The sequence below is a fragment of the Amycolatopsis ponsaeliensis genome (assembly GCF_030182635.1).
GTDB classification, from domain to species: Bacteria; Actinomycetota; Actinomycetes; order Mycobacteriales; family Pseudonocardiaceae; genus Amycolatopsis; species Amycolatopsis ponsaeliensis.
The window spans coordinates 112563-227905 of sequence record NZ_JAPZLD010000011.1 but is presented as its reverse complement, the minus strand read 5'-3'; the positions used below and the strand labels follow the sequence as shown (position 1 = coordinate 227905).

Annotated in this window: 108 protein-coding genes and 2 tRNA genes (2 of these 110 cut by a window edge); 61 read left to right on the top strand and 49 right to left on the bottom strand. The window is 70.6% G+C overall.

What is annotated here, in order from left to right:
* From QQ657_RS18965 to dnaB, 11 genes are all read left to right on the top strand, one after another.
* A protein-coding gene (locus QQ657_RS18965) for a hypothetical protein (RefSeq protein ID WP_284743493.1) crosses the window boundary here: on the top strand, positions 1 to 80 show its end. Its footprint begins 823 nt before the window's first position; the window shows 80 of its 903 coding nt (coding positions 824-903); the start codon falls outside the window, past its left edge; its stop codon occupies positions 78 to 80.
* A gap of 82 nt (positions 81 to 162) precedes the next feature.
* Entirely contained in the window at positions 163 to 1038 is an 876-nt protein-coding gene (locus QQ657_RS18960; RefSeq protein ID WP_284743492.1) for a hypothetical protein, read from the top strand.
* A gap of 102 nt (positions 1039 to 1140) precedes the next feature.
* Complete coding sequence (gene rpsF, locus QQ657_RS18955) at positions 1141 to 1470, top strand: 30S ribosomal protein S6 (protein WP_284743491.1); 330 nt, start codon at positions 1141 to 1143, stop codon at positions 1468 to 1470.
* A gap of 17 nt (positions 1471 to 1487) precedes the next feature.
* Positions 1488 to 2012, top strand: coding sequence for a single-stranded DNA-binding protein (locus tag QQ657_RS18950; protein ID WP_284743490.1), 525 nt, complete (start codon positions 1488 to 1490; stop codon positions 2010 to 2012).
* 41 nt (positions 2013 to 2053) lie between these two features.
* Positions 2054 to 2302, top strand: a complete 249-nt coding sequence (gene rpsR, locus QQ657_RS18945) for a 30S ribosomal protein S18 (protein ID WP_003098744.1) — start codon at positions 2054 to 2056, stop codon at positions 2300 to 2302.
* Positions 2303 to 2316: 14 nt separating this feature from the next.
* Complete coding sequence (gene rplI, locus QQ657_RS18940) at positions 2317 to 2778, top strand: 50S ribosomal protein L9 (RefSeq protein WP_284743489.1); 462 nt, start codon at positions 2317 to 2319, stop codon at positions 2776 to 2778.
* Between the two features lie 135 nt (positions 2779 to 2913).
* Positions 2914 to 3264, top strand: a complete 351-nt coding sequence (locus tag QQ657_RS18935) for a hypothetical protein (protein WP_284743488.1) — start codon at positions 2914 to 2916, stop codon at positions 3262 to 3264.
* Positions 3261 to 3884 (top strand): DUF3558 domain-containing protein, encoded by a 624-nt coding sequence (locus QQ657_RS18930; RefSeq protein WP_284743487.1) that lies wholly within the window; start codon positions 3261 to 3263, stop codon positions 3882 to 3884. The genes QQ657_RS18935 and QQ657_RS18930 overlap by 4 nt, the downstream gene beginning before the upstream one ends.
* A 1-nt stretch (position 3885) precedes the next feature.
* A complete protein-coding gene (locus QQ657_RS18925; RefSeq protein ID WP_284743486.1) occupies positions 3886 to 5241 on the top strand; it encodes a hypothetical protein in 1356 nt (451 codons plus the stop codon).
* Positions 5242 to 5335: 94 nt separating this feature from the next.
* Complete coding sequence (locus QQ657_RS18920) at positions 5336 to 6124, top strand: ESX secretion-associated protein EspG (RefSeq protein ID WP_284743485.1); 789 nt, start codon at positions 5336 to 5338, stop codon at positions 6122 to 6124.
* A gap of 501 nt (positions 6125 to 6625) precedes the next feature.
* Complete coding sequence (gene dnaB, locus QQ657_RS18915; RefSeq protein WP_284743528.1) at positions 6626 to 8032, top strand: replicative DNA helicase; 1407 nt, start codon at positions 6626 to 6628, stop codon at positions 8030 to 8032.
* On the opposite strand, the gene QQ657_RS18910 is transcribed toward dnaB, so the two are convergent.
* Complete coding sequence (locus QQ657_RS18910; protein WP_284743484.1) at positions 8029 to 8481, bottom strand: MarR family winged helix-turn-helix transcriptional regulator; 453 nt, start codon at positions 8479 to 8481, stop codon at positions 8029 to 8031. The two genes, dnaB and QQ657_RS18910, sit on opposite strands and share 4 nt — an antisense overlap.
* 68 nt (positions 8482 to 8549) lie before the next feature.
* On the opposite strand from QQ657_RS18910, the gene QQ657_RS18905 reads away from it, so the two are divergent.
* Positions 8550 to 8942 (top strand): MarR family winged helix-turn-helix transcriptional regulator, encoded by a 393-nt coding sequence (locus tag QQ657_RS18905; protein WP_284743483.1) that lies wholly within the window; start codon positions 8550 to 8552, stop codon positions 8940 to 8942.
* A gap of 68 nt (positions 8943 to 9010) precedes the next feature.
* Positions 9011 to 9781, top strand: a complete 771-nt coding sequence (locus tag QQ657_RS18900; RefSeq protein WP_284743482.1) for a dioxygenase family protein — start codon at positions 9011 to 9013, stop codon at positions 9779 to 9781.
* A gap of 184 nt (positions 9782 to 9965) precedes the next feature.
* Here the strand turns inward: QQ657_RS18900 and QQ657_RS18895 are convergent, their stop codons facing one another.
* Entirely contained in the window at positions 9966 to 13121 is a 3156-nt protein-coding gene (locus QQ657_RS18895; RefSeq protein WP_284743481.1) for a beta strand repeat-containing protein, read from the bottom strand.
* A gap of 209 nt (positions 13122 to 13330) precedes the next feature.
* Positions 13331 to 14248, bottom strand: a complete 918-nt coding sequence (locus QQ657_RS18890; protein WP_284743480.1) for a hypothetical protein — start codon at positions 14246 to 14248, stop codon at positions 13331 to 13333.
* Positions 14249 to 14494: 246 nt separating this feature from the next.
* Here QQ657_RS18890 and QQ657_RS18885 point away from each other — a divergent pair, with 246 nt between their 5' ends.
* Genes QQ657_RS18885 through QQ657_RS18875 form a run of 3 tightly spaced genes read left to right on the top strand, consistent with a single transcriptional unit; the run spans position 14495 to position 17522 of the window.
* Positions 14495 to 15736 (top strand): AI-2E family transporter, encoded by a 1242-nt coding sequence (locus QQ657_RS18885; protein ID WP_284743479.1) that lies wholly within the window; start codon positions 14495 to 14497, stop codon positions 15734 to 15736.
* Positions 15733 to 16869, top strand: coding sequence for a MacS family sensor histidine kinase (gene macS / locus QQ657_RS18880; protein ID WP_284743478.1), 1137 nt, complete (start codon positions 15733 to 15735; stop codon positions 16867 to 16869). Before QQ657_RS18885 ends, macS begins: the two co-directional genes overlap by 4 nt.
* A 20-nt stretch (positions 16870 to 16889) precedes the next feature.
* Positions 16890 to 17522 (top strand): response regulator, encoded by a 633-nt coding sequence (locus QQ657_RS18875; RefSeq protein WP_284743527.1) that lies wholly within the window; start codon positions 16890 to 16892, stop codon positions 17520 to 17522.
* A gap of 3 nt (positions 17523 to 17525) precedes the next feature.
* On the opposite strand, the gene QQ657_RS18870 is transcribed toward QQ657_RS18875, so the two are convergent.
* Positions 17526 to 18455 carry a hypothetical protein gene (locus tag QQ657_RS18870; RefSeq protein ID WP_284743477.1) on the bottom strand — a complete coding sequence of 310 codons (930 nt, stop codon included), beginning with the start codon at positions 18453 to 18455 and terminating at the stop codon, positions 17526 to 17528.
* Positions 18456 to 18650: 195 nt separating this feature from the next.
* Here QQ657_RS18870 and QQ657_RS18865 point away from each other — a divergent pair, with 195 nt between their 5' ends.
* On the top strand, positions 18651 to 19316 hold the full coding sequence (locus QQ657_RS18865) for a DUF1707 SHOCT-like domain-containing protein (RefSeq protein ID WP_284743476.1): 666 nt from the start codon (positions 18651 to 18653) through the stop codon (positions 19314 to 19316).
* Between the two features lie 73 nt (positions 19317 to 19389).
* On the opposite strand, the gene QQ657_RS18860 is transcribed toward QQ657_RS18865, so the two are convergent.
* The 9 genes from QQ657_RS18860 to QQ657_RS18820 form a co-directional block, all read right to left on the bottom strand.
* Positions 19390 to 20796, bottom strand: a complete 1407-nt coding sequence (locus QQ657_RS18860; RefSeq protein ID WP_284743475.1) for an MFS transporter — start codon at positions 20794 to 20796, stop codon at positions 19390 to 19392.
* Between the two features lie 592 nt (positions 20797 to 21388).
* Positions 21389 to 23017 (bottom strand): phosphoenolpyruvate--protein phosphotransferase, encoded by a 1629-nt coding sequence (ptsP, locus tag QQ657_RS18855; RefSeq protein WP_284743474.1) that lies wholly within the window; start codon positions 23015 to 23017, stop codon positions 21389 to 21391.
* The gene (locus QQ657_RS18850) at positions 23010 to 23747 is read right to left on the bottom strand and encodes a hypothetical protein (RefSeq protein WP_284743473.1); all 738 of its coding nucleotides are present in this window, start codon (positions 23745 to 23747) and stop codon (positions 23010 to 23012) included. Before QQ657_RS18850 ends, ptsP begins: the two co-directional genes overlap by 8 nt.
* Positions 23748 to 23775: 28 nt before the next feature.
* Complete coding sequence (locus QQ657_RS18845; RefSeq protein ID WP_284743472.1) at positions 23776 to 24645, bottom strand: ribokinase; 870 nt, start codon at positions 24643 to 24645, stop codon at positions 23776 to 23778.
* 260 nt (positions 24646 to 24905) lie between these two features.
* Complete coding sequence (locus QQ657_RS18840) at positions 24906 to 26063, bottom strand: DUF6346 domain-containing protein (RefSeq protein ID WP_284743471.1); 1158 nt, start codon at positions 26061 to 26063, stop codon at positions 24906 to 24908.
* A complete protein-coding gene (locus QQ657_RS18835) occupies positions 26060 to 27118 on the bottom strand; it encodes a hypothetical protein (RefSeq protein ID WP_284743470.1) in 1059 nt (352 codons plus the stop codon). The genes QQ657_RS18840 and QQ657_RS18835 overlap by 4 nt, the downstream gene beginning before the upstream one ends.
* A 5-nt stretch (positions 27119 to 27123) precedes the next feature.
* Positions 27124 to 28107, bottom strand: coding sequence for a hypothetical protein (locus tag QQ657_RS18830; RefSeq protein WP_284743469.1), 984 nt, complete (start codon positions 28105 to 28107; stop codon positions 27124 to 27126).
* Positions 28100 to 28423 carry a hypothetical protein gene (locus tag QQ657_RS18825; RefSeq protein ID WP_284743468.1) on the bottom strand — a complete coding sequence of 108 codons (324 nt, stop codon included), beginning with the start codon at positions 28421 to 28423 and terminating at the stop codon, positions 28100 to 28102. Before QQ657_RS18825 ends, QQ657_RS18830 begins: the two co-directional genes overlap by 8 nt.
* Before the next feature lie 25 nt (positions 28424 to 28448).
* On the bottom strand, positions 28449 to 28973 hold the full coding sequence (locus QQ657_RS18820; protein ID WP_284743467.1) for a YbaB/EbfC family nucleoid-associated protein: 525 nt from the start codon (positions 28971 to 28973) through the stop codon (positions 28449 to 28451).
* Between the two features lie 322 nt (positions 28974 to 29295).
* On the opposite strand from QQ657_RS18820, the gene QQ657_RS18815 reads away from it, so the two are divergent.
* A complete protein-coding gene (locus QQ657_RS18815; protein ID WP_284743466.1) occupies positions 29296 to 30033 on the top strand; it encodes a TetR/AcrR family transcriptional regulator in 738 nt (245 codons plus the stop codon).
* Here QQ657_RS18815 and QQ657_RS18810 read toward each other — a convergent pair.
* The 3 genes from QQ657_RS18810 to QQ657_RS18800 form a co-directional block, all read right to left on the bottom strand.
* On the bottom strand, positions 30030 to 30767 hold the full coding sequence (locus QQ657_RS18810; RefSeq protein WP_284743465.1) for a 3-oxoacyl-ACP reductase family protein: 738 nt from the start codon (positions 30765 to 30767) through the stop codon (positions 30030 to 30032). The genes QQ657_RS18815 and QQ657_RS18810 overlap by 4 nt on opposite strands.
* Positions 30768 to 30857: 90 nt before the next feature.
* Positions 30858 to 33698, bottom strand: coding sequence for a leucine--tRNA ligase (leuS, locus tag QQ657_RS18805; protein WP_284743464.1), 2841 nt, complete (start codon positions 33696 to 33698; stop codon positions 30858 to 30860).
* A gap of 155 nt (positions 33699 to 33853) precedes the next feature.
* Complete coding sequence (locus tag QQ657_RS18800) at positions 33854 to 35014, bottom strand: esterase-like activity of phytase family protein (protein WP_284743463.1); 1161 nt, start codon at positions 35012 to 35014, stop codon at positions 33854 to 33856.
* Positions 35015 to 35080: 66 nt separating this feature from the next.
* Between QQ657_RS18800 and QQ657_RS18795 the strand changes: the two genes are divergently transcribed.
* Positions 35081 to 35500, top strand: a complete 420-nt coding sequence (locus QQ657_RS18795) for an SdpI family protein (protein WP_284743462.1) — start codon at positions 35081 to 35083, stop codon at positions 35498 to 35500.
* Here the strand turns inward: QQ657_RS18795 and QQ657_RS18790 are convergent.
* Positions 35497 to 36078 carry a YqgE/AlgH family protein gene (locus tag QQ657_RS18790; protein WP_284743526.1) on the bottom strand — a complete coding sequence of 194 codons (582 nt, stop codon included), beginning with the start codon at positions 36076 to 36078 and terminating at the stop codon, positions 35497 to 35499. The two genes, QQ657_RS18795 and QQ657_RS18790, sit on opposite strands and share 4 nt — an antisense overlap.
* Before the next feature lie 203 nt (positions 36079 to 36281).
* Here QQ657_RS18790 and QQ657_RS18785 point away from each other — a divergent pair, with 203 nt between their 5' ends.
* The 9 genes from QQ657_RS18785 (at position 36282) to QQ657_RS18745 (ending at position 55196) form a co-directional block, all read left to right on the top strand.
* Positions 36282 to 37571 (top strand): MFS transporter, encoded by a 1290-nt coding sequence (locus tag QQ657_RS18785; protein ID WP_284743461.1) that lies wholly within the window; start codon positions 36282 to 36284, stop codon positions 37569 to 37571.
* 142 nt (positions 37572 to 37713) lie between these two features.
* Positions 37714 to 38253 (top strand): YbaB/EbfC family nucleoid-associated protein, encoded by a 540-nt coding sequence (locus QQ657_RS18780; RefSeq protein WP_284743460.1) that lies wholly within the window; start codon positions 37714 to 37716, stop codon positions 38251 to 38253.
* Entirely contained in the window at positions 38253 to 38576 is a 324-nt protein-coding gene (locus QQ657_RS18775) for a WXG100 family type VII secretion target (RefSeq protein WP_284743459.1), read from the top strand. The genes QQ657_RS18780 and QQ657_RS18775 overlap by 1 nt, the downstream gene beginning before the upstream one ends.
* Before the next feature lie 9 nt (positions 38577 to 38585).
* A complete protein-coding gene (locus QQ657_RS18770; RefSeq protein WP_284743458.1) occupies positions 38586 to 46289 on the top strand; it encodes a WXG100-like domain-containing protein in 7704 nt (2567 codons plus the stop codon).
* Positions 46290 to 46724: a hypothetical protein gene (locus tag QQ657_RS18765; protein WP_284743457.1), complete on the top strand. Its 435-nt coding sequence runs from the start codon at positions 46290 to 46292 to the stop codon at positions 46722 to 46724.
* Entirely contained in the window at positions 46721 to 48136 is a 1416-nt protein-coding gene (locus tag QQ657_RS18760; protein ID WP_284743456.1) for a TNT domain-containing protein, read from the top strand. Before QQ657_RS18765 ends, QQ657_RS18760 begins: the two co-directional genes overlap by 4 nt.
* On the top strand, positions 48137 to 50380 hold the full coding sequence (locus QQ657_RS18755; RefSeq protein ID WP_284743455.1) for an ADP-ribosylglycohydrolase family protein: 2244 nt from the start codon (positions 48137 to 48139) through the stop codon (positions 50378 to 50380). It begins immediately after the preceding gene.
* A gap of 16 nt (positions 50381 to 50396) precedes the next feature.
* Entirely contained in the window at positions 50397 to 53252 is a 2856-nt protein-coding gene (locus QQ657_RS18750) for an ADP-ribosylglycohydrolase family protein (protein WP_284743454.1), read from the top strand.
* Positions 53253 to 53288: 36 nt separating this feature from the next.
* Complete coding sequence (locus tag QQ657_RS18745; RefSeq protein ID WP_284743453.1) at positions 53289 to 55196, top strand: TNT domain-containing protein; 1908 nt, start codon at positions 53289 to 53291, stop codon at positions 55194 to 55196.
* On the opposite strand, the gene QQ657_RS18740 is transcribed toward QQ657_RS18745, so the two are convergent.
* From QQ657_RS18740 to QQ657_RS18730, 3 genes are all read right to left on the bottom strand, one after another.
* Positions 55197 to 56048, bottom strand: coding sequence for a class I SAM-dependent methyltransferase (locus QQ657_RS18740; protein ID WP_284743452.1), 852 nt, complete (start codon positions 56046 to 56048; stop codon positions 55197 to 55199).
* Between the two features lie 12 nt (positions 56049 to 56060).
* On the bottom strand, positions 56061 to 57398 hold the full coding sequence (locus QQ657_RS18735) for a sensor histidine kinase (protein ID WP_284743451.1): 1338 nt from the start codon (positions 57396 to 57398) through the stop codon (positions 56061 to 56063).
* A 101-nt stretch (positions 57399 to 57499) separates the two neighbouring features.
* The gene (locus tag QQ657_RS18730) at positions 57500 to 58942 is read right to left on the bottom strand and encodes a CCA tRNA nucleotidyltransferase (protein WP_284743450.1); all 1443 of its coding nucleotides are present in this window, start codon (positions 58940 to 58942) and stop codon (positions 57500 to 57502) included.
* Positions 58943 to 59041: 99 nt separating this feature from the next.
* Here QQ657_RS18730 and QQ657_RS18725 point away from each other — a divergent pair, with 99 nt between their 5' ends.
* Positions 59042 to 59596, top strand: coding sequence for an NUDIX hydrolase (locus tag QQ657_RS18725; protein ID WP_284743449.1), 555 nt, complete (start codon positions 59042 to 59044; stop codon positions 59594 to 59596).
* Positions 59593 to 61749: a DUF6049 family protein gene (locus tag QQ657_RS18720; protein WP_284743448.1), complete on the top strand. Its 2157-nt coding sequence runs from the start codon at positions 59593 to 59595 to the stop codon at positions 61747 to 61749. Before QQ657_RS18725 ends, QQ657_RS18720 begins: the two co-directional genes overlap by 4 nt.
* 124 nt (positions 61750 to 61873) lie before the next feature.
* On the opposite strand, the gene QQ657_RS18715 is transcribed toward QQ657_RS18720, so the two are convergent.
* A complete protein-coding gene (locus QQ657_RS18715; protein ID WP_284743447.1) occupies positions 61874 to 62596 on the bottom strand; it encodes a hypothetical protein in 723 nt (240 codons plus the stop codon).
* Positions 62597 to 62839: 243 nt separating this feature from the next.
* Between QQ657_RS18715 and murJ the strand changes: the two genes are divergently transcribed.
* The 7 genes from murJ to QQ657_RS18680 all read left to right on the top strand — a co-directional run bounded on the left by murJ (position 62840) and on the right by QQ657_RS18680 (position 70703).
* Positions 62840 to 64744 carry a murein biosynthesis integral membrane protein MurJ gene (murJ, locus tag QQ657_RS18710; protein WP_284743525.1) on the top strand — a complete coding sequence of 635 codons (1905 nt, stop codon included), beginning with the start codon at positions 62840 to 62842 and terminating at the stop codon, positions 64742 to 64744.
* 79 nt (positions 64745 to 64823) lie between these two features.
* Positions 64824 to 66413, top strand: a complete 1590-nt coding sequence (locus QQ657_RS18705; protein WP_434056753.1) for a protein kinase family protein — start codon at positions 64824 to 64826, stop codon at positions 66411 to 66413.
* 31 nt (positions 66414 to 66444) lie between these two features.
* On the top strand, positions 66445 to 67068 hold the full coding sequence (gene sigM / locus QQ657_RS18700) for an RNA polymerase sigma factor SigM (protein WP_086679039.1): 624 nt from the start codon (positions 66445 to 66447) through the stop codon (positions 67066 to 67068).
* A complete protein-coding gene (locus QQ657_RS18695; RefSeq protein WP_284743445.1) occupies positions 67065 to 67850 on the top strand; it encodes an RsmA family anti-sigma factor in 786 nt (261 codons plus the stop codon). The genes sigM and QQ657_RS18695 overlap by 4 nt, the downstream gene beginning before the upstream one ends.
* A gap of 78 nt (positions 67851 to 67928) precedes the next feature.
* Entirely contained in the window at positions 67929 to 68921 is a 993-nt protein-coding gene (trxB, locus tag QQ657_RS18690) for a thioredoxin-disulfide reductase (RefSeq protein WP_284743444.1), read from the top strand.
* A 34-nt stretch (positions 68922 to 68955) separates the two neighbouring features.
* Positions 68956 to 69279, top strand: coding sequence for a thioredoxin (gene trxA, locus QQ657_RS18685; protein WP_020642536.1), 324 nt, complete (start codon positions 68956 to 68958; stop codon positions 69277 to 69279).
* A 272-nt stretch (positions 69280 to 69551) separates the two neighbouring features.
* Positions 69552 to 70703, top strand: coding sequence for an N-acetylmuramoyl-L-alanine amidase (locus tag QQ657_RS18680; RefSeq protein ID WP_284743443.1), 1152 nt, complete (start codon positions 69552 to 69554; stop codon positions 70701 to 70703).
* 232 nt (positions 70704 to 70935) lie between these two features.
* On the opposite strand, the gene QQ657_RS18675 is transcribed toward QQ657_RS18680, so the two are convergent.
* Positions 70936 to 71580, bottom strand: a complete 645-nt coding sequence (locus QQ657_RS18675) for a GNAT family N-acetyltransferase (RefSeq protein ID WP_284743442.1) — start codon at positions 71578 to 71580, stop codon at positions 70936 to 70938.
* A gap of 213 nt (positions 71581 to 71793) precedes the next feature.
* On the opposite strand from QQ657_RS18675, the gene QQ657_RS18670 reads away from it, so the two are divergent.
* Both QQ657_RS18670 and QQ657_RS18665 read left to right on the top strand, forming a co-directional pair.
* Positions 71794 to 73113 carry an aminotransferase-like domain-containing protein gene (locus tag QQ657_RS18670; RefSeq protein WP_284743441.1) on the top strand — a complete coding sequence of 440 codons (1320 nt, stop codon included), beginning with the start codon at positions 71794 to 71796 and terminating at the stop codon, positions 73111 to 73113.
* 32 nt (positions 73114 to 73145) lie between these two features.
* On the top strand, positions 73146 to 74090 hold the full coding sequence (locus tag QQ657_RS18665; RefSeq protein WP_284743440.1) for a D-alanine--D-alanine ligase family protein: 945 nt from the start codon (positions 73146 to 73148) through the stop codon (positions 74088 to 74090).
* 133 nt (positions 74091 to 74223) lie between these two features.
* On the opposite strand, the gene QQ657_RS18660 is transcribed toward QQ657_RS18665, so the two are convergent.
* The 9 genes from QQ657_RS18660 to rpmH form a co-directional block, all read right to left on the bottom strand.
* Positions 74224 to 75225, bottom strand: a complete 1002-nt coding sequence (locus QQ657_RS18660; RefSeq protein WP_284743439.1) for a ParB/RepB/Spo0J family partition protein — start codon at positions 75223 to 75225, stop codon at positions 74224 to 74226.
* Positions 75222 to 76148, bottom strand: coding sequence for a ParA family protein (locus tag QQ657_RS18655; protein ID WP_434056752.1), 927 nt, complete (start codon positions 76146 to 76148; stop codon positions 75222 to 75224). Before QQ657_RS18655 ends, QQ657_RS18660 begins: the two co-directional genes overlap by 4 nt.
* A gap of 77 nt (positions 76149 to 76225) precedes the next feature.
* Positions 76226 to 76906: a 16S rRNA (guanine(527)-N(7))-methyltransferase RsmG gene (gene rsmG / locus QQ657_RS18650; RefSeq protein ID WP_284743437.1), complete on the bottom strand. Its 681-nt coding sequence runs from the start codon at positions 76904 to 76906 to the stop codon at positions 76226 to 76228.
* Between the two features lie 211 nt (positions 76907 to 77117).
* Entirely contained in the window at positions 77118 to 77564 is a 447-nt protein-coding gene (locus QQ657_RS18645; protein ID WP_284743436.1) for a DUF6886 family protein, read from the bottom strand.
* 163 nt (positions 77565 to 77727) lie between these two features.
* On the bottom strand, positions 77728 to 78291 hold the full coding sequence (locus QQ657_RS18640) for a Jag family protein (protein WP_284743435.1): 564 nt from the start codon (positions 78289 to 78291) through the stop codon (positions 77728 to 77730).
* Between the two features lie 30 nt (positions 78292 to 78321).
* Positions 78322 to 79455: a membrane protein insertase YidC gene (gene yidC / locus QQ657_RS18635; RefSeq protein ID WP_284743434.1), complete on the bottom strand. Its 1134-nt coding sequence runs from the start codon at positions 79453 to 79455 to the stop codon at positions 78322 to 78324.
* Between the two features lie 5 nt (positions 79456 to 79460).
* The gene (yidD, locus tag QQ657_RS18630; RefSeq protein WP_284743433.1) at positions 79461 to 79784 is read right to left on the bottom strand and encodes a membrane protein insertion efficiency factor YidD; all 324 of its coding nucleotides are present in this window, start codon (positions 79782 to 79784) and stop codon (positions 79461 to 79463) included.
* A gap of 5 nt (positions 79785 to 79789) precedes the next feature.
* Positions 79790 to 80224, bottom strand: a complete 435-nt coding sequence (gene rnpA / locus QQ657_RS18625; protein ID WP_284743432.1) for a ribonuclease P protein component — start codon at positions 80222 to 80224, stop codon at positions 79790 to 79792.
* A gap of 21 nt (positions 80225 to 80245) precedes the next feature.
* Positions 80246 to 80389 carry a 50S ribosomal protein L34 gene (rpmH, locus tag QQ657_RS18620; RefSeq protein WP_003082934.1) on the bottom strand — a complete coding sequence of 48 codons (144 nt, stop codon included), beginning with the start codon at positions 80387 to 80389 and terminating at the stop codon, positions 80246 to 80248.
* Between the two features lie 573 nt (positions 80390 to 80962).
* Here rpmH and dnaA point away from each other — a divergent pair.
* The 9 genes from dnaA (at position 80963) to QQ657_RS18575 (ending at position 93030) form a co-directional block, all read left to right on the top strand.
* The gene (gene dnaA / locus QQ657_RS18615) at positions 80963 to 82573 is read left to right on the top strand and encodes a chromosomal replication initiator protein DnaA (RefSeq protein ID WP_284743431.1); all 1611 of its coding nucleotides are present in this window, start codon (positions 80963 to 80965) and stop codon (positions 82571 to 82573) included.
* An 825-nt stretch (positions 82574 to 83398) separates the two neighbouring features.
* A complete protein-coding gene (gene dnaN / locus QQ657_RS18610; protein WP_284743430.1) occupies positions 83399 to 84532 on the top strand; it encodes a DNA polymerase III subunit beta in 1134 nt (377 codons plus the stop codon).
* 33 nt (positions 84533 to 84565) lie between these two features.
* Positions 84566 to 85456, top strand: a complete 891-nt coding sequence (gene gnd / locus QQ657_RS18605) for a phosphogluconate dehydrogenase (NAD(+)-dependent, decarboxylating) (protein ID WP_284743429.1) — start codon at positions 84566 to 84568, stop codon at positions 85454 to 85456.
* A 10-nt stretch (positions 85457 to 85466) separates the two neighbouring features.
* The gene (gene recF, locus QQ657_RS18600) at positions 85467 to 86621 is read left to right on the top strand and encodes a DNA replication/repair protein RecF (RefSeq protein ID WP_284743428.1); all 1155 of its coding nucleotides are present in this window, start codon (positions 85467 to 85469) and stop codon (positions 86619 to 86621) included.
* A gap of 109 nt (positions 86622 to 86730) precedes the next feature.
* Positions 86731 to 87369 (top strand): DciA family protein, encoded by a 639-nt coding sequence (locus QQ657_RS18595; RefSeq protein ID WP_434056751.1) that lies wholly within the window; start codon positions 86731 to 86733, stop codon positions 87367 to 87369.
* Between the two features lie 197 nt (positions 87370 to 87566).
* The gene (gyrB, locus tag QQ657_RS18590) at positions 87567 to 89534 is read left to right on the top strand and encodes a DNA topoisomerase (ATP-hydrolyzing) subunit B (RefSeq protein ID WP_284743426.1); all 1968 of its coding nucleotides are present in this window, start codon (positions 87567 to 87569) and stop codon (positions 89532 to 89534) included.
* 50 nt (positions 89535 to 89584) lie between these two features.
* Complete coding sequence (gyrA, locus tag QQ657_RS18585) at positions 89585 to 92179, top strand: DNA gyrase subunit A (protein ID WP_284743425.1); 2595 nt, start codon at positions 89585 to 89587, stop codon at positions 92177 to 92179.
* Positions 92180 to 92217: 38 nt separating this feature from the next.
* A complete protein-coding gene (locus QQ657_RS18580) occupies positions 92218 to 92907 on the top strand; it encodes a DUF3566 domain-containing protein (RefSeq protein WP_284743424.1) in 690 nt (229 codons plus the stop codon).
* Between the two features lie 49 nt (positions 92908 to 92956).
* Positions 92957 to 93030: transfer RNA gene (locus QQ657_RS18575), tRNA-Ile, on the top strand.
* A 72-nt stretch (positions 93031 to 93102) separates the two neighbouring features.
* On the opposite strand, the gene QQ657_RS18570 is transcribed toward QQ657_RS18575, so the two are convergent.
* From QQ657_RS18570 to QQ657_RS18540, 7 genes are all read right to left on the bottom strand, one after another.
* Complete coding sequence (locus QQ657_RS18570) at positions 93103 to 94338, bottom strand: hypothetical protein (RefSeq protein ID WP_284743423.1); 1236 nt, start codon at positions 94336 to 94338, stop codon at positions 93103 to 93105.
* Between the two features lie 246 nt (positions 94339 to 94584).
* Positions 94585 to 95526, bottom strand: coding sequence for a helix-turn-helix transcriptional regulator (locus QQ657_RS18565; protein WP_284743422.1), 942 nt, complete (start codon positions 95524 to 95526; stop codon positions 94585 to 94587).
* A gap of 58 nt (positions 95527 to 95584) precedes the next feature.
* Positions 95585 to 96388: an SDR family oxidoreductase gene (locus QQ657_RS18560; protein ID WP_284743421.1), complete on the bottom strand. Its 804-nt coding sequence runs from the start codon at positions 96386 to 96388 to the stop codon at positions 95585 to 95587.
* Positions 96389 to 96561: 173 nt separating this feature from the next.
* A complete protein-coding gene (locus QQ657_RS18555; protein ID WP_284743420.1) occupies positions 96562 to 96954 on the bottom strand; it encodes a hypothetical protein in 393 nt (130 codons plus the stop codon).
* Between the two features lie 136 nt (positions 96955 to 97090).
* Positions 97091 to 97537, bottom strand: coding sequence for a nitroreductase family deazaflavin-dependent oxidoreductase (locus QQ657_RS18550; RefSeq protein WP_284743419.1), 447 nt, complete (start codon positions 97535 to 97537; stop codon positions 97091 to 97093).
* 22 nt (positions 97538 to 97559) lie between these two features.
* A complete protein-coding gene (locus QQ657_RS18545) occupies positions 97560 to 98000 on the bottom strand; it encodes a VOC family protein (RefSeq protein WP_284743418.1) in 441 nt (146 codons plus the stop codon).
* Between the two features lie 91 nt (positions 98001 to 98091).
* The gene (locus tag QQ657_RS18540; protein ID WP_284743417.1) at positions 98092 to 98340 is read right to left on the bottom strand and encodes a PepSY domain-containing protein; all 249 of its coding nucleotides are present in this window, start codon (positions 98338 to 98340) and stop codon (positions 98092 to 98094) included.
* A 353-nt stretch (positions 98341 to 98693) separates the two neighbouring features.
* Here QQ657_RS18540 and QQ657_RS18535 point away from each other — a divergent pair, with 353 nt between their 5' ends.
* The 3 genes from QQ657_RS18535 (at position 98694) to lipB (ending at position 99624) form a co-directional block, all read left to right on the top strand.
* Complete coding sequence (locus tag QQ657_RS18535; protein ID WP_086679331.1) at positions 98694 to 98861, top strand: DLW-39 family protein; 168 nt, start codon at positions 98694 to 98696, stop codon at positions 98859 to 98861.
* Positions 98862 to 98887: 26 nt separating this feature from the next.
* Positions 98888 to 98960: transfer RNA gene (locus tag QQ657_RS18530), tRNA-Ala, on the top strand.
* Positions 98961 to 98988: 28 nt separating this feature from the next.
* Positions 98989 to 99624 (top strand): lipoyl(octanoyl) transferase LipB, encoded by a 636-nt coding sequence (gene lipB / locus QQ657_RS18525; RefSeq protein ID WP_284743416.1) that lies wholly within the window; start codon positions 98989 to 98991, stop codon positions 99622 to 99624.
* Here lipB and QQ657_RS18520 read toward each other — a convergent pair.
* From QQ657_RS18520 to QQ657_RS18505, 4 genes are all read right to left on the bottom strand, one after another.
* Positions 99608 to 100996 (bottom strand): alpha/beta fold hydrolase, encoded by a 1389-nt coding sequence (locus tag QQ657_RS18520; RefSeq protein WP_284743415.1) that lies wholly within the window; start codon positions 100994 to 100996, stop codon positions 99608 to 99610. The genes lipB and QQ657_RS18520 overlap by 17 nt on opposite strands.
* Positions 100997 to 101080: 84 nt before the next feature.
* Positions 101081 to 102208 (bottom strand): SMP-30/gluconolactonase/LRE family protein, encoded by a 1128-nt coding sequence (locus tag QQ657_RS18515; protein WP_284743414.1) that lies wholly within the window; start codon positions 102206 to 102208, stop codon positions 101081 to 101083.
* A gap of 52 nt (positions 102209 to 102260) precedes the next feature.
* Entirely contained in the window at positions 102261 to 102899 is a 639-nt protein-coding gene (locus QQ657_RS18510) for a pyridoxine/pyridoxamine 5'-phosphate oxidase (protein WP_284743413.1), read from the bottom strand.
* A gap of 1 nt (position 102900) precedes the next feature.
* Positions 102901 to 103569, bottom strand: coding sequence for a hypothetical protein (locus QQ657_RS18505; protein ID WP_284743412.1), 669 nt, complete (start codon positions 103567 to 103569; stop codon positions 102901 to 102903).
* 106 nt (positions 103570 to 103675) lie between these two features.
* Here QQ657_RS18505 and QQ657_RS18500 point away from each other — a divergent pair, with 106 nt between their 5' ends.
* Together QQ657_RS18500 and QQ657_RS18495 are read left to right on the top strand one after the other, a co-directional pair.
* Positions 103676 to 104209: a DUF2020 domain-containing protein gene (locus tag QQ657_RS18500; RefSeq protein ID WP_284743411.1), complete on the top strand. Its 534-nt coding sequence runs from the start codon at positions 103676 to 103678 to the stop codon at positions 104207 to 104209.
* Between the two features lie 148 nt (positions 104210 to 104357).
* A complete protein-coding gene (locus QQ657_RS18495; RefSeq protein WP_284743410.1) occupies positions 104358 to 104810 on the top strand; it encodes a DUF6918 family protein in 453 nt (150 codons plus the stop codon).
* Positions 104811 to 104874: 64 nt separating this feature from the next.
* Here QQ657_RS18495 and QQ657_RS18490 read toward each other — a convergent pair whose 3' ends face one another.
* Positions 104875 to 105411 carry a hypothetical protein gene (locus QQ657_RS18490; RefSeq protein WP_284743409.1) on the bottom strand — a complete coding sequence of 179 codons (537 nt, stop codon included), beginning with the start codon at positions 105409 to 105411 and terminating at the stop codon, positions 104875 to 104877.
* Between the two features lie 89 nt (positions 105412 to 105500).
* On the opposite strand from QQ657_RS18490, the gene QQ657_RS18485 reads away from it, so the two are divergent.
* Positions 105501 to 106025: a peptidylprolyl isomerase gene (locus tag QQ657_RS18485; RefSeq protein WP_284743408.1), complete on the top strand. Its 525-nt coding sequence runs from the start codon at positions 105501 to 105503 to the stop codon at positions 106023 to 106025.
* 31 nt (positions 106026 to 106056) lie between these two features.
* Positions 106057 to 107019, top strand: coding sequence for a rhomboid family intramembrane serine protease (locus QQ657_RS18480; protein ID WP_284743407.1), 963 nt, complete (start codon positions 106057 to 106059; stop codon positions 107017 to 107019).
* Here QQ657_RS18480 and QQ657_RS18475 read toward each other — a convergent pair.
* Both QQ657_RS18475 and crgA read right to left on the bottom strand, forming a co-directional pair.
* A complete protein-coding gene (locus tag QQ657_RS18475) occupies positions 107016 to 107435 on the bottom strand; it encodes a PH domain-containing protein (RefSeq protein WP_284743406.1) in 420 nt (139 codons plus the stop codon). The genes QQ657_RS18480 and QQ657_RS18475 overlap by 4 nt on opposite strands.
* A gap of 70 nt (positions 107436 to 107505) precedes the next feature.
* Positions 107506 to 107772 carry a cell division protein CrgA gene (gene crgA, locus QQ657_RS18470; RefSeq protein WP_284743405.1) on the bottom strand — a complete coding sequence of 89 codons (267 nt, stop codon included), beginning with the start codon at positions 107770 to 107772 and terminating at the stop codon, positions 107506 to 107508.
* Positions 107773 to 107955: 183 nt separating this feature from the next.
* On the opposite strand from crgA, the gene QQ657_RS18465 reads away from it, so the two are divergent.
* The 4 genes from QQ657_RS18465 to QQ657_RS18450 are packed head-to-tail and all read left to right on the top strand — an operon-like array spanning position 107956 to position 110616.
* Positions 107956 to 109023 carry a class E sortase gene (locus QQ657_RS18465; protein WP_434056750.1) on the top strand — a complete coding sequence of 356 codons (1068 nt, stop codon included), beginning with the start codon at positions 107956 to 107958 and terminating at the stop codon, positions 109021 to 109023.
* Positions 109023 to 109178, top strand: a complete 156-nt coding sequence (locus QQ657_RS18460) for a hypothetical protein (RefSeq protein ID WP_284743404.1) — start codon at positions 109023 to 109025, stop codon at positions 109176 to 109178. The genes QQ657_RS18465 and QQ657_RS18460 overlap by 1 nt, the downstream gene beginning before the upstream one ends.
* Positions 109151 to 109630: a protein-tyrosine phosphatase family protein gene (locus QQ657_RS18455; RefSeq protein ID WP_284743403.1), complete on the top strand. Its 480-nt coding sequence runs from the start codon at positions 109151 to 109153 to the stop codon at positions 109628 to 109630. Before QQ657_RS18460 ends, QQ657_RS18455 begins: the two co-directional genes overlap by 28 nt.
* On the top strand, positions 109627 to 110616 hold the full coding sequence (locus tag QQ657_RS18450; RefSeq protein WP_284743402.1) for an LLM class flavin-dependent oxidoreductase: 990 nt from the start codon (positions 109627 to 109629) through the stop codon (positions 110614 to 110616). The genes QQ657_RS18455 and QQ657_RS18450 overlap by 4 nt, the downstream gene beginning before the upstream one ends.
* On the opposite strand, the gene QQ657_RS18445 is transcribed toward QQ657_RS18450, so the two are convergent.
* The 3 genes from QQ657_RS18445 to QQ657_RS18435 all read right to left on the bottom strand — a co-directional run bounded on the left by QQ657_RS18445 (position 110585) and on the right by QQ657_RS18435 (position 112522).
* A complete protein-coding gene (locus QQ657_RS18445) occupies positions 110585 to 110977 on the bottom strand; it encodes an SCO5389 family protein (protein WP_257922765.1) in 393 nt (130 codons plus the stop codon). The two genes, QQ657_RS18450 and QQ657_RS18445, sit on opposite strands and share 32 nt — an antisense overlap.
* Before the next feature lie 100 nt (positions 110978 to 111077).
* Positions 111078 to 111812 (bottom strand): ABC transporter permease, encoded by a 735-nt coding sequence (locus QQ657_RS18440; protein WP_284743401.1) that lies wholly within the window; start codon positions 111810 to 111812, stop codon positions 111078 to 111080.
* Positions 111809 to 112522: an ABC transporter ATP-binding protein gene (locus QQ657_RS18435; protein ID WP_284743400.1), complete on the bottom strand. Its 714-nt coding sequence runs from the start codon at positions 112520 to 112522 to the stop codon at positions 111809 to 111811. The genes QQ657_RS18440 and QQ657_RS18435 overlap by 4 nt, the downstream gene beginning before the upstream one ends.
* Positions 112523 to 112691: 169 nt before the next feature.
* On the opposite strand from QQ657_RS18435, the gene QQ657_RS18430 reads away from it, so the two are divergent.
* Together QQ657_RS18430 and QQ657_RS18425 are read left to right on the top strand one after the other, a co-directional pair.
* Entirely contained in the window at positions 112692 to 114518 is a 1827-nt protein-coding gene (locus QQ657_RS18430) for a sensor histidine kinase (protein WP_284743399.1), read from the top strand.
* On the top strand, positions 114458 to 115114 hold the full coding sequence (locus QQ657_RS18425; RefSeq protein ID WP_284743398.1) for a response regulator: 657 nt from the start codon (positions 114458 to 114460) through the stop codon (positions 115112 to 115114). Before QQ657_RS18430 ends, QQ657_RS18425 begins: the two co-directional genes overlap by 61 nt.
* Here the strand turns inward: QQ657_RS18425 and QQ657_RS18420 are convergent.
* Positions 115111 to 115343 carry the end of an FAD-dependent oxidoreductase gene (locus QQ657_RS18420; RefSeq protein WP_284743397.1) on the bottom strand. The gene runs 1087 nt beyond the window's last position, so 233 of the gene's 1320 nt are visible here — the last part of the coding sequence; the start codon falls outside the window, past its right edge; the stop codon is at positions 115111 to 115113. The genes QQ657_RS18425 and QQ657_RS18420 overlap by 4 nt on opposite strands.

Genomic DNA, 115343 nt, shown 5'->3' with positions numbered 1-115343 from the left:
TCGCGGTGCTGGCACTCTCCGGAGTCAGCGCAGGCCTCGTGCGGACGTGGGTGCTCCGCCGAATGGCCGCTGCGAATTGACCCGACTGCCGAGTATCTTTCACGTATCTTCTTCGTTGACCCTGGTGTTCAGGACGACGTCTCCATAACCCTGCGGAGGACTGTGCTCGTGCGGAAGTTCTTGACCGTGACCGCCCTTGCCGCCTTCGTCACCGGTAGCGCACTTCTCTCCACGGGCACGGCCTCGGCGAGCCAGCAGGTCGTCAGCGGCAGCTGCACCGGCACGGTCACCGGCCAGATGGGCGACCAGGTGGCGATCGACGGTGCTTCGGTCAAGACCCTCGTCACGAACGGCGCGAACAACGCCGGCACCCTCGCGATCGGCAGCTGGGCCGGCGACTCCATCGCCAAGAACCACGCGATCCCGGTGGGCCAGGTGCCGAACGCCGCGGGCGGCGAGGCGACCGGAGCCGCGATCGGCAAGGCGGTCCGCACCGCGCTGGCCGCCTCCGGCACGTGGGGTCTCGGTCTCGACTGGAACAAGACCTTGAACAGCGTCGAGAGCACGGTCGCGAAGGGCTGCAACCTCACGCTGCTGGCCGCCAACTACGTCGCTCCGAGTACGCCGGGTCAGCCGGGCGCGGGTGGCACCGGCACCCCGCAGGGCGGCACCGGCACCGTCCCCGGCGGCTCCTCCGGCAACCTCTCCAACCTGAACCCGGGCAACGCGGCGGGCTCCGGCACCGCGCCGATGCGCGACTACGGCGGCATCCCCACGGCGACCGCCGGCACGGCCGTCGCCCCGGGTGTCCGCTACCCGGCCGACGGCTCGCTCCCCGGTGACGCCTCCGCGCCCCAGGGCGACACGGGTGCGCAGAGCGGCCAGGGCGCCGACATCCGCGACGCGGGCAACGCGCAGTCGCTGGCTTCGCCCGGCTCGTCGAACGACGTGCAGCTGCCGATGCTGCTCGCGGTGATCGTGCTCGCCGGCGTCAGCGCGGGGCTCGTCCGCACCTGGGTCCTGCGCCGCGCGAGCTGACCCCGCCGTCCGGCCCCGAAGACACCCCCAGGTAGCCTTACCTGGACAAACCCTCCTGTCACGGACAGTCCGTGACCGCGAGCCCATAGGAGGTGAGTGGTTGTGTCACGCCATTACGAGGTAATGGTCATCCTGGACCCCACGCTCGACGAGCGCACTGTCGCTCCGACGCTGGACACCTTCCTCAACGTCATCCGCACTTCGGGTGGAAGCGTGGAGAAGGTCGACGTCTGGGGCCGGCGCCGGCTTTCGTACGAGATCAAGAAGCACGCGGAGGGCATCTACGCCCTGCTGGACCTGAACTCGTCCTCGGACGCGGTGAAGGAGCTGGACCGCCAGCTTTCGCTGCAGGAGACCGTGCTCCGCACCAAGGTCATGCGTCGCGAGATCAAGCGCGCCGCAGCGCCCAAGCCCGTCGCCGCCAAGGCCTGAGCCGAAGGGTATTCCCGATGGCTGGAGACACCGTCATCACGGTGATCGGCAACCTGACGTCCGACCCGGAACTGCGTTTCACCCCGTCCGGTGCGGCGGTCGCGAACTTCACCGTCGCGTCCACGCCCCGCACGCTCGACAAGCAGTCGGGCGAGTGGAAGGACGGCGAGGCGCTGTTCCTGCGCTGCAACATCTGGCGCCAGGCGGCGGAGAACGTCGCCGAGTCCCTGACTCGCGGCGCTCGCGTCGTCGTGCAGGGCCGCCTGAAGCAGCGGTCGTTCGAGACGAAGGAAGGCGAGAAGCGGACCGTCGTCGAGCTCGAGGTCGACGAGATCGGCCCCTCGCTGCGCTATGCCACGGCCAAGGTCAACAAGGTCAGCCGCGGTGGCGGCGGCGGTGGTGACTTCGGCGGCGGCGGTGGCGGTGGAAACCGCGGTGGCGGCGGTGGCGGCGGAATGCCGGCCGACGACCCGTGGGGTTCCGCCCCGGCCGCCAGCAGCGGTGGCGGTGGCGGCGGCTTCTCGGACGAGCCTCCCTTCTGATCTCGTACACATCCACAGATTTGAATTACCAGGAGTAGACAGTGGCCAAGCCACCCATTCGCAAGCCCAAGAAGAAGGTCTGCGTGTTCTGCAAGGCCGAGAAAAAGGGCCGCCCGGAACTGATCGACTACAAGGACACCAACCTGCTGCGGAAGTACATCTCCGACCGCGGCAAGATCCGTGCCCGTCGCGTCACCGGCAACTGCAGCCAGCACCAGCGTGACATCGCCATCGCGGTCAAGAACTCCCGCGAGATGGCGCTGCTGCCCTACACCTCGACCGCGCGCTAAGGGAGGGCACTGACATGGCGAAGATCATCCTCACCACGGACGTGGCCAACCTCGGCGGCCCCGGCGACATCGTCGAGGTCAAGGACGGCTACGCGCGCAACTACCTGCTCCCGCGGGGCTATGCGATCGCGGCCTCCAAGGGCGCGGAGAAGAACGTGCGCACCATCCAGCGCGCGCAGGAGAGCCGTCGCATCCGCGACCTCGACCACGCCAAGGAGATCAAGGCGACGCTGGAGGGCCTCGGCGCCATCCAGCTCACCGGCAAGGCGGCCGAGGGCTCGAAGAAGCTCTTCGGTTCGATCACCGCCGGCGAGATCGTCGACGCGATCAAGGCGGCCGGTGGCCCGCTGCTCGACAAGCGCGTCATCGAGCTGCGCGACCACATCAAGACCGTGGGCAAGCACTCGGTCGGCGCCCGGCTGCACCCGGACGTGAAGGTCGACGTGCGGCTCGACGTCAAGGCCACGCAGGCGTAGTTCAGCAAGTCAGTACGTCGTCGAAGGCGGGTCGCTCCCTGGTGGGCGGCCCGCCTTCACGCGTTTCGGGGGAACCCCGGACACACGGGCGTCGTCGTAGGACAATGGAGCGGGACGCGAAGGGAGCGCACTCGGATGGGTAACGAGGTCAACATGTCCGCGCCGTCCGGCGGAGGGGGCTTCACGTTCGACGCCGGCAAGATCGACGGCGTCATCAAGAAGTGGCAGGACCTGCAGACGGACCTGCAGAACGACGCCGCCGACGCCAACCTGATGGCCGACGTCAAGGCGCCCGGCAAGGAGTTCGCGAGCGGCGACTGGGAGAAGCTCGCCAACCCCTCCGGCAAGGCGTTCCTCGAGCAGAACAAAAAGATGCAGGACTACGTGAAGAACTACATCCAGGCCCTGCTCGACGCCAAGAAGAGGATCACGGCCGCGGACGCGGACCACACCGGCGACATCTCGAAGGCGGGGACGCAGGCGTGAACCGCCGTCTCGTGCTGCCCGGGCTCGCCCTCGCCGCGCTCGCCCTCGCCGGCTGCAGCTCCACGACCGGTGGCACGGCCAACCCGGCCGCCGCGTCCGGTACGCCGGACTCCGCCACCAGCACCGACGGCGGCGGTGGCGACGGCGCACCCAAGGTGTCGAGCCCGCTCGACCCGGCCAAGCTGAAGTCCGACCCGTGCTCGGTCCTCTCGGCCTCGCAGCGCTCGACGCTCGGCCTCGAGGACGGCACGCCCCGCTCCACCTCGGCGGGCGCGTCCTGCGCCTGGATCTACACCGGCGACGAGACCCGGAGCAGCCGCATCGACATCGCGGCCGACCCGAACACCGACGGGCTCGCGGGCATCTACGACCTCTACGCCAAGGGCGGCAAGGACCAGTACGAGTACTGGGAGCCGGCCGACATCTCCGGCTACCCCGCGGTGTACGCCGCGACCAAGGACTTCCGCACCCAGGGGCAGTGCAAGCTGCTGGTGGGCGTGACGGACACCCAGGCCGTCCAGGTCTTCACGCAGATCGGCAACGGCCCGGGCGCGACCCAGCCGTGCCCGTACGCGGAGAAGGCGGCCGAGGCGATGATCCAGACCTTGAAGGAGGGCTGAGATGCTGGAACTGGTGCTGCTCGGCGGGTTCGCCGCGTACAACATGGCGACCACGCACTCGGACGACCACACCTCGCAGCAGGGCGACCGCAAGATCGACTGCTACGACATCTGGCACCAGATCACCACCGGCCCGGGCACCGGCTCGATCCAGAACGGGCAGTCGGCGGCGAGCCGGCTCAAGGGCGCCTACTCGGACCGGCTCACCACGATCGACACGCTGTCCAAGGAAATGGACGCGGCCTGGACCGGCGGCGGCTCGGAAGCGGCGCAGAACGCGGGCGCGCACCCGCTGCGGGTGTGGATGGAGGACTCGGGCACCAAGCTGACCGACTCCGACAAGTACCTCGGCGAGCAGAACACCGCGTTCACCACGGTGCACGCGCAGGTCCAGGAGGTCCCGAAGGACCCGCCGAAGAACAACCTGCTCAACGCGGTGACGCCGTGGACGACCGACACCGACCGGGCGATCCGCGACTACAACACCAAGGGCCAGGCCAACGTCGACGCCTTCAACACCTACTACAAGGCGAGCAACGACAACGGCCAGAACATGCCGACGTACTCCGCGCTCAAGGGGCAGCAGGAGAACGTCAACGTCGACGACGGCAAGAAGAAGCCGGGTGACGGCGACGGCGACGGGAATGGCGGCGGCGGCGAACGCGGAGGTGCTCCGGGTGGCGGCCCCGGCGGCGTGAACATGCCCGGACCGGGCGGTGTCCCGTCCTTCGGCGGCCAGCCGACCACGCCCGGGGGCAGCTTCGACCCGTCGAAGGTGCCGGGTGGGAACTTCGACCCGTCGAAGGTGCCGGGCTTCGATCCGTCGAAGGTGCCGAGCGGCAGCTACGACCCGTCCAAGCTGCCGGGCGGGGGCAACTACACCCCGCCGAACTTCAGCGACGGCACCAGCGCGTCCGGCTTCTCGCCTTCGGACGTGCCGGGCATGCCGGGCTTCGGTCCGGGCGGCACGCCGAACTTCTCCGGTGGCGGAGGCGGCGGGTTCGGGCCCGGCGGCGGTTCGGGCGGCATCGGCGATCCCACCGCGGGCTTCGGCCCGGGCGGCGGCGCCGGCTTCGGGCCCGGTGGCTCGACCGGCGCGGCCCTGCCGGGTGGCGCCGGCGGGACGGGCGCGGGCCGCGGCGGCATGGGTGCCGGCGGCGGCGCGATGGGCGCGGGCGGCGCGGCGGCCGGGCGCGGCGGTTCCACCGGCATGGGTGGGATGGGCGGCATGGGCCACGGCGCCAAGGGCCAGGGCGGCGGCGACGAGGAACGCACGTCGAAGTACCTGCTCGGCGAGGACCCGAACGACATCTTCGGCTCCGACGAACTGACCGCCCCGCCGGTCATCGGCGAGTAGCGCACGCGAGACCGCCGGGCGCGTGCCAAGATGGGCGCGCCCGGCTTTTGCGGGTTCACCAAAGCTGATCTCGATCTTCACTGGGGGAAGAGCGGTGCTGGACAGGCAGGTCACCATCACGACCGGCACCCTGATCAACCTGATCCGGCGCCGGGGCGGCGAGCCGCACACCGTGCTGTCCGAGAAGCCCACCTGGTACAGCGACGAGGCCCAGCGCGGCGAGGACGAGCGGGTCAACGCCGAGCTCGCCAAGGCCGGGCTGTACGGCCCGCGCGGCATGCACCCCGGGTTCGTCGCGACGGTCGAAGCCATCGCCCGGCCGCAGCTGGAGTACTACGGCTGGATCGACGGCGGGTACCAGGGCAAGCCGGTCAGCTACCGGCTGCTCGCCGGCAGCACCGGCGGGGAGGCGTTCGTGCTGGCCAAGCACGAAGAGCTGGACGTCGTGGTGCTGGAGTCGACCCAGCCGCACGAGCTGCTCGACGGCTTCCTCGGCCAGATCCCGAAGCTGGCGCCCGGGCGCGGGACCCCGCTCGCCGTGCCGAAGAGCCAGATCGAGGGGACCGCCCGCGGCGACGAAGGCGGGTACGCAGTGCTCCGCAACGACCGCCCGGCCGAGGGCTCGCAGGAGGTCGAGGAGCTCCGGCGGATCCTGGCGCTGCGCCGAATGGGGAGCGGCAGCCTCTACGTCGCGGCCCGCAACCGCGGCGGGGCCTGGCACCGCATCGAACGCCCGGTGAACTACATCGATACGTCGGAAGGCCGGTGGCTGACCGAAGAGGTTCCGGGGCGTGGGGAGAACCGGATCGCCTTCACCCCGGCCGACCAGCGCGTTCTCGCTGACCGGTTACGCAGCGCACAGGGCCGGCTCGCCACGGCCTGACCGACGGCCGTTCAGCCCACCGGGTTACGGCTCTACCCTCCGTGATATTCATCCACAGGTCGTGCGGGTCAATGGTCTCCAGCTGGTCCACGACACGCCGAACAACGGACTTCGCGCGACACGCCGGACGAGTTTCCGGGAAGTTCTCCACACCTTGTTCACAGCCTTTGACCTGCGGATTCACCGAACCCGATCACGCTTGTCCCCAACTTGTCCACAGCTATGGCGGCACCTGTGACTGGTTACCCCCATTCATCCCCAGGTTGTCCACAGAAGGGTCCCCATCTGGAATTGCCATCCGCCTTCCGGGGGATCTAGCGTGCCCGCTCGGGCCTGTACTCACGGTGGCGCCCGGCGTGCCTCCGAGAGCCGGACGACGTTCTCGCCGATCATCGGGAGAGACGTCCGGAAGAGTCAGGCACAGGCCGGCCGCGTGCTTCGAGAGCGAAGATCCGGCATACTCGAACTAGTGTTCGACACGATGAGGAGGTGTCCGGGGCGGTGGCGCTGACCGACGACCGCAGTCCGATGTATGCGGAGAACGACCCGGGTCCGAGTGACCCCGGCCCCGGCGGCGGGTTCGACCGCCAGCCACCGCAGGACATCGCGGCCGAGCAGTCCGTGCTCGGCGGCATGCTGCTGTCCAAGGACGCGGTCGCCGACGTCATCGAGGCGCTCGGCCCCGACGACTTCTACAAGCCCGCGCACCAGGCGATCTACGACTGCGTCCTCGACCTCTACGGCCGCGGCGAGCCCGCCGACCCGATCACCATCTCGGCGGAGCTGGAACGCCGCGGCGAGCTGGGCCGCGTCGGCGGCGCGCCCTACCTGCACACGCTGATCGCGACGGTGCCGACCGCGGCGAACGCGGGCTACTACGCGGAGATCGTCGCGGAGAAGGCGGTGCTGCGCCGGCTGGTCGAGGCGGGCACCCGGATCGTGCAGTACGGCTACGGCGCGGCCGCGGCCGACGGCGCGAACATCGACGAGGTGGTCGACCGCGCGCAGGCCGCGATCTACGACGTCACCGAGCGCCGGACCAGCGAGGACTACGTCGCGCTGGAAGAGCTGCTGCAGCCGACGATGGACGAGATCGACGCCATCGCCTCGCGCGGCGGCCAGTCCCAGGGCATCCCGACCGGGTTCACCGACTTCGACGAGCTGACCAACGGCCTGCACCCGGGCCAGATGATCATCGTCGCGGCCCGCCCCGGTGTCGGTAAGTCGACGCTGGGCCTGGACTTCGTCCGGTCGGCCTCCATCAAGCACGGGCTGACCAGCGTCATCTTCTCGCTGGAAATGAGCCGGACCGAGATCGTCATGCGCATGCTCTCGGCCGAGGCGAAGATCCGCCTCTCCGACATGCGCGGCGGCAAGATGTCCGACGACGACTGGACGCGCCTGGCCCGCCGGATGAGCGAGGTGTCCGAGGCGCCGCTGTTCGTCGACGACTCGCCGAACATGACGATGATGGAGATCCGGGCGAAAGCGCGTCGGCTGAAGCAGCGCAACGACCTGAAGCTCGTCGTCCTCGACTACCTCCAGCTGATGACGTCCGGCAAGCGCGTCGAGTCGCGGCAGCAGGAAGTCTCGGAGTTCTCGCGGCAGATGAAGCTGCTGGCCAAGGAGATCGAGGTCCCGGTGATCGCGATCAGCCAGCTGAACCGTGGTCCCGAGCAGCGGACGGACAAGCGCCCGATGCTGTCCGACCTGCGTGAGTCCGGCTCACTGGAGCAGGACGCCGACCTCGTCATCCTGGTCAACCGCCCCGACGCCTGGGAGCGCGACGACCCCCGTGCGGGCGAGGCGGACCTGATCATCGCGAAGCACCGTGCCGGCCCGACGGCGACGATCACCGTCGCGCACCAGCTGCACTACAGCCGTTTCGTGGACCTCTCCCACGACTAACCGAGGGCGCTGTACCCGCGGACGAAGGCCGTGAGGAGCCGGCCGAAGTTCGCGCGGTCCTCGTCCGGCCAGTCCGCCATGACCTCGGCGAACACCGAGCGCCGGAAGACGTGCAGCTCGTCGAGGTGCGCCTGGCCGGCCTCGGTCGGCACGAGGACCGCACGCCGTCCGTCGCGCTGATCGGCTTCGCGGCGAAGCAGTCCCTGCTCGACAGCGCGCGCGACGAGCCGGCTCGCACGCGGCTGGTCGACGCCCATCGCCGAGCTCAGGGCCGTCACCGTGCTGGGCTCGCCGCGTTCGGTGAGTTCTTCGACGACGTCGAGCAGCTCGTGCACCGGGTCGTGGGCGCCCTGGCCGCGGGCTTTTCCGATCCGGCTCAGCGCCCGCCGCTGCTGGCTGCGGCGGATCGCGATCATCGCGCGCTCGACGTCGGCCACCGCGTCCGTCATGGTTGCTCCACCCTCCGAACTACATGTACTTTTACATGTAGTTGTTCCTCGACATCATCGGAGTCTTCATGAAACCCCTCGGCTGGTGGCTTCGCCACGTCCACGAGCTCCTCGAATCCTCCATGGCCCGGGCCCTCGACGCCGAGTCGCTGACCCGCCGGCACTGGCAGGTACTCAACACGATCGCCCGCGGCGCCCGCACGCCGGAGGAGGTCGACTCCGCACTCGCGCCGTTCGTCGCCACCGACGGGTCGATGACGGCCAAGGTGGCCGACCTCCGGGCTCGCGGCTGGGTCGCGGAAACCGGCGAACTCACCGAAGCCGGCCGCGAAGCCCATGCCCGGGTCGAGGAGCGCGTCGAAGCGTTCCGCACCGCGGTGACCACCGGAATCAGCGATGACGACTACCGCACGACGATCCGCACCCTGGAGCGCTGCGCGGCGAACCTCGAACGGCACTGAAGGAATATCCCGGGAAGCTCCGGCGTCAGGTACTCTAGTAGTTGAACTTTCAAGCACTGGAGCCGTCGATGACCCGCACCCCGGTCCTCTACCTCAGCCACGGAGCGCCGCCGCTCGCCGACGACACCACGTGGACCCGCCAGCTCGCCGCCTGGTCGGCCGACCTGCCCCAGCCCCGCGCGATCCTGGTCGTGTCGGCGCACTGGGAGGAGGCGCCGCTGACCATCGCGGCCACGACGACCGTGCCGCTCGTGTACGACTTCTGGGGCTTCCCCGAGCGCTACTACCAGGTGAAGTACGCGGCACCCGGCGCGCCGGAGCTGGCGGAGAAGGTGCGGAAACTGCTCCGCTCGACTGACACCCCGGTGCACGACGCGCCGGAGCGCGGCCTCGACCACGGCGCCTACGTGCCGCTCGTCGAGATGTACCCGGACGCCGACGTCCCGGTGCTGCAGGTTTCGATGCCTTCGCTCGACCCGCAGGAGCTGTTCGACCTCGGCCGCAAGCTCGCGCCGTTGCGCGACGAAGGTGTGCTGATCATCGGCAGCGGCTTCTTCACCCACAACCTGAGCGGCATGGCCCGCGCCACCGACGGGACCCCGCCCGCGTGGTCGGCCGAGTTCGACCACTGGGGTGACGAGGTGGTGCGCGGCGGCGACGTCGACGCGCTGCTCGACTTCCGGCACAAGGCGCCGGCGGCGGCGCTCGCGCACCCGCGGATCGAGCACTTCGCGCCGCTGTTCGTCTCTCTCGGCGCGACGGCAGAGGAGAAGTCCGGCCGCACGGTGATCGACGGTTTCTGGCACGGCCTGGCGAAGCGTTCGCTGCAGTTCTCCTGACCTCCCGGAAACACGAACGAGCCCCAAGAGCCGGATTCGGCTCTTGGGGCTCGTCCTCTCCAGGGAAGGAGAGCTTTTTTCGATCGTCAGGCACTCCGTGCGAGGAGACCTCGCGGCGCGGTGGAGCGCCTGCCGGGTTGGAGGGCCGGGCGGGTTCTGGCTGAACCCGCCCGGCGTCACCGAACTACTTGCGCTTGACCAGACCCAGCAGCTTCGCGAGGAAGCCGGTCGAGTCGAGGCCCGACATGGCCGGGACCTGCGCGGCCGGGGCCGCGCTGTCCAGCACCGGCAGCTTCGCGTTCACCGGCAGGGCCGGGGCGGCGGGCAGCGCGGCCGGGGCGGCCGGCAGCGCCGGGGTCACCGGGAGCGCGATCGGCAGCGTCGGGACGCCGCCACCCAGCGCGGGCAGCGCCGGCAGCGCGACGGGCAGGCCGCCGGTCGGCAGGTCGGCACGCTCGGTGCCACCCAGCGCCGGAAGCGTCGGCAGCAGGCCGCCGTTCAGCGTCGGGATGTGCACCGGCAGGCCACCGGTCGGCAGGTCGGCACGCTCGGCGCCGGGCAGGGAACCGCCCAGGCCCGACAGCGCGCTGAGGCCCGGCAGGCCACCCGCGGTGGGCAGGTGGGGCAGCCCGGCCATCGGGCTCACCGGCACGTCGGCGCGCTGCGCCGGGACGGCCGTCGGCAGCGCGGGCAGGCCCGCGGTGGGCAGCCCCGCCGTCGGCAGGCCGCTCGCGAGCCCGGTCAGCGAAGGCAGCTCGCCGGCACCCAGCTCCGAACCCTCGACCGGGTTCGCGATCGAGTCGGCCGCTTCCGTGGCGTCCCCGTCGATGCTGGTCATGTCGGTCGCGTCCGCGGTGGCCACGCCGAGCAGCTCCAGGGGCACCCCGAAGATCTGCACCGGCGCCACGATGTCGTGGTAGAAGTTGTACCCCGACAGGCTCGACCCGTCACCCTCGGTGATCGGCTCGCCGCCGTTCTCCGTGGTCAGCGTGTCGTCGCCGACGGCGTGCGAGACGCCGCCCACGGTCACCGCGTCGCCGAACAGCTGCGCGATCGCCGTGGCCGGGATGTCGAGGATGTTGCCGGAGATGGCGCCCTCGACACCCGAGGTGGTGTCGTCGCCCGCGTTCTCCACGGACGTCGTGTTGATCCCGGTGCCGCTGGCGACACCCGCCGCGCTGACGGCGTCACCGAAGACCTGCGCCACCGGCAGCGCGTCGGCGCCGATGATGTTGCCGGCCACGCTGCCGCGGTCACCGTTGGTGGTGGCGTCGCCGCCCGCCTGCGACATCGTGTCGCTCGTGCCCAGGCCGTGGCCCAGGGCCGCACCCGCGACACCGTCGCTGAACAGCTGCGCGGCACCCGCGATCGGGGCCTTCACGATGTTGCCGGCCAGCGCACCGTCCTGCCCGTCGGTGAGGGCGTCGCCGCCCGCCGAGGAGTCGGTGATGTTGTCGTTCTCACCGGTGCCGATGCCCGCGAGGGCGGCACCGCTGCCGGCGGCCAGCACCGGGAGCGAGACCGGGGCCTCGATGATGTTGCCGGCGCCGGCGCCCGCGGGGCCGTTCGCCGTGACGTCGCCGCCCGCGTTGGACGTCGTGTCGGTCGAGCCCTTGCCGTGGCCCTGGCCGACGAACGCGCCACCGATGTTGGCGACCTGCACCGGCAGCGAAGCCGGCACGGTGCCCAGGTTCGAGCTCAGGAAGCCGTTGTCGTCGTGGGTGCTGCCACCGCCGCCGCCGGAGACGACCTTGGTCTCGTCGGCCGAGCCGGAGCCCTGGCCGATGAAGGAGCCGCCCACGCCGAAGACCTCGGCCGGGAGACCGACCGGCACCTGGACGACGTTGCCCGAGCCGGACGAGTCGCTGCCCTGCGTGCCGTCGTACGCCCCGGCGGTGACCGTCTTGTCCTCGGTCGCCGTGCCGGACGCGTTGCCGATGTGGCTGCCGCCGATACCGAAGACCTCGGGCGCGCCCGCGGCCTGGGTGTTGACGATGTTGCCGCCGAGGACGGAGCCGTTGCCCTTGGTGTAGCTGCCGTCGCCCGCGTTGGCGTCGGTGGTGTTGTCGTGCGCGGCGTTGGCCTGGCCGATGTAGGTGCCACCGATGCCGAAGGCCTCGACCGGCAGCGCGACCGACGGGTTCAGGACGTTGCCCGACGCGCTCGCGTCGTCACCCGCGGTCTTGACGAAGCCGCCCGAGTCGACCGTGCTGGAGGAGCTGCCGGTCTCGGGGATGCCCGCCGTGGCGTTGCCGATCCACGAGCCCGCGACACCCGCGACGTTCGCGATCGGGGACAGCGCGACCGCCCCGCCGTTGCCGGACAGGAACGAGTCGTTGCCGCTCGTCTCGAGGTAGGTCGGGATGCCGAGGCTGCCCTCGCGCGTGTCCCCGGCCGTGGCGTCGGCGGAGGTGTTGCAGCCGTCGGAGTTCGACAGCGCGCCCCACACGGCGCCCGAGTTGCAGTTGAACTTGACCGGCAGGGCGATCGGCGCGCCGACCACGTTGCCCGATCCGGCGCTCTGGTCGCCGGAGCTGAGCAGCGAGCCGCCCGAGGTCGCGACGGTGTCGGCGGAGTAGCCGTGGCTCTGCCCGTTGCCGAGCAGGTACGAAGCGGCGTTGCCGGTCACCTGCACCGGGGTGGCGAGCTGGCCCGCGACCACGTTGCCGGAGAGGGAGGAGCCGTCGCCGTTGGTGTCGACGTTCCCGGTCTCGGTGGTGCTCTGGCTGGCCGACCCACCGGTCACGCGGCCGGTGCCGCCGGCGACGCCGCCGCCGTTCCCGGCGATCTGCACGGGGAGCGCCCAGTCGAGGGCGACCGCGTTGCCCGCGAGGCTGGAGTCCTCACCCGTCGTCGCGATGTCCTGGTTGTGGTCCCAGGTCTGCGTGTGGTCGCCGCCCTCGACGTTCGCGTCGCCGATCACGCCGACCGCGTTGTCCACGATCTGGATCGGGACGACGACGTCGCCGGTGACCTTGTTGCCCTTGAGGTTGTTGTGCCCCGGGGTGAAGGCGCCCGCGCCGTCGGCCTTGGTGGCACCGCCGAGGGTGCTCTGGCTGATCGGGCTGGCCTCGTCGAGCTGCTTGGCAGCCTCGTTCGCCGCGTTGGTGACCGGCTTGGTGCTCAGCTCCGTCTGCCCGGCGGGCAGGTCCAGCTGGCCGAAGGGGGTGCCGACCGCGTTGTTGGCTTCCTGGATGGGAGCCGTGACGTTCAGGTCGAGCGGGGACGCCGGGGCGTCCGGGTTGACGTTCTCGTCGGCCGAAGCGATGCCGGTACCCAGCATCAGCAACCCACCGGTGACAAGTGCGGTCTGGAGTCCGCGCTTTGCCCACGTCTGCATGGGGTTTTTCTCCTTTATTTCGGGTTCCCTTGCGGGCTTATGGGGGTGCGCTCGTCGAAGTCGAAACGGGGTCCGAGCCGCACCGGAGGGGGAAGGAACTTCTTGCGGGCGCACAAAAGCGCACCGCCGTGTCACGGGAATTCCGCGGACGCAGGAGCCGTCAGATGAAGACGGGCTCGGGCGCGTCAGCGACCCGTGAAGGGAGGTGTTCAGTCAGGAGTGACACCGGGCTGCTCGCCCGGGGTGCGCATCGCGGTGCGCAGGCCGGCGCGGCTCATGGCCGCGACGGCGGAATCGACGGCTTCGGTCGTCCAGAACGGGACACCGAAGTTGAGGCCGTCGAGGTGACCACCGGGGGCAGTGCTGCCACCCGGGGCGGTGGGGACGGACGGTGCAACCGGAAGCTGCACCGGGGCCAGCGGGGACGGCAGGTCACGGTGCCCGTCGCGGGACTCGCCCGCGGCACCGGTGCCGTCTTCGTGCTGGAAACCCTGCGGCGACGCGAGCATGGCTCGCAGCGCGGCGGGGAGCTGGACGGTCGAGACGGCGACCGTGTCCGTTGCCTGGCCGAGGCCCGTGGTCACCGGCTCCTGCTCGACCGGGGCGAGCCCCGGGAGCGACGGAACCAGGTCACCGTGACCGGCCGGGTCGAGCAGCTGCAGCACGTCGTGCGCCGGCTCGGGGGTGAAGGTCTGCTCGAGGACCTGGCGGGTGTCCTGCGGCTCGCGGACGATGTGCTCGACGGCGCCGAGGGTGCGGTTCGCCGGGCTCACGACGGCGTCCTCGGCGAGGTCCGACACCGAGTCGCTGGCGCGGTCGGAGACCTCGTGCCCGAGAACGCGGGCGCACGGCTCGCTCCACGCGGTGACGTCCTGGTGGCAGCTCGAGCCGGCGACGTCGCCGGTCGCGTCCGCCGCGCCCTTGTCGACGTCGCCGATGCTGCCGGTCGCGGCCTCGGTGACCGGGGCGGTGCCCACCTCGACGGTGTCCGCGGAAGCGGTCGCACCGGAGACGAGCCACGCGGCGGCGGTGCCGGCCACGGCGCCCCCGAGGACGAGCAGCGCACGCGACACGAGACGGCGGGTGCGCTTGGCGCCCTGCCCCTCGTTCGTCGCGTTCTTCGCCACTCGTCGTCTCCTCGTACCTGAGTCGTGCTGGGTCTGTGATCAATCGGCAACATTGCGTTGCGGAAGCGACCTAACCAAATCCGCGGCGGGGCGCGCACCTTTGACACGACTTGATGCCCCCATCGTGTGAACGACACACTGTGTAGCCCGGTCTGACGGCGGGTGATCACGCCTGGCAGTGATCGGTGCCGGACGTGGCCGCGGGAAAGCGGCCGAATCGGACGGTCTTGCCAGTACGGTGTGCCAGTGAGCCACGCGCGACGCGAAGACCCGTTCCTGCCGGAGCACGAGGACATCACCGGGCTGATCCCCCGGGGCCTGCGCATCAGCGCAGCGTTGGCGTGGCGGTTCATCGTGGTGGTCGCCGCGCTGTACGCCGTGGTCTGGGTGATCGGCTACCTGTCCGTCGTGATCATCCCGCTGTCCATCGCCCTGCTGGTGTCCGCGCTGCTCGCGCCGGCGGTGCAGAAGCTGGTGGCGGTGAGGTTCCCGCGCGGCCTGGCGACGGCGATCGTGCTGATCGCCGGGCTGGCCGTGCTGGGCGGGCTGCTGACGTTCGTCGTCACGCAGTTCTCCTCCGGCCTGCCGCAGCTGCAGCAGCAGGTGAACGCGAGCCTCGACCAGATCAAGAACTGGCTGCTGAACGGCCCGCCGCACCTGCGCCAGGAGCAGATCCAGGACTTCATCAACCAGGCGATCGGGTTCATCCAGAACAACCAGGCGTCCATCACGACGACCGCGCTGACCACGGCGAGCACCGTCGGCGAGATCCTCACCGGCTTCCTGCTGACGTTGTTCATCACGATCTTCTTCCTCAGCGGCGGCGACGGCATCTGGACGTTCCTGTGCCGCGGGGTGCCGCGCCGGGTCCGCAACCGCGTCGACGTCGCCGGGCGCCGCGGGTTCGCGTCGCTGGTCAGCTACGTGCGGGCGACGGCCGCGGTCGCCGTGGTCGACGCGGTCGGCATCGGCGTCGGCCTGTGGCTCGTGGGCGTGCCGCTGGTGATCCCGCTGGCGACGCTGGTCTTCATCGGCGCGTTCATCCCCATCATCGGCGCGGTCATCACCGGTGGCGTCGCGGTGCTGATCGCCCTGGTGACGAACGGGTTCATCGGCGCGGTGATCGTGCTGGCCATCGTGATCGGCGTGATGCAGCTGGAGAGCCACATCCTGCAGCCGCTGCTGCTCGGGCGGGCGGTGAAGCTGCACCCTCTGGCCGTGGTCCTGGCCATCACCGCCGGCCTGGTCGCGGGCGGGATCGCCGGCGCGCTGCTGGCCGTGCCGCTGCTGGCGGTGCTGAACGCCGGGGTCCGGTCGCTGCTGCACGAGACCAACCCGGATCCCGCCGAGGTGAACGTCCTCAAGGACCAGGCCGCGCAGCCGAACGACGCCGAACCCGGCGGGCCGAAGGCCGAAATCGCGACGGTCGCCGAGAAGGAAGCCGAGGCGTCGACGGCCGAGCCGCCCAAGCGCACCGACCAGCCGTGACCGTCCGGCGCTCCCCGGACCCGATCACGCCGATGTGGCGCGGCGTGCTCGCGTTCCGCGTGCTCACCTGGGCGTTCGCCTGCGGCACCGTGATCATCCAGAGCGGGCACTACCAGCGTGAGTGGCTGGCCTGGACGGTCCTCGGCGTGATGGCCCTGTGGTCGGTCGTCAGCAGCTTCTTCTACCTGCGCGAGCGGACGCGTCCGCCGGCGCTGGTGGTCTTCGACCTCGTGCTCACCACCGCACTCCTGCTGACCTCGCACTGGGTGCTCAGCGACGAGCAGTTCGCCTCGAACGTCCCCCTGATCACGACGGTGTGGGCGGCCGTGCCCCCGGTCGCCGCCGGCGCGCGCTTCGGGGCGAGCGGCGGGGTGCTGGCCGGGCTGGTCCTCGGCGTGGCGACCGGGCTGGCGCGGGACAAGTTCGACATCGACGTCGCCCGCGACGGCGTCCTGCTCGCCGCCGCCGGGCTGCTGGTCGGCATGGCCGCGACGATGGGCCGCCGGTCCGCGGCGCGGCTGGAGCAGGCGCTGCGGAAGGAAGCAGCGACGGCCGAGCGGGAGCGGCTGGCGCGGTCGATCCACGACAGCGTGCTGCAGGTGCTGGCCCGGGTCCGCAAGCGCGGCAACGAGGTCGGCGGCGAAGCGGCCGAGCTGGCGAAGCTGGCCGGCGAGCAGGAGATCGCGCTGCGGTCGCTGGTGACGACCGAACCGCTGACGCCGAACGACAGCGGCACGACCAGCCTGCGAGCCGCGCTGCAGCTGCTCGCGACGTCGTCGGTGCAGGTCTCGACCCCGGCGGACGACGTCGAGCTGCCCGCCCACGTCACCGACGAGCTGGTCGCCGTAACCCGCGAAGCGCTTTCGAACGTGGAGAAGCACGCGGGCGCCGGTGCACAGGCGTGGGTACTGCTGGAGGACCTCGGCACGGAGGTGGTGGTGAGCATCCGCGACGACGGACCGGGCATTCCGGACGGAGTTCTCGCGCGAGCGGCCGCCGACGGGCACCTCGGTGTGGTGGAATCCATCCGGGGGAGGGTGCGCGACCTCGGCGGGAGCGCGACCCTCGACACCGGGCCCGGCCGGGGCACCGAGTGGGAGGTCAAGGTGCCGAGCACGAGGGGTGCGAAGTGAGCGAGGAGCGGATCTCGGTGATGGTGGTCGACGACCACCCGATCTGGCGCGACGGAGTGGCCCGCGACCTGACCGAGCACGGCTTCGACGTGCGGGCGACCGCCCCGGACGCCGACGCGGCGCTGCGCATCGCGCGGACCGTCCGGCCGGACGTCGTGCTGATGGACCTCAACCTCGGCAGCACGTCGGGGGTGGACGCCACCCGCGAGATCACGTCGGCGCTGCCGTCGACCCGGGTGCTGGTGCTGTCCGCGAGCGGCGAGCACAAGGACGTCCTGGAGGCCGTGAAGGCCGGCGCGTCCGGCTACCTGGTCAAGTCGGCGTCCGCGGCGGAGCTGGTGGACGCGGTGCACCGGACCGCGGCAGGCGACCCCGTGTTCACCGCGGGCCTGGCCGGGCTGGTGCTCGGCGAGTACCGGCGGATGGCCGACGCCCCGGCCGAGGGGGCCGAGCCGCCCCGCCTGACCGAGCGCGAGACCGACGTCCTGCGCCTGGTCGCGAAGGGGCTGACCGCGCGGCAGATCGCCGAGCGGCTCGTGCTGTCGCACCGCACGGTGGAGAACCACGTGCAGTCGACGCTGCGGAAGCTGCAGCTGCACAACCGCGTCGAGCTGGCCCGGTACGCGATCGAACACGGCCTCGACGAGGAGTAGCCGCTAGGGCAGCACGGCGAACCCCGACCACATGGTCGTCGGCAGCGCCGCTTTGCCCAGCCGCCACGCCGGCTCGCCCGGGTGCCAGGCCGCGAGAACGCCGTCGGCGAGCACGAGGTCACCGTCCTCGGACCAGTCGAAGCCGCCGCCGCGCTTGAGGTGCTCGGTGATGAACGGCATCGCGGCGACGTGTTCCCAGGTCAGCCTGTCCGGGTGCAGCAGCCACAGGTCCCGGGTCTGCGTGCTGGTGCCGCGGTAGGCGGGGTTGGCGAAGTCGACGGCCCAGACGCTGCCGTCGCGCGAGGGGACGACGGTCGGCGTCCGCGCGATCACCGGCCGGCTGAGCTGTTTGCGGCTGTTGTCACGCAGGTCGACGAGGGTGAGCTCGGTGAGGCCGTCGAGGAGCATCCGGTCGCCGGCGACGCCGAAGATGCGCGGCGCCTGCTGGATCGTGCGGCCGGTCTCCGGATCGATCAGCGCGTCCGTCGATTCGGCGGCGTCTCCGTTGATGGTGATCAGCAAGCCGCGTGTGGTCCCGGCGCGGACCTGGGTGCGGCAGCTGGCGGGCTGGCCGTGGCCGAGTTCGCTACCGGAAAGGGAGACGCGCTGCAGCCGGCAGGTGTCGGGCGCGTCCTGACGGATGACCCAGACGCTTTCGCCGTCGGCGGCGGGGGCCACCGACCAGGCGCGGCCGAGGGAGCGCGGCGGGCTCGCGGGTCCGGTGTAGACGAGGACCTCGAACGGGTCGTCGCTGTCGGCGCCCGTCGGATAGGCCGTCAGGACGGCGGACTTCCCGACCCGGATGACGCTCAGCCCCAGGTCGCCGCCGGGATAGCCCGGCGGGGTGGCGACGGGTCCGGCGTCGGCGTCGAACAGGGTCGGGCCGGTGGTGGGGATGAGGGCCGTGACGCCGATGCCACCGGTCGTCCGCACGCCGGTGAGTCCCTCCGGCAGGGTCGGCGGGGCGGTCGGGGATGTACTCGTGCTGCTCGGGCTCGGCGGCGGCGTTTCGCCCGTGCACCCGGACAGGACGGCCAGCGCCGCGCAGAGGGCGGCGGCGCGGAATACGGGTCCGTTCAGGGTTTTCCCCCGATCTCCCTGGTGAAATCCGGTTCTACCATCATGGACATGGGCGAGGAAGAGAACGCGGCGGCGGAACCGGTGACCGAAACCAAGCCGTTGGGCGAGCGCGATCTTCGGGTGTCCGACGACGAGCGCGAGCACGTCGTCGGGGTGCTGCAGAAGGCGATCGGCCGGGGGATGATCGACCTCGACGAGTTCACCGAGCGCACCGACCGTGCGCTGGCGTCGCGGACCCGCGGCGAGCTGAACGCCGTGCTGGCCGACCTCGCCGGGCTGTACCACCCGGCGGCCGCGTCCGCCGCCGCGCCGTCGTACGCGCCTCCGGTGGGTTTCGCCGGCGGCTACTCGCCCGGACGGCGGTTCGAGCTCAACGCGAAGTACTCGTCGCTGGTCCGCAGCGGGCCGTGGGTGGTGCCGCCCGAGATGGTCGTGCGCAACAAGTACGGCTCGACGAAGCTCGACTTCACCGAGGCCCAGGTGCAGTCGCCGGTGGTGCACATCGAGCTGGACGCCAAGTGGGGTTCGGTCGAGGTGATCATCCCGGAGCACGCGGCAGTCGACGTCAACTCGATCACCGACGTCAAGTTCGGCTCGCTGGAGGACAAGACGCGCAGCAACGGGCACATGGGGAACCCGCGCTTCGTGCTGAGCGGGCGGGTCCACGGCGGTTCGCTGGTCATCCGGCACCCGCGGCGCGGGCTGTTCGGCTAGCCGGGGTCCCTCTGCCCCCGGCGTCAAGAAGGCCTCCCCACCCAGGCATCGGGTGGGGAGGCCTTCGCGCTGTTCAGGCGGCCCGAAGGTTCCGCGCAACAAACCAGACGAGAACGACGAACGCGACGGCGGCGAGCCCGGCGACGACGTGCAGCCCGCTGGGGAGGCCGTGCGCGCGGGCGACGGCGTTGCCCAGGGTCCCGACGGTGGCGATGCCGAGGGCGTAGCCGAACTCGTTGACGGTCTGGGCCAGCGACGCGGCGGCACCGGCCTTGCGCTGCGGCACCGAGCCGACGACGAGATCGGTGCCGAGCGCGACCATCGGGCCGACGCCCAGCGACGTCACGGCGAACCCGAGCGCGGGCCACGCGGGCCCGGCGGCGGGATCGACGAGAGCGAGGATCACCATGCCGGCCGCGGCGAGGGCGACCCCACCGGCGATCAGGACGTTCGGCTTCACCCGGCGCGCGAGGGCGGGCGCGGCGAGGAAGCTGACGGTGGAGGCGGCCATCCCCGGGAGCAGCCCGAGCGCGGCCCCGACCGGCGAGAGGTGCTGCGCGACCTGCAGGAACTGCGCGGTGAACAGCATCGTGGTGCCGCCGAGCATGCTGAACAGGAGCATCCCGCCGAGCGTGGTGCGGAAGGCCTTCGCGGCGAAGAGGCTGAAGTCGACCAGGGGGTCTCGCAGGGCGCGTTGCCGCTTCACGAAGACGTACCCGACGGCCAGGCCGGCCACGAGGGCGGCCACGGGAACGGGGTGGACGCCGTCGCGAGCGAGCTCCTTGATTCCGTAGACGGCGGGCAGGATGGCGGCGAGCGAGAGGCCGACACTGGGCAGGTCGAGGCGGCCGGCCCGCTCGTCGCGGTATTCGGGCAGCAGCTTCGGGCCGATGACGAGCAGCAGGACCATGGCCGGAACGCCGAGCAGGAAGACCGCGCCCCACCAGAAGTGCTCGAGCAGGACACCACCGACCATCGGGCCGATGATGGCGCCGACGGTGAAGCAGCCGGCCCAGATCCCGATGGCCTGGGCGCGTTGCTGCGGGTTCTTGAAGAGGGTCCCGATGAGGGAGAGGGTGGAGGGACCGAGCGTCGCCCCGGCGACCCCGAGCACGGCCCGCGCGGCGATGAGCATGCCGGGAGTCGTGGCGAAGGCGGCGCCAACGGAGGCGACACCGAAGGCGGCGGCGCCGATGAGCAGCAGTTTCCGCCGCCCGATCCGGTCGCCGAGGGTCCCCATGGTGACCATGAACCCGGCGACCATGAAGCCGTAGGTGTCCATGATCCAGAGTTGTTCGGTGCCATCGGCGTGAAGACTGGACGCGATCTTCGGCAGCGCGAGGACGAGGACGAAGACATCGAGCGAGACGAGCAGGGTGGGCAGGGCCAGCACGGCAAGCCCGATCCACTCCCGGCGCCCGGCCCTCGCCGTCTCCGTCCCGGCCGGAACCCCGGCCTGCGCTTCGGCGGTGGTGGTCATGGCTGCTTCCTCTCGGCTCGGTGGTGCTTTCACCACTTCGTCGAGCGGGCCGGGCCGGAATCGACAGCTCGGTCGGAGTTTGTCGAGGTGTGTCGAGAAAGCCGTGAAGGCCGCCTCGGTTGGGAGGCGGCCTTCACGGCTTAGGACGGGGTTGTCCACACCCCTCGGTCAATGTGGACAACTCCGCGAGGTCAGGTTCGCACAGACCGGCACTGTCGGTGATGACCGATAGACTGAAAGTGGGGGGGGGCGCCCCTGCGGGAGGGGCTGATTCGAGCGCCCGCGGGGCTTGTCCGGGACCGCGGAGCCGGCGCGGGATGCCGCTGAGCTGCGATTTCCCCGCCCGGCCCTCACCTGCGGCCCAGCCCGCCCTTCCGAGTCTCTCGAGGCCACTGGCCGGGCAGCGGGATCCCTCCGCCGCTTGATGCCGACGCCCGTCGAGGCACTGGCTCCGCGATTCCCCGCCCGGCCCGATTGCGGCCCACGCGCCCCTTCCGAGGCTGGCACCCGAAGCACTCGAAGCCGCTGGCTGGGCAGCGGATTCCCTACCCAGCCCTCTCCGCCGCTTGCCTTCGAAGCCGGGCGGCCTCCGTCAGGGGCGAGCCGCCGCCCGGGCTGCCGCCGGGTCCGACGTTGCCAACGCCGCCTCTGCCAGCGCCTCGCACTCCGCGAGCGTCGCCGTCGCCAGGCTCGCGCCCACCGTGCGGACCGCGGGGGCGTTCATCGACAGGCTCGTCAGGCCCAGGCCAGCCAGGACCAGTGCCAGCCTCGGGTCCGCCGCCGCCTCGCCGCACACGCCCGCCGGCTTGCCCGTGGCCTTGGCCGCGTCGCCGATCAGCTTCAGCAGGCGCAGGAGCCCCGGCTGCCACGGGTCGTTGAGCTTCGCCACCGCGCCCAGCTGGCGGTCCGCCGCGAACGTGTACTGGGCCAGGTCGTTCGTGCCCACGGACACGAAGTCCACCGCTTCGAGGATTTCGCGGGCGCTCAGCGCCGCCGCCGGGATCTCGATCATCACGCCCGCCCGGGCGATGCCCGCCGCGCGGACGCGGGCGGCGAACCAGGTGGCTTCCTCGACCGTCGCGACCATCGGGGCCATCACCGAGACCTCGGCGCCCGAATCTTCCGCCGCGCCGGCGATCGCCTCGAGCTGGCGGTCCAGCACCTCGGGGCGGTCGAACGCCACGCGCAGCCCGCGGACGCCGAGCGCCGGGTTCGGCTCGACTTCCGGCGAGAGAAACGCCAACGGCTTGTCGGCGCCCGCGTCCAGGGTCCGGACGATCACCGGCTTGCCGCGGAACGGCGAGAGCACCGCCGTGTACGCCGCGCGCTGCTCGGCCACCGACGGCTCGTCCGAGGCGTCCAGGTAGCAGAATTCCGTGCGGAACAGGCCGACGCCTTCCGCACCCGCGTCGGCCGCGGCCTGCGCGTCGGCCGGGGAGCCGACGTTGCCGTAGACCTTCACGCGGTGGCCGTCGGACGTCGCGCCCGTGCCGTTCCAGTCGGCCAGCTGCGCTTTGGTCGCCGTGACGATCGGCGCCGACGGGTCGGCGACCTCGACCGTGCCAGCGTCGCCGTCGACGGCGAGCGCCTCGGCCTCCAGCGCGAGCAGGCCGCGCACGGCGACGACGGCCGGGATGCCCAGCGCCCGCGCCAGGATCGCGGTGTGGCTGGTGGGGCCACCTTCTTCGGTGACCAGGGCGAGCACCTTCGCCGGGTCGAGCCCCGCGGTGTCGGCCGGCGCGAGGTCGCGTGCGACCAGCACGCTCGGCGACGGCAGCTCCGGCACTCCCGGCGGCGCGATGCCGAGCAGCTCGGCGACCAGCCGGTCGCGCACGTCGCGCACGTCGCGGACGCGTTCGGCCATGTACCCGCCCGCGGCGGCCAGCGCTTCGGCGAAGCCTTCGGCGGCCTGGTGGACGGCTCGCGCGGCGGGCAGCCCCTGCGTCTTGACCAGCTGCTCGGCCTGCGAAGCGAGCGCCGGGTCGGCTGCCATCGCGGCGGTCGTGATGAGGATCGTCGCGGCCTCGCCGGTGGCGGTCTCCGCCTGCTTCTCCAGCCGGCCGGCGACGATCGCCGCGGCGGGCGCGATACGCGCGGCTTCGGCGGCGGGGTCGGCAGGGGCCGGGGTGGCGGCGGGCTCGCCAAGCGGCTCCGCGACGCGGACGACGGGACCACTCGCGCGGCCGGGGCTGACGGCGACCCCGGACAGAAGCTCAGACATGGTCTAGACCATAGCTCAAGTAGGTCTGGATATCTCGTGGTGGCGGGCACAACCCTCGCTGACGCACCTGTTCGAGCACCGGCCGGACCTCCTCGTGCCACCAGGCTTCGGCCAGTTCGCCGCGGCTGCGCACCGGCCGTCCGGCCAGCATACGGCGGAAACCCCAGGCTTCGGCCGAGTCGGCGAGCCGGAACCAGTCGGCCGGGTCGTCGAGCCACAGCCCGAGGCGGACGTCGTCCGGCAGCGGGACGCGCTCGAGGAACATCCGCTCGGCGGTCTTCGACGGCAGGTCCGCGAGCGTCAGGCAGCGCAGCGCGCAGGCAACTGTGCTGATCCAGCGGACCCGCGCGCGGATCGTCCGGGCGCCGCGGGCGCGCTCGATGGCGACGCGGTGGTGACCGTCGTCGACGAAGAACATGTCGGACAGGCGCACGAGCCGCACCGGCGGGAGGTCGGCCGACGTCCGCGTCAGCCGCTCCCAGCGATCGCGCAGCGCCCGGTTGCGCGGCCGGAACTCGCGGTCGAAGTCGCCGGCGCGGGCGACCGTGCCGACGATGCCCTCCAGCGGGACGTCGTAGACGCCTTCGTCGACCTCGGTCTGCTTGCCGAGCGCCTTCAGGGTTTCGTCGAGCGGCATGATCGCCAGGTGGTCGGGCCGGCGTGCTTCCGCGATCGCCCTCAGCTGAGCTGCGTAGCCGCGCCACCAGGCCGAACCGAACGAGTCGCCCATGTGAGGTGCAACACGGGCCCTCGGATGATCATTCCCCCAGGTCGGCGGCGGTCGGGTAGGACGGCTGCGCACCGTGCCGCGTCACGCTGAAGGCCGCGACGCGCACCGCGCGCTTCGCCGCGGAGACGAGGTTGGCGCCGTCGGCGAGCGAGGCCGCGAGCGCACCCGCGAAGGCGTCCCCGGCGCCGGTGGTGTCGACGGCCTCGACCGCCGGCGAACCCACCTCGGTCACGTCGTCCTGCTCGACGACGACCGCACCCGCCGCGCCGAGCGTGACGACGGCGGCCCGCGGTCCGAGCTCCAGGAGCTTCCGGAAGTCCGCGCCGGACCCGGCCAGCCACGCGGCTTCGTGTTCGTTGACGAGCAGGACGTCGAGCTTCGCCAGCGTCTCCGCGGACAGCTTCGCCGCCGGCGACAGGTTCAGCAGTACCTTGACGCCCTTTTCGGCGGCCCGCGCGACGGCGTGCTCGATGGTCGGCAGCGGAACCTCGAGCGAGGCGACCATGATCTCGACCCCGTCGAAGACGGCGTCGACGTCGGCGGGCTCGAGGCTCGAGTTGGCGCCGGGGGAGACGAGGATGGCGTTCTCGCCGTCCGGGGTGACGGTGATGTAGGCGATGCCGGTCGGCCGGTCGCTGGTCCGGACGAGTCCGGTGTCGACACCGGCGGCGCGCAGCGAGTCGAGCAGCAACCGGCCGTAGGGATCGTCGCCGACGGCACCGAGGAGCGCGACGTCCGCCCCGAGCCGGCCGGCCGCGACCGCGGTGTTGGCGCCCTTGCCACCCGGCGAAAGCACGGTGTCGCCGCCCAGCACGGTCTCGCCACCTGCCGGCCGCCGGTCCACCGCGACGACGAGGTCGGCGTTGGCGGATCCCACAACGAGGACGTCGGAGTTCATCCCCGCACTGTGCCACGAAAGCCGTCCGACCAGGTCGGGAAGGGTGGGGAAGAGGAAAGTGAAGGTTTTTGTAACTTATCCGGCGTTGAGTGCGACAATCATGCGAGCAGCGGATGCCCGTCACTCGATCGGGGGATCACATTCCCCCGGCCGTCACTATGCGGACCGGTCCCGCTCTCCAGGTGCGTCACCACGCAAGACGTGGTGACGGTGCCCCGACCGGCGAGAGCCGGAACAGGGCATCATGTCGCCGGCGCCGATCACGTAGCCCCCCGAGTGATCGGCGTCGGCGGCGCCTCACGCCGGACCGGCCCGAGTTCGGCGGTGAACTCGCGGTACCGCTCCGGCCGGAAGGCCGTCATCGCCGCCCGCAGGTCTCGAACCGCGGCCTCCGAAAAGACATGAGGCAGCCGGACCGCGCCCCGCTCACCCGGCAGCCGGTGTGGGCCGAGGATCGCGCCGACCTCCCAGAACGGCCGCAGCTCCGGACGCTGTCCCAGCACCGAATCGGCGACCGGGAACACGTCGACGACACGCAGAACCAGGCCGTCGTAGGCCACGGTCAGCACGCGCACCTCGGCTACCTCGTCCCAGTTGAGCCCGAAGTGCTCGTCGCGAGGCAGGCGCTCCCAGCCGATTCCCGTGTCCGAGACGAACAGGTGCGCGGCTTTCCGGCTGGTGCGGTACCCGCGCGGGGTGACGACGTTCAGCCACAACGGCGCGGAGAACCCGAACAACGCCAAGACGAAGAGGGCGCGCCGCCCCTCCGGATTGCCGACCAGCGCCGCCAGGACCGCAGCAAGAGCACCGGCACCCACTGTCGGACCGGCGATCCGCCAGTACTGCCGCCGGGACCACTCGCCAGGCGAGATCACGCGCCTGCCGGACGCGCCGCCGCCACCGGTCGCGGCAGGCAGGACGCAGACCGGCGACGACAGCCGGGCATCGGCCGAGTGCCGCACCATCCTCCGCTGCCAGCGGCGTTTGCTGCGCTGCCGCTCGATCACGCACAGCAGGAAGAGCAGGCCGACCACGAGGATCGGCATCCACGACGGCATCTTCGGCGTCTCGGCGGAACGCCGGTACCTCCCGTCCACGTCGACGACGGGAACAGCCTTCCCGGCGTCATCCGGAGTCAGCTCGTCGAGGTCGAACCGTACTGCTCGGGGACTTTCGTCTTTCGCGGTCACTTCGGCGACGCAGACCCAATAGAAGCCGATCCCCCCGCGGCTGACGGGTCCGACCCGCTCACACGACTCGACCCGGGCGACGGCGTTCGACGAGCCCTGGCGATCGGGACCGTGGCTGAAGGTCATCCGCGCCACCGCCGTCCACGAACCGATCGTGAACATGAGGCCGAGGACGGTGAACAGGGCGATCCGGCGCCATCCCGGACGCCGGACGGTGGGAACAGTCACGTGGTCACCAGCTGCAGCAGGTGTTTGGCCGCACCGGGGGAAACTTTCGCTGCCAACAGCTGATCCTCGCCGTTGCGGCGAATCGCGTGGACGGCGACGTAGTGGCGGGTGGCTTTCCTCGCCGAAGGTTCGACAGTCAGCCGGGCGAGGTCGGCGCGCCGCACCGTGACTGGGTCGCCTTCCTTGGGGCGCCAGGTGATCGCGGCGGGCGTCAGGGCGAACTCGCCGAATTCGCCCCGGTAGCGCGTCACGTAGAGCAGTACCCAGATCGCCACGGCGACCGGCAACGGAATCCCCGGCGGGATGTCGTAGAAGGCGGGCGCCACGAAGTCGGCGATGACGGCCAGCCAAGCCGTCCACAGGAGCACCAGCCGGACGGCAGACGCCTGCTCGGCGCGGATGACCGCTCCCGGCTGGTCGGCGCGCCAGCGCTTTACCAGGCGCTTCACCGGGTTCGGCACGCCGAAGCCACCACGCCGGACGTTCTTGGAGGTCCAGCGGCCGAGCCCGGGGCGATACCGCTCGATCGCCGCCAATGCCTTTTCCGCCTCGTCCCGGGCCATCGCCGACGACAGGATGAAGCCGTCCTCGGATTCGTGCCGGCAGTCGGGGGTCAGGTTGCGGATCGCGTCGTCGTCCGTCAGCGAGACGGCGAGCGCGACCCGGTCTTCCGGTTGACCTTCCCGGAAGACGAATCGCCGGACGTCGTCCCAGGGCAGGACGAGCGTCGTCTTGTCTTCGAGCGGCTGCCGAAACCCGTCCGGGCCGAACTCGACCCTCGCCGTCACCATCGCGCCGTTGCGGCGCAGGTACCGCCGCTGGATCGGCCGGAAGCAGAAGCACACCAACGCCAGCACGCCGAGCGCCGGCGCGACCAGGTACACGACCGGATCCTGACTGCGCGCCCACACCAGCAGCCCGGCCAGGACGGCGAACACAACACCGAAGAAGGCCATGCACCCGACGGCCATCCTCAGCTCGGACGGCGGGTTGTGGATCGGCAGCCGGACGCGCACCACCGCCGTTTCCGGCTCACCGGGAGTCGTCGACACCACGGCGGCTAGATCGACCCGGAGATGCGCTGGGCGCCCTGCTGCTGGAAGACCGGCTCGGCCGCCGCGGGTTTCTTCTCGTTGTAGTGGTTCTCGCGGTACTTCTTGTCGGCCTCGTCGTAGGCGCCCGCGGTCTTCTTGCCCGCTTCCTTTCCGGCCTCTTCACCGAGTGCCTTGGGCAGCTCCTTCAGCGCGTCCTTGAAGATGCCCGGCGCAGCGTGAGCCGCGTCCCGCAGTGCCGCGAGCAGCTTCTGGCCGACGGTCCTGAAGAGTCCGCTCAGGTGGTTGAACTGGCTGATGCCCTTCTGGAAGGCCCGCATGAGCTTCTGCAGCCACTCCGACATCCGCGAGCCGCACTTGACGATCTCGGCAGTCCCTTCGCCGGCCAGGCCGGCGGGCGCGGCGGGTCCCGGATACCGCGCGAGGATGCTGATCAGCTTGCCGATGCATTCCGTGAGCAGGTCGCGCAGCACGCTGCGCACGACGTTCAGGATGCTCTTGCAGACATCGATCAGCACGGAGACGGCCTTCGCGCCGCCGGCGACCCCGGAGTACATGTCACCGAGCTCGGCGGTGAACGCGCGGTAGGCGTTCGCGCCTTCACCCGTCCACTCCGCGCTGTCGGCCTTCACCGTCTCCAGGAGGTCCTTGGCCACCGCGTCGATCTCGTCGCTGATGTTGCCCCAGGTCTCCTGCATGATGTCGAGCTGTTCCTGGTTCCCCGTCACCCAATCGAGCGGAGCGCGCAGGAACTCGACGTGTTCGATCAGCCAGCCGAGCCCCATGCTGGCCAGGCCGGCGATCGGGTCCCGGAGGAACTCCATCACGCCGGCGGCACCGAAACCGAGGTTGAGCAGGCCTTCCGTCCAGTCACCGTCGGCGGCTTTGGTCGCCGCGTCCCAGAAGTCCTGCGCCATCCCGGCACCTTCGAGCGCCGAAGAACCTTCGTCGACCTTCTTCTTGGCGTCCGTCACCAAAGCGTTCTCAGTCAAGGTGGATACCGTCCAAACTGTCCTTGACGTCCTGCTCGCGCCACTCGACGTGCTGCGACCAGGTGCGGACGCGGTCGATCTGCTCCTGGGCCACGTTCTTCGCGTGGCCGATGGAGTCGCTTCCCAGGGTCTGGGCCACGCCGCACAGCGCGCCGAGACCGCAGGCCTGGCCGATGAGCCCGAAGGCCATCGGGTCGACGACCTGGGCCGCCGCATCCAGCGTCTTCGCGAACCGGTCGACGAACGGTTCGAGCTTCTTCGCGTGCTCCAGCAACTGCTCCGGCTTGATCCGGATGTCCGCCTGCGGGCTGTTCATCGTCTTCCCTCCCTCGTTCCCCTGGTCAGCGCAGGTAGTCGCCGTCGCTGAAGTAGTCGTCGTCGGCGCCTTCCCCGGCTTCGGGACGCACTGGGCGCGGCGGGGCCAGCTTCGCGGTGGCCGGCGGGGGTGGCTCTTCCTCCGCGATGAAGCGCGCCCCATCGGTGGCGGGGGCCGCGTAGCCGCCCTCCACGAACCCCTGTGGTTCGGGCTCCGGGTACTCGCGGTGGAGCTGCTCGACCAGCTCGGTCATGGTTTCGGTGCCGGCGATCGACGGCATCCCGGTCTGGACGGCGCCCGCCAGCCTGCTTTGCGCGCGCTGGACGGTCCGCAGGATCTCGTCGGCGAGGTTCGCCTTCTCCCGCACCCCGGGCCCGATCTCCAGGCCGACGAGGTTGCCCAGGTGGTTGACCTTGACCGCGATCTGCCCGTCCTGGCTGCGCTCGGACACCGAGACCGTGGCCATCTCGGCCTGCATGCGATCACCGCGCTGCTTGGCCTCGGCGATCTTGGCGTCGAAGCCGGCCAGCAATTGCTCAGGGTTCGTCACGCGAACCTCCCCGTTCACGTCAGTAGCCGTACGGCGACCGAGTGTGGCACATGGCACCGACAGTTGCGGGTAGTTCGGCTCTTTGTGACGAAGACCCCGGGGTTTCCCCACCCGTCCGGGCGGTCAACCGGGTGTCCGCGCTGCTCAGCGGCTCATAGCGTGGGCTTTCATGAGCATGGCCGTCGTGGGCATGTGGCTGCTGCGGCCGCTGACGCGCGTGCCTGGCCTCGTCGAGTCTTCGCGCGGCTGAGCTGCACCTTTTCGTTACGGCGCAGATCGCGTTAATGCAAGACTTGTCGTAGTAAGCACCTAGACTGTTCGGATGAGCCACCCCACGCGGAGGGGTCGCGCGCGTGCGGCTACCGAACAGGACATCCGGCGGACCGCCCGGAAGCTGCTCGTCGAGCAGGGGCCGGAGGCGGTCACCCTGCGTGCCATCGCGCGGGAGCTGGGGATCACCGCGCCCGCGCTCTACCGGTACTACGAGTCGCGGGACGACCTCGTCGAGAACCTGCGGCTGGACGTCTGCGCCGATCTGGCCGACGAGCTCGCCGAGGACATCGCCGAGCTGCCGGACGACGGGATCATGCAGCTGTTCGCCATCTGCAAGGGCTTCCGGCGCTGGGCGCTCACCCACACGAAGGAATTCACGCTGGTCTTCGCGTCGCCGACCGGCGGGGTCGGGTCCACCGCGGGCTCCGCGCTGAGCCGGGTCGACGAGCCCTTCGGCCGCATCTTCCTGGCCGCCGCCGGGCGGGTGCTCGCGCGGACCGACATCGTGCTGCCGTCCGCCAGCGGGGTGCCCGACGAGCTGCGGGACGACCTCCAGACGTTCCAGGAATCGCTGGTCACCGTGCTCGCCGAGTCCGATCGGGCGGTGCCGGTGGAGAAGATCGACCTCGGCGTGACGTACCTGATGATCCAATTCTGGGCCCGGCTCTACGGGCACGTCACGCTCGAGGTCTTCGGCAACTACCCGATCCCGATGTCCAAACCGGACGTCCTGTTCGAGGCGATGCTCATCGACCTCGCCCGGGAGATCGGGCTCTACACCGGTTAGGCCGCGTGGCCGCCGTCCACCGACAGCGTCGCCGCCGTCACGTAAGCACTGGCCGGCGAAGCCAGGTAGGACACCGCGGCCGCCACCTCCGACGGGTTCCCGTAGCGGTCGAACGCGGTCAACGCCCGCTGGTCCGCCGCGTACGGGCCGTCGGCCGGGTTCATGTCCGTGTCCGTCGGGCCCGGGTGGACCAGGTTGACCGTGATGCCGCGCGGGCCGAGCTCCCGCGCCAGCGCCTTGGTCAGGCCGACCATCGCCGCCTTGCTCGTCGCGTACAACGCCATGCCCGGGCCGGGCACTCGATCGGTCACGCAGCTGCCGATCGTGATCACGCGGCCGCCGTCACCCAGGACGCCGGCCGCCGCCTGGGTCGCCGCGAACACGCCGCGGACGTTCACCGCCAGCACGCGGTCGACGTCCTCGAGCGCGGTTTCGGTGAAAGCGCCGACGAAACCGACGCCCGCGTTGTTCACCAGCACGTCCAGCCGGCCGAACTCGGCGACCGTCGCCGAAACGGCCGCCGACACCGCGTCCGCGTCCGCCGAGTCCGCCTGGATCGCCAGCGCGCGACGGCCGAGGTTCTTGATCTGCTCGACCACCTCGGCCGCCCGCGCGCCGTTGTGCTGGTACGTCAGCGCGACGTCCGCGCCGTCCTCGGCGAGCCGCAGTGCCGTGGCCGCGCCGATGCCGCGGCTGCCGCCCGTCACCAGCGCCACCTTGCCGTCGAGGGTCATCCCCGGTTCTCCTTCGATCGAACGGATTTCCTTGACCGTTCAATCAAATCGGGGATGACCGCCGAGTACCGGCGGCTTTCCGACGGAGCGTTACAGGACGATGTTGACCAGCTTGCCCGGCACCACGATCACCTTGCGCGGGGTGCCGTCGCCGATCAGGGCCGCGACCTTCTCGTCGGCCAGGGCTGCCGCCTGGACGTCGTCGGAAGCGGCGTTCGCGCCCACCGTCACGCGGGAGCGGACCTTGCCGTTGACCTGGATCGGGTACTCGACCGAGTCCTCGACCAGGTACTTCTCGTCCACCACCGGGAACGGGCCCTGCACCAGCGAATCCGCGTGGCCCAGGCGGTGCCACAGCTCCTCCGCCATGTGCGGGGCCAGCGGCGCCAGCATCAGCACCAGCGGCTCGGCCAGCTCGCGCGGCGTCGACGCGGCCGCGCCGTACGTCTTCGTCACGTGGTTGTTCAGCTCGATCAGCTTCGCGCCGGCCGTGTTGAACCGCATCTCCGCGTAGTCCTCGCGGACGCCCGCGATGGTGCGGTGCAGCACCTTGCGGTCCGCCTCCGAAGCGTCCTCAGTGGACACTCGCAGCTCGCCGGTGGTCTCGTCGACGATCAGGCGCCACAGCCGCTGCAGGAAGCGGTGCGAGCCCACGACGTCCTTGGTCGCCCACGGGCGCGACATGGCCAGCGGGCCCATCGCCATCTCGTAGAACCGGAACGTGTCGGCGCCGTAGTTCTCGGCCATTTCGTCCGGCGTGACGACGTTCTTCAGGCTCTTGCCCATCTTGCCGTACTCCTGGGTGACCTCTTCGTCGTTGAAGAAGTACTTCCCGCCGCGCTCCTCGACCTGCTCGGCCGGGACGTAGACGCCGCGCGCGTCCGTGTACGCGTACGCCTCGATGTAGCCCTGGTTGAACAGCTTCCGGTACGGCTCCTTGGACGTCACGTGGCCCAGGTCGAACAGCACCTTGTGCCAGAACCGCGAGTACAGCAGGTGCAGCACCGCGTGCTCGACGCCGCCGACGTACAGGTCGACGCCGCCGGTGTCGTCCGCGCCGTATTCGCCGGGGCGCGGGCCCATCCAGTACGCCTCGTTTTCCGGCGCGCAGAACGACTCCGCGTTGGTCGGGTCGACGTAGCGCAGCTGGTACCAGCACGAACCCGCCCAGTTCGGCATCGTGTTGATGTCGCGGCGGTACTTCTTCGGGCCGTCACCCAGGTCCAGCTCGACCTCGACCCAGTCGGTCGCGCGGGCCAGCGGGGACGACGGCATCGAGTCGCGGTCCTCGGGGTCGAACGTCACCGGCGAGTAGTCGGCGACCTCGGGCAGCTCGATCGGCAGCATCGACTCGGGGACGGCGTGCACTTCGCCGTCGGAGTCGTAGACCACCGGGAACGGCTCGCCCCAGTAGCGCTGGCGCGAGAACAGCCAGTCGCGCAGCTTGAACTGGACGGTGCCGACGCCGGTGCCGTCCTCGGCCAGGCGCTCGATGATCGTCTTCTTGGCCTCGGCGACGTCCATGCCGTCCAGGAAGCCCGAGTTGATCGCCGGGCCGTCGCCGGTGAACGCCTTGCCGTCGAAGCCTTCCGACGGCTGCACGGTCCGGATGATGTCCAGCCCGAACTTCTCGGCGAACTCCCAGTCGCGGACGTCCTGGCCGGGGACGGCCATGATCGCGCCGGTGCCGTAGCCCATCAGCACGTAGTCGGCGACGAAGATCGGGATCCGCTTGTCGTTGACCGGGTTCGTCGCGTACGCGCCGGTGAAGACGCCCGTCTTCTCCTTGTTCTCCTGCCGGTCCAGCTCGGACTTGCGGGAGGCGGCGACGCGGTACTCCTTGATGGCGTCGGCGGGCGTCGCCGCGCCGCCGGTCCACCGGGCGTCGACGTCCGCGGGCCACGCGTCCGCCGTCAGCTTGTCGACCAGCGGGTGTTCCGGCGCCAGCACCATGTACGTGGCGCCGAACAGGGTGTCCGGCCGGGTCGTGAAGACCTCGATCGCGTCGTCACCGGTCTTGAAGGTGACGCGGGCGCCGTGCGAGCGGCCGATCCAGTTCCGCTGCATGGACTTGACCTTCTCCGGCCAGTCCAGCAGGTCCAGGTCGTCGACCAGGCGGTCGGCGTACGCGGTGATCCGCATCATCCACTGCCGCAGGTTGCGGCGGAAGACGGGGAAGTTGCCGCGCTCGCTGCGGCCGTCGGCGGTGACCTCTTCGTTCGACAGCACCGTGCCCAGGCCCGGGCACCAGTTGACCGGCGCCTCGGAGATGTAGACCAGCCGGTGGTCGTCGATGACCGTCTTGCGCTCGGCGGCGCTCAGCGACGCCCAGTCCTTCCCGCCGGGCACCGGGCGTGAGCCGTCGGCGAACGCGGCTTCCAGCTCGGCGATCGGCCGCGCCTTGCCGGCGTCGGTGTCGTACCAGGAGTTGAAGATCCGCAGGAAGATCCACTGCGTCCAGCGGTAGTACTCGGGGTCGATCGTGGAGATGCGACGGCGTTCGTCGTGGCCCAGGCCCAGGCGCCGGATCTGGCGCAGGTAGGTCCGGATGTTCTCCTCGGTGGTCTTGCGCGGGTGCTGCCCGGTCTGGACCGCGTACTGCTCGGCCGGCAGGCCGAACGCGTCGAAGCCCATCGTGTGCAGCACGTTGCGCCCGATCATCCGGTGGTACCGGGCGAAGACGTCGGTGCTGATGAAGCCCAGCGGGTGCCCGACGTGCAGGCCGGAGCCCGACGGGTACGGGAACATGTCCTGGACGAACAGCTTGTCGCTGGGGACCGGCTGCCCCTCGACCGAGAGCGGCCCGACGGGGTTGGGCGCGTGGAAGGTGCCCTGGTCGGCCCAGTGGTCCTGCCACCGCTGCTCGATCTGGCCGGCCAGCGCGGCCGTGTAGCGGTGCGCCGGGACGTCGGTCCCTGTTGTCTCGGTCATCGCCGTCTTCCTTCGTCGCGAGGTACTCCAGAAACAACTCGACCCCTCAGCCACCAGGGCATGAGGGGTCGCCGCGCCGGCCGGGCCGGACCCGGTCAGCGCGGCAGGCTAAGGAGCAGCCGAGCCGTGTTCATACGTTCATCGTAACTTGCTGGTCAAAGCCGTTCCGAGGGGACCGCCAGTGCGACGAACTGGGTGACCTGCGTGGCCGAGAAGTTGTTGTCGCTGACGATGATCAAGCTGCGCTCGCCGTTCGGCAGCTTCGGGCCCCAGGTCATGCCTTCGAGGTTGTCCACAGTGGACAAGCCGAGGTCGGCGGCGTCGAAGAGGAACCGCTTCTTGACCGGCTTGACGTCCTTCGCATCGGCCAGGGACTTCACATTCAGGACGTTCGTCGCGCCCTTCGTGTCGATTTCGTAGACGCGCACCTTGTTGCCGACGCCGGTGCTGAACGAGCGCTCCATCATCAGGAACTTCGTCGGGTCGGCCTGGTCGACGGCCAGCATCGAGGAGACGCCGGTGGTGGCGAACGCCGTCGGCGGCACCGGCGCGGCGAAGAGCGGCTCCTGCGGGTACGCGTACTGCGCCAGGATCGGGCCGAAGCGCGACTGGAGGGTGATCCGCGAGAGCGCGCCCGCGGTCGTCGTCGGCTCGGGGCCGTCCTGCAGCAGCGGGCCCTCGACCTCGCTGGCCAGCAGCGAGCCGAAACCGGTGAAGGTGATGCCTTCGAGGACGAGGTTCTGCCGCGGGCCGGCCGTCGGCGTCATCTTCTCGTTCGCGGGGATCGGCAGGTCGCGGACGTATTTCCCGTCACGGCGCGCTTCACGGATCGACGGGTCGATCAACGTCGTCGCGGTGCGCTCGCCCTCCTGCGACCAGTAGTAGTCGCCGGTCCACGGGTCGACGCGCAGCTCCTCGGGGTCGATCGTCTGCTCGTTCTGCGGCTTCGAGGGGTCGTTCTGCGTGAGCGGCGGGTACGGCGTGCCGTCCGGGCGCAGCAGCGGCTTCGTGCCGGTGAAGGTGACCGGGCCGACGCCGTCCGCCGACACCGGGAACGTCGCCGTGTAGAAGCGGGCGGGGTTGATCGCCGACCGGTCGTCGCAGATCAGGGCGTATCCGCCGGTCCGGGGGTCGTGGTCGATGCTGGAGAGGCCGCCGACCACCGTGCCCTGGAACAGCAGGGAGTTGGGGACGATCTGCTCGCCGAGCAGGCGGACCGGCCGCTGGTGACTCTCGGTGGCGCTCGCCGGCGACGCGGCGAGAATTCCCCCGATCAGACCAAGGGCCAGCACTGTGGGCAGTACGCGTGGTGACATGGCCTGTAGCACAGTCGGTCAGGGTATCCGCCAGGTTGCCAGGACGTCACGCTTATCCTTGACCTCGTGTTCGCTATCGCGCTGGTTCCGGTCGTGCTGGGTCTGCTCGTCGGCTTTGGTGGGTTCCTCGGTTTCCGCGAGCGCTTGACGCGCGAAGGCGGCACCGGCGTGCGCACGCAGGCCGCGTTGCGCAGCGAAGAAGCGTTCAAGCTGGCCAACCGCGTCGCGGCGCTGCCGACCATGGCCGGTGGCGCGATCTCCGTGCTCACCGGGCTGGCCGGGCTCGCGATGCCGACGACCGCCGGCCTGGTCTCCGCCGCGCTCGCCGGGGTGCTCGCCATGCTCGTGCTGGTCATGGGCGGCGGGGTGCTCGGCAACCGGGCCGCGCTGACCGTGCCCGCGCCGGCTCCGGCGGCACCCGCCGGCTGCAGCGGCTGCGCGTGCGGCGCCGGCGGCTGCGGGGTCTTCAAGAAGGAAGACGCTTAATTCCTTTGGAGGTCGCCCGGGTGGGTGGCCAGCAGGGCCAGGGGAATGCCCTGGCGGCGCAGCACCTGGCTCCACAGGTCGCCGCTCGGTGAGGCCAGGATGTCGCTCGGGAGCGCGGGCACGATGACCCAGTCGTCCCGCTCGATCTCGCCGGCCAGCTGACCGGAGTCCCAGCCCGCGTACCCGGCGAACACGCGCACGCCGCGGACCTTCGGCACCAGCACCTCGGGGTCGGTGTCCAGGTCGACCAGCGCGACCGGGCCGCGGACCGCGATCACGCCCGGCACGCTCGCCGCCGTCTCGCCGGTGCGCAACGCGGCCAGGCACAACGCGGTCTTCTTCTCGACCGGCCCGCCGACGAACACCGCCTGCGGCTCGGCGACGTGCCCGCCCCAGTTGGGCAGGACGTCGTGCACGGCGACGTCACTCGGCCGGTTCAGGACCACGCCGAGCGTGCCTTCGTCGCGGTGATCGATGACGAACACGACGGTCCGCCGGAAGTTGGGGTCGACCATCGTGGGGGCGGCGACCAGGAGCGTTCCCGGTTCAACCTCGGCGTCCGCTGGCACGCGACCTATGATCCCACCTCGGGCCTGGTGAATTACTTCGGCTCGGGAACAATCGCCCCAGCAGCCTCGTTTGAAACAGTGGTCGGCGCACTCCGTGTCCCCCGGGCTCACTGAAGAACCGCCTTTGTGGAATACCGTCCGGCAGGAGCCACACTGCGCATAGCCGCCGAGAGGCGAGGCTGAGTGCGCCGGCCCTCCACTACTCTGGCTTCGTGACGATCAGCGCCGGTGTGGCGACCCGAAGAGGCCCCCGGGAGCTGCTCAAGGATCCCGACTTCCGCCGTCTGCTCTTCACGCGCTTCGCCGCCAGCTGGGGTGACGGCGTCTTCCGCGCGGGTCTCGCCGGGGCCGTGCTCTTCAACCCCGAGCGTGCCGCCGATCCGCTGGCCATCGCCGGCGGGTTCGCCGCGCTGCTGCTCCCGTACTCCATCGTCGGGCCGTTCGCCGGTGCCCTGCTGGACCGCTGGGACCGCCGGAAAGTCCTGATCTTCGCGAACCTCCTGCGTGGCCTCGCGATCGTCTCGGCGTCCGCCGCGGTCGGCTTCGGGTTCGGCGGGATCGGCCTGTTTTCGCTGGCCCTGGCCGCGGAAGGCATCTCGCGCTTCATCGGCTCCGGACTCTCGGCGTCGCTGCCGCACGTCGTGGAAGAAGAGAGCGTCGTGACGGCCAACGCCTTCGCCACGACGCTCGGCTCGGTGGTCGCCGTCCTCGGCGGCGGCTGCGCGATCGGCCTGCGCGCACTGTTCGGCAGCAACGACCTCGGCTCCGCCGAGACGACGGTGTTCGCCGTCCTCGGCACGCTGCTCTCGGCGTTCATCGCGCGCGGCTTCGCCCGCGGCGTGCTCGGGCCGACGGTGGTCGACGAGCCGCCGAACCCCGTGCTGGCCGTCGCGCGCGGGCTGGCCGACGGCGCGAAGCACGCCTGGCGCGCGCCGAGCGTCACCGCCGGGTTCATCGCGCTGTTCGCGCACCGGGCGTCGTTCGGGGTGTCGCTGCTGGTCACCGTGCTGATGATGCGCAACTACTTCACCGACCACGGGATCTTCCGCGCCGGTTTGCCCGGGCTCGGGCAGATGGCCGCGCTCGCCGGAGCCGGGATCCTCATCGCCGGCCTGCTGACCGCGCGGCTGATCCGGAAGCTCGGCCGCCTGCGCGCGGTGCTCGGTTCGCTGGTGCTCGCCGCGATCGCGCAGTCCGCGCTGGGCCTGCCGATGGTGCTGCCGCTGGCGCTGCTCGCGTCGTTCGTCATCACCGGTGCCGGGCAGGTGCTCAAGCTCTGCGTCGACTCGTCGATCCAGCTCGACGTCGCCGACGAAGCCCGCGGCCGGGTGTTCGCGCTGTACGACACGCTCTTCAACATCACGCAGGTGGCGGCGGTTTCGCTGGGCGCGCTGGTCGTGCCGGACGACGGCCGTTCGCCGGGCCTGCTCATCGCGGCGACCCTCTGCTACCTCGTCGGCGGAGCCGGGTACGTGCTGGCGCGGCGGCGCGCGATTCGCTGAGGCAAACACCCGAACCGGTCACGGCCGCTGCTCCATTGGCATTAGGGTGACGGCAAGGGATTAGTAGGTTCGAGGGACACCGGGGGCACCTGTGACCACCGCGGGCGACGACCGTGCACGGCTCGAAGCACGCAATGCCGCGATGAAGGACCAGATGGACACCCTCCTGGAGAACTTCGAGCGGCAGACCACGCAGCTGCGTGACGCGCAGGCCGCGGCCGCCGAGACCACTGCCCAGGTGAATTCCCCCGACGGCCTGGTCCGCGCCACGATCGACGCCGGCGGCAACCTCGCGAAGCTCGAGTTCGCGCCGAACGCGTTCGAACGCACGACGCCCGCGCAGCTCGCGAACACCGTCCAGACGGTGGTGCGCCAGGGATCCCTGCAGGTCAAGCAGAAGATCGCGGACCTGATGGCGCCGATCACCGAAGGACTGCCCGACCTCGCGGACCTCGTCGAAGGCGCGCCGTCGCTGGCCGGGCTGGTGCCGCAGATCCCCGACTTCGTCGAGTCGCCTGAGGAGGCGCCGCGGCCCGAGTCGTTCGAAGAGACCGGGTCGATCCTGCGCAACGACGCCGTGCCGCCGCCGATGCCCGCACCGAAGCCCGCTCCCAAGCGCGTCCGCCCGCCTCGTGACGAGGACGAGGAGCCGCCGTCGTCCTGGATGACGAGGGGCGACTGATGCCCGAGGGGGGCTCCGGGTTCACCGCGGAACCCGACGCTGTCCTGCGCGCGTCGAACGGCCTGACCACGGCGGCGGACGGCCTGGACAGCGCGCTGAAGACGTTGCAGGGGGCCCTCGACGCACAGGGTGCGTGCTGGGGAGACGACGACTCCGGCAAGGAGTTCGCCAAGGACTACGTGCCCGGCTCGCAGGGCGCCGTCGAAGGCTTCGCCAACCTCGTGCAGGGGTTGCGCGGGATGCAGCAGAACGTCGCCAAGTCGATGAAGGCGCTGTCGGGCGCCGACGAAGACGTGACTTCGCAGCTCGGCAAGGGGCAATGACCCGTGGGTATGGAGATGCCCGACGCGGTCAAGTGGCTGCTGCCGATCGTCGTAGGGGAGAGCTGGCCGGAGGGCGACGAGACCAAGCTGCGCGCCCTTCGCGACGCTTGGCACACGGCGCCTTCGGCGATCGCCCCGGCATCGGAGGCCGGTAACCAGGCGGCGTCCGGCATCCGCGACAACTGGACCGGCGACGGCGCCGACGCGTTCGTCGAGCAGTGGAAGAAGTTCGTCGAGGGCGACGAGGCGTACTTCAAGCAGCTGGCCGACGCGACGAAGGCCCTCGGGGATTCCTGCGACCAGACGGCGCTGGACGTCGAGTACACGAAGTACATGATCATCATCTCGCTGATCGTGCTGGCGGCCCAGATCGCGGCGATGATCGCGGCGGCGGCGGTGACGTTCGGCGGTTCGACGGCGGGCATCGCGCCGGCCCAGGTCGCGACGCGGATGACCGTGCAGATGCTGTTCCGGCAGCTGCTCGAGAAGCTGGCACAGCAGGGGTTCAAGCAGGTCGCGAAGGAGCTGCTGGAGAAGCTGCTCAAGCAGGGTCTCAAGAAGATCGGCATGGAGATCCTCAAGAACGAGGCCATCAACCTGGGGATGGACGCGGGCATCCAGGGCCTGCAGATGGCGAAGGGCGACCGCCAGAGCTGGGACTGGTCGAAGACCTCGGACGCGGCGATCTCGGGCGCGGTCGGCGGGGTGGTCGGCGCGGCTTCCGGATCCATCGGGCGGGGGGCCACCGAGGGGCTTTCGCATTCGGCTGGTGGTCAGGTCGCGGACGCGGCCATGCGGGCTGGGGCTCGGGGGGCTGTCGAGGGGGTTGCGCAGACTGTCGGGCAGGCGGCGGTTACCGGGGATTTGGGGTCGCTGACGCCGGAGCAGTTGCTGACCGGGGCTTCCAGTGGCGCGGTCGGGGGTGCTGTTGGGGGCGCCAAGGAGCAGATGCACTCGGTTCACGAGGCGAACATTCCCGGTGATGCGGGTGGGTCCTCCGGTGATGGGGAGTCTGGTTCGCGGAGTGAGCCTGAGTCGTCGGGTGAGGCTTCTTCGCGGGAGCCTTCGACTGAGCCCGAGTCGCGGAGTGAGCCTGAGTCGCGGAGTGAGGAACCTTCGTCGGGACCTGAGTCGCGCGGGGAAGAGCCGTCGCGACAGCCGTCGTCCGAACCAGAGTCACGCGGCGAGGAGCCGCGGCGCGAGGGGTCGTTCGAGCCGGAGGCCCGCAGCGAACCCGAGCAACGCGCGGGCAGTGGACCGGAACGCCAGTCCGTCACGGCGGACGAGCCCCAGCAGTCCGATGGGCCGCGTCCGAGTGCCGACCACGTCCAGCAGGCCGGGGTAAGGGCGGCGGCCGACAGCCCGGCGCCCCAGCAGCAGGCCGAAGCCCGGGCAGCGGACGGTCCGGCACCTCAGCAACAGGCCGCGGCCCCGCCGAGCCAGCCGGTGAGCGGAGCAGCGCCTTCGACGGGTGGGGTGCCGCCGTCATCGGGCGGGTCGGCGGCGGGGCTGGGTAGCTCGGCGCCGACAGCGGGCGGGTCGGCGGCGGGGCCGGCTAGCTCCGCGCCGTCATCAGGTGGTTCGGCACCGTTTTCGGGTGGTTCGGCACCGCAGTCCGGCGGTTCGGCACCGCAGCCGACGTCGTCGCATGGCGGGACGCCGAGTTCGGCGGGAGCACCGTCGAACGGCGGTTACGGCATGGCCCCACCGGAGCCCGGCCGCCAGACCGGCGGCCGCCCCCAGGACAACGTCGGAGCGGCCGGCTTCACGGGCGGCACGAGCCAGCCATTCGCGGCCGACGGGGGGACAGCGCCGTTCCAGCACGGACCGTCGCAGCAACAGGGCCCGCCCCAGGGCGGATTCACGCCGCCCCCACCGGGCGGAATGCCGAACGCGGGCGGCGGTCCAGGACGTGCGGGCGGCCCAGGTCCCCGCCCGGGCGGCTCGGCACCCCAGGGCCCGCCGCCCCCACGCGGCGGTCAGCCACCCCACGACCAGCAGCGACGGATGCCACCGCAGGACCCGCGCCGGATGCCGCCGGGCCAGCCGATGCGCGGGCAACCGCCGGCGCCGTCGGGTGGGCGGCCGCCGCAAGGTGGCCAGGCTCCGCACAGCGGGCAACCGCACGGCGGCCAGACACAGGGTGGCCAGGCACCCCACGGTGGGCAACCGCAGAGCGGGCAACCGCAGAGCGGGCCACCGCAGGGCGGTCAGGCTCCACACAGCGGACAGCCGCAGAGCGGACAGCCGCAGGGTGGCCAGGCCCCACACGGTGGCCAGCCGCAGAGTGGCCAGCCGCACGGCGGACAAGCGCAGGGCGGTCAGGCATCGCACGGTGGCCAGCGGCCGCCGGGAGGCCAAGCGTCGTTGGGTGGGCAGCCTCCGCACGGCGGACAGTCGTCGCAAGGTGGGCAGCCGTCACACGGTGGACAGCCGCATCGCGGTGGGCCGCCGCCGCAAGGTGGACCGACGCCACGTGGCGGGCAGGCGCCGCAGGGGTCGCCGCCGCACAGCGGGCAGCCGCCGCAGGGAGGGCAACCTCCGCAGACCTCGCATCGCGGGCAGCCGCCGCAGGGTGGGTTGCCTCCGAACGATCCGCGACGGATGCCGCCGCGGCCGCCGATGGGACCGCAGGGTGGTCCGCCGCATGCTGGAATGCCTGGCGGGCAGCGTCCCGCGGGGTACCCGAACCAGCCGCGCGGACCGCAAGGGCCAGGCCCACATCCCGGCGGACGGCCGCCACCGCCGAGTGGCCGGCCACCGATGCCGCCGCACGATCCGCGGCTGGGTCCGCCGCGGCCGATGGGGCCGCCGCAGGTTCCGCCGCCACGGTTCGGTCCGCCGCAGGAGCACCTGCCCCGCGCCTTCGACCAGCCGCGGACGCCCGAGCAGCCGGCCGCGAGGCCGACGGAACCGAACGTGCCCACGGTTGAGCACGCCCCGGTCCAGGAGCGACCCGCGGACGGTCAGCCCCAGAACCGGCCGACGGAGCAACCGCCCACGCGCGGGCCGGCAACAGAGCAACCGGTCGACCTCGACGCACCCACAACTCAGCAGCCGAACCCTGCGGAGCGGCCGAACGGGCAGGACGCGCCCGCTGCCGAACAGCCCGCGACGCACGAACAGCCGACCGAGCAAACGCCCGCAAGAGAGCAGGCACCCGCGGCGGAGAGCAAGCAGGACGCGCCTGCTGCCGAACGACCTGCTGACCAGGCAGTGCCGCACGAACGGTCGACGGAACCGGCCAGCGAACAGACGCCGGTGACCGAGCGGCCGGTCGAGCAGGATGCGCCCGCAACCCGACAACCGAACGCTGCCGGGCAGGAGCCCACCGCAGAGCGGCCAGCAGGGCAAGACGTGCCTGCCGCGGAGCGGCCTGTCGGGCGGGATGTGCCTGCTGCGGAGCAACCGGGGCGGCAGGAACCGAACGCGGCCGAACAGCCAGGTAGGCATGACGCGCGGGCAAGCCAGCCGACCGAGCGGCCGGCACCCACCGCGGAGCGGCCGGTCGGGCAGGAAGCACCCGCAACCCAACATCCGACCGCCGCCGAGGGGCCGGTCGAGCATCGCGTGCCTGCTGCTGAGCAGGGAGCGCCGCAGGAACGACCGACTGAACAGCAAGGCGGTGCCGAGCAAGCCGCTGAGCCGGACAGCCCCACGCACGACCACGCCGACACCGCGCACGGCGAAGACGGCGAGCCGCCGGCAGTCAGCGAGCACGACGGTGCGCAAGAGCCGTACGGGCAGGCCGACCAGGTCCCTGATGAGCCCTACCTCGCCGACCCTGCATTCCGGACCCAGGATCCGACCGGGATCGCTCGGATCGAAGACACCTTCATGGACTCCGGGCGGCAAAGCCCGTCCAGCGGCGAGTGGCGGCACGAACAGGTCCACCGCGAGGCGCTCGCCAAGCGCGGCGAGTTCCACCCCGGCATGTCCGACGACGGCGCCTTCGCCGTGCACGCCTACACCCGGCACGAGATGGTCGGGCCGCTCAACCGGGCCCTCCGGCTCGGCGGTCCCGAGCTGGTCGACCTCGCACCGCAAGCCGGGGCGCTCGTCTCCGGGCTCAACGAGCTGCCTCCGCACGTCGGCACCGTCTCGCGGCGGGTCGACTTCCACGGCGATCCCTCGCGGCTTCAGGCCTTCCTCGGACGGTTCCACGAGGGCGCCCACATCACCGAGCCCTCCTTCCTCAGCTCGTCGAAGGTCGACGCGGAGCATCCGCGCAGTACCTTCGCCGGTGAGGTCGAGATGCGGATCGAGTCCAGGACCGGCCGCGACGTCGAGGCCATGGCCAGCATCGGGCGCGAACGCGAGGTGCTCTTCAAGGCCGGGTCGCAGTTCGAGATCACCGGGGTCGAGATGGGCCCCGGCCACCCTCAGCACCCCGACTTCGAGAACCGCCCCGGCGCCCGGGACCAGCCGCAGTGGATCGTGCACGCCGAAGAAATCGCGCCCGGGGATCCGCGGTATCGCGGTGACGCCCAGGGTGCGATCGACGAACGCCGGGCCGCCGAACGCGCTGATGAAGAGCGCTTCGAGCGGGAGCAGGCCGCGAAGGACGAGCAGTTCTACGCCGAATACCCCCACCTCAAGCCGTCCGGTGACCTGTTCAAGCTGCTCGGTGGCGACGAACCCGCGCCGCCGCCCGCTGAAAAGCGCGTGCCCGCTACCAACGCGCCCGAAGGCGGCTGGTCGCAGCTCGCCGAACCTTTGACTCCGGGTGGCCCGCCCGTGCTCCACGCCGGGTCTGTCGAGACCCCGCAGCAGCACGCGCGGCTCGTGCGCGACGCCGTTCCCGACCTCGCTGCCGTCAACACCCGCAACCACTACAGCCCCGGCGAACACGGCTTCCGCACCAACGCCGCCGAGTCGATGACCGCCTTCGACCGGCGGATGAACGGTGAGGACGTCGTCGCCGGGCCCGCTCGGGGAGAGAGCCTCGACGGACCGTGGAGCGGCCGGAGCAGCTTCGACGACGTCGCGCGCGACCTCGGGGAACGTCCCGTCGGCGCGCGGTCCGCCGTCGCCTTCGAACACGGCGGCCACGAACAGCTGGTCGCCGCCGTGCACACCGAGCACGGGGTCCTGTTCGCCGATCCCGTCACCGGACGGCTCGCCGAGCTGCCGCACGACGCCACCCAGATCCGCGAACTGCCCCTCGGCCGGCACGAAACCCCGACCATCACCGACCGCCTCAACCCCACGCCCGAACGGCTGCCGCACGACGAGGGCTACCTCTTCGACGACGACCACCGCGGGACCCCGGCCGACCACGAGAGCATCCGCCGCGCGGTCGGCGACGAGCGCATCCACCAGGACATCCACGACCGCGCGCTCGCCCGCCGCGACGCCGCCGGGATGGCCATGACCGACGACGGCGCCGTCGCGGTGCACGGCTACACCCGCGGCGAGTACGCCTACGACGTCAACGAGGCCCTGCGCCGCGGCCTCGGCCACCCCGGCTTCGACCTCGCCCAGGCGAACGCCCGCGCCATCACCGACGGCCTCAACCAGGTCCCGCGCACGTCCGGCGAGACCATCCGCGCCTTCGACGTCAGCGGCGATCCGCGGCTGGCCGAGCTCGTCGCCGGGCCGTACAACCCCGGTGACGTGGTCGTCGAGCCGTCGTTCTCCAGCGCTTCGATCAAGACCGACGAGTTCTCGACCAGCAAGTTCGGCGACGACGTCGAGCTGCACGTCCGCTCGGACAACCTCCGGGACATCTCGAAGCTCGCCGAGAACCCGTCCGAGCGCGAGTCGCTGTCGCCGCCCGGCACGCAGCTGCTGGTGCACGAGCGACGCCTGGAGATCACGCCCGAGGGCCGCCGGAAGTGGGTCATCGAGGCCGAGGAGATCGGCCCCGGCCACCCACGCTACCTCGACCCCGAGGCCGCGCAGCAGAAGATGGCCGAGCGCCGTGCCGAGAACGACCACAACGCGGCCGAGTTCGAACGCCGCAAGCAGGCCGCGCTGATGGAGCGCCTCGGCGGTTTCGGCGAGCCCGAGCACGTCTCCACGCCGGAGCACCCGCAGGTCAGCGACGTCCTCGACACGCACGAAACGCCCGTCGAACCGACCCCCCAGCCCGACTACGGGCACCTGGCGCGCGCGACGAACCCGCCGTTCGAGCCCGCCATCCACGCCGGTGCGGCGACGCCGGCGGAGCGCGCGGCCTACGTCCAGGACCGGCACCCGCACCTGCGCGAGGTCAACCCGGGCTTCCACCAGCCGGGTGCGCTGGAGAACGGGTACATGTCGAACTGCACGCGTGCGCCGGAGGCGTACATGGACCGGCTGCGCGGCGGGGACATGACGGCCGAGCCGATCCTCTTCCACGAGATGGGCACCCGCGGCACGCTCGAGCACATGGAGGGCCGGTTCGGCGAGACGTTCTCCGAGCGCGGCAGCTACGACGACGTCATCCGCGAGATGCGGGACATGCCGCTCGACCACCACGCCGTGGTCGCGGTGAAGTACGAGGGCCCGAACGGCGTCGAGTACGGGCACGTCGCGATGGTCGTGCACACCCGCGACGGCGTCGCGTTCATCGACCCGCAGTCCGGCGACCTCATGCACCTGCCGCAGCCGCCGAAGGGCATCAAGCTGATGCACGTCGGCACGCCGGAGGAGGCGCACGTCCAGACCGAGCACGCCGAGACGCCGGAGCACGGCGGCTACGGCAGCGCCCCGCAGTCCCGGCTCGACGAGCTCCTCGCCCAGCCGCGGGTCGCCGAAGCGCTCGACGGCGCCACCACCGACCTCGTCGTCAAGGACCACGAGGGGAACCCGCAGAACCTCGGGCCGGTCGGCGAGTTCGTCCGGACGCGGCTGGCCGGGCACCCGGAGCTGGTGGACCTGCTCCACGACCCGGCCAACGAGTTCCTGACGCGGTCGCTGCTGCGCAAGCCGGAGACGATCGCCAGCCTGCTGGTGCACGACGAGGCCATCCCGATCCTGGCCGACGCCGTGCACGAGGTGCACCACCCGCTGCCCGACGCGGAACCGGTGGCACCGCACGCGGACCCGACGCCGCTCACGCCGGAGCAGGCCGAGACGTCGCGGGAAGTGATCGACCAGGCCGAGGACCACCCGGACGCGCACCGCAAGCAGGCACCGTTCGACCAGAGCAAGCTCGGGGACGAGGCGTACACGCGGGAGTACCTCGCCGAGCGCTACCGGGAAGCGGCTCGGGCCGACCTCAAGCTGAAGGAGATCTTGCCGCCGCTGGCGGAGGAGACCGGCGGGCGCGCCGGGTTCCGGCCCGGGCCGAAGTCCGAAGGCCGGGCGATGGACAAGATCAACACCAATTACGACGGCGACGCGTCACGGCTGGTCGACCTCGCGGGCGCGATGATCCAGTTCGAACGCGTGCAGGATGCCTACGCCGCGTTGGCGCGGATCGCGGAGCACCCGGACCTGGAGATCGTCGACTTCGACGACCGCTTCGCGAACCCGGCTCCGGCGGGCTACCGCGACCTGCAGATGAGCGTGCGCATCGACGGGCACGTCGCCGAACTGCGCCTCCATCTGAAGGCGTTGGACGATGTCTCGGCGTATGAGCACTCGCTGTACGAGGTGCGACGTGACCTCAAGGCGCTCAAGAAAGCCGAAGACCGACCACACACCGCCGAGGAACAGGCCCTGATCGACGGGCTGATCAAGCGCGAACGAGAGCTGTTCTGGGACGCGCTGCAGGGGAGTCTCTAGATGGTTCAGACGCCGTCCTACTTCGAGTACTACGACCACGCGTTCGTGGTCGACAGCACGCCCGACGGCGGGCTCACCGGTCGGATCCTCAACTGGAAGACCGGCCGGTTCGACGAAGACAACGAGCACGTCATCGACGTGCTGTTCGACCACGGCCCGGACATCCGAAGCCTCGACCACCCGAAGTTCGTGCGCCGGACCGAAGAGGAGCGCAAGAACTACCTCCGCGGTGACGGGCCGATCTTCGCGCTCTACCAGACGATCGACGCGATCTGGGCCGCCACTGAAGAGGAGAACCGCAAGATCACCAAGGAAGAGCGCGCGCTGATCGATTCGCTGTACCGGCGCACCTTCAAGATGTGGGAGGACGAGTTCGCCCGCCGCGACGCCGGCGACGCCCCGACCTTCACGTTCACCTCGGTGCTGGCGCGATGATTCACGTGGAACAACGACTTTCGCCCGAAGAGCAGCGCACTGTCCTGGTGCAGCTGGGAAAGCTCGTCCGCGAGCTCCGGACCGACGCCGCCGGGCCGGCCGCAGTCGACTTCCGGCAGGTCGGGGCGCACATCGAACTCCAGGGCCACAACGCGACGACGTCCGACGCCGTTGCCGAGCTGTTCGCCGAAATGCGCAAAGGGATGTACACCGAGGACCGCGGCACCTGGCTGCAGGCGCGGTTCACCCTCACCCCGGACGGCACGTTCGACTTCGACTTCGCGCTCGACGACGATCCGGTGTGGACGGACGCGCCGCCCTCGGCCGCCTACCCGGAGGAGCTCGCCGCGTTCCCGCGCGCCGACGAGCACATCCCCGACTGGTGGCGGCTGCGCGCCCAGCTCCCGCTCGGTGTGGTGTTCCGGCACGCTGAAGCCAGCAGCCCGGACGTCGAGCGGCCGCCGCTGACCGACACCGAGGTCCCGCTCGTGCTGCAGTACCTCGAGCGCGAGGCCGTCGTCCACGAAGACGGCGACGTGCGGTTCCACACCGACGGCGCGTGGATCTGGCCGTCGTCGGTGGCCGACCTGCTGGCCGAGCAGGGCATCCCGCCCGAACCGGACCTGGTCGCGCACATCCGCCGGCAGCACTTCCAGCCGCCGTACGTCGAGCCGCTGGTGCGCCGGACCGCCGAGGCCGACCTGCTGGGCGAGCCACGGCCGAAGCCGAGCCGCGCGGACGTCAAGAAGACGAGCGGTGACGTCGCCGCGGAGCTCGAGACCACGCCGGACCCCAAGCTCGGCGACGAGGAACTGCTGATCGTGCTGGTCCAGCGGCTCGGCGAGCACGGCGTCTGGCCGGAGGCCTACCGCGTCGGCGGCCGGGCCGACGGCACGTGGTGCCTCAACTTCACTCCCGAGGGCTGGGAAGTCGCCGCCTACGCCAGTGGGGAGCCTCGCGAGCCGAAGTACTTCGCGCGGCTCGAAGACGCCGCCCAGCAGCTGCTCGGGGCGTTGCTGCTGCACCCCGCCCGGATGACCGCCGGGCACGAAACCCCGCTCGAAACCGCCAAGGAGCTCGACGACTGGCCGGTCCACCCGGCTCCGGGTGAGCCTCCCCTCACCCTGCTCCGCAACAAGCGCATCACCCGGCTGGTGGCGGGTACGGTCGTTCTGCGCTTCGGCGAGGAACCCGGCAACCTCGTGCACCACGGCGAGGTACGGTTCGCCACGACGTCGCTGCCGCTGGAACGTGAGCGGGAACGGCGGAGCTACCGGCTGAGACGCCCTCTGCACGTGATCACCGGCATCACGGTTCCGTGGGCGAACCTGCCGGGTGGCGCGGTGGCCTTCGTGCTGCCGAAGACGATCGCCGAGCACGAGTCCGACGGAAGCCTGGAGAGGATCGAGTAGGTGGAAGCGGCGGAAGCGATTGCCAAGGTCGGCCAGTGGCTGCGCGCGGTGCACGGTCCGGACGTCTCCGGTCCCGCCGGGCTCCGGGTGGACACCGAGAAGGTGCTGCGCATCCCCGAGGGCTGGTCGGTGCCCTACAACACCATCGCGTTCCTCGACGAGGGACGGCCGGAGAAGGAGATCTTCCCGCCGCCGTCGGTCGTCGTGCGCGAGCCGGACGGCGAGCTACGCCAGGCGCACCCGCACCCCGGCGGGCTGTCGGTGCCGGTGGCGTTCCCCGGCCAGGAGAACTGGCGCGAGGTCGTCGACCCCGAGTACGTGAAGGCCGGGCTCGGTGAGCTGGGTGTGCCGCTGCAGGCCGTCGCGGGCTGGGTGAAGGTCGACGCCGACGGCAACCAGACCGGCGAAGAGCGCGAAAACCCCGAGTACAAGGCGGGCCCGATCCGCCGCGGCTACCCGAAGCCCGAGAACACCCTCGAGACGCTGCTGTCGTTCGCCAGCGTCGGCTGGCTGACGCGGGAGCTGCTGCTCATCGGGCTGATCCGGTGCGAGGTGTTCATCCCGCTCGACCTGGAGACCGGCAAGACCGACCGGTTCTACTTCGCCGAGGAGCGCAACGAGCTCAAGGTGTTCAGCTCGACCCGGCACCTGCCCTCGCGCGAGCACGGCTGGTGGAAGGTCGACGTCGCGACGCTGGCCGAGTTCGAGCACCCGCCGAACCTGGTGATCAACGGCGGCCCGACGACCATCGAGGACGTCTCCAGCGGCGAGCTCGCCGGGATCGTCCAGCGCTTCCCGCGGCACGAGCCGCGCATCGACGTGCACGGCCGCTGCCCGGAGGCCGAGGAGGACCTGATCCGCGTCGCCACCGACACGGCGTCGCGGATGGGCCTGCCGGACCCGGTCAAGCCGCCGCTCGCCGCGGCCGAGAAGGCGCGGCGGCGCGGGTACGAGCTGACCGCCGAGGAGTGCGCGAAGACCGTGCTCGGCGAGTCGTGGCTGAAGCGGCTGCAGATGCCGGAGCCGCCGCGCAGCAAGCCCAACGACCTGCGCGCGAACGGCCTGGCGCCGACCTACGACAACGCCGGCCGCGCGACGCCGCGGCTCGACACCTTCGGCAAGTACTTCGAGCGGGACCTCGACGGCTTCCGCTACGGCTGGCAGCGCGTCACGGGCGCGTACGTCGGCTTCGCCTTGGGCGAAGCACTCGGCGCCGCGGTCGACCGGATGCCGCTCCACGACATCCACGCGAAGTTCGGCATCGAAGGCGTCACCGACCTGATCCCGGCGTTCGACCAGCCGGGCCGGATCGGCTCGCTGACGCAGCGGCTGCTGTTCTACACCGAGGCCGCGATCCGCAGCCCGCACCGCGAACAGCCGGAGTCCCGCGACGCCGAGCAGCTCTTCCCCGGTGTCGTCCGCGGCGCGCTGCAGCGCTGGCTGCGCACGCAGGGCGCGCCGCTGGAGGACGCGGACGGCTGGCTGGTCCAGGTCGCGGACCTGCACGCCCGCCGTGACGCCGACGACATTGAGCTGAACTCCTACCACCAGCTCGCGTCCGAAGCCGGGAGCGCGCCCCCCATGACCGGCCCGGCCGCGCTGATCCCGGCGTTGCCCGCGGCGCTGACCATGGCCGGTCCGGGCAGCGGGCTCAGCGGCGGTGCGCGCCAGGCCGTGCGAGACCTGGCCGGCGTCACCCACCCGACCGAGCCCGACCTGGCCGCCGCGACCTACCTGACCTGGCTGTTCGAGCACGCGTTGACCAAGGACGCGTTCAGCTTCCCGATCTGGAACCTGAGCCGCGAGGTGCTCAACCCGGACAACCAGTTCCAGCAGGGTCCGGAGTGGACGGCGATCAAGGACATGGTCGCCGAGTCGGTGCCGTTCTTCGGCGAGCACGGGCTCCCCGACCTGCGGATGCCCGAGCTGATCGGTGACGGCAAGACCACGCTCTCGGTCCTCGGACGCGCGTTCGCCGCGTTGTCCGGTTTCGAGAACTACCCGGAGCAGGCGCTGCTGCGGGCCGTAAACCACTCCGGCCGCAGCGCGCTCACCGGCGCGGTCGCCGGCGCCCTGCTCGGCGCGCGCACCGGCATCCCCGGCCTGCCGCAGAAGTGGGTCGACCAGCTGGAGCTGCGCTACCTGGTCGAGAACGTCGCTTCGGACGCCTACTGGCACTTCGACCGGCACTCGGCGCTGAGCGCGCTCGGCGACGAGTGGATCGAGCGGTACCCGCGGCATTAGCTCGAGGATGGGGAGAATGACAGAAGCGGAAGCCATCGACGACGGCTTCGTCGAGTGGCGGCCCGACGTCGATCCGGAGTTCGACGAGAAGGCGTTTCCCGGTCTCGGCATCCCGGTGCGGGCCATCCGCGGCTGGGCGCAGTACACGCTGTTCGGCGAGCCGACGGGCCCGCGCCGCGCCGGCGAGCAGTACCGCCCGGGCCCGGCCTGGCTCGGGTTTCCCCGGCCGGAGACCGACGTCCAGAAGTTGCTGAACTACCTGGGCGCGAACTGGATCAGCCGCGCCGAGTTCGTGACCGCGCTGCTCGACTGCGAAGTCCTCGTGCCGGTCGCGGACGGTGAGCCGCTGGTGCGCCAGGTCCCCGGCAACGGGCAGGAAGTCATCGCGTACAGCTCGTCGGCGAAGGTGCCCGGGCGGTACCCGCTGCGCCGGCGGGTCGTCGTCCGCGACCTGGTGGCCGACCGGCCGTCGACCGGGCTGACCCTAGACCCCGGCACCGGGCTCGTCCGCAGCCTGACCGCCGCCGAGCTGGCCGGCGCCGCTCCTGGCGAGCGGCGGCCGCAGTTCGACGAGTCCGCACCGGAAGCCGGGCCCGAGGTCGCCGAGGCACTGCCCGGGCTGGTCGCGGAGTTCGGCGTCGAGCCGCCCGACCTGCTGGAACGGCACCTGCGGTACGCCGTCGACCACGCCCGCGACCACCACTTCGAGCTGGCACCCGAGGACTGCGTCCGGTACCTGCGCGGGTTCGCCTGGCAGTACCGCAACGGCGTCCGGCGGCGGGCGGGCCACGACCCGGAATGGCCCGCCGACCTGGGCGCGAACGGCCTCATCGCGCACGTCGACGAGGACGCACGCCCGCGGCCGGTGCCGTGGACGTTCGGGAAGTTCTCCGCCTTCGGAACGCCAGCCGCGCGCTTCGCGTGGCACCGGATCGTCGGCGCGTACGTCGGCTTCGCGATCGGGGACGCACTGGGCGAGGGCGCCGTGGGCACCCTGCCGCTGGGCGGGCTGACGCGCCACCTGCTGTTCCACACCGACATCGCGCTGCGCGGCCTGCCGCCGGTGCCCACCGGCGAGGTGCCGGCGACGCTGCCCGATCCGGACCCGGTCGGCTGGCTGGCGGTCGCGACGCGGCGCGCGGGTCCCGCACCCGACGATCTCTCGACGTTGCTGGCCACGGCGCTGGCCGCGACGCCGGCGGGAGCGGTCGCCATCGACGGTGTCGACGCCGAGCAGTACGCGAAGGACGTCGCCCGTGCGTTGACCGGCGACGCCGGCGCGGAGGTCACCGAGGGCGTCGACCTGCTGATCGCGCTCTTCCAGGCCCTGCTCACCCGCGACACGTTCGCGCTGCCCGTCCACCTGCGGCTGCGGGAGATCGGCGGCGACCTGGCGACCTCGACGCTGGCGTTGCGCGAAGACCGTGACGCCGACGACGTGACGCAGCTGGAGAGCATCGGCGACGGCCGGAGCGTCCGGTCGGTGCTCGGCCGGGCGCTGTTCGCCGCGGCCAAGCGCGGCTACGACCCGGAAGCGGCGATCACGCTCGCGGCGCGGTCCGGCCCGGTCGCGGGCGCGATCGCCGGGGCGCTCGTCGGCGCCCGGCTCGGCGTGCCCGGCCTGCCCGCCGCGTGGGTCGCCGCGCTGCCCGACCTCGGCCTGCTCGACGACGTCGCCAGCGACGTCTTCTGGTACTTCAACCGCAACGGCCTCCAGACGGAGACCGCGGAACACCCGCGCTGGGAACGCCGATATCCCAGTGGCCGTTTCACCCCGAAACCGAAGGGACCCGACTTGCGCTCACGACTGCGGGGGAGCCTGCTGGCCGGGGCGATCGGCGACGCGCTGGGCGCGAAGACCGAGTTCGACTCGATCGACCGGATCCGCGAGATCGCCGGGCCGGCCGGCATCACCGACTTCATCCCCGCGTACGGCGGCGTCGGCCGGATCACCGACGACACGCAGATGACGCTCTTCACGCTCGAGGCGCTGATCCGGGCGCACGCCCAGCGGCGGCGGACCGGCTCGGCGGACGTCGTGCACTCGCTGCAGCTGGCCTACCAGCGCTGGCTGCACACGCAGGGTGTCGCGTGGGACCGGGCGCGCGGGCCGCAGTCGGACGTCGAAGCGCCGGACGGCTGGCTGGTCACCCACCAGGAGCTGTTCAGCCGGCGTGCGCCGGGGCTGACCTGCTTCGGCGAGCTGGAGGCGTACGGCCGCGCGGGCGTCCGAGGCACCATCGAACGCCCGGTGAACAACTCGAAGGGCTGCGGCGGGGTGATGCGCGCGGCGCCGGTCGCGCTGTGGTCCGACGACCTCGCCGAGGTGTTCCAGCTCGGCGCCGAAAGCGCGGCGCTGACCCACGGTCACCCGAGCGGGTATTTGTCCTCGGGCTGTTTCGCGGTGCTCGTCCACGGGCTGCTGCACGGGAAACCGCTGCTCGACGCCCTCGCGGCCGCACGGGACGAGCTCGTGAAGCACGAGGGTCACGAAGAACAGAGCGCGGCACTCGACGCGGCTCTGGCGCTGGCGGAGCAAGGACCGCCGACGCCGGAGAAGCTGGAGTCGCTCGGGCAGGGCAACGTCGGCGAGACCGCGTTGTCGATGTCCGTGTACGTCGCGCTGACCACCACGGACGCCGACACGGCGTTGCTCGCGGCGGTCAACCACAGCGGGGACAGCGATTCGACCGGTTCGGTCTGCGGCAATCTCGTCGGCGCGATGTACGGCGAAGAGACGCTGCGGCAGAGCTGGCTGGAGCAGCTGGAGCTCCGTGATGTCATCGTCGGCCTGGTGGACGACGCGCTCACCGAGTTCGGCCCGGATGCGCCGGGTGACGACCGGTGGTTCGCTCGGTACCCGGTCGACTAAGTTTCCGGTGTCACTGGGGTCAGGGGAGGACGAAACGTGCGTTACCGGGTAGAGGTGGCCGAACGCCCGGACGGCCTGTACGCGGCGTGGGGCGAGGGGACGTTCCGCGCGCAGCGGTCGACCACGGACGGCACCGTGCTGCTGTCCGTGCTGCCGGAGGAAGAGGCGCCGGAGGGCTTCGACAAGGAGCACGACGGGCGTCCCGCGCGGGTGGTGCCGGCGAGCGAGGTGCCGGCGACGTTCACGCTGCGCACCTTCGGCGAGTACGACGGCGAAGTCTTCGAGGTCGCGCCGGGCTCGCGGCCGGAGCTGACCCTGCGTTGGGTCCGCGACGACGCCACCCGCGCGGCGCAGCTGGGCCTGACCGACTTCTCGGTCACGGTGCCGGCGAAGCAGGTCACGGCGCTGTGGCAGACGCGGCTGGACTTCACCGAGACGCCGGAGGCGCGGCCGCAGCCGGGCGCCGGCGACCAGAACGCGCTGCTGCGCGCGATCGGCCGGACGCTGCTGCACACGGTGCCCGGCGGCTGGGCCCGCGTCGGCGCGCAGTTCCGGCAGGTCGGCGACTACTCCGAGATCGAGGTCCGCGCGATCGGCGACGAGGACGGCCCCGTGTCGGTCTCGCTGCCGGCGGTACCGCGGCTCGGCGGGCTCTTCGCGCGGTTGCGGGCCGCGATGTTCCAGCCCGAGGTGGGCACCTGGTTCCAGGGCACCTTCACCCTCGACGCGGAGTCGCAGTTCGACTTCGACTTCGACGCCGACCGCGAGCCGGACTGGCGGGTGCCGCCCAACGAGGGCGGCCGCCCGTCGACCGCCGCGTACGAGCTGGAGCTGGCGAACTTCCCGCGAGCGCCGAAGCACGTGCCGGTGTGGCTGACGGCGAAGGCAGGCCTGCCGCTGGACGTCACCTTCCGGCTCGCCCGCGCCGCCGACTCGCACGCCGAAGGCGAGCGCCCGGTGGTCAACCGGCCGCCGGTGCCGCCGGACCAGGTCCGCGGCGTGCTCGACTACCTGTTCCGGGCGCCGGTCGCGCTGCACCGGCCGGCGCCGCTGCCGGACATCTTCGGCGCGCCGGGCGCGAAGCCGGACGTGCCGAACGCGTTCCACACCGACGGCACCTGGATCTGGCCCGCCGCCGTGCCGCACTACCTGCGCAAGTACGGGGTGCCGCCGGAGCCGGAGCTCATCGAGCACATCCGCGCGGCCGGGTTCCGGCCGCCGTTCGTCGGCGACCTCGTCCGCGCGACGGCGGAGGCGGAGGTCCTCGGCCAGCCGCGGCCGCCGCAGACGACCGCCGACCTGCCGGACGAGCGCGCGCTCGTCCGCGTCGCCCGCGGTGAAGATGTACGGGAACTGCGGGGCGCGGAGACGCTGGAGCTGCTCCAGCAGCGGCTCGCCGAGCACGGCGTGCCGGCCGCGGCCTACCGGATCGGCGCCAAGGAGATCCCGGCCGACGGCGTCTGGACGCTGCGGCGGGCCGAGAACGGCTGGGAGGTCTCGCGGCCGCCGGCCGACGAGCCGGTGGCGTTCGGCTCGCTCGCGGACGCGGCCCGGTTCCTCCTCGGCGTGCTGCTGATGCTGCCGCCGCGGCCCGCGGAGGAGTCCGACCAGCCCGCCGACTGGCCGATCCTGCCGACGCGCGGCGAACCGCCGTTGAACTTCTACCGCGGCAAGCGCCTGATCGTGCTGCCGCCGGGCACGACGGTCGTCCGGTTCGGTCCCGAGACCGGCAACCTGGTGCACGCGGACGGCTCGCGGTTCGTCGAGACGTCGCTGGCGTTCGAACGCGAGCGCGAGAAGCGGCTCTACCGGGTGCAGCGCTCGGTGCGGGTGCTGACCGGCGTGACGGCGCCGTGGAGCGGGATGCCGGGCGGCGCGGTCGCCTACCTGCTGCCGCGGCCGCTCGCCCAGCACCTCGAGACGGGTTCCGTCAGCCGGGTGTGATCAAGACGCGGTGATCAGGACGGCGGGCGACCACCAGTAGCCGGCGAGCGGTTCGACGCCGACTTCGGTGAAGCCCGCCGTCTCCAGCTGCGCGACCCAGCCCGCGGCCGGGTGCTCCCAGTTCGTCCGCTCGTGCCCGTCGACGATCCCGAGCAGGACGGGCAGCAGGAAGCCCTGCGCGACCAGCGAAGCGTCTTCGCCGTACTCGGCGACTCCCTGCTCGTAGCGCTCGACCAGCGAGCGAAGGTGCTCCGGCGAGCCTTCGACGTACTCGGGGACGTCGAATTCGGCGAGCAGGAGCGTCCCGGTACGCAGCTGAAGCGTGCGAAGCACCTCCGCGCGCTGGTCAGGCTCGATCGACTGCAGCGCGAACGTCGACTGGACGAAGTCCCAGCCGAGGTCGTCGCGGGCCAGGAACTCCTGGGCGGTCGACTGCCAGCACTGGGCCGAGGGCACCCGCTCGTGGACGCCCTCGAGCAGCGCGGCCGACGGTTCGACCAGATCGATCCGGCTGGGCACGTGGTTGGCCTGCTCCAACGCCGGCACGACGGCCAGGCCGTCGCCGCACCCCAGGTCGAGCAGGGATTCCGGCTTCGCCTCGTCGTAGCGGGCGGCGAGTGCCGCGCTCAGCGCCCGGTAGAGCCCGACGTTGCCGCCGCCGCGGATGAACGCCGTGAAGGCGCCCGGCTGGTCGTACACGGAGGCCGAGCCGTCACCGGCGAGGTAGGTGTGCAGTTCGCCGGCCAGCGAGGACCCGGCGCGGCCGGCCCGGGCGGCGAGGTCGGCGGCCTGGTCGCGGTCACCGGCGCGGTGGGCGGCGAGGGCGGCGGCGAGCAGCTCGATCGAGGTCATCCTCAGGAGATATCAGAAGGGCACCCACAACGTCACCCGCGTGCCGCCCCCGGCGAGTCCGGACTCGACCAGCGAAGTGCCGCCGACCTCGGCCAGCCGCGCGGTGATCGACTCGCTGATGCCGAACCCGGCCGGGTGATCGGCCGCGCTGAAGCCGGCGCCGTGGTCGCGGGTGATCACGGCGATCCCGCCCTCGCGCTCCTCGACGCGCACCACGACCCGGTCGGTGCCGGAGTGCTTCATCGTGTTCCGCATGGCCTCGCGCACGGCGTCGCGAATGGCGATCTGGCGGACCTCCGACAGCGTGTCGTCGTCCAGTTCGGCCACCACGAGCTGGGCACGCAGCCCGTCACGCGCCATCTCGGCGGCGAGCGCGGCGAGCTTCTCGCCCAGCGGCCGGGCGCCGTCCTCGGCCCGCTCGGACGCCGCCGACTCGATCGTCTGCCGGATCTCCATCGCCTGCGCCCGGGCGAGCCGCTGGATCTCGACCAGCCGTTCTTCGGCGTTCGACGTGCCGGACAGCGCCATCGCCTCGAGCGTCTGCAGCACGGTGTCGTGCAGCATCCGGTGCTGCTGAGCGCGCTCGGCCAGGCGGCCGTTGCGGGTGCCGTACGCCAGGGCCAGCCGGGTGCCGAGCCCGGTCAGCACCAGCGCGGCGGCGGCCAGGAACAGCTCGGCGAGCAGCGCCGAGAAGGTCGAGAACGCCGCTCCGACGTGGAACTGACCGGTGTTGACCCAGTTCGCGAGCATCCGCAGCGGGAAGCTCGCGAGCCCGAACACGAGCCCGCTGGGGACGCCGAGCGCGAGCGTCAGCAGCCCGGCCTCGCCGAGCAGGTGGACGCTGCTGACCGCCAACGCGTCGAAGTACACCGAGGTCGGGACGGTCAGCGCGAGGACCAGCGGCGACAGCACGGTGAAGACCAGGTCGACCGCCAGGAGCTTCCCCGCGTCCCGGCCGCGGTACGGCGCCGAGCGGAACATCCAGCGGAAGCCGACCAGGTTCACCACGACCGAGAGCAGCGTGAACACCCCGACCGGCAGCAGCCCGGTCGAGCCGTTCCGGATGGCGTAGACGCCGAACTGCCCGGGCACGGCGAGCAGCCGGAAGGCCAGCGGGATGAGCACGACGTACCGCGTGGCGCGCAGCAGCAGGCCGTCGCGCCGGCTCGGGTCGATCGGCCCGGCCATCTTCGAGATCCGCTTCAGCGCGTGGATCGGGGTCGGGTCGCCGATCTCGTCCGAGAGCTCGCTGGTGGCCGTCGCGATCGCGGGCGCGCCCTGCCGCAGCAGCGCCACGAAGAAGCTGCCCCCGCCCACCGCTTTCGGCGAGTCGGGCGCTTCGGTGGACATCGCGCAGACAACTCCCTGGTCACATCGGTGAACCGAGGTTGGGAGTATCACCGATCCGCGGTGGCCAGGTCCAGGCTTCCACGAAATTCAGAGTAAGTCGGTCAGGAATTTCCGATTCCCTGCTCGGCAGCCCAGTTCTTCAGCTCGGCCACGGCGTCGTCGTGCTCCAGTGGCCCGCGGTCCAGGCGCAGCTCCTTGAGGAACTTCCACGCCTTGCCGACGTCCGGCCCCGGCTTGAGGCCGAGCAGCTCCATGATCTCCTCGCCGTTGAGGTCCGGCCGCACGCGGTCGAGGTCCTCCTTGGCCTTGAGCGCGGCGATCCGGGCCTCGAGGTCGTCGTAGGTCGCCTGCAGCGCCGCCGCCTTCCGGCGGTTGCGCGTGGTGCAGTCGGCGCGGACGAGCTTGTGCAGCCGGGTCAGCAGCGGGCCGGCGTCGGTGACGTACCGGCGGACCGCCGAGTCCGTCCACTCGCCCTTGCCGTAGCCGTGGAACCGCAGGTGGAGGAACACGAGCTGGGAGACGTCGTCGATGATCTCCTTGGAGAACTTCAGCGCCCGCAAACGTTTGCGGGCCATCCGCGCCCCGACGACTTCGTGGTGGTGGAAGCTCACCCCGCCGCCCGGCTGGAACTCCCGCGTCGCCGGCTTCCCGACATCGTGCAGCAGCGCCGCCAGCCGAAGAATCAGATCGGGCTCCGACGTCGGCTCGTGCGACTTCTCCAGGTCGATCGCCTGGGCCAGCACGGTCAGCGAGTGCTCGTAGACGTCCTTGTGCTGGTGGTGCTCGTCGATCGCCAGCCGCATCCCGGGCACCTCGGGCAGCACGCGGTCGCCGAGGCCGGTGTCGACCAGCAGCTCCAGCCCGGGCCGCGGGTCGTCGGCGAGCAGCAGCTTCGACAGCTCGGCCTGGACGCGCTCGGCGGTGATCCGGTCGATCTCGCTCGCCATCGACGTCATCGCGTCGACCACGCGCGGCGCGGCGGTGAAGCCGAGCTGCGCGGCGAAGCGGGCGGCCCGCAGCATCCGCAGCGGGTCGTCGGCGAACGACTCCTGCGGCGTCGCCGGCGTGTCGAGGACCTTCTCCCGCAGTGCGCTCAGGCCGTCGTGCGGGTCGATGAACGTCTTCGTCGCCAGCTCGACGGCCATCGCGTTGACCGTGAAGTCGCGGCGGAGCAGGTCGCCCTCGATGCTGTCGCCGAAGGTGACCTCGGGGTTGCGGCCGACGCGGTCGTAGCTGTCCGCGCGGAACGTCGTGATCTCGAGCTGCATGCCCTTCTTCGTCACGCCGACCGTGCCGAACGCGATGCCGACGTCCCAGACCGCGTCGCCCCACTCGCTGACGATCTTCAGCACCCGATCGGGTCGCGCGTCGGTGGTGAAGTCGAGATCGCCGGAGCGCCGGCCGAGCAGCGCGTCGCGCACGCTCCCGCCGACGAGGTACAGGCGGTGCCCGGCCCGGGCGAACCTCTCGGCCAGCTCGTCCGCCAGGGGGGAGAGCCGCATCAGCTCGACCACCGCGTTCTCCTTGGCGACCACGTCGTTCACGAAAATCCCACTACGTTCGGGTGTGGTTACTACAGGCACCACCGGACAGGACACGGAGAGCCAGCCTACCGGGGCAACCGTTTGCTCTAGCATCGCAGCATGTCTGGATCAGCCGGCCGTCCTGGCGCCTCCAAGCCGCGGAGGCGGCGCAGGCGTCAGCGCGGCAGGCGCCTGACCACGGTCGACGAGACGTCGGCCGGTGGCCTCGTGGTGGACGCCGAGCGCGAACAGGCGGTGCTGATCGGCCGGCTCGACCGGCACGGCAGACTGCTGTGGTCGCTGCCCAAGGGCCACATCGAGGACGGTGAGACGGTGGAACAGACGGCCGTGCGCGAGGTCAAGGAGGAAACCGGCATCTCCGCGCGCGTGCTGCGGCCACTGGGCACCATCGACTACTGGTTCGTGGCCGAGAAGCGGCGGATCCACAAGACCGTCCACCACTTCCTGCTCGAAGCGCTCGGCGGCGAGCTCTCCGACGAAGACGTCGAGGTCACCGAGGTGGCCTGGGTACCGCTGGCCGAGCTGGAGACCAAACTCGCCTACTCCGACGAACGCAAGCTCGTCCGGAAGGCCAGTCAGATGCTCAAGGAACTTTTCGCGCGCCCGGACGTCCACGGACGAGACGAGCACGCCCCTGAGGGAGCCCCCGAGTGAAGCGGTTCGCCGCAGCCTTCCTTTCCGTCCTCTTCCTGGCCGTCCCCGCCCTCACCGGAGCCACGGTGGCACAGGCGGAGGAGGGCGCCCGCCTGCGCGTCGAGCTGAACGAGCTCAACCCGCGCGTGATCACCAGCTCGACGACGACGCTGACCGTGTCCGGCACGGTGACCAACACCGGCGACCGCAAGGTCAACCGGCCGCAGGTCCGCCTGCAGGTCGGCGACCGGGTCACGACCTCGCGCGGGGTCAACGACGTGCTGTCGGGCGCCGTCATCAAGGACTCCCCGCTGACCGACTTCAGCTCGGTCGCGGACTCGCTGGAGCCCGGGCAGAGCGCACCGCTGAACATCACGGTGAACCTGACCGGCTCGAAGGCCGCGCAGTTCAACCGCCCCGGCGTCTACCCGCTGCTGGTGAACGTCAACGGCACCCCGGAGTTCGGCGGGCCCGCGCGGCTGGGCGCGGTCAGCATGCTGATGCCGGTGCTGTCCGGGCCGGGCAAGTCGGCCGGGCACTCGTCGGCCGGCGCGCCGAGCATGACCCTGCTCTGGCCGCTGACCAGCAACGTCCCCCAGGTCTACGCGGCACCGTACGGCCAGCCGCTGGTGCTGCGCGACGACCGGCTCGCCGACGAGATCGGCCCCGACGGCCGGCTGAACGCGCTGGTCACCGCCGCGTCCACGGCCGCGCACGGCGACCCGACCCTCGCGAAGTCGATGTGCTTCGCGCTCGACCCGGACCTGCTGGCCACCGTCGACTCGATGAGCCGCGGCTACCAGGTGCACACCGAGAACGGGAACATCGACGGCAAGGGCGTCCAGACCGCGAAGACCTGGCTGACCTCGCTGCGCTCCCTGCTGACCGGCCGGTGCGTGGTGGCGCTGCCCTTCGCCGACGCCGACCTCAACACCGTCTCGCGGATCCGTCCCGGCGACCCCATCCTGGTCGCCCAGGCGGCCGCGGCCGCCACGACGATCCAGCAGCTGACCGGCGTCGCGCCGCAGACCGGCGTGCTCTGGCCGGACGGCACGCTCAACGAAGCGGTGCTCACCGCCCTGACCCAGGCCGGCGTCAAGACCGTGCTCACGGACGCGGCGAAGCTCGCCCCCGCCGGCGTGGGCGGCGGGGTCACCGTGCAGGGCAGCACGGTCCGCGCCCAGCCGACCGACTCGCTGATCTCCGCGGCCATGAACGGCGTGCCGAGCGTGCCCGACTCGGTCACCGTCGCCGCGAGCACCGAACGGGCGATCGCCAGCCAGAACGGGCTCGGCGCGCTCGCCTTCCGGGCCGGTCTCGGCCTGCCGGCCGGGCAGGAGCGCCCGAAGCACCTGCTCGTCGCCCCGCCGCGGCGCTGGGACGCCCCGGCCACCGAGCTCACGGCGTACCTGCAGCAGGTCGGCGATTTCCTCAACGCCGGGGTGGTCACGGCGGAGTCGCTCCCGTCGCTGTTGTCCGCGGACCCGGCGGGCACCGGCGCGGTCGGCGACGGCGGCCAGAACCCCGACGCGGCCATCGACCCCGCCGTCGTCTCGACGCTGGCGAAGCTCGACGACCAGGCCACCGGGATGGCGTCCGCGATGCGGCTGGACCCCACCAAGCGGGTGAAACCGGAGGACGTCGTCGCGTCGGTGCGGCTGGCCGAGCTGCGCGGTGCCTCCACCGGCTGGCGGGGCCTGCCGGCCGACGCGGCGACCGCGAACGCGCAGGCCGAGATCGGGGCCATCGGCGACCGGGTGAGCGTCCGGCAGCCGCAGCAGATCATCGCGCTGGCGTCCGGCAACTCCCCGCTGCCGGTGTACGTGGTCAACGACCTGCCGGTCGGGATCACCGCGCGGTTCTCGCTCAACAACAACACGGGCCTGCGCACGGACGAAGCCAACGAGGTGTCGTTCCCCGCCGGCGGCGGCCGCCAGTACTTCCTCCCCGTGGAGGCGCTGCGGGCCGGCCGGTTCAGCGTCGATGTGTCGTTGAGCACGCCCACTGGTACCCCGCTCGGGTCATCCGCGCGGTTCGAGCTGACGTCGACGGAGTACGGCGCGATCACCATCATCGCGACCGTCGCCGCAGGTGTGGCCCTACTTCTGCTGGCCTCCCGGCGCATCTACCGGCGGGTGAAGGACGCCCGAGCGGGTCGCGACTTGGTGGACTGATCCCTCGGCCTTCGAGTGTTCCGGGCGGTTCCCGATTACTCTTGGTCCGCACGTACGCGGCACCGGGCCGCGGGCACCGGACCGAGCACTGAGGATTGGGCACGCGTTGGAGAGAGAGCCGGGCTTACCACCCGAGCGTGCGAGTCGTCCTCGGCGCGAAGGCGCTCCGCCCCCGCAACGGGGTGACGGGCCCCCGCGCGCGTCGCAGCCGGCCCGCCGCCAGCCGCCACCCCAGCAGCAGCCGCCTCCGCCGGAGCGCGGCCGCCGACAGCCGCCCCGCAACGGCCACACGCGCCAGATGCCGCCCCCCGAGGACGCGACGGTCCGTGATCAACGCCCGAAGCGCGAAGACGGCCCACCCCGTCGCCCGGCCCGCGAAGATGCACCGCCGCCCCGGCGGCCCGCTCGCGACGACGCACCGCCGAGGCGACCGGCTCGGGAGGACGGCCCACCGCGCCGCCGCCCGCGCGAGGACGCGCCCGCACACGACGGCCGCCCCGTCCGCGACGAGGGACACCCGCGTGAGGGTCGCCCCGTCCGAGACGACCTCCCTCCGCGCGACGGCCGGCCCGTCCGAGACGAAGCAGTGATTCGCGACCAACGACCACCCCGCGACGGCCACCCCGGCCGCGACGACCTGCCCCCGCGCGAGGGTCGCCCCGTTCGCGACGAAGGGGTGGTCCGCGACCAGCGGCCACCCCGCGACGGCCACCCCGGCCGCGATGACCTGCCTCCGCGCGACGGCCGGCCGGTCCGCGACGAAGCACTGATCCGCGACCCGCGACCGCCTCGCGAAGGCCAGCCGGTCCGCGACGACCTGCCCCCCGGCGAAGCCTGGCCCGTCCACGACGAGGCCCCGCCCCGCGAGCCGCAGCGTCCGGCCCGGCGAGTCCCGCCGCCGGGGCCGCCTGGGCCGCCTCCTCAGCAACCCCCGCCGCGCGGCGGGCAGCCGCCCCGCGCCGCCGGTGGCCCGGCGCCCACGCGCGTCCAGCCCGTGCCGCCGATCCCCGGCCCGCCGGGGCAGCCGTCGGCCCAGGGCCGGCTGCCGCAGCCCGCCCCGCCGCTGCCGCCACCCGTGACCCCGCCACCCATGACCCCACCGCCGGGCACTCCGGCCGCGGGCAACCCGGCTCCCGGGACGCCGCCGCCCGGCATCCCGGTGCCCCCGCGCGGGCGCGGGTCCCGGCGTCCGGCGCCGGTCCGGCCGTGGCAGGAAGAGGCCCAGCGCCCGCCCGACCCGGAGGCCACACGGTTCATCCCGCGCACCGCCGGCGTCCCGATGAACTCGCGCTGGCCGGTCGCCGACCCGGACGTCATGCGCCCGTACGACGCGCTGGCCACCCAGGTCATGCCGGCGCTCAAGGGGCCGCTGGTCAAGCCGAGGCCGGACGAAGAGGCCCCGGCCAAGGCGCCGTCGCTGGCGAAGGCGTCCGGCCGGATGGCGATCGCGTCGCTGATCAGCCGGATCACCGGCTTCCTGTGGAAGCTGCTGCTGGTCGCCGCGATCGGCCAGGGCATCGCGAACGACTCGTTCAACGTCGCCAACACGATGCCGAACATCATCTTCGAGCTGCTGATGGGTGGCGTCCTCGCCAGCGTGGTGGTCCCGCTGCTGGTGCGGTCCCAGGACGAGCCCGACGGCGGCGCGGCCTACACCCAGCGGCTCATCACCGTGGCGTTCTCGCTGCTGCTGGTCGGCACGGTGGTCGCGGTGCTCGCGGCCCCGGCGTTCACCGGCCTCTACGTCGACGGCTCCGGCAAGGCCAGCTCGTCGCTGACCACGGCGTTCGCCTACCTGCTGCTGCCGGAGATCTTCTTCTACGGCGTGTTCGCGCTGCTCTCGGCGGTGCTGAACGCCAAGCAGATCTTCGGCCCGACGGCGTGGGCGCCGGTGATCAACAACCTGGTCGTCATCTTCACGATCCTGGTCGTCTGGGTCATGCCGGGTGACATCGACACCGTGAACCCGTCGATCACCGACCCGAAGGTGCTGACGCTCGGCATCGGCGTCACGGCCGGCATCATCGCCCAGGCCTTCCTGCTGGTGCCGCCGCTGCTGCGCTCGGGCTTCCGGTTCAAGTGGCGCTGGGGCATCGACAAGCAGATGAAGGAGTTCGGCGGCCTCGCGCTGTGGATCCTCGGCTACGTCGCGGTGAGCCAGGTCGGGTACACGATCAACACGCGCGTGCTGACCAGCGGTTCACCCGGTGGTGTGACCGCGTACAGCAACGCCTGGCTGCTCTTCCAGCTGCCGTACGGCGTCATCGGCGTCTCGCTGCTGACCGCGATCATGCCGCGGATGAGCCGCGCGGCCGCCGACGGCGACCACAAGAAGCTGATCGGCGACCTGTCGTACGCGTCCCGGATGTCCACGGTGATGCTCGTCCCGATCTCCGCGGTGATGACCGTGGTCGGCGGCTCGATCGGCATCGCGCTGTTCACCTTCGGCAAGGGCACGATCGAGACCGCCGAACGGCTCGGCGACGCGCTCGCGATCTCGGCGTTCGCGCTGCTGCCGTACGCGCTGGTCATGCTCCAGATGCGCGTCTTCTACGCGATGAAGGACGCCCGGACGCCGACGCTGATCATGATCGTGATGACGCTGGTCAAGGTGCCGCTGCTGTACCTGTGCCCGGTGCTGCTGTCGCCGGACAACGTCGTGCTCGGCGTCATGATGGTCAACGCGCTGACGTTCGTCGTCGGTGCGATCCTCGGCCAGGTGTGGCTTTGGGTGACTTTGGGCAACCTGCGGAGCAAGCGGGTGATCGGCGTGATCCTCTTCACGGTCGTCGCCAGCGGGCTCGGCGTCGGCGCGGCCTGGGTGGTCGGGCAGATCGTGCCGGACTCGTTCGGGCCGACGCTGGGGGCTTGGAGCAAGCTTTTCCTGCAGGGCATCGTGGGGATCGTCGTCTCGTTCGGCGTGCTCATGGCGCTGAAGGTGGAGGAGCTGAAACCGGCGACTTCGAGGTTCACCCGGTTGATCAAGCGGGGGTAACGATTCCGGTACGGATGGCGACGACTCCCGCGTCGTATTCTGGGTAACCTTGGTGCGGGGAGCTAACGGGAGAGTGCGGGTGGACACGAGGCGGAGCGAACAGGCGGGGGGTGCGAACCACGTGGGCAAGGCCCAGGTCGGATCGCTGGCCCCCGGGCGCGTGGTCGGCGACGGCCGCTACCGCCTCCTCGCGCAGTTCGGCGTGGACGAGCGGGGTGACGCGCACCTTTGGCGTGCCCGTGACGGGCAGCTGAAGCGGGACGTCGCGCTGACCCTGCTGGTCGGCGACCCCGCCGACCCGGAAGCCGCGCGGCTCGCGCGGCGCACCCTCGAACGCGCGACGCACGCGTCGAAGTTCGGCCACGGCGGCGTCGCCCGCGTGCTCGACGTGCTCGCGCTCGGCAGCGGCATCACCTCCAGCGAAGGCCTGCTCGGCGTCGTCGTCGCGGAGTGGACCAAGGGCAGCGACCTGGTCGACCTCGTCGCGCAGCGGCCGGTGGCGCCCGCCGCGGCCGCGCGGATGGTGCAGGCGCTGGCCGAAGCCGTCGAACAGGCCCACCAGAACGGGCTCGTCCTCGGGCTCGACCACCCCCAGCGGCTGCGGCTGACGCCGAGCGGCGCGCTCAAGCTCGCGTTCCCCGGCCCGCTGCCGGAGGCGACGCTGCGCGACGACGTCAAGGCGCTCGGCGCGGTCCTCTACCTGCTCCTGACCGGACGCTGGGCGCTGCCCGGCGGCCCGCCCGCGATCCAGCCGGCCCCGACCACGCCGCAGGGGCGCATCGTCCCGCCGCGGCAGCTCATCCCCACGGTGCCCGCCGACCTGTCGTCGCTGGCCGTCCGGACGATCGAGGACGGCGGCAACGGCGGCATCCGCACCAGCGCGGCCATCCTCCGGATGCTCGACCAGGTGGCCGAGGAAGAGGAGCGCACCCAGCTGATCAAGGCCGTCGGCGGTGACGCCGCCGAGGGCGAAGGCACGGTCTGGACGACGAAGAAGCCGGTCAAGGACGTCGCGCGGCGGCGCAAGCTCGCGCTCGGCGTCACCGTCCTGGTGGTCGCGACCGTCGTCATCCTCGCCTGGGGCGGGCTGATGCTGATCAACGTCTTCCAGGGCGACTCGAAGGCGAGCGGGCCGACGATCAACGTCGCCGCGCCGCCGGCGTCGAGCCAGCCTGCCGGGCAGCCGCCCGCGTCGAGCCAGCCGGCCTCGCCTCCGCCGCCGGCCGTGGGCGCCGCGGTGAAGCCGCAGGCCGTCGCGGTCTACAACCCCGAGGGCAAGGGCGACAACACCGCGCGGGCGAAGTACGCGACGGACGGCAAGCCCGAGACGCAGTGGCGCACCGAGCAGTACAAGCAGCAGTTCCCCGTCATCAAGCCGGGCGTCGGGCTGGTCGTCACCTTCAAGGACCCGATCACCCTCAGCCAGGTGCAGGTCGTCGGCGGCACCGCGGGCACCAAGGTCGAGATCCGCTCGGCGACCGAGAAGAACCCGGACTTCGCCGACACGAAGGTGGTCGGCAACGGCGACCTGAAGGACGGCGACACGACGATCCCGCTGGCCCAGCCGACGCAGGGTGAGTACTTCATCGTCTGGATCACCGCTCTGGGTGGCGACGACGGGAAGTTCCAGACGGAGATCGCCGACCTGGCGTTCCTGCCTGCGGGGTGACGCACCCGACAGGGTCAGTAGGCTCTTGCGGGTGACAGCTGCAGCTCCCACGGATGCGGATCTGATAGCGGCTCACGCCGCGGGGGACCCTCATGCGTTCAGCGAACTCGTCCAGCGACATCGCGACCGCATGTGGGCGGTCGCCCTGCGCACGGTCCGCGATCCGGAAGAGGCCGCCGACGCGTTGCAGGACGCGTTCATCTCGGCCTTCCGCGCCGCCGACAAGTTCCGCGCGGAGTCGCAGGTCACGACGTGGCTGCACCGGATCGTGGTGAACGCCTGCCTCGACCGGATCCGCCGCCGCCAGGCGCGCCCGACCGTGCCGCTGCCGGAAACCGGCTTCAACGAGCCCGCCACCCCGCGTGACTCGATGGCCGAGCGCGAGACCAGCCTGCTCGTGCGCGAGGCGCTGGACCAGCTGCCCGAGGACCAGCGCGCACCGATCGTGCTCGTCGACGTCGAGGGCTATTCCGTCGCCGAGACGGCGAAGATGCTCGGCATCGCGGAAGGCACCGTGAAGAGCCGCTGCGCCCGGGGCCGCGGAAAACTCGCGAAGGTTCTCGGACACCTGCGGAACCCCGATGCGATTGCGAACGTCCCAACTCACGAAAGCAAACGGGCCGGGCGCCAGCCGGGTAGCGGGGAGGGACGATGACGGACGAAAGCCGGGGGATCGGGGGGACCGTCGGTCCGCCCTGGTCTGTCGACGTGCTCGCCGATCTCCACGCCGGTGTCCTGGACGACGCGCGGGCGGCGGAGCTGTGGCCGCTGGTCGACGCCGACCCCGAGGCCCGCGCGATCCTGGATGCCCTGGACGCGACGCAGTCCGATCTGGCCTCGCTCGCCGACGCACCCGCCCCGCCGATGCCCGCGGAGTTCGCGGCGCGGCTGGACGCGGCTCTGGCCGCTGAGGCAGCCGCCACCTTTCCGAGGCAGCGCACGGCACCGGAGCAGGCCGGGAGCGGGGACGCCCAGGTGGTGGACCTCGCGGCGGCCCGGCGGCGCCGGAACAAGCGGCTCGGCTGGGCCGCCGGCGTCCTGACCGCGGCCGCGGCGGCGGTCGTCGCCGTGACGATCGCGATCCCGGGCACGTCGCAGCAGACCGGCACCCCGAACGTCGCGGCCCCGCCGCCGTCCGGTCCGTCGGTCGGCAACGACGGCAGCGGCGCCCAGGCCCTGATCGGCAAGGCGGTCGGCGTCCGCGACTTCGGCCCGCTGCAGACCGAGGACAAGCTGGACGCCTGCATCGCGGCCGCCGGGCTCGACCCCAAGGTGCGCCCGGAGGGCATCCGCCCGGTGAACGTCGGCGGCAAGGCCGGCGTCATGATCATCCTGACTACCGGCAAGCTCGCCCAGTTCCGGCTCGTGGCCTTCGGCGCGGACTGCGGACCGGGTAATCCGGCCGTCCTGTTCGACAAGGTCGTCGGGGAGAAGTAGCGGCTGTCACGGCCGGGAACAGGGCCACCTACGATCGTGTTGAGCCTGGTACAGGGTCACTACGAGCGGAGGTCACGGGTGGCTGCCGAGGAAATCAGGAACCTGATCATCGTGGGATCGGGTCCTGCCGGATACACCGCTGCCGTTTACGCGGCACGGGCCCAGCTGGAACCGCTGGTGTTCGAAGGCACGCAGTTCGGCGGCGCGCTGATGACGACGACCGAGGTCGAGAACTTCCCGGGGTTCCGCGACGGCATCATGGGTCCGGACCTGATGGAGGAGATGCGCAAGCAGGCCGAGCGCTTCGGCGCCGAGCTGCGCGCGGAGGACGTCGAGTCGCTGGAGCTGACCGGGGACGTGAAGTACGTCCACGCGAACGGCAAGCGCTACGCCGCCCGTGCGGTCGTCCTCGCGATGGGTGCCGCGGCGCGGTACCTGAACGTGCCGGGTGAGCAGGAGCTCCTCGGCCGTGGTGTGTCGGCCTGTGCGACCTGTGACGGCTTCTTCTTCCGCGACCACGACATCGTGGTCGCCGGCGGCGGCGACTCGGCGATGGAGGAGGCGACCTTCCTGACGAAGTTCGCGAAGTCCGTCACGGTCGTCCACCGGCGCGAGGAGTTCCGCGCGTCCAAGATCATGCTCGAGCGCGCCCGCGCGAACGAGAAGATCAAGTGGAAGCTGAACTCGCAGATCACCGGCGTGGTCGGCGACGGCAAGGTCGAAGGCCTGCAGCTGAAGGACACCAAGGACGGTTCGGAGTCGACGCTGGACGTGTCGGGCTTCTTCGTCGCGATCGGGCACGACCCCCGCAGCCAGCTGGTGCGCGGGCAGGTCGACCTGGACGAGGACGGCTACGTCGTCACCCAGGGCCGGACGTCGTTCACGAACCTCGACGGTGTCTTCGCGGCCGGCGACCTGGTGGACCGCACCTACCGGCAGGCGATCACCGCCGCGGGTTCCGGGTGCAGCGCCGCGATCGACGCGGAACGATGGCTCGCGGAGCACGGCGAGTCGGACGCCCATGAGGCGGCCGAGCTGGTCGGCGGCGGCTACGGCGCGGGCACCAACTGACTTTCCGGCTTTCGACCAACCTGAAGGAGAAACCATGTCCAACACCGTGAAGGTGACCGACGCGACGTTCGTCGACGAGGTCCTGACCAGCGAGAAGCCGGTTCTGGTCGACTTCTGGGCCACCTGGTGCGGGCCGTGCAAGATGGTCGCCCCGGTGCTCGAGGAGATCGCGGCCGAGAACGGCGAGAAGCTGACCATCGCCAAGATCGACATCGACGAGAACCCGAACACGCCGCGTGACTACCAGGTGATGTCCATCCCGACGCTCATCCTGTTCCAGGGTGGCAAGCCGGTGAAGCAGATCGTGGGAGCGAAGCCGAAGGCCGCGCTGCTGTCGGATCTCGCCGACGTCCTCTGAACCGAACAAGCCCGGCGGACCCGGGGCCTGCGGGAACCCTCTCGCGGACCCGGGTCCGTCGTCGTTCGGGGGAATCCCGCCCGTGTGGGTGAATCAAGCGTGACGAGGGCCACCGAGGGTGCGCCACGATCGGGCTCTTGACGCACCTACCGGGCCTGCGCTGTCACCGAGAGTTGGCAGGGCACAATAGAGGACCTGAGCACGTCTCAGTGAAGGATTTCTTACCACGCACCGAGCCCCCGAATCGGTGCCTTAGGAAGAGCGAGGAGTGCATGCGGGTACTCCGCCGCGGTGACGCCGGTCCGGACGTCGCCGAGATCAGGTCCATCCTGGCCGGGATGAACCTGCTCCCGCCGGTCACCGGTTCCGACGACGGCTACGACACGTTCGACGTCGCCGTCGAGAACGCCGTTCGGGCCTTCCAGCAGAGCCGTGGGCTGATGACCGACGGCCTGGTGGGTCCGGCCACGTTCCAGGCACTCAAGGGCGCCAGCTACCACCTGGGCAGCCGGCTGCTGTCCTACTCGATCGCCGCGCCGGTGCACGGCGACGACGTCTTCACGCTGCAGGAGCGCCTGACCGAGCTCGGCTTCGACGCCGGCCGCCCCGACGGCTACTTCGGCCCCTCGACCGAGCGCGCGCTCAAGACGTTCCAGCGCGACATGCGGCTCTCGCCGGACGGCATGTGCGGCCCCGCGACCATCCGTGAGCTGCACCGCCTGTCCTCGCCGCGGGCCCGGGGCGGCCGCCCCGTGTTCCTGCGCGAGCAGGAGCAGGTGCGCCAGGCCGGTCCGCGCCTGCGCGGCAAGCGCATCGTGATCGACCCCGGCCACGGCGGCGACGACCTCGGCGTGGTCGCCGGCGGTCTGCGCGAGGCCGACATCGCGTGGGACCTGGCCCGCCGGCTCGAGGGCCGGATGAAGGCCACGGGCATGGAGGCCCTGATCTCCCGCGGCCCGAACCACAGCCCGACCGAGCTGGAGCGGGCCCAGTTCGCCAACGACGCGGGCGCCGACCTGTTCCTCTCGCTGCACAGCGACAAGAACCCCTCGCCGCGCGCGCAGGGTGTCGCGAGCTTCCACTTCGGCAACGGCAACGGCACGACGTCCACGGTGGGCGAGCTGCTGGCCGGCTTCATCCAGCGCGAGGTCGCGGCCCGCACGGGCCTGCAGGACAACCGCACGCACTACAAGTCGTGGGACATCTTCACCCGCACCCGCTGCCCGGCCGTCCGGGTCGAGATCGGCTACCTGACGAACCCGGACGACGCCCGCAAGCTCGGCGACCCGGCGTTCCGCGACATCGTCGCCGAGGGCATCCTGATCGCCGTCAAGCGCCTGTACCTGCTCGGCGAAGGCGACCAGCCGACGGGAACGTTCACGTTCGCCGACGTCCTGGCGCACGAGCTCGCCAAGGCCGAATAGGGCTGACCACAACCCCTAGCGGCTCACCTTCACCTGCCCCACCATCCCTGGGGACGCACGGCGTGCGTCCCCAGGTTTTCGGGCAGTTCTCCACAGCTTGTCCACCGCTCCTATCAGCGCTCTGTGGATAACTCGGCACTTCTTCCACAGTTGTGAACACACGACGGAATCCGTCGTTTCGGGTGCGGCGGAGCAACGGCGCAAACGTTTGCGGCCGGTTCGGAGATGCGGCTCAGGCGCGGCCGAGACTGGGCTCGGCCGTGGTGATCGTCACCTGGCCGAGCAGCCGCTCCAGCGCCGCCTCGACGTCTTCCTTCCAGGTGATCGCCGAGCGCAGTTCCAGGCGCAGGCGCGGCCACTTCTGGTGCGGGCGGACGGTCTTGAAGCCGACGCTCTGCAGGAACGCCGCCGGCAGCACGCAGCTGTGGCCGCCGTCGGGGTCCGACTCTTCGGGGCGAGCGTCGCCGAACGCCTCGATCGCGCGCACGCCGCGTTTCGTCAGGTCCTTGGCAACCGCCTGGACGAGCATCCGGCCGAGCCCGCCACCGCGGAACTCGGGGAGCACCTGGAACGCCGTCAGCAGGACCGCGTCCGCGCTCGGCGGGGACGTCGGGAAGGCCAGCGAGCGCGGGACGGCGTTCGGCGGGGCGTACAGCACGAACCCGACCGGCAGCGTGTCGCTGTAGACGATGCGGCCGCAGGAACCCCACTCGAGCAGGACGCTCGAGACCCAGGCTTCCTTCTCGACCTCGGTGGCGCCGAACTCCTCGGCCTGGTTCTTCAGGTGCGGGGCCAGCTCCCAGTAGACGCACCTGCGGCAGCTCTTCGGCAGATGCTCCAGGTTGTCCAGTGTGACGCCCACGACGCGACGCGACACCCGCGACCTCCCTGACCCCTGCGCTCCCGACGGCTGCCCGGTCGTCAAGCCGCGCGGTAGAACAGCACGATCACGGGAGCCATGGTCGAGGATAGGCCGATGTGACAAGCACCGAAAGGTCAGGGGGCCTGGATGGGTGCCCGGTTACACTCGATGGGATCCATCAGCTCCCTCGAGAGTGACCGTGTCCACCGAGCCCCGGGTGAATCGTCGATGACCGAGAACCGCCCCAGCAAGCCGCACAGCGGCCGCCAGAACCTCGACCCGCACCTCGAGCGGTACGCCGCGCGCACCGCCGGGATGACCGCCTCCGAGATCCGGGCGCTGTTCGCGGTGGCCAGCCGGCCCGAGGTGGTCTCGCTGGCCGGCGGCATGCCGAACCTGGCCGCGCTCCCGCTCGACACGCTGTCCGCGCAGGTGGCGGAGATCATCGCCGAAGACGGGCTCGTCGCCCTGCAGTACGGCTCGGCGCACGGCGTCCCGGTGCTGCGCGAGCAGATCTGCGAAATCATGGCCCTGGAGGGCATCAAGGCGCACCCGGACGACGTCGTGGTGACCGTCGGCTCCCAGATGGGCCTGGACATGGTCACGCGGCTGTTCTGCGACCCGGGTGACGTCGTGATCGCCGAAGGCCCGTCGTACGTCGGCGCGCTGGGCTCGTTCGCCGCGTACCAGGCGCAGGTCGTGCACGTGGCGATGGACGAGAACGGCCTGGTGCCGGAGCTGCTGCGCGAGGCACTCGCGCAGACGGAGAAGGCCGGACGGCGCGTCAAGTTCCTCTACACGATCCCGAACTTCCACAACCCCGCCGGCGTCACGCTGGCCGTGGAGCGCCGCGCGGAGATCCTGGAGATCTGCCGCGAGCACGGCGTCCTGGTCGTCGAAGACAACCCGTACGGGATGCTCGGTTTCGACGGGCAGACGTACCCGGCGCTGCGCTCGACGGACCCCGACAACGTCGTGTACCTCGGCTCGTTCTCGAAGACGTTCGCGTCGGGCCTGCGCGTCGGCTGGGTGCTCGCGCCGCACGCCGTGCGCGAAAAGCTCGTCCTGGCCGCGGAGTCGGCGACGTTGTGCCCGCCGACGTTCAACCAGATGATCGTGTCGCGCTACCTGGCCACGCACGACTGGAAGGGCCAGATCAAGAAGTTCCGCGAGAACTACCGCGAGCGGCGCGACGCGATGCTGTCCGCGCTCGACCAGTACCTGCCCGCGGGCTGCTCCTGGACCAAGCCGGACGGCGGTTTCTACGTCTGGGTGACGGTGCCGGAAGGCGTCGACACGAAGGCGATGCTGCCGCGCGCGGTGACCGCGCGGGTGGCGTACGCGTCCGGAACCGGCTTCTACGCCGACGGTTTCGGCAGCCGCCAGATGCGGCTGTCCTACTGCTACCCGACGCCGGAGCGGATCCGTGAGGGCGTGCGGCGGCTGGCCGCCGTGCTGGAGTCCGAAATGGACCTCGCGCGCACCTTCGGTAACGTGGCCACGCGCCAGATCCAGGGGCCGCAGAACCCGTCCCCCGACACGGTCTGAGTCTGTTTTTAACCAGCTAAGGAGTTTCCACGGTGGTCGACCGTACCGTTGCCGTGCTCGCCGGCGGGCTTTCGCACGAACGCGACGTCTCGCTGAGGTCCGGGCGGCGGCTCTCCGCGGCGCTGAAGTCCGAAGGCCTCGGCATCGAGGAGTGGGACACCGACGCGGGGTTGCTGGAGCGCCTGCGCACCCAGCGGCCGGACGCGGTGGTCGTCGCCCTGCACGGCGGTGAGGGCGAGAACGGCTCGGTGCAGACGGTGCTGGAGATGCTGGAGGTGCCGTTCGTCGGCACCGGCTCCCAGGGCTGCCGCCGCGCGTGGGACAAGCCGACGGCCAAGGCGCTCGTCGAGAACGCCGGGTTCGTGACGCCGGGCTGGGTGGTGCTGCCGCACAGCACGTTCCGCGAGCTCGGCGCCCAGGCGGTGCTCGACGCGATGGTCGAGCAACTCGGCCTGCCGCTGATCCTCAAGCCCGACCAGGGTGGCTCGGCGCTCGGCACCCAGGTGGTCCGCGAGGCGGCCGAACTGCCGGCGGCGATGGTCGGCTGCTTCGCATACGGCGACACGGTGCTCGCCGAGCGGTTCGTGGACGGCGTCGAGGTGGCCGTGACGGTCATCGAGGGCGAGACCGGCCCCGAGGCGCTCCCCGCGGTCGAGATCGTCCCGGAGAGCGGCGTGTACGACTACACGGCCCGCTACACGGCCGGCCTGACCGACTTCTTCACCCCGGCCCGGCTCGACGACGCCGCGGCCAAGGCGGCGGCCGAGCTCGCCGTCGCCGCGCACCGCGTCCTCGGGCTCCGGGACATCTCGCGGACCGACGCGATCGTCGCGGCGGACGGCACGGTGCACTTCCTGGAAGTGAACCCGTCGCCGGGCCTCACCGAGACGTCGACGGTGCCGATGGCGATCGAAGCGGCGGGCAAGTCGCTCGGCACGGTGTTCGCCGAACTGATCGGACGCGCGATTTCTCGCTGACTCCAGCCACGCGAAAGGCCGCCTCGGATTGTCCGTGGCGGCCTTTTTCGTGTCGCGACCGATGATCACTGGATGTGGTCGGCGCGACCGCGTGGAGTAATCATCACCGTGACGAAACACCCTGGGGTGATCCCTAATCGGTTTTCGGTGTCTGATTCGCCCCATTCGCGTCGATGATCGAGACGATGCGTTCGAGGTCGTCGACCGAGCCGAACTCGAGCGTGATCCGGCCCTTGCGGCGGCCGAGGTCGACCTTCACCCGGGTGTCGAACCGGTCCGAGAGGCGGTTCGCGAGCTCCTGCAACCCCGGCGCCTGGATCGGCTTGCGCGCCGCGGGCTTCGGCTTGGCCGGCTTCTCGCTCTTCTTGAGCGTGACGGCTTCCTCGGTCGCCCGGACCGACATGCCCTCCGCGATGATGCGCGCAGCGAGCTCTTCCTGACTGTCGGCGTCCTCCAGCGACAGCAACGCGCGGGCGTGGCCGGCGGACAGGACACCCGCGGCCACCCGGCGCTGCACCGGCAGGGGGAGCTTGAGGAGCCGGATCGTGTTGGTGATGACCGGCCGGCTGCGGCCGATGCGGCTCGCCAGCTCCTCGTGCGTGACGGCGAACTCGTCGAGCAGCTGCTGGTACGCCGCCGCCTCTTCGAGCGGGTTCAGCTGGACGCGGTGGATGTTCTCCAGGAGCGCGTCGCGCAGCATCGACTCGTCGGCGGTCTGCCGGACGATCGCCGGGATCGCCTCGAGCTCCGCCTGCTGCGACGCCCGCAGCCGCCGCTCGCCCATGACGAGCTCGTACTCGTCGTTCCCGAGCTCGCGGACCACGATGGGCTGCATGAGCCCGAACTCGCGGATCGAGTGCTCGAGTTCGGCGAGCGCCTCCTCGTCGAAGGAGAGGCGCGGCTGCTTCGGGTTGGGCTTGATCGAGCCGACCGGGATCTCGCGGTAGACCGCGCCGGCGACCTCGCCGCTGTGCTGCTTCGCCTGACCGTTCGCCGCGAACCAGCCCTTGTCCTCGGCCGCCTTCTTCTCCGCCGCCGTGGCATCGGCGGGCGCGGGCAGGGGACCACCACCGGTGGGTCCGGTCGGGATGAGGGCGGCGAGGCCGCGCCCCAATCCTCCTCTGCGTTCGGTCATGTGGAACTACCCTTCTCCAACTGTGCGCCACGCTCGGCGATCTCCTTCGCCGCGTCGACGTAGCTCATCGCACCGCGTGAACCGGGATCGTAAGCGAGGACGGTCTGGCCGTACCCAGGCGCCTCGGACACCTTCACGCTGCGGGGGATGACCGTCTTGAGGACCGTGTCGCCGAAGTGGTTCCGCACCTCGTTCGTCACCTGGTCGGCCAGCTTGGTCCGGCCGTCGTACATGGTGAGGAGGATCGTCGAGACGCGGAGCTCGCGGTTGAGGTGCTGCTGCACGAGCTCGATGTTGCTCAGCAGCTGCCCGAGCCCTTCGAGCGCGTAGTACTCGCACTGGATCGGGATGAGCACCTCCTGCGCGGCGACCATCGCGTTGACCGTCAGGAGGCCGAGCGAGGGCGGGCAGTCGATGAAGACGTAGTCGACGCCGATCTGGTCGAGGATCTCCGAGGAGATGGCCTCCTTGAGCCGCGACTCCCGGGACGCCATCGAGACGAGCTCGATCTCGGCGCCGGCGAGGTCGATCGTCGCGGGGACGCAGAAGAGGTTGGGGGACTGCTCGGTCGGCTGGGCGGCGTCCGCGAGCGTCACCTCACCGATGAGCACTTCGTAGATGGACGGCGTCCCGGACCGGTGGTCGACGTCGAGCGCGGTGCTCGCGTTGCCCTGCGGGTCGAGGTCGACGACGAGCGTCTTGAGCCCGTGGACGGCAAGCGCGGCGGCGAGGTTGACTGTGCTGGTGGTCTTGCCGACGCCGCCCTTCTGGTTGGCGACGGTCATCACCCGGCGACGGCCGGGACGCGGGAGCGTCCCTTCCTCCGGGTGCAGCAGACGCGCGGCGCGGGCGGCTTCTTCGGCGATCGGGGTCCAGCCCACATCGGGCGTGGTCTCCGTGGAGTCGGACGGCGGGGGATTCACCGGTCTCGACACCTCCTCCATATAGACGTCTGGTCGGTGGTCGAGTCGCGTCGTTTCACGTGGAACACCGCGACCCGTTAACGCTTCCTGCTCCGCGCCTTCGGCTTCGCTGCCGTCGGGAGGCGACGGATCTTCACGACCGTGCTGGGGACCTCTAGTACTGCGGCACCGCATTCGACAATCAGTGGGGCGGCCCCGCCGGCCTTGCGGATGGCGGCGTCGTCCCGCTCGATCTCGTCCGCCGCGCTGGCGCCCTTGAGGGCGACCAGGAAGCCGTCGGAGCGAACGAGCGGCAGGCACCAGTCCGCGAGCCGGGCGAGCGGGGCGACCGCGCGAGCGGTGACGATGTCGGCGCCACCGAGCTGCTCACGCACAGGCCGCTCCTCCGCGCGTCCACGGACGATGGTGATCGGGAGTTCCAGCTTCTCGGCCACCTCGGCCAGCCAGTCCACCCGGCGGGCCATCGGTTCGAGCAAGACGATATCGAGGTCCGGCCGCGCGATCGCGAGCGGTACTCCCGGAAGCCCGGCCCCCGACCCCACATCGACGACGCGGGCGCCTTCCGGCATCTGCTCACCGATCACGGCCGAGTTGAGAACGTGCCGCTCCCACAGCCGCTCGACCTCCCGCGGCCCGATCAGCCCGCGCTCGACCCCGTGACGTTCCAGGAGTTCGACGTACCCAGCGGCTTGGTCCACGCGCTCACCGAACACTCGCTCCGCCGCGGCCCGCACTGCCGAGGCTTGTTCCAAGCTCACTCCGTCTACTCCTCGTCCGCGCGTTTCACGTGAAACGGCGCTCGTTCGATTGTCCCTGATGTCGAGTCGAAAACGAGCCGACAGACCGCAGATGTGGACAACTCCACTCGGCCAGACGCGGTCTGTGGACGGTTCCACGTGAAACGACGAGCCTAGGCGGTCGGGTCGGCGGGGTGCCCGTTCCACGTGAAACATCACCGCTGTAATTCGCTCAGTCGCGCCGCGCTGGATTCGCCCGCAACCCCCGCGGCCGAGCGTTCCGCAGCCGGATCCCGCTGAAGCCGAGCGAGCTCGCCGACGCCGCATCGACGAACCCCCACAAGTTCGCCAGCACCCGAAGCTCGATCCCCGCCTCCTCGTGGAGCGCCAGCAGATCGCCGACCGGCTCCGGCAGTCCCAGAGGGGACACCGGCGCGGTCGCCACCATCGCGTGCGCGTGCTCACCGAACGACCGGAACGACGAAGCCGCGAACCGGTACGCGTACAGCCGCACCGACTGCAGAGCCGCGAGCCAGCCGTACTCGATCGCGTGTACCCGGGAGCCACCGAGCCACGACCGGTCCGCTTCGGTCGTCCCCGAGACCGTCCACGCCATCGCCCGGGGACATTGCCGCGGGAACCAGTAGTCCGGCGCCCGCGCCGCGTCGACCGCCCACACTTACGCCTCCGGCTGCTGGGCCGTCGCGGCCACGTGCGGGGCGAAGCGGGTGATCGTCGGGTCCTCCGAGAAGTGGAGTACCTCGCCGGGCGCCGGACGCATGCACACAAAGAAGCGGCCCCACCTGACCGAGTCAAGTGGGGCCGCTTCACAAACCAAGAACTCAGGACTCCGGGAAGATCACCACACGGCGCTTCGGGTCCTCGCCCTCGCTCTCGCTCGTGACGCCCGCGACCGTCGCCACCGCGTCGTGGACCACCTTGCGCTCGAACGGGCTCATCGGCTGGAGCCGCACCCGCTCGCCGCTCTGGAGGACCGACTCCGCCGTCGAGCGGCCGAGCTCGCGCAGCTCCTCGCGGCGGTCCGCGCGCCAGCCCGCGATGTCCAGCATCAGCCGGCTCCGCGATCCCGTCTCCTGCTGGACGGCCAGCCGGGTCAGCTCCTGCAGCGCCTCGAGCACCGTGCCGCGGGGGCCGACGAGCTTCTCGAGGTCCTCGCCGCCGTCGATGCTCACGATCGCGCGGCCCGCCTCGACGTCCAAGTCGATGTCGCCGTCGTAGTCGAGCAGGTCGAGCAGCCGCTCGAGGTAGTCGCCCGCGATGTCGCCCTCCTGCACGAGGACGTCGTCACCACCCGCCTTCTGCTCGCCCACTGCGTCCGCGGAAGCAGCAGGCTCCGGGGTCACGTCGTCCTGATCGGCGTCGATCGTGTCGATCGTCTCCGACATCATTCGTCTCCTCTCCGAACCGGTCGCGCCTCAGCGGCGCTTCCGGCCCGACTTCCTGGTCGAGTCTTTGAGAAGGCCCGGCACCCCAGTGCCGTTGTCCTTCGAGCCGTTCTGGCCGTTCGTCTCAGCGGGGGCCGGGTCAGCCGCCTTCGCGGACTCGCTCGCTGCCGAAGCGCCCGAAGCGCCGGAGGTCTGGGCGAAGCCGTGGGCCGAGCCCGCCTTCGTGACCTTCTTCTGCGAGCCGCCCTGCGCGGACTGGTTCTTCTTCTGCTGGACCGGCTTCTGGCCGACCTTCGGCGCGGCCGGCTTCTGCCCCGGCTTCGGGCCGAGCGACGCGCGCTTCTCGGCGGCCTCCGCCTTGCGGGCAGCCTCTTCCTTGTCGATCTTCGTGTAGACGAGGCGCTGCTGCATCAGGGTCCAGCCGTTGTTCGCCAGCCAGTAGAAGAGGAGGCCGAGCGGGAACAGCGCACCGAAGACGAGCACACCGAGCGGGAACACGTACATCGTCAGCTTGTTCATGATCGCGGTCTGCGGGGTGGCCGACGCGGCGTTCTGCCGGGCCACCGAGTGCCGCGCGGTGAGGTGCGTGGCGATGGAGGCGACGATCATCAGCGGCAGCGCCACCGGGAGCACGTTCCAGTGCCAGCCCGACGCGCCCGAGCCGCCGATCGCGGTGACGCCGTTGTGGATCGCCTCGCCGATGTTGACGCCGAACAGCTTCGCGTTGACGTACGAATCGACGTCGTGCTTGTTGAAGAAGTAGTTTTCGGTCTTGGCGCCGCCGTCCTTCGGCTGGATCGTGAACGCGCGCAGGACCCAGTTCAGACCGATGAACACCGGGATCTGCAGCAGCATCGGCAGGCAGCTGCCGAGCGGGTTGACGCCGTGCTCGCGCTGGAGCTTCTGCATCTCCTGCGCTTGGCGCTGCTTGTCGTTCGCGTACTTCTTCTGGACCTTCTTCATCTCCGGCGCGAAGTCCTGCATCTTCTTCATCGACCGGACCTGGTTCACGAACGGCTTGAACATGATGCCGCGGACCGTGAACGTCAGGAAGATGATGCCGAGGATCCAGGAGATCGCCGTCGCTTCACCGAAGACGAACCCGAAGACCTTGTGCCAACACCAGAGGATGAAGGACACGGGGTAGTAGATGAAATCGAGCACTGCTGCTACTCCTCGATCGGTGTTTCAGGTCTGCGGTAGCGCCACGAGAACTTCTCGGGGACCGGGTCGCGGCCGGGCGGGGTCCACGGGCCGCAGCGCAGCAGCCGGCGCAGCGCGAGGTAGGAGCCGCCGCCGGCGCCATGCCGGGTCAGGGCTTCGACTGCGTACGCGCTGCAGCTGGGGTAGAACCGGCAAGCCGGCGGGAAGAAGGGCGAGATCGCCTTGCGGTAGAGCTTGATGGGGAGCAACAGGACCCAGGCGACGGGACCGGGCCGCGGGGGCGCGGTCTCCACGTCGTGGTCATGATCGTGCTCGGGGGTGGCTCGCATGCCGGTCACACCGCTGATCCGTGGTCGGGGGCCGCGTCCGCGGGACGCGTCGGGCTCGGGGCATCCCCGGCCGGACGGCGCGACGGCGACAGTCCAAGACGGCGCAGTGCGGCGTCGAGATCGGCTCCGAGCTCCGCGCTGGACGCGGTCGCGGACGGCGGCAATGCCCGTACGACCAACGCACTGCCAGCGGGAAGGGTTCCGAGCCGGGCGGAAACGAGATGACGAAGCCGCCGGGTGACGCGGTGGCGGACCACCGAGTTCCCGACGGCCTTGCTCACCACAAAACCCGCCCTGGCCGCCGACGTGACGTCGGCGGCCTCGGACGGGTCCGTGGTCAGTGCGTGGACGACGAGGCGACGCCTGCCTGCCCTGGACCCCCGACGGAGAACCACGCGGAAGTCCTCACTCCGCCGCAGACGTGCGGCAGCCGGCAGCACGGCGCGCCCCGACGAGCCGGATCAGGCGGACAGCGCGGCGCGGCCCTTGCGACGGCGGCCCGCCAGGATGGCCCGGCCGGCGCGGGTCCGCATGCGCAGGCGGAACCCGTGGGTCTTCGCGCGGCGGCGGTTGTTCGGCTGGAAGGTGCGCTTACCCTTGCTCACTGCTTCTCCTGTGTGTCGCGTCGGACGGGAGGAAGGTTCCCTCCGCCTGGCGTGTCGTGCGGGCGCACGGCAGTCTCTGGTGTCTCCTACCAACGTGTGGCCTCGTCACGACGAGCGACGACAACGTGGGCACGCGAATAGCACCCGTCGCATACGGGAGACCTTACGAGGGTACGCACCCCCGTCGGGCGCCCGGTAAGCACCCCCTCGGCCACGGTCCGCGACGGGGCCGTGAAGCCGAGATCATCGACGCCGCGGCACCGAATGGCAACACGCCGTACACCGTGAAATGCTTGCGACCCAGGATGCCTTGTGGCAGCGGGCGGGGCTTGTTAGCGTGCCTCTCTCGGGTCACCGGTCGAGGTGCACGAGTATCCGGGTGGTGGAGTGCCCACCGGCGTACGACGAGCCCGCAGGTGGCGTCGCCGCGGGTCGCCGTACATTAGTGCACAGCTGTGGACAACTATGTGGATATTCGCTGTGCCGATGCATACGCAGGTCCGCGCAGGCGCGCCGGGCGCGTGACCAGGGGCGTCGGCCGTCCACGCCGACGAGGGGAGGGGAGCCGGACCAGTGTCGGAGCACCAGCACAATCTGGGCGTCATCTGGGAGCAGGTGGTGCGCGAACTGTCGGACGGGACGTTGTCCCCTCAGCAGCGCGCCTGGATGCGGGTGACCCGCCCGATCGGTCTGCTCGACGGCACCGCGCTGCTGGCGGCTCCCAGCGACTTCGCGAAGGAAGCGATCGAACGCGGGCTCCGCGGCGCGATCACCGACGCGCTTTCCCGGCGGCTCGGCCGCGCCATCTCGCTCGCGGTGAAGGTCGACAACACGGAAGCCGTCGCCCCGGTCGCCGCCCCCCACTACGTGCCGTCACCCGGCCGGGTGGAAAACGGGGTCAGCCCGGAGCCGGCGCCCGCGCCGCGGCCCGGTCCCGGCCCGATGCTGCCGCCGCCGCGCCCCGAGCCCGCGCCGCCGATGCCGCAGCACCAGTCCCTCGCGACGAAGCCCGACGACGGTGACGACACGGACGAAGAGGTCGACGAAGAGGGCGAAGCGCTCGCCGCCGTCCACGAGATCTGGCCGACGTTCTCCGGCCAGCCGATCGCCGGCCAGCCCTACACCGCGCCGGCGCAGCCGCAGACGTCGAAGACGAAGCTGAACGAGAAGTACACCTTCGACACGTTCGTCATCGGCGCGTCCAACCGCTTCGCGCACGCGGCCGCGGTCGCCGTCGCCGAAGCACCGGCCCGCGCGTACAACCCCCTTTTCATCTGGGGTGAGTCCGGGCTCGGCAAGACGCACCTGCTGCACGCGGTCGGCCACTACGCGCAACGCCTCTTCCCCGGCATGCGCGTGCGGTACGTCTCGACCGAAGAGTTCACGAACGACTTCATCAACTCGCTGCGAGACGACCGCAAGGTCGCGTTCCAGCGGCGCTACCGCGACATAGACATCCTGCTCGTCGACGACATCCAGTTCCTGGAGGGCAAGGAAGGTACGCAGGAAGAGTTCTTCCACACCTTCAACACCCTCCACAACGCGAACAAGCAGATCGTCGTCAGCTCCGACCGGCCGCCCAAGCGCCTCGAGACGCTGGAAGACCGGTTGCGGACCCGGTTCGAGTGGGGCCTGATCACCGACATCCAGCCGCCCGAGCTCGAGACGCGCATCGCGATCCTCCGCAAGAAGGCGGCGCAGGACAGGCTCGCGGTGCCGGGCGACGTCCTGGAGTTCATCGCCTCGCGCGTCGAGGCGAACATCCGGGAGCTCGAAGGCGCGCTGATCCGCGTCACCGCGTTCGCGTCGCTGAACCAGCAGCCGGTGGACGCCGCGCTGGCGGAGATCGTGCTGCGCGACCTCATCCCCGACTCGCACGCCCCGGAGATCACCGCGCCCACGATCATGGGCGTCATCTCCGAGTTCTTCGACGTCACGCTCGACGACCTGTGCGGCCCGGGCAAGACGAAGGCGCTCGCCACGTCCCGCCAGATCGCCATGTACCTCTGCCGCGAGCTGACCGACATGTCGCTCCCGAAGATCGGGCAGACGTTCGGCGGCCGCGACCACACGACCGTCATGCACGCGGACAAGAAGATCCGCAAGGAGATGGCCGAGCGCCGGCGCATCTACGACCAGGTGCAGGAGCTGACCTCGCGCATCAAGCAGCGCGCCCGCCAGTAGCACATCCCCTTATCCCGCAACGACTTCGGGGCGTCCACGCACTGTGGACGCCCCTTTGTCGTCTTTGGACTGTCCGAAGCACGCGAAGCAGCGAAGCCGCGTACGCGCGCTTCGCAAAGTCGCGAAAATTGTTTGTACACAAGGAAGTTTCCCCATGGTGTGGGCGGATTGCCCACAGTGCCAACGGATCTCCCACCAGCGGCGACGCGGAATTCGTCCACAGGTGATCCACAGGGAATCCACACCCTTGTCCACGCTGATTCCACAGGTTGCCCACATTGTGTGCACAGGACGGGCCGGTCACTCGGAAGGGGGGTTCGGACCCCTCCGCGCACCCCCAGACCCTGGGGACGGATCGCCGCACACCTGGGGACAACCGTGGGGACAACTGGGGCCATCTGTGGACGAATCGGGGGTCGCCCGAAACCATCCACGGACGGCCCGATCTACCCACAGGACTGCCACCACTGTTCTCCACACGCCCGCGACCGCTCCGACCTGCGCAAAGGGGCTCCATCCACACAATCCACAACGCTTACTACTGCTACTGCCTTTAGATCTCTTCTAAGAGAGAAAAAGATAAAAACAGGCGCAGGACGAATCTGGGGACAGCCGCGAGAACGTGTCGTCATGTCGACAAACCGAAGGGCAGCCCGAGGTGACGCGGGCCGCCGCGACGGCCTAACGTGGATGCCTGCACCTGGTCCGTGCTCCGGCCGCTCAACGCGGAGGGCGGACCGGCCGGAGGGGGCAGCCGGTCACTGCCCTGCCAGAGCGAGGCCTGGCCCGAGCCGACAGGGGCTCGGTCGTCGAAAGGATGCGCGCATGAAGATCCGCGTCGAGCGTGACGGGCTCGCCGACGCCGTCGCGTGGGTGGCGAGAAGCCTCCCCTCCCGGCCTCCCGTGCCGGTTCTGGGCGGTGTGCTCCTCGACGCCGGTTCCGACGGCGACACCGACGCACTGACGGTCTCGGGCTTCGACTACGAGGTTTCGGCCACGGTCGGCGTCCCGGCGACGATCGCCGACGGCGGCCGCCTCCTGGTGTCCGGCAGGCTCCTCGCCGACATCACCAAGTCCTTGCCGAACCAGCCGGTCGAGATCTCCGTCGACGGCGCGCGCGCCACCATCACGTGCGGGAGTGCGAAGTTCTCGCTGCCGACCATGCCGGTCGAGGACTACCCGCAGCTGCCGTCCCAGCCCGCCTTCGCGGGCGAGCTCGCCGGCGACGCGTTCGGCCAGGCCGTCACCCAGGTCGTCGTCGCCGCGGGCAAGGACGACACGCTGCCGATGCTCACCGGCATGCGGCTCGAGATCTCCGGCACCGCGCTGACCCTCGTCGCGACCGACCGCTTCCGGCTCGCCATGCGCGAGTTCACCTGGCAGCCGGCCGAGGGCCTGGCCGACGCCGCGGTGCTTGTCCCGGCACGCACGCTCGCCGAAGCCGCCAAGACGCTCGGCGCGAGCGGCGCCACGATCCGCCTGGCGCTCGCCAGCGGCGAAGGCCTGCTCGGCCTGTCCGGCTCCGGGCGCTACACGACGACCCGCCTGCTCGATGCGGAGTTCCCGCCGTACCGCCAGTTGCTGCCCGCGTCGCACACTTCACGCGCGGTCATCGACGTGTCCGCTCTCACCGAGAGCATCAAGCGCGTTTCACTGGTGGCGGAGCGGGGGACTCAGGTACGACTGGAGTTCGGGGACAACACGCTGCGGTTGTCCGCGGGCGGCGACGACGAGGGAAGCGCCGAAGAGGAGCTCCAGGTCGAGTACGAAGGTGAGCCGGTGACCATCGCGTTCAACCCGGGTTACCTCGTCGACGGCCTCGGCGCGCTCCACAGCGACCGGGCGGAGCTGACGTTCACCACGCCGAACCGGCCCGCGCTGATCAAGCCCGCCGACCCCGAGGGCAACGTCGTCCCCGGCTACCTCTACCTCCTGATGCCGGTCCGCCTCCCGGGCTGACCCGCAACTTTCGTTAGCACGTAAGGGGATCTCATGGTTCAGCTCGGTCTGATCGGCCTGGGCAAGATGGGCTTCAACATGCGTGAACGGCTGCGCGCGGCCGGTCACGAGGTGGTCGGCTACGACCGCAACCCGGACGTCACCGACACGACGTCGCTCGAAGACCTGGTGTCCAAACTGGATGGTCCGCGGATCGTCTGGATCATGGTCCCGGCCGGCGAGCCGACCCGGCAGACCGTCACCGAGCTGGGCAACCTGCTCTCCGCCGGCGACATGGTGATCGACGGCGGCAACTCGAAGTACACCGACGACAAGCTGAACGCCGACCTGCTCGCCGCGAAGAGCATCGGCTACGTCGACTGCGGCGTGTCCGGTGGCGTGTGGGGCAAGGACAACGGCTACGGCCTGATGGTCGGCGGCACGGCCGCGGACGTCGAGCGCGCGATGCCGATCTTCGACGCGCTGCGCCCGGAAGGCCCGCGCGAGGAAGGCTTCTCGCACGCGGGCAGCGTCGGTGCCGGGCACTACGCGAAGATGATCCACAACGGCATCGAGTACGGCATGATGCAGGCCTTCGCCGAGGGCTTCGAGCTGCTCGAGGCCGCGAAGGTCGTCGACGACGTGCCCGCGGTGATCAAGGGCTGGCAGCGCGGCACGGTCGTCCGGTCGTGGCTGCTCGACCTGCTCGTGCGCGCGCTCGACGAGGACCCGGAGCTGGACGACCTCGAGGGCTACGTCGAGGATTCCGGCGAAGGCCGCTGGACGCTGGAAGAGGCGATCAACAACGCCGTGCCGGCGCCGGTCATCTCGGCCGCGCTCTTCGCGCGCTTCGCTTCGCGCCAGGAACACTCGGCCGCGATGCGCGCGGTCGCCGCACTGCGCAACCAGTTCGGCGGGCACGCGGTGAAGAAGGTCGGCGGATAGGGAGCCCCTGGTGTATCTGCGTCACCTGCAGGTCACCGACTTCCGCTCCTGGCCCCAGGCCGATCTCGCCCTCGAACCGGGGCCGACCGTGCTGGTCGGCCAGAACGGTCGCGGCAAGACCAACCTGCTCGAAGCGATCGGGTACGTCGCGACGCTGGGCTCGCACCGCGTCGCGACGGACGCGCCGCTGATCCGGCACGGCTGCGAGCGCGCGCTGGTGCGGGTCGCGGTGGTCAACGACGACCGCGAGCTGACGGTCGAGCTCGAGATCACCGCCGGCCGCGCGAACCGCGCCCGGGTCAACCGCGGTGCGGTGGGCCGGCCGCGTGACGTGCTCGGGATCCTGCGCACGGTGCTGTTCTCGCCGGAGGACCTCGCGCTGGTCCGGGGTGACCCGGGCGAGCGACGCCGGTTCCTCGACGAGCTCCTGGTGCTGCGCGCGCCGCGGTACGCGGGGGTCCGGGCCGACTACGAGAAGGTGCTGAAGCAGCGCAACGCCCTGCTCAAGACGGCCGGGAAACGGCGTACGGGCCGCGAAGACCCGTACGCGCTGTCGACGCTGGAAGTCTGGGACGACCACCTCGCGGTGGCGGGCGCGGAGCTGCTGGCCGCGCGCCTGAACCTCGTCGCGGACCTCGGGCCGCACGCGGCTTCGGCGTACATGGGCGTCGCTCCGGACTCCCGGCCGGCGAAGATTTCGTACAAGTCTTCGCTGGGTGAGGCCCTGCCGGAGACGTACGGCGTACCGGATGGCGAACGGGCGCAACCCGAAGTCCTCAAGGACGTCTTACTCAAGGCGCTCGGCGAAGCTCGGAAATCCGAGCTCGAGCGCGGGGTCAGCTTGGTCGGCCCGCACCGGGACGAGCTGGAGCTGATCCTGGGCCAGGCGCCGGCCAAGGGCTACGCGAGCCACGGCGAGTCGTGGTCGTTCGCGCTCGCCCTCCGGCTCGGCAGCTACGAGCTGCTGCGCGCGGAGGCGGGTGAGCCGGTGCTGCTGCTCGACGACGTGTTCGCCGAGCTCGACCGCAAGCGCCGGGCCCGGCTGGCCGAGGTGGCCGCGAGCGCCGAACAGGTGCTGGTGACCGCCGCGGTCGACGAAGACGTGCCCGGGGAGCTCGCCGGGTCCCGGTTCGTGGTGGCGGATGGTGAGATTTCGCGTGGCTGAACAGGGCGGACCGGGTTCGCCAAGATCAAGTCGCACACCCCGTGTGACCGCCGACACAGCAGTTACCCACCGATCTGGGGACAAACCTGTGGACAGTGTGGATAAACCCGTGCCCGGGTTATCGCCGCGCGTGACCAAAACGCCGAAACGGCCGCTTGACACCCCCCGCACGGGGGTTAACCCACCTGGGAACGCGCCTTCGGGCACACAGAGTGAAGACGGCGCTGCTCCAAATGGGAGCACCGGTCGGGACCTCGCTCACGCGGCGCTCGAAGCGGCCAAGGCGAAGGCCAAGGAACGCGGCACCTCACCGGGCTACCGGCGGCGTGCCGTCGGCGGCGGTGGGGGCCAGAACCCCCGGCGCCGGCGCTGGTCGGGGCCGGGTGCGGACCCGCGTGATCCGCAGCCGCTCGGCCGGCTCGTCTCGCGGATGGTCGCCGACCGCGGCTGGAACGAGAGCGTCACGACCGCCCGCGTCTTCGCCCAGTGGGCCCGGCTGGTCGGCGAAGACGTCGCCGAACACGCCCAGCCGGTCGCGCTCAAGGACGGCGAACTCACCGTCCGCGCCAGCTCCACGGCGTGGGCCACCCAGCTCCGGTTGCTGCAGGGAAAGCTGCTGGCCAAGATCGCGGCGGGGGTCGGGAACGGCGTCGTCAAGCGCATGCGGATCCAGGGTCCGATGGCCCCGAGCTGGCGGAAAGGGCCCCGGCACGTGCCGGGTCGCGGCCCGCGTGACACGTACGGCTGACCCGGGTTGCGTGATGCTCGGTTGAATGCCCCGAGAACGCATCCAGACCTCCCGAGATACGTCAAGACTCGGCTCGGACCGATTTCGTCCGTCTGCGACGCGCTCAGGGGTGTCCTTGCCGCATGCCAGCGGACGCGGCCAAGTACACTGGAAGGGAGCGAGTGTCCGCTCGGGCGAGACGAGGAGAAACAACGCCGGTGACCGAGAACAAGAGCGAGTACAACGCGTCGTCGATCACGGTGCTCGAAGGCCTCGAAGCGGTCCGCAAGCGCCCCGGTATGTACATCGGTTCCACCGGTGAACGCGGGCTGCACCACCTCGTCCAGGAAGTCGTCGACAACTCGGTCGACGAAGCCATGGCCGGGCACGCCACCAAGGTAGAGGTTACCCTCCTCGCCGACGGCGGGGTGCGCGTCGTCGACGACGGCCGCGGCATCCCCGTCGACATGCACCCCAAGGAGAACAAGCCGACCATCGAGGTCGTGCTCACCCAGCTGCACGCGGGCGGCAAGTTCGACAGCGACTCCTACGCGGTGTCCGGCGGCCTGCACGGCGTCGGCATCTCCGTGGTGAACGCGCTGTCGACGAAGCTGCTCGCCGAGGTCAAGTACGGCGGCCGCAACTGGCGTCAGCTGTACACCGACCAGATCCCGGGGCCCCTCGAAGACCTCGGCCCGGCGACCGAGACCGGGACGACGATGACGTTCTGGGCCGACGGCAACATCTTCGAGACCACGACGTACAACTTCGAGACGATCTCGCGCCGCCTCCAGGAGATGGCGTTCCTCAACAAGGGGCTGACGCTGTCCCTGCGCGACGAGCGCGTCGCCGACGAGGAGACCGAAGCCGACGCCGAGGGCAAGGTCGCCCGGGTCAAGGAGAAGGTCTACTGCTACCCGGGCGGGCTCGAGGACTTCGTCAAGCACATCAACGGCAGCAAGGACCCGATCCACCCCAGCGTGATCTCCTTCGACGCCAAGGGTGTCGGCCTCGAGGTCGAGGTCGCGATGCAGTGGAACAACGGGTTCACGCCGTCGGTCTACACGTTCGCCAACACGATCAACACCCACGAGGGCGGCACCCACGAAGAGGGCTTCCGCGCCGCGCTGACCCGCGTCGTCAACACGTACGCGCGCGACAAGAAGCTGCTCAAGGAGAAGGACACCAACCTGACCGGTGACGACGTGCGCGAGGGTCTCGCCGCGATCGTCTCGATCAAGCTGGGCGAGCCGCAGTTCGAGGGCCAGACCAAGACCAAGCTGGGCAACAGCGAGGCCAAGACGTTCGTGCAGCAGCAGTCGAACGAGTGGCTGGCCGACTGGTTCGAGCGCAACCCCACCGAGGCCAAGACGATCATCAACAAGTCGATCTCCTCGGCGCAGGCTCGGATGGCCGCGCGCAAGGCGCGTGACCTCGTCCGCCGCAAGGGTGCGCTGGAGATCGGCGGCCTTCCCGGCAAGCTCAAGGACTGCCGCTCGACCAACCCGGCGGAGTGCGAGCTCTACATCGTGGAGGGCGACTCGGCCGGTGGCTCGGCCAAGGAAGGCCGCGACTCGATGTACCAGGCGATCCTGCCGATCCGCGGCAAGATCATCAACGTCGAGAAGGCCCGCATCGACCGCGTCCTCAAGAACACCGAGGTCCAGTCGCTGATCACCGCGCTGGGCACCGGCATCCACGACGAGTTCGACCTGTCGAAGCTCCGCTACCACAAGATCGTGCTGATGGCCGACGCCGACGTCGACGGCCAGCACATCACCACGCTGCTGCTCACCCTGCTGTTCCGCTTCATGGCGCCGCTGATCGAGCACGGCCACGTCTTCCTGTCGCGGCCGCCGCTGTACAAGATCAAGTGGCCGCGGGCGGAGCCGGAGTACGCGTACTCCGACCGCGAGCGCGACGCCGTCATCCAGGCGGGTGTCGAGGCCGGCAAGCGGCTCCCGAAGGACGACGCGATCCAGCGCTACAAGGGTCTCGGCGAGATGAACGCCGAAGAGCTGTGGGAGACCACGATGGACCCGGCGAACCGGCTGCTGGGCCGGGTCACGATGGACGACGCCGCCCAGGCGGACGAGCTGTTCTCGGTCCTGATGGGCGAAGACGTCGAGGCCCGCCGGTCGTTCATCACGCGCAACGCGAAGGACGTTCGCTTCCTGGACGTGTAGGCGTTCCCCGCTCTTTGTCCCGCTAGGACTCTCCACTCGAGAAGGACCTCATGACGGAAACTCTGCCGCCGGCTCCGGAACACGACCGGATCGAGCCGGTCGACATCCAGCAGGAGATGCAGCGCTCCTACATCGACTACGCGATGAGCGTCATCGTGTCGCGGGCGCTGCCGGACGTGCGTGACGGCCTCAAGCCGGTCGCCCGCCGGATCCTGTACTCGATGTTCGACTCCGGTTTCCGGCCGGACCGCGGGTACAACAAGTGCTCCCGCGTCGTCGGCGACGTCATGGGCAACTACCACCCGCACGGTGACTCGGCGATCTACGACGCGCTGGTCCGGCTCGCCCAGCCGTGGTCGCTGCGGTACCCGCTGATCGACGGCCAGGGCAACTTCGGCTCGCCGGGCAACGACCCCGCGGCCGCGATGCGGTACACGGAGTCCCGGCTCGCGCCGCTGGCCATGCAGATGCTGGCCGACATCGAAGAAGACACCGTCGACTTCTCCGACAACTACGACGGCCGCACGCAGGAGCCGGACGTCCTGCCGTCGCGGTTCCCGAACCTGCTGGTCAACGGCGGTTCCGGGATCGCGGTCGGGATGGCGACCAACATCCCGCCGCACAATCTGCGCGAGGTGTCCGAGGGCGTCGTCTGGGCGCTGGAGAACCCCGAGGCGACCGACGACGAGCTGCTGGCCGCGCTGCTGGTGCGGGTCAAGGGCCCGGACTTCCCGACCCGGGCGATGATCCTCGGCACGTCCGGCATCGAGGACGCCTACCGCACCGGCCGCGGCTCGGTCCGGATGCGCGCGGTCGTCGAGGTCGAAGAGGACGCGAAGGGCCGCACGATCCTGGTCGTGTCCGAGCTGCCCTACCAGGTCAACCCGGACAACCTGGTCGAGAACATCGCGAACCTGGTCCGCGACGGCAAGCTCACCGGCATCTCCGACATCGCCGACGAGTCCAACAGCCGCTCGGGCATGCGGATCGTCGTCACGATCAAGCGCGACGCGGTCGCGAAGGTCGTGCTGAACAACCTCTACAAGCACACCCAGCTGCAGCAGAACTTCGGCGTCAACATGCTGGCCCTGGTCGACGGCGTGCCGCGCACGCTGCGGCTCGACCAGATCATCCGGCACTACGTGAAGCACCAGGTCGAGGTCATCGTCCGGCGGACCAAGTTCCGCCTGCGGAAGGCCGAAGAGCGGGCCCACATCCTGCGTGGGTACGTCAAGGCCCTCGACATGCTCGACGAGGTCATCGCGCTGATCCGGCGGTCGCCGTCCGCCGACGAGGCCCGGCCGGCCCTGATGGAGCTGCTGGACGTCGACGAGATCCAGGCCACCGCGATCCTCGACATGCAGCTGCGGCGCCTCGCCGCCCTGGAGCGTCAGCGGATCATCGACCAGCTGGCCGAGATCGAGCTGGAGATCGCCGATCTCAAGGACATCCTCGAGAAGCCGGAGCGGCAGCGCTCGATCATCCGCGACGAGCTGATGGCGATCGTCGAGAAGTACGGCGACGACCGGCGCACGAAGATCATCGGCTTCAGCGGCGACGTCACCGACGAAGAGCTCATCGCGGTCGAGGACGTCGTCGTCACGATCACCCGCACGGGGTACGCCAAGCGAACGAAAACCGACCTGTACCGCTCGCAGAAGCGCGGCGGCAAGGGCGTGCAGGGCGCGACGCTGAAGCAGGACGACATCGTCCAGCACTTCTTCGTCTGCTCGACGCACGACTGGATGCTGTTCTTCACGAACAAGGGCCGCGTCTACCGGACCAAGGCGTACGAGCTGCCCGAGGCCAACCGCAACGCGCGCGGCCAGCACGTGGCGAACCTCATGGCGTTCCAGCCGGACGAGCAGATCGCCCAGGTCATCCAGATCAAGAACTACGAGGTCGCGCCGTACCTGGTGCTCGCCACCCAGCGCGGCCTGGTGAAGAAGACGAAGCTCACCGACTTCGACTCGAACCGTTCGGGTGGCCTCATCGCCATCAACCTGCGCGAGGGCGACGAGCTGGTCGGCGCGGTCCTGGCCTCGGCCGAGGACGACCTGCTCCTGGTGTCCGCGGAGGGCCAGTCGATCCGCTTCCACGCGACCGACGAGGCACTGCGGCCGATGGGCCGCCCGACGTCCGGCGTGCTCGGCATGCGGTTCAACGACGGCGACGAGCTGCTCGGCATCAGCGTGGTCAAGGAGGACAAGTTCCTGCTGGTCGCGACGGACGGCGGGTACTCCAAGCGGACGCCGATCGAGGACTACCCGGTGCAGGGCCGCGGCGGCAAGGGTGTGCTCACCATTCAGCACGACCGCAAACGTGGCAGGCTGGTGGGTGCGCTCATCGTCGACGCCGAGGACGAGCTGTACGCGATCACCTCGAGCGGCGGCGTGATCCGCACGCCGGCGGGCGACGTGCGCAAGGCAGGGCGGCAGACGAAGGGGGTCCGGCTGATGAATCTCGGCGAAGGAACCACTCTTCTCGCGGTCGCACGCAACGCGGACGAGCCCTCGGACGTCGCCAATGGTGACGACAACGCGGAAGCCGAAGTCACGGCGGACGACACGGTGGAAGCCGTGTCGGAAACTGTGGCCGAGACGACAGCAGCGGACGAAGAAACGACGGCGCCGCCGGAGCAGTGAGACGGCGTCACCACGGCACGGGTAAGGAATGACTCTTCGTGACACCATCCGAGAATCCCGAGGCAGCGGGTTCGAACGGGACTCCGGCGAGCCCGCCCTGGCAGCGGGTCGGCAAGGACGGCGACTCCGAGGCAACGGTGAAGCTGGCCACGGATGAGGCGCTCTACAAACCCGAGCCGGCGGCCGAGGAGACCCAGCCGGTCTCCCCGGAGCAGCGCACGGTGGTGACGGGCAGCGCGGCGCCTCGCCTGTTCGGCGGAAGTGGAGACACCCCGCCGAGCGGCGAGCCGTCCGCGGCCGCCGTCCCCTCGGCGTCCTCCCAGCGAGCCCGGCCCAGCGCTTTGCGGCGCCCGGGCCGCGGCCCGCGCCGGGCGTCGCTGCAGGTGAAGCGGTTCGACCCGTGGTCGGTGCTCAAGCTGTCCCTGGTCCTGGGCGTCGCGATGTTCTTCGTCTGGCTGGTGGCGGTCGGCGTCCTGTACACGGTCCTCGACGGCATGGGCGTCTGGGACAAGCTGAACGGAACGTACTCGTCCCTGGTGGGCGGCGAGGGTGCCAACGCATCCTCGGAACCGCTGATCAGCGCGGGCCGGGTGTTCGGCATCGCGGCGATCTTGGGAGCGATCAACATCGTCCTGGTGTCAGCCCTGGCCACGGTAAGCGCGTTCATCTACAACGTGTCGGCCGACCTCGCGGGCGGCCTCGAAGTCACGCTGTCGGAACGGGAGTAACCCGGTTGCAGGGCCCCCTCGGGGGTCCTGTAAAGTTCTCCTCGTTCAAGGGCCTATAGCTCAGGCGGTTAGAGCGCTTCGCTGATAACGAAGAGGTCCCAGGTTCAAGTCCTGGTAGGCCCACGCAGGTCAAAGCCCGGTTCGCGTCTAGCGAGCCGGGCTTTTGCGTGACCTGAGTGACATACGGAGTGCCCATCAGTCCTGCGGAGCCTCGGCATCACCAGCCGTCGTCTGCTCGGCAACGAACCGCTCCCAACGCGGCCCACCACTGTCACGGAGCCAGTCGACGAGTTGTTGACGATCGGGATGTTCGTCGAGCGCATACATCAACTTGCCGCGGCTAGCGAAGCCCTGGGATTCCGCGAACGTCAGGTACTCGTTAAGAGCGGCTCGAACGTCTGAGGCGAACTGCTGGACGAGTGCCCAGCTCACCTCCGGCATGCTCGTACCGTGAACCGCGTTGTTCCGGACATCTTCGTACAGCCATAGAGCAGTCGCCGGATGGTTGAATCCTCCCGTTACTGCGTGGCTCAGCGTCGCACGACGGAAGGCGAGTTGCTCGCCCTTCAAGCCGCTGGACTTGTCGCCGAGGATCGCTTCGAGCGCGAAGAATTGGTAGAGCATCGCCACCAAGGGATCGTCCGCGAACATCGCACGTTCGATCCAGCTCAATGCGACATTGGCCTTCTCTTCGATATCGCTGGTCGGCTCTCTGGTCAGTCTGGCGGTGGGGCGATCGGCGAGGGCCTCGACCGTGGGTCGGTTGACGGCCAACTCGCTCGTACCGTCGGCCATGGCGCGCCACTCACCGGCGCCGTTATACAGCTCGGCGACCGCTCCGACCCGGAACCGCAGTTGCACCGCTCGGACGCTGTGGTAGTCGAGGAAGGCCACTCGCAGAACCCGTAGCGCGCGCTCGACATGGGAGCGCGCTCGTTCCCGCATCAGGTCCAGATTGGTGCCGGTGACCTCGACCTCGGCCATGCAGCCTGAATGAGTACCAAGACTCGGTGCCTGGCGTCGGATGAGTGGGACCATGTTCACGGGCGTGAGCCGGACGCCGAAAATGTCGACCGGCTGCTCAACTTTCAAGTAGTCGATCTCGACTCGGCACTTAGTGGTGAAGGGGGCGCGAGCGTGCGCCTCAACGAACCCCTGGACGCGGTCGGATTTGCGGTTGGCCTGACATTGATCAACAAACTTCCACAGCTCATCCCGGGACTGGTCAAGGTGCTCAAACCGCAGATCGGCAGCGAGCTGCCCAGCAGCAGCCTCGACAGCTTCCACCACGCTCTGCTCGTAGGCGACGTACTTCCCGCGTTTGCCAGGCACGGCCCGCGTCATGCCGTGCGGCTCTCCGGTCTGGCGTGTGCGGGCGACGTTCTGCACCCTCTTCAGGACTTTCACAATTATGCGGTCGGAGACTGTCACCCAGCCATTTTCGGTTGTGGCATTCGTTACGTCGACTGAATACCCAGCCGCGTCACCCGTTCCGGTGGCCGGACATGAGCCTAGGCCATCTGGCCGGGGCCGGCCCGCAGATTGCGGACCGGCCTTTCGTGACTATGCCGCCGAATCCGGGAAGATTGCGTCCATCGCTTTCGCTCCGTCTTGGATCACCGGTCGTAACTGGTGGCGGTACATCGCGTACACGCGCGATCCCTCAGGCCAGTCCGGTCAATCCAGGCCGGACCGGCCGTCGTCTGTCCGCTGTCGGAGAGCAGCAACGCCGTGAACGTGGCCGGGTACGGAGTGAACGCCATCAGCGTTGGCCACCCACGATGCCAACAGGGCCAGACCGTCCGCGGTCGCCGTGCCGGCGGGCGCGGTGTAGACCGTCAGGTTCAAGCCGGGTTCGGCAGGCAGCTCCATCGACTCGACGTCCAGGTCTAGCTGCCCCACTACCGGATGGTGCAGACGCTTGCGTCCGGATCGGTGGAGCCGAACGTCCTGAGATGCCCACCGCTGCCGAAACAGTTCACTGCGTGTCGACAACTCACCGACCAGGGCGATCAGCTCCTCGTCGTGCGGATTGCGGCCGGCTTCCATGCGTAGCTTCGCGGCCGTATCGCAGGCGATTTGGTCGTAGTCGACGAAGAACGCTTTTGCCGATTCCGGATCCAGATACACGAACCGCGCGGTGTTCGCCGGCCGTCGCGTGTCGGCCAGCACCGGTGAAAACAGCGCGCGGGCGAGGTGATTCATGGCCAGCACGTCATAACGGCCGTTGCAAATCCACGCCGGCGCATCGGTGATGGCGTCGAGCACCTGCTGAAGCGCCGGACGCACCGTCACGGCGCGTCGCCGGCGGCGTGGACCGCCGGGCACCCTGGACCGCCGCGCGAGGTGGAACAGGTGATCGCGCTCGGCCTCGTCGAGGTGCAAGGCAGAGGCCAACGCGTCGAGCACCCCGTCGGAGGTGCCGGCGAGGCTGCCGCGCTCCATCCGCACGTAGTAGTCGACCGATACCCCGGCCAGCAGAGCTACCTCTTCGCGACGCAGACCTTTGACCCGGCGGTTGTCGCCGTAGGCGGGCAGTCCGGCCCGCTCGGGCGTGATCCGCGCGCGACGTGAGCTCAGGAATTCCTTGATCTCGGTGCGCAGATCGATCGTGTCCACCTCGTCACCGTAGGCCATATCCGCAGGCGAAGGGAGGTTCTGCTGGTACCCCCGACGCCTAGGTACCTGTTGCGGTCGTGGCGATGCCGCCGTCGACCGGGATGATGGTGCCAGTGAGGTAGGCCCCGGCCTGGCTGGCGAGGAACACGGCGATACCTGCCATGTCGTCGTCGCGGCCGAGCCGGCGCAGAGGGGCCTTCGCCGCGATCGTGTCGCCGATGGCATCGAGCGTGGACGCCATCATCTGCGACGGGAACGGTCCTGGGGCCACCGCGTTCACCGTGACGTGCTGTGGGCCCAGTTCCCTGGCCAGCACCCTGGTGAGTTGATGGAGTCCCGCCTTGCTGCTGGCGTACGAGTAGTTGGGCGACGCGGCGACGTGGATGGCGGCGATACTGCCGATGTTGATGATCCGCGCGGGATCATCGGCGGTGCCCGCCCTGCGAAGTGCGGGGAGCAGCGCCTGCACCAGCCAGAACGGCGACTTGAGGTTGAGGTCGATCACTGTGTCCCAGGCCTCGGCCGGGAACGTCTCCAGCGGTTCGCGCCACATCGCTCCCGCGTTGTTGACGAGGATGTCCAGGCGTTCCGAGCCGACCTGGACAAGATCGGCGAGGCGCTGGCACTCGTCGTACCTGGACAGGTCGGCGGGGATTGCTTGAACGTCGCCGAATTCAGAGAGTAGACGCTGTGCCTCCGCGCACGTGTCTGCATTGCGCGAGCTGATGACGACGCGGGCGCCCGCCTGCAGCAGGCCGCGCGCGATCATCATCCCAATTCCCCTGGTGCCGCCAGTGACGAGTGCGTATTTCCCACTCAGATCGAAAAGGTCTGCGTGAGTGGTGAACTGGTTGTCCGCCATGGGTCTTCGTTCCTTCTGTCGTGGAAGCATGTAGCCGGGAGCCGGCTCAACCAGGCTGACAGGCGTCCTGGACGTCGGGGAGATCCTGGTGATACAGGTACTGCGAGAGCCACCCACGCAAGTCAAAGCCCGGTTCACCGTGTTGGTGAACCGGGCTTTTGCTGCCTGCCTGACTATGGGTTCGACTGGCCGCTCCACGCGGTGAGCTCTTTCTCCCACGATTTGTTGTCGGTGGTTTCCATGAACTCCTTGCGATCGATCAGCAGGTAGATCTCGCCCTCGGTCGCCGTCTCCAGGATCAGTGGCTTTCCCTTGTCCAGCAGGCCGCCGATGAACCGGCCGTACAGGTCGGTGAACTCGCGCCGGACCGCGGTGACGTCGCCGCTGCCCAGCTGCAGGTCCCGCCCGTCCGACCAGCCTCGCAAGGTGAGTGTGCGCCCGTCGAATTCGACCTCGCCGCGGCGCCGGAACAGGGCCTTCTGGCTGACCCCGCCGGCCACCTTGTCCGACGTGGTGTTGGCAGCGAGTTCGTCGGCGGTGGCAGCGATGTAGTCGCCTGACTTCATGGTCTCCCCTTGTTGTGTCCACTCCCGTTTCGCGCAGTGGAAACAACGTAGGGTCACCGCCTGTCCGCGCGCGTCGCTCCGAAGGGTGACCTCGGCATCCGACTCGAGGATGGTTGCCTTCCCCGAGGCAAGTGGGTCAGGCCTGTGGTGTCAGCAGGACAATGGGGATTTCTCGGTCCGTCTTCTCCGCGTATTCGTCGTACAGCGGGAAGATCTCGGCCATCTGGGTCCACAGCGGACCTCGCTCGGCTGGGGTTGCCACCCGGGCTCGGGCTGTCAGGCGGCGGGTTCCCACCTGGACACCCACGCTCGGGTTTGCCTGGAGGTTCTTGAACCACGCCGGATCCTCGTCCTCGCCGGCCTTGGATGCGACTACCACCAAGTCGTCTCCGGACGTGCCGTAGATCAGGCAGGTGCGGCGGGGTGTGCCTGTCTTGCGGCCTGTCGTCGCGAGGATCAGCGTGTACACGCCGTTCGACTCGTGGCCCTTGGTGCCGCCCGAGTCCAGGTACGTGCGGGTTTGCTCGGCTACCCAGTCCCACTGGGAATCCGTGGCGCGGTCGAGGTCGTCGGCAGTGGCCATCGTGGCGGTCCTTTCCAGCGGTTCAGGCGAGTTCTTCGGCCAGCGCGATGATGATGCCTTCGGGCCCGCGGACGTAGGCGAGCCGATAGCCGTTTTCGTACTTGACCAGGTCGCCCATCAGCTCGGCGCCGTAGGGGCGCAGCCGAGGCAGGACCTCGTCGAGGTTGTCGACCGCGAACATGATGCGACGGAAGCCGGGCGTGTTGACCGGTGCGTTCGGCTCGGCGGTCGCGGGTGACGCCGGCGTGTGGAACTTCATCAGCTCGAGCCGGCCGTGGCCGTCCGGGGTCCGCACCACCGCCAGGTCGCAGCGGACGTCGTCGAGTGCGACGAGGCGATTCACGTCCGGGCCCTCGACCGTTGCCTTGCCCTCGAGCTCCAGACCGAGCTCGAGGAAGAACGCGATGACCGCCTCCATGTCGTGGACGACGAGGCCGATGTTGTCCAGCCGCTGGATCGTCATGGTTTCTCCCCTGGTCACGCGGCCCTCGTGGCCGCTCGTGCCCCTGGGACGGAGCCGGCACCACGTTCTCGACACGTAACCACAGATCGGATCAGTCGCGTTCGATGGTGAGGATCGCGCCCGTGGCCTGGGCGACGTCGACCTCGATGCGGCCCTGGTCACTGCCGTCGATCTCGACCTCCCAGCTCGGCCGGCCCTGCGCCGTGTCCTGCTCCACGCCCAGCGAGTGACCGCCGTACTTCTGGGTGGCGACTCGGGCGGCTTCCGCCTGGTCGACCGCGTGCGACGCGGCCGGTGGCGTCGGCGAACTGCAGGCGGTAGTGGCCAGCAGTGACGACATCGGGGACCGACCCTGAGATGTCCCGGATACAGGTCAGCCCTGCCGGGAAGAGAATGTACCGGCAGGGCTGAGCGGTCACGGTCGATGCGCGCCACGGTCGCCTCTCGGCGATGAGGCGCTTCGCGGCTCCAGCCGGACGGAACTCCGCGAAGGCAGTGGTTGCGGCCCGGGGGACACGGTGGGCACATCGACCAGTGGGTACAACGGAACACGCCGTCTCGGTATTTCCCGTGGCATGTGACGTGCGTTACCTGCGCAATCATGGTTCCACGTGGAACCACCGCCCCGACGGCGCCCGGCGCCGGTGCAGTAACATCGCGGAGTAAGGGAAGCAAGCTGAGAAGGGGGCTTCGGTGAAGAAGCTGCTGGCACTCGCGGTCATCGCGGGCGGCGTCCTGTTCGTCGTGAAGCGCAACAAGGCGGCCAAGGCCGAGGCCGACCTGTGGCGTGAGGCGACCGCGCCGGTCCCCTCGAACAACGGCACCACCCCGGCCAAGCCGGCGGGTGCGTCCCACAACTGAGTTTTCCGCGGGCGTCAGCCCGCACCGGGGCTGTAGCTCAATTGGTAGAGCACCGCCTTTGCAAGGCGGGGGTCAGGGGTTCGATTCCCCTCAGCTCCACCCCGAAATCCCGGCGTAGCCTGGCTGCGTGGGATGGCCGATCAAGCGCGTCGACCTCGGTGAGGTCGACTATCACCAAGCCCTCGCCGACATGCGGACTTGGGTCGAGGAACGGCAGCAGAACCTCGCCGAGGATCGACTGTTTCTCCTCAGCCATCCGCCGATCGTCACCTACGGGGCGCGCACCAAGCCTGAAGACCTGCCCGTCGACCTTCCCGCCGTCCAGGTCGATCGCGGTGGGTTCGCCACGTACCACGGGCCCGGGCAGCTCGTCGGCTATCTCGTCGTCGACGTCAAGGCGCGCGGGCCCGTGGACATCGTGCGGTGGCTCGAAACCGGGCTCGTCGAAGCACTCGAGCGACTCGGCTTTCCCGCCGTCAGAAGGGAAACGCCGAAGGGGCACTCCAGCCTCGCCGGTGTGTGGACGCCCGACCACCGCAAGGTCGGCTCCATCGGCATGCGGATCCGGGGCGGCGTCACGAGTCACGGCTTCGCGCTGAACGTCGACCCGGACATGGCGGCCTTCCACCACTTCACCGTCTGCGGCCTCGCCGACGTCACCATGGTGTCCCTCGCCGAGCTCGCCGCCGAGCAAGGACGAGGGACACCGACCGACGCCGAGGTGCGGGACGCCGTCTTCGAGAGCCTTACTTCAGGAAGCTGATCACCGCGTCCCGGCCCGCGTGGCCGCGCTCGCGGTTCTGGATCGAGTGCGACTCGCCCGGCACGATCACCAGCTTTCCTTGTGGCGCAACGCCGGCCTCCTCCCGCGCCCACTCCAGCGGCGTCGACAGGTCGCGGTCGCCGTTCAACAGCAGCACCGGGACGTTCGGCAGCTTCGACGCCGGGTTCGAGCCGACGCGCTCGACCGGCCACGGCAAGCAGCCCTGGATGAAGCCCTGCTGCGTCGCCACTTCCGTTGTGTACGGCCACGTCGCCGACGCCGGCAGTGCGCGCGCGGTCAACGACAACAGTGGCTGCCGCAAGCCGATCGGCGTCGACGACGTGCCCCACGGGAAACGCTGGTCCGCGCACAGCGTCGCCGCGTGCAAGCCCGAGCTGAAGGACGCCGGGGGCACGTCCTCAGTGGTGTAACCGGTAACCAGCTGGTCCAGCCAGTCGGGCGAACCGGTGCGCGCCGCGTGCAGGGCGCCGATGACGTCGCCCGCGTCGGGGGAGCGGTACGTCGGGTCCGAGAACTCGTACGCCACGATCGCGTCGAAGATCTTCACGCCGTCGGCCACGCTGCGGTGGCGCACCACCCACGCCAGATCCTCGGCCGGGTCGAAACCGCAGGCCGGGGCCACCGCACACGCCGCGCGCAGCACGCGGGCCTCGGCCGTCAGTCCGGTCAGGTAGAGGGAGTCCGACGCGGAAGCGTGGTGCGGCAGCACGGAGTCGAGGACGACCTTGCTGACGTTGCCCGGGTGCGCGACCGCGTACCGCGCCGCCGTGAACGAGCCGTACGAGACGCCGTCGACCACCATCTTCGGCACGCCCAGCGCCTGCCGGAGCCGGTCGAAGTCCGCGACGGTCTGGTCGGTCGAGTACAGCGGGGCCGTGTCGCCGAGGATGCGCGCGCACTCGGTGACCGCGGCGCGCGTCGGCGTCGCGATGTCCGAGCTGCCGATCTGCGCCTGCAGCCCCGGGCAGTTCAGCGCGCCGGCGCCGGTCCCGCGCTGGTCGAGCATGACGATCCGGTAGTCCTTGGCCACCTCCGGCAGCCGTTGTGTCGCGATCCGCGTGATCGTGCCGACGCCACCCTGCCCGGGCCCGCCGGTGAGGAACAGCAGCACGCCCTTCGGCGCGGTCACGTTGTCGGACGTCGCGACCGGCAGGTCGAGCGTGCCCGGCCGGCGGCCGGTGTGGTCGAACGGCACGGTCAGCGTCGAGCAGGTGAAGCCCGGCTGTCCCGGGCACGGATGCGGGTCCGTCAGCTTCGGTCGTCCCCCAGGACGCGCGTCGGCCGCGGCCACACCCCCGAGTGCGGCAGTCAACGCCAGGACCAGCCCGGCGGTCAGCAGTTTCGAACGCATGATCCATCATCGCCACAAGAACCCGGGAGCCGCATACCCCCGAACGGCCATATTTGCCCGCATGGCGACCGCGGCTGGCCGCGCTCAAGGCTTGACGCAGGAGATCTTCCCTCGCACAGGACCCGCGGGGTTCGCTTCGCCGGCCGTGTTCGGGGCGTTGTCGCGGCGGTTGCCGTCGGAGTTCGTGACGCACAAGCGGCCGTCCGGGAGCAGTACCGGGCTGGTCGGGAACTCCAGCGGCCCGGCGTTGCGCAGCTTCGACGTCGCGTCGGCCGGGTTGCGGAAGTACTCGACGACGTGGCCGTCGCGGCGGGCCAGCACGATCGCGTTGCGCTCGTTCGCCGCCGTCCAGACGTTGCCCGCGCGGTCGAGGACGATCCCGTCGGCGCCTTCGAGGTACGGGTGCTGCACCTCGAGGTCGTCCAGGCACAGCGTGTTCGCCGGGAACGCGGCGTCGCAGCCGGTCGCCGCGCGGGGGCGGCCGGTGCGGTCCATCGGCACGCGCCAGAGCGCGCCGCGGGCCGTGTCCGCCACCAGCAGCGTGCCGTCCGCGGTGAACGCCAGGCCGTTGGCGACGATGTGCTGCGAACCCGCGGTGTCCGCGGCGGTCCGGCCGTTCGGGGTGATCGTGACCGTGCCGGGCGGCAGGCCACGCACATCGCGGCCGATCCCGCCGGGGATCACGTCGCTGACCATCGGCTGCACCCGGAACATCTCCGCCGGGACGCCGTCCGCACCTGCCCGCCAGACCCGGCCCTGGCCGGTGCCGCCGTCGGAGATCCAGAGCGCGCCCGACCGGTCGAACGCCAGGCCGTTCGCGCCCGGGACCCCGCTCGTGAACACCGTCGCCGCCGGTGGGTTCGCCGCGTCCGGCACGAACGACACCACGGTTTCGCCGTTCGCGACGTACAGCCGGCCGCGGCGGTCGAACGCCAGCCCGGCGGGGTTGCACGGCGCCGGGATCGTGCCGACGACGGCGGCCGGCCCGCCGGTGGCCGCGACGCGGTAGACCGGGCACGGGTCGGCGCCGCGGGCCGGGGCGTAGAGGTTGCCGCGGCCGTCGGTGGTCAGGCCTTCGATCCCGAGCGGCGACGCGAACACCGTCTCGAACACGGCGGGGTGCTGCGCCGAGGAGACTTCACCGGCGGAAGCACCGGACAACAGCCCGGCGGTGAGCGCGGCGGTGGCGGCGAGGACGACGGTTCGGCGCATGCGGGGCCTCCGTTTTGTCGGATTTCCTGCCTACGCCGCCGCGCCCGGACCGTCAAGGCCAGAGGCGCTCGAGGACCCAGCCGCCGTCGGTCTTGCGGTACCGCAGCCGCACGTGCCGGCGGTCGTGGCTCGCTTGCCAGAACTCGACCTCGTCCGGGTCGACAAGGTACCGCGTCCACGTTTCCGGGGCGGTGTCCGGGTTTTCCGAGACCCAGCGCTGAGCTTCCGCGGCCGCCGCGTCGAGGTCCGCCGGATCGTGCAGTACCTGCGACTGGTGCCCGATGAACGCCTCGACGCGCGACGCCGGCGGCCGCGCCAGGAAGTCCGCCGCGGACACCTCGGGCGCCGCGGGGGTGACCGGGCCGCGCAGCCGGACCTGACGGCCCCGCCCGGGCCAGAAGAACGTCAGCGCGGCGCGCGGATCCTTCCGCAGCTGCAGCCCCTTCGGACTTTCCGAGCTGGTGGCGACCGCCCAGCCGGCCGGGCCGACGTCCTTGAGGATCACCACGCGCGCGTCCGGCGCGCCATCGGCGTCCACTGTGGACAGTGTGACGGCGTGCGGGGCCAGCACGTGCTCGCCGGCTTCGGTCAGCCACTCGACGAAGAGCGCCTGCGGGTCCGCGGCCGCCGTTTCCGGTGTGAACACGGGAAGTTCTTCGGGGAACGACCGCCAGCCACGCAACTCCACCATGTCAGTAACCGTACGGCGGCTGTCCCGGCGGCGGGTAGACGGGCGGCTGCGGCCCGGCCTGCCCGGCGTACGGCGGGGGCGGCACCGGCGGCGCGGCCATCGGTGGCTGCTGCTGCCAGCCGGGCGGCGCCTGCTGGACCTGAGGCGGCGGCTGTTGCGCCTGCTGCCACTGCACCTGCTGGTAGGCCTCGGCGGGCGGCGGGAAGCAGAACGTCAGCTTGGCCCGGATCGCGCCGTGCATCGCGGCGCCCCACATCTTCCCGCCGGTGAACGCGTACGTCTGCCCGGCCGTGACGTCCACGGCGACCATCCGCGTCTCGCCGCCGAACTGGTTGCTCGTCTTCGCCGACGCGGCCTGCGCGGCGTCCGGGTGCACGTGCTGCCCGACGAGCCCGGCGATGACGACCGAAGCCGCGGTCCAGCCCATGGTGCCGACCAGGTTCGCGCGGGCGTGTTGCGTGGCGCGGCCGGTGAAGTCGTACAGCGCCGCCGCGCTGACCTCGGGGACGGCCGCGGCGATGACGCAGTAGTTCATCGTCGACAGCATCACCGACTCGGCGAACAACCCGACGGGGCAGACCGCGGGCCCGATCTGCACGGTGCTCAACTGGCCGCCGGAACGCTGGATGCGCTCGGCCACCACGCCGAGGTACTGCTCGGGGGTGAGCACGCCGGGACCTCCCTGGGTCAGATGACAGTCATCGTCGCACGCCCGGTCGTGACGGCGAGTTCAGCCAGCGGGTTTCACACATGCTTCATGGTTGACTGTGCGCGCTATGCGACGACTCGTACTTCTCGCGCCCGCCGTGCTGCTGCTGGCCGGCTGCGGGCCCTCCATCGTGTCCGGTACCGCGACCCCCCGCCCGCCGTCGGCGTCCGCCGGGACGGCCGCGGGTTCGGAGCTGCCGCCGGATCCCCAGCCGGCCGCGACCGAGGACTGCCCGTACCTCGACAGCGAGTTCGTGGCCGACTCGAACGGCCAGCACGTTTCGAAGGTGCGCGTGTCGGCGGACAAGCCGCACCCGGCGTGCTTCTTCTACCGCCCGGACGGGAAGATCCAGCTCACCGTCCAGGTCTACGTCGGGGACGCGAAGACGGCGACGGCGCTGGTCAACAAGGCGGCGCCGGTGGATTCGTCCAACCCGGCGAGCGACCCGACGGGCTGGAAGGGCGGCTACGAGTCGACCGATGACGGTGCCGTCTACGCGGTCGCGAAGGGGACCGCGGCGGTCATCGCGACCACTAACCAAAAGCAGAGCGTGAAGGCACGCACAGTGGTCAAGAAGGCTATCGCTGCCCTTAAGCTCTAGGTAGCGGGCTCCACACGGGTGAGTGATGTTGATCTTGTATTACCCTGTGCGTCACGCGCAGGCTTCGTGGACTCGCGCACCGCAGCCATCGGGGGATCCCCACCCCCGGGGGCCGGGCACAAAATCTGCAACGACAAAGGACTAGATCGTGGCTGACACCCTCAAGGAAATCCTGCTCGACTCCAGCCGTCGCCCGGCTGTCGTGACCGACTTCGAGACCCTCGTCGACGCCGAGGTCTCGGACAAGGGCGGCGTCTCGGGTGCCGTCGTCAAGACCGGCTTCGCGGCGGTCAAGAAGATCAAGCCGGGCATCATCCCCTCGGCTGTCGAAACGCTGCTGCCGGACTTCGTCGGCGCGCTCGAGCCGTTCTACGGCGACTTCCGCGCCCAGGGCGGCAGCGACTTCGGCGCCTACCTGACCAGCCGCTCGGACGAGGCTTCCGACGCGCTGCTGAGCGTCACCGACTCGCGCGCCGAGCGCAGCAGCCGCGACAGCATCAAGAAGGTCTACGGCAAGCTGCGCCCGAACGGCAAGAAGAACGTCGAGGAGGCGCTGCCGCGTCTCGGCCAGCTGGTCGACAAGCACGCCGCCGCGGTCTGAGCGGACTCCAGGCACCACTGAAGAGGCCCCCGGGTGCACGCCCGGGGGCCTCTTCGTGTGCCGCTCAGTTCTTCTTCTCGGCGGGTGCCGGGGACGGCGCCTTGCCGTTCGCCTGCGGGCTCGGCTTCGCCGCTTCGGCGGGCTTCGGCGCGGGCGGGGTGGCCTTCGGCGGCGCGGGCGCGACCGGCGGCTCCTGCTTCGAGCGGAGGACGTAGGCGGCACCGGCACCGACCACGACCAGGCCGAGCAGCCACGGCCAGCGGCGACGGCTGCGCGTCCCCTTGGCGGCGGCCTTCGCCTCGACGACAGCGGCCGCGAAGTCCTTCCTCGCGGCCTTGAAGTCCTTCTTGCCGCGGCGCTTCGACTCGCCGGCCGCCTTCGCGGCCTTGATGGCGGCCTTCTTCGCCTTGCGACCCGGCTTGCGCAGCTCGGACAGGCGGGCGAGCGCCTCCTGGCGAGCGGCCTTCGAGCTCTTCTTGAGCTCCTTGCGGGTGAGCTCGGTCTTCTTCGCGAGCTGCTTCTGCGCGCGCCGGCCGTGCTTGACGCCCTCGGAGACGAGTTTGTCGGCGGTCTCGGCGGCCTGGGCTGTCGCCCGGGACATGGACTTCACCTCATCATTCGTTTTGACACTGCTCTGTTACCCGTAACCTATCGTGCCCCTTTTCGCCGCCGTCCGCTGCTGATGGCACGATGAGACGCGTGAAAGCTACGCTGCACACCAACCAGGGTGACATCAACCTGAACCTGCTCCCCGACCACGCGCCGAAGACGGTCGCGAACTTCGTCGGGCTGGCGGAGGGCACCAAGGAGTACACCCAGCCGAACGCGGCGGGCACGAACTCCGGCCCCTTCTACGACGGTTCGATCTTCCACCGGGTCATCGACGGCTTCATGCTTCAGGGCGGCGACCCGACCGGCACCGGCCGCGGCGGCCCCGGCTACAAGTTCGGCGACGAGTTCCACCCGGAACTGCAGTTCAGCAAGCCGTACCTGCTGGCCATGGCCAACGCCGGGCCCGGCACGAACGGCTCGCAGTTCTTCATCACCGTCGCGCCGACCACCCACCTGAACTTCCGGCACACGATCTTCGGTGAGGTGGCCGACCAGGAGTCGCGCAACGTCGTCGACGCGATCGGCCGTATCTCGACGGGGCCGGCGGACCGTCCGCTGACCGACGTCGTCATCGAGAAGGTCACGATCGACCACGAGGGCTGAGCCGGTCAGGTTTCGGTAGGTTGGTGTCATCGTGAGCCAACCGCCGAACCCCGCCGCGCAACCCCAGGCCGCACTCCCGGGGTGCTGGTGGCACCCCAACCGCCCGACCGGGCTGAGCTGTTCCCGGTGCGGGCGTCCGGCGTGCCCGGACTGCCTCCGCGAGGCCCCCGTGGGCTTCCAGTGCACCGACTGCGTGCACAGCGGCACCCAGCAGCAACGCCGGCAGCACCGCGACTACCAGGAAGCCGGGTTCGGCCAGCGCACCGTCTTCGGCGCGCGGCTGTCCCAGTCGGTGCTCGTCACCCAGGTCATCCTCGCGGTGAACGTCCTGGTCTTCCTGATCACGGTCGTCCAGTCGGGCAGCCTGAACGACAACGAGCTGTCGTCGCTCTTCCAGCACGCCAGCCTCTACGGCGACGCGACCCTCGGCCACAGCGAGTGGTGGCGCGTCCTGACCAACGGGTTCCTGCACTACGGACCCATCCACATCGCGGTGAACATGTTCTCGCTGTGGATGATGGGCCGGTCGCTGGAGCAGGTCACCGGCCGTAGCCGGTACCTCGCGCTCTACTTCGTCTCCATGCTCGGCGCCTCGGCGGCCGTGCTGCTGTTCGGCAACCCCGGCGAGTTCCCCGGGACGGCCGGCGCGTCCGGCGCGCTGTTCGGCCTGATGGGCGCGTACGCGGTCACCGTGGTGAAGCTGCGCCTGAACCCCACGAGCCTGATCATCACGCTCGCGCTGAACGCCTTCATCACCTTCGGCATCCCGGGCATCTCGATCTACGGGCACCTCGGCGGGCTGGTGACCGGGGCGCTGCTCACGGTCGCGCTGCTCTACGCCCCGCAGGCCGACCAGGCGCGCTGGCAGGCGATCGGCATCACGATCATCGCCGTCGCGCTCATCGGCCTGATGGTCTACAAGGGCTCGCAGTTCCCGGCGGAGACCTGCGAGTTCGTCCAGTACCGCCAGGGCCTGTACTACACCTGCGGCTAGCCGCGCGCCCGGAGCGTGCTGAGCACGTCCAGGACGTCGCGGGGGTCTTCGCCGAGTTCGAGCCACCCGAAGACGTAGAGCTGGTCGTCGTGCTCGATCTCGAGCGTGACGCCGTCGCGGCCCAGCCGGCGGGTGGTGCGCAGCCGCGTGCGGGTCTGCGCCCAGGGCAGCCGCTGCGTGCCGCCCAGCGTCCGGGCCACCAGACCCTCGGCGTCGGCGGCCAGCCGGGGCCGCACGAGCGTCGAATGGGTCGCGAACGCGCCGACGGCCAGCGTGGCCAGTGCGAAGAGCACCAGGCCGCCGCGGTCGCCGGTCAGCACGTCGGCCACCACGCCGACCAGCAGCAGCGCGGTGACCGCCCACGCCGATACCACAAGGGCTCGACGCGGTGCCCACGAGGTGGGGTAGTTATCCACAGGGGTTATCCACACTGGGGATGAGTCACACCGGTGTAATTCGGCGTCAAGCCGCCATTCGGAGTAATAATCAGCGCCAGCGCATGGTCATGAGGAGACCCGCGATCATCAGCGCGAACCCGCCGGCGAAGTTCCAGTTCCCCAGGTCGGCCATCCATGAGATCTTGTCCCCGGCGATGTAGTTCACCAGCAGCCAGATCAGGCCCAGGAGCATCATCCCGAACATCGGGATCTTCCAGGCGAGACCGGTGGGACCGGCCGCCCGCACCTTCACCGGCGTGCGCCGGTCGGCAGGCGGGGTGTAAGCCGTCTTCTTGCGGACCTTGGACTTGGGCATCGTGTTCCTCGCGGTGCTGTTCGGGCTGGTCGGTGGCGATGACCCGCTCGGGGTGCGCAACCAGCGCCACGTGCACACGTTAACGTAAACGACCGCAGGAAAGCAGCGGCCGGGAGTGGTCGGATTTCCCGTACCGTGACGTCGGGGTCACCAAGGGTCGGACGCGGCTTGAGAGGAGCTTGCGTGACTACGCGCGAAGGACCGGATGACGACCGGCGCAGAACCCCCGGGCAACGGCCCGTTCCCCAGCGCCGTCCGGCCACGCCCCCGCGCGGGCAGCTGCCGCCCCGCCAAGCCCCGGGACAGCCTCCCCGGCGGCCGCAGGGCCCGCCGCCGCGCCGCTACACCAGCCCCGCCCCGCCGCCGGGCTCGGCCGAGGAGACGGTCGTGTTCGCCCCGGTCGGCAAGGGCGGCACCGCGACCAAGGAAAAGCCGCCGCCGGCGCCCCTCGGCAAGGGTGGCGTGGCGATCCGGACCGCCGGCGAAATCCTCATCACGCTGGGCCTGGTCGTGCTGCTGTTCATGGTCTACGAGCTGTACGTGACCGACCTGTTCTCGGCGGGCAAGCAGTCCGAGGCGAGCGACCAGCTCGACGGCGACTGGGCGCACGACCGCTCGCTGCACCCCGAGCTGATCGACGGCAAGGCGTTCGCCCGCATCCACATCCCGACGTTCGGCGTCGACTACAACTTCACGATCCAGGAGGGCACCGACGACGCCTCCCTGGAGGTCGGGCCCGGCCACTACAAGGGCACGTCGCTGCCCGGCGAGCCCGGCAACTTCGCCGTCGCCGGCCACCGCGTCGGCAAGGGCGCCCCGTTCAACGACCTGGACAACCTCTCCTCCTGTGACCAGATCGTGATCGAGACCTCGACCGACTTCTACATCTACAAGGTCCTGCCCTACGACGACGAGATGGAGAACTGGGCCGGCGGCAAGGGCGCCGACCCGAAGTGCAAGGGCGTCTCGACCCTGCGCGACCCGAACGCCGAGGACGGCGGCGCGTACGACGAGACGTTCGGCCGCAAGGTCGTGCTGCCCAGCCAGGGCACCGCGGTGAACCCGGTCCCGTACAAGGGCGCCGACACGCTGCCGAAGGCCCAGCAGGCCGCGCTGCTCACGCTCACGACGTGCCACCCGCAGTTCTCCGCCCAGCAGCGGCTCATCATCACGTCGGTGCTGACCCAGCAGGTGCCGAAGAACCAGGTCAAGGACTACGGCGACCTGCTCTCGAAGATCGGGGAGGCCTGATGTACGGGTGGCTCTGGCGGAAGTTCCCGGGTCCGTTCGCGGTGAAGCTGACGATCGCCGTGGTGCTCGCTCTGGGCGTGGTCGCGCTGCTGATGTTCGTGGTGTTCCCGTGGCTGGAGCCGCGGCTGTGGTTCAACGAGGTCGCGGTCAACTGAGCTGGTACACGGACGACCCGGCGTGGAACGAGGTCCGGCCGGGGCTCTGGATCGGCGGGCACACCCGGTTCGACGCGACGGGTGAGGTGCCGGTGGTCGTCGCGCGCGAGTTCGACGTCGTGATCAGCCTCTACCGCCGCGAAGGGCACGGTCCGCCGGACGACGTCGAGCACCACTGCGTCCCGATCCCGGACGGACCGCTGTCCCCGGAGCAGCTCGAGCAGGTCACGCGGCTGTCCGTGCTCGCCGCCGAGGCCGTGCGAGCGGGCCGCAAGACGCTCGTGCGCTGCCACGCCGGGTACAACCGGTCCGGCCTCGTCGTCGCGCGGACGCTCGTCGAGCTGGGCCTCGGGGTGACGGAAGCGATCGCGCTCGTCCGGGCGCGCCGTTCGCCGCGGGTGCTGCACAACGAGCTGTTCGTGCGGTACCTGGGGAACGAGCTCGCCCCGTGAGGTTCGGGGTCTTCCTGGTCAGCGGCCGTTTCCTGGGCCAATGCGACGGCGATGTCCTCCGCCGGTCCGTCCGCGCCGCCGAGCTGGCCGAAGAAGCCGGCTTCGACGATGTCTGGTTCGCCGAACACCACTTCCTGCCCTACGGCGTCTGCCCGTCCGCCATCACGCTCGCCGGGTACGTGCTCGGGCGGACGTCGCGGATCGGGGTCGGGACCGCCGTCAGCGTCCTGTCGACCACGCACCCCGTGGCCCTGGCCGAGCAGTGGGCGATGCTCGACGCCGTCTCCGGTGGCCGGCTGCGGCTCGGCGTGGGGCGGGGTGGGCCGTGGCAGGACCTCGAGGTCTTCGGCACCGGCCTGGACCGCTACGAGACCGGCTTCGAGGAGACGCTCGACGTCTTCTTGCGGGCCACCACCGGCCGGGCGCACGCCAGGGGAAGGCACTTCGCGTTCCGGGAGGTGCCGCTGGTGCCGGCTCCGGAACGGCGGGCGGACGTCGTCGTGGCCTGTGGTGGGCCGGGGTCGGATGCCGTGCGGCTGGCCGCCGAGCGGGACCTGCCCATGCTGCTCGGCCTGCACGCGGACGACGAAGAGAAAGCAGCCACCGTCGCGGCTTACGGGAAGCCCGCGGACCACGTCTCGACCGTGCTCTGCCAAGTGGGCGACGCCGACGTCGTCCGCGACGCGCTCCGGGCGTGGCTGAAGGACGGGCTCGGCGCGCACGTCACCGTGGACGGTCGACCTGGGCCCAGCAGGGATCCAGGGGAGTACACCGAACGGCTCTGCCGGATCCACCCCGTCGGCGACGCGGCCCGCTGCGTCCGGACCCTGGAAACGAGCCTCCGGCGCACCGGCGTCTCCCACGTGCTGATGCTCGTGGAGGCGTCGGGTACGCCGGAGGGGACTTACGCGAACATCGCGCGGATCGGCACGGAGGTGCTGCCCGCGCTGCGGGCTAGCAGTCCCGCAGCTCCGGGCTCTGGTTGAGCAGCTGGCCGCGCGGCGAGACGAACGCGCGGTAGCGGTCGCCGTCGAGCTCGGAGTTCTTGAACACGGCGACCCGGTGGCAGTTCTGGAAGGCCAGCTTGACGCCGAAGTGGCGCTCGAGGCCGCCGCGGATCGCGTCCGAGGCCAGGGCCCGCAGCAGCTGCCCGCGGGCGGCTTCGCTCGGCGGCGGCGTCTCGTTGTCGGCGAAGCCGTCCGCCGCTCCCTCGGCGTCGGCGATGACGCCGGTGATGACCTCCCAGGCGTACGGCAGGGATTCCTTGACGCAGGTGACGAACTCGGCGTCGGTGACCTCCCCGCGCTCGGCCTTCTCCAGCAGCGCGGGTGACACGTCCAGGGACATCGAACCTCCAGTTTGAGCAGGGCCACTCTCCTGGCTACCGGCCGGGCGACCCCGCCACAAGAGAAAACGATGATCATCACCAATATGGCGGAAAGGGCGGTCACTCCCAGCGGAAGAGCTTCGCCGCCAGCGCTGTTCCGATCGCCGCGAAACCGGCGAGCACGACCAGCTGCAGTGGCTGCACGCCGGCGCCGACCCAGGCGTCCTGCAGGGGCTGCGTGCCCGGCGGGATGTAGTCGCCGATCCGCTGGAGGACCTCCGGCAGCAACGCCCGCGGCAGGTACACGCCGCCGAAGAACATGGTCGGCAGGAACGCGATCATCGCGAAGCCGCCGGCGGCCTTGGCCGTGCGGGCGAAAGCCGCCGCCAGCAGGCCGAGCGAGAACATCGAGACCGTGCCGAGCAGCAGCGTCAGCAGGAACAGCAGCGGGTGCTTCGGCATCGGGACGTCGTAGGCCGCGTGGGCCACGCCCAGCGTCAAGCCGATGCCGGCCAGCGCGACCACGACGTGGATCAGCAGCTGCGCGCCCAGCAGGTTCGCCGGGTGCACCGGCGTCGTGGCCAGCCGGCGCAGCACGCCCTGCTCGCGGTAGGTCGCGACGGCGCCCGGGATCGACTGCAGCGCCAGCATCGCGAGGCTGATGACGATCACCGACGGCACCCACGCGTCGATGAACCGGTACCCGCCGGCGGCCGGGCTGGGCTCCGTCATGCCCGGGATGGCGCCGACCGCCAGCAGCACCGCGGCCGGCAGCAGGATGCCCGCGATGGCCATGAACGGCGTGCGCAGGAAGAGCTTCGTTTCGGTGGCGGTGATCTTGGCGAAGGTGTTCACAGGGTGCTCCTCGTGAGCGAGACGAACGCGTCGTCCAAAGTGGAGGCTCCGGCCGCGGCGCGGAGCTCGGTCGGGGTGCCGGTCGCGACCACGCGCCCGGCGTCGAAGATGGCGACGCGGTCGCAGAGCCGCTCGGCCTCGTCCATGAAGTGGGTGACCAGCAGGACGGTGACGCCCGTGGCGCGAACGCCTTCGACCAGCCGCCACGTCTCGCGGCGGGCGTGCGGGTCGAGCCCGGTGGTCAGCTCGTCGAGGATGGCCAGTTCGGGGTTGCCCACCAGCGCCAGCGCGATCGACACGCGCTGCTTCTGGCCGCCGGAGAGCTTCCCGAAGTAGGCGCGCTGGTGGTCGCGCAGGTCGAGCTGGTCCAGCAGGACGTCGACGTCGGCGGGGTCCGGGTAGAAGGACGCGAACAGCTCCAGCGCCTCCCGCACCCGCAGCTTCGCGGGCAGCCGGCTCTCCTGGAGCTGGACGCCGACGCGGCGGGTCAGCGCGGCGCGGTCGGTCGCGGGGTCGAGGCCGAGCACGGAGATCTCGCCGCTGTCGGCCTTCCGGAGGCCCTGCAGGCATTCGACCGTGGTGGTCTTCCCGGCGCCGTTCGTGCCGAGGATGCCGAAGATTTCGCCGCGCTCGACGGTGAAGGAAACGCCGTCGACCGCGGCCCGGGAGCCGTAGCTCTTGCGGAGGTCGGTGACTTCGATGAGTGGCATGGCGACAAAGCTACGAAGGTTCGGCGCCGCGCAGAATGACGCTGAATCCCCAGCTCAAGTAGGGTTTTGCTGACGCGGGGGTGGGGCTGGGCCCACCCCGGTCGTGGGGCTTCGGGCAATGCGCGGGCGGCGGTGGTCCGGCGAAGATCGGCGGGGAAGGAGGTGCCGGATGACGTACCTGCGTGCCCTCGGGCGGGCCTGCGCGCTGGCCGCGCTCGCGGTGGTCAGCTGGTTCGACGTGCTGGTCGAGCTGGTCGCCTTCGCGCTGCTGTGCGTCGGGCTGGTCTTCTTCCTCGGTCCCGCCATCGAGTGGGCCCGGCACCGCTCGGCGACGGCCCGGACGCTGGCCGCGCGCTGGTGCGGCGTCGAGATCGCGCCGCCGTACCGGCCCGAGCCGCCGGAGCCGGTGCGGGAGCGCGACGGCTGGTACCGCGACGGCAACACGCTCTACAAGCGGGCGTTCTGGATCCGCTGGAACCGCCGCTTCACGTGGGCCATGGAGGACCCGGCCGCCGGCCGCGAGTTCGTCTGGCAGGTGCTGAACCCGCTGGTCACGCTCCTGCTGCCGGTCGTGGTGCTGCTCGGCGGGCCGGTGGTGCTGCGCGGCTACGGCCGGTGGACGCGCTGGTGGCTCGGCCCGCGATCGGCCCCGGTCCGCTGCGAGGGGCGCTGGCTGAACCGCCGGCTCGAGTCGCTGGGACACCAGATGGGCATTCTCGCGCTGGGCGCGGTGATGTTCGTGTTCTCGCTGTGGCAGCTGGTCGTCGTCGCCGTCGCGATGCCGGTGGCGGCACCGGTGATCCTGTGGAGCCGCCGTTCGATCACCGACACGCTGCGCCGCGAAGCCGGCAACTGGACCGGCGTGCGGATCGCGCGGCCGTACCTGCCGCCGCCCAGCCTGCCGATACCCCGCCCGGACGGGCTCTACCAGGTCGGCAAGCAGCTGTACGACGAGCCGTTCTGGCCGGTCCAGCACGCGCGCACGCGGTGGGTCCTGCGCGACCGGGCCACCTGGCGGGACATGGCAGGCGGCATGCTGATCCCGCTCGTGTCGCTCCTCCTCGTGCTGCCCTCGGTCGCGCTGGTCGGGCGCGGCGCCGTCGGCCTCTTCACGCTGTGGGTGTGGCGGCCGTTCGTCTCCTCCCCGGTGAGGTGGTGGCCGTTCCCCGAGGTCTCGACGCACTTCGGCGCCGCCGTGCAGACGCCGGTGGCGCTCGCGATGATCGTCGCCGGGGTGGCGCCGGCGACGTGGCTGGTCCGGCAGCAGGCCCGCTTCGCGCGGGTTTGGCTGGGCCCGACGGACGCGACCCGGCTCGCCCAGCGCGTCGAACGGCTGAAGCAGACCCGCACGGACGTCACGGTCACGCAGGCGGCGGAGCTGCGGCGGATCGAACGCGACCTGCACGACGGCATCCAGTCGCGGCTGGTCGCGATGGGCATGAAGCTCGGCGCGGTCGAGGCGCTGGTGGACACCGACCCGGCGGCGGCGAAGCGGCTCGCGGCCGAGCTGCGCGCGTCGTCGTCGGAGGCGCTCACCGAGTTGCGGGTGCTGATCCGCGGCATCCACCCGCCGGTGCTGTCCGAGCGCGGGCTGCTGGACGCCGTGCGCGCACTGGCCTTGGACAGCCCGCTGAAGGCGCAGGTCACGGGCTCGCTGCCGGGACGCATCGAGGAGCCGGTGGAGGCGTGCACGTACTTCGCGGTGTCGGAGCTGCTGGGCAACGCGGCGAAGCACGGCGCGGGGACGGTGGCGATCGACGTCGGGTTCGCCGACGACCAGCTGACCGTGGTGGTGACCGACAACGGCAAGGGCGGGGCGAACCCCGCGCTGGGCTCGGGACTCCGCGGAATCGAGCGCCGGCTCGGCGGCTTCGACGGTAGGTTGACCCTGACCAGCCCGATCGGCGGGCCGACCAGGGCGACCGTGGAGATCCCGTGCCAGATCGACCCAGAACCGTTGTCGCCGAAGACCAGTACCTCCTCCGAGACGGCTTGACGCATCTCTTGGCGGCTCACGGCTTCGACGTCGTCGCGGCGGTCGGCAGCGGTCCCGAACTGGCGGCGGCACTGCGTGAGCACCGGCCCGATGTGTCCGTTGTGGACGTTCGCATGCCCCCGACGAACACGGACGAAGGCCTGCAGGTGTCCTTGGCGGCTCGCCGCGAGATGCCGGGGTTGCCGATCTTGGTGCTGTCCCAGCACGTCGAGCAGCTGTACGCGCGCGAACTCCTGGCCGACGGCACGGGCGCGATCGGCTACCTGCTGAAGGACCGGGTGTTCAACGCGGACCAGTTCATCGACGCGGTCCGCCGGGTGGCGGCCGGCGGCACGGTGATGGACCCCGAGGTGATCGCGAAACTGGTGGCGGGCAACGCCTCCGACCCCCTGGCGGCGTTGACGCCCCGGGAGCGCGAGGTGCTTTCCCTGATGGCGGAGGGCTGTTCCAACGCGGCGATCGCCGGACGGCTGCACTTCAGCGAAGGCGCGGTCGGCAAACACACGGCGAACATCTTCCAGAAGCTCGACATCTCGGCTTCGGACGACACGAACCGCCGCGTGCTCGCCGTGCTGGCGTACCTCGGTGCCGGTTAGCCGCGCGAAACCCGCGTCATCTCTTCGCGCTCGACGACCTTGATCCGCTCACGACCGGCCGCCAAGCCCAGCGACTTCTCGTGCGCGTCGAGCTTGCCCCAGCCTTCCCACGTCGTGAACGGGATTCCGCGCGCCGCCAGGAAGTCGAGGATCGCGTCCGGGGAGGCGTACTTCGGGGCCGTCAGGGTGTCCGCGTCCGACAGCAGGCTCGCGATCGTCTCCGCCGCGT

Excerpts from the sequence above, each read along its gene's own strand:
- QQ657_RS18850 (WP_284743473.1), bottom strand. The coding sequence starts at position 23,747 with ATGGGCGACTCGTTCGGTTCGGCCTGGTGGCGCGGCTACGCAGCTCAG.
- QQ657_RS18555 (WP_284743420.1), bottom strand. The coding sequence starts at position 96,954 with ATGAAGTCAGGCGACTACATCGCTGCCACCGCCGACGAACTCGCTGCC.
- QQ657_RS18905 (WP_284743483.1), top strand. The coding sequence starts at position 8,550 with ATGAAACCCCTCGGCTGGTGGCTTCGCCACGTCCACGAGCTCCTCGAA.
- QQ657_RS18770 (WP_284743458.1), top strand. The coding sequence starts at position 38,586 with ATGGAGATGCCCGACGCGGTCAAGTGGCTGCTGCCGATCGTCGTAGGG.
- yidD (WP_284743433.1), bottom strand. The coding sequence starts at position 79,784 with ATGCGAGCCACCCCCGAGCACGATCATGACCACGACGTGGAGACCGCG.
- QQ657_RS18445 (WP_257922765.1), bottom strand. The coding sequence starts at position 110,977 with ATGTCCCTGGACGTGTCACCCGCGCTGCTGGAGAAGGCCGAGCGCGGG.
- QQ657_RS18900 (WP_284743482.1), top strand. The coding sequence starts at position 9,011 with ATGACCCGCACCCCGGTCCTCTACCTCAGCCACGGAGCGCCGCCGCTC.
- QQ657_RS18950 (WP_284743490.1), top strand. The coding sequence starts at position 1,488 with ATGGCTGGAGACACCGTCATCACGGTGATCGGCAACCTGACGTCCGAC.
- QQ657_RS18740 (WP_284743452.1), bottom strand. The coding sequence starts at position 56,048 with ATGACCTCGATCGAGCTGCTCGCCGCCGCCCTCGCCGCCCACCGCGCC.
- leuS (WP_284743464.1), bottom strand. The coding sequence starts at position 33,698 with ATGACCGAGACAACAGGGACCGACGTCCCGGCGCACCGCTACACGGCC.
- QQ657_RS18765 (WP_284743457.1), top strand. The coding sequence starts at position 46,290 with ATGGTTCAGACGCCGTCCTACTTCGAGTACTACGACCACGCGTTCGTG.
- QQ657_RS18660 (WP_284743439.1), bottom strand. The coding sequence starts at position 75,225 with ATGACCGAACGCAGAGGAGGATTGGGGCGCGGCCTCGCCGCCCTCATC.
- QQ657_RS18810 (WP_284743465.1), bottom strand. The coding sequence starts at position 30,767 with ATGACCCTCGACGGCAAGGTGGCGCTGGTGACGGGCGGCAGCCGCGGC.
- QQ657_RS18735 (WP_284743451.1), bottom strand. The coding sequence starts at position 57,398 with ATGTCCACCGAAGCGCCCGACTCGCCGAAAGCGGTGGGCGGGGGCAGC.
- QQ657_RS18560 (WP_284743421.1), bottom strand. The coding sequence starts at position 96,388 with ATGGCGGACAACCAGTTCACCACTCACGCAGACCTTTTCGATCTGAGT.
- QQ657_RS18845 (WP_284743472.1), bottom strand. The coding sequence starts at position 24,645 with ATGAACTCCGACGTCCTCGTTGTGGGATCCGCCAACGCCGACCTCGTC.
- QQ657_RS18750 (WP_284743454.1), top strand. The coding sequence starts at position 50,397 with ATGACAGAAGCGGAAGCCATCGACGACGGCTTCGTCGAGTGGCGGCCC.
- ptsP (WP_284743474.1), bottom strand. The coding sequence starts at position 23,017 with ATGTCTGAGCTTCTGTCCGGGGTCGCCGTCAGCCCCGGCCGCGCGAGT.
- QQ657_RS18640 (WP_284743435.1), bottom strand. The coding sequence starts at position 78,291 with ATGTCGGAGACGATCGACACGATCGACGCCGATCAGGACGACGTGACC.
- QQ657_RS18895 (WP_284743481.1), bottom strand. The coding sequence starts at position 13,121 with ATGCAGACGTGGGCAAAGCGCGGACTCCAGACCGCACTTGTCACCGGT.
- QQ657_RS18670 (WP_284743441.1), top strand. The coding sequence starts at position 71,794 with ATGACCGAGAACCGCCCCAGCAAGCCGCACAGCGGCCGCCAGAACCTC.
- QQ657_RS18865 (WP_284743476.1), top strand. The coding sequence starts at position 18,651 with ATGGGCGAGGAAGAGAACGCGGCGGCGGAACCGGTGACCGAAACCAAG.
- QQ657_RS18695 (WP_284743445.1), top strand. The coding sequence starts at position 67,065 with ATGACGGACGAAAGCCGGGGGATCGGGGGGACCGTCGGTCCGCCCTGG.
- QQ657_RS18485 (WP_284743408.1), top strand. The coding sequence starts at position 105,501 with ATGAGACGCGTGAAAGCTACGCTGCACACCAACCAGGGTGACATCAAC.
- QQ657_RS18725 (WP_284743449.1), top strand. The coding sequence starts at position 59,042 with ATGTCTGGATCAGCCGGCCGTCCTGGCGCCTCCAAGCCGCGGAGGCGG.
- QQ657_RS18775 (WP_284743459.1), top strand. The coding sequence starts at position 38,253 with ATGCCCGAGGGGGGCTCCGGGTTCACCGCGGAACCCGACGCTGTCCTG.
- QQ657_RS18510 (WP_284743413.1), bottom strand. The coding sequence starts at position 102,899 with ATGGTGGAGTTGCGTGGCTGGCGGTCGTTCCCCGAAGAACTTCCCGTG.
- QQ657_RS18875 (WP_284743527.1), top strand. The coding sequence starts at position 16,890 with ATGGTGGTCGACGACCACCCGATCTGGCGCGACGGAGTGGCCCGCGAC.
- QQ657_RS18760 (WP_284743456.1), top strand. The coding sequence starts at position 46,721 with ATGATTCACGTGGAACAACGACTTTCGCCCGAAGAGCAGCGCACTGTC.
- QQ657_RS18490 (WP_284743409.1), bottom strand. The coding sequence starts at position 105,411 with ATGTCCCGGGCGACAGCCCAGGCCGCCGAGACCGCCGACAAACTCGTC.
- QQ657_RS18680 (WP_284743443.1), top strand. The coding sequence starts at position 69,552 with ATGCGGGTACTCCGCCGCGGTGACGCCGGTCCGGACGTCGCCGAGATC.
- QQ657_RS18550 (WP_284743419.1), bottom strand. The coding sequence starts at position 97,537 with ATGGCCACTGCCGACGACCTCGACCGCGCCACGGATTCCCAGTGGGAC.
- crgA (WP_284743405.1), bottom strand. The coding sequence starts at position 107,772 with ATGCCCAAGTCCAAGGTCCGCAAGAAGACGGCTTACACCCCGCCTGCC.
- QQ657_RS18860 (WP_284743475.1), bottom strand. The coding sequence starts at position 20,796 with ATGACCACCACCGCCGAAGCGCAGGCCGGGGTTCCGGCCGGGACGGAG.
- QQ657_RS18460 (WP_284743404.1), top strand. The coding sequence starts at position 109,023 with ATGTACGGGTGGCTCTGGCGGAAGTTCCCGGGTCCGTTCGCGGTGAAG.
- murJ (WP_284743525.1), top strand. The coding sequence starts at position 62,840 with ATGACCCCACCGCCGGGCACTCCGGCCGCGGGCAACCCGGCTCCCGGG.
- QQ657_RS18520 (WP_284743415.1), bottom strand. The coding sequence starts at position 100,996 with ATGCGTTCGAAACTGCTGACCGCCGGGCTGGTCCTGGCGTTGACTGCC.
- QQ657_RS18435 (WP_284743400.1), bottom strand. The coding sequence starts at position 112,522 with ATGCCACTCATCGAAGTCACCGACCTCCGCAAGAGCTACGGCTCCCGG.
- QQ657_RS18780 (WP_284743460.1), top strand. The coding sequence starts at position 37,714 with ATGAAGGACCAGATGGACACCCTCCTGGAGAACTTCGAGCGGCAGACC.
- QQ657_RS18545 (WP_284743418.1), bottom strand. The coding sequence starts at position 98,000 with ATGACGATCCAGCGGCTGGACAACATCGGCCTCGTCGTCCACGACATG.
- trxA (WP_020642536.1), top strand. The coding sequence starts at position 68,956 with ATGTCCAACACCGTGAAGGTGACCGACGCGACGTTCGTCGACGAGGTC.
- rplI (WP_284743489.1), top strand. The coding sequence starts at position 2,317 with ATGGCGAAGATCATCCTCACCACGGACGTGGCCAACCTCGGCGGCCCC.
- gnd (WP_284743429.1), top strand. The coding sequence starts at position 84,566 with ATGGTTCAGCTCGGTCTGATCGGCCTGGGCAAGATGGGCTTCAACATG.
- QQ657_RS18825 (WP_284743468.1), bottom strand. The coding sequence starts at position 28,423 with ATGAACAGCCCGCAGGCGGACATCCGGATCAAGCCGGAGCAGTTGCTG.
- QQ657_RS18430 (WP_284743399.1), top strand. The coding sequence starts at position 112,692 with ATGACGTACCTGCGTGCCCTCGGGCGGGCCTGCGCGCTGGCCGCGCTC.
- QQ657_RS18925 (WP_284743486.1), top strand. The coding sequence starts at position 3,886 with ATGCTGGAACTGGTGCTGCTCGGCGGGTTCGCCGCGTACAACATGGCG.
- QQ657_RS18935 (WP_284743488.1), top strand. The coding sequence starts at position 2,914 with ATGGGTAACGAGGTCAACATGTCCGCGCCGTCCGGCGGAGGGGGCTTC.
- QQ657_RS18500 (WP_284743411.1), top strand. The coding sequence starts at position 103,676 with ATGCGACGACTCGTACTTCTCGCGCCCGCCGTGCTGCTGCTGGCCGGC.
- QQ657_RS18815 (WP_284743466.1), top strand. The coding sequence starts at position 29,296 with ATGAGCCACCCCACGCGGAGGGGTCGCGCGCGTGCGGCTACCGAACAG.
- dnaN (WP_284743430.1), top strand. The coding sequence starts at position 83,399 with ATGAAGATCCGCGTCGAGCGTGACGGGCTCGCCGACGCCGTCGCGTGG.
- QQ657_RS18910 (WP_284743484.1), bottom strand. The coding sequence starts at position 8,481 with ATGACGGACGCGGTGGCCGACGTCGAGCGCGCGATGATCGCGATCCGC.
- gyrA (WP_284743425.1), top strand. The coding sequence starts at position 89,585 with ATGACGGAAACTCTGCCGCCGGCTCCGGAACACGACCGGATCGAGCCG.
- QQ657_RS18800 (WP_284743463.1), bottom strand. The coding sequence starts at position 35,014 with ATGTCACCACGCGTACTGCCCACAGTGCTGGCCCTTGGTCTGATCGGG.
- QQ657_RS18540 (WP_284743417.1), bottom strand. The coding sequence starts at position 98,340 with ATGTCGTCACTGCTGGCCACTACCGCCTGCAGTTCGCCGACGCCACCG.
- QQ657_RS18515 (WP_284743414.1), bottom strand. The coding sequence starts at position 102,208 with ATGCGCCGAACCGTCGTCCTCGCCGCCACCGCCGCGCTCACCGCCGGG.